The sequence below is a fragment of the Paenibacillus sp. FSL H7-0756 genome (assembly GCF_038006765.1).
GTDB lineage: Bacteria > Bacillota > Bacilli > Paenibacillales > Paenibacillaceae > Paenibacillus_AQ.
The window spans coordinates 1,211,100-1,326,442 of sequence record NZ_JBBOVT010000001.1 but is presented as its reverse complement, the minus strand read 5'-3'; the positions used below and the strand labels follow the sequence as shown (position 1 = coordinate 1,326,442).

Annotated in this window: 95 protein-coding genes, 1 pseudogene and 1 riboswitch (2 of these 97 cut by a window edge); of the genes and pseudogenes, 32 read left to right on the top strand and 64 right to left on the bottom strand. The window is 54.4% G+C overall.

Annotated elements, in window-relative coordinates:
- From NST04_RS05920 to cidR, 6 genes are all read right to left on the bottom strand, one after another.
- Window positions 1–1,351, bottom strand: partial view of an ABC transporter ATP-binding protein gene (locus tag NST04_RS05920; RefSeq protein ID WP_341183548.1) — the 5' portion only. It extends 554 nt beyond the left edge of the window; the window shows 1,351 of its 1,905 coding nt (coding positions 1–1,351); the start codon lies at window positions 1,349–1,351; the stop codon falls past the left edge of the window.
- A complete protein-coding gene (locus NST04_RS05915; RefSeq protein WP_341183547.1) occupies window positions 1,348–3,108 on the bottom strand; it encodes an ABC transporter ATP-binding protein in 1,761 nt (586 codons plus the stop codon). The genes NST04_RS05920 and NST04_RS05915 overlap by 4 nt, the downstream gene beginning before the upstream one ends.
- Window positions 3,101–3,487, bottom strand: coding sequence for a MarR family winged helix-turn-helix transcriptional regulator (locus NST04_RS05910; RefSeq protein WP_341183546.1), 387 nt, complete (start codon window positions 3,485–3,487; stop codon window positions 3,101–3,103). Before NST04_RS05910 ends, NST04_RS05915 begins: the two co-directional genes overlap by 8 nt.
- 404 nt (window positions 3,488–3,891) lie before the next feature.
- Entirely contained in the window at window positions 3,892–5,298 is a 1,407-nt protein-coding gene (locus NST04_RS05905) for a DNA-binding protein (RefSeq protein WP_341183545.1), read from the bottom strand.
- Between the two features lie 134 nt (window positions 5,299–5,432).
- The gene (locus NST04_RS05900; protein ID WP_341016056.1) at window positions 5,433–5,717 is read right to left on the bottom strand and encodes an aspartyl-phosphate phosphatase Spo0E family protein; all 285 of its coding nucleotides are present in this window, start codon (window positions 5,715–5,717) and stop codon (window positions 5,433–5,435) included.
- Between the two features lie 114 nt (window positions 5,718–5,831).
- The gene (cidR, locus tag NST04_RS05895) at window positions 5,832–6,749 is read right to left on the bottom strand and encodes a cidABC operon transcriptional activator CidR (RefSeq protein ID WP_341183544.1); all 918 of its coding nucleotides are present in this window, start codon (window positions 6,747–6,749) and stop codon (window positions 5,832–5,834) included.
- Between the two features lie 112 nt (window positions 6,750–6,861).
- On the opposite strand from cidR, the gene NST04_RS05890 reads away from it, so the two are divergent.
- Window positions 6,862–7,233, top strand: coding sequence for a CidA/LrgA family protein (locus NST04_RS05890; RefSeq protein ID WP_036728241.1), 372 nt, complete (start codon window positions 6,862–6,864; stop codon window positions 7,231–7,233).
- The gene (locus NST04_RS05885) at window positions 7,233–7,913 is read left to right on the top strand and encodes a CidB/LrgB family autolysis modulator (RefSeq protein ID WP_341185186.1); all 681 of its coding nucleotides are present in this window, start codon (window positions 7,233–7,235) and stop codon (window positions 7,911–7,913) included. Before NST04_RS05890 ends, NST04_RS05885 begins: the two co-directional genes overlap by 1 nt.
- 27 nt (window positions 7,914–7,940) lie before the next feature.
- Here NST04_RS05885 and NST04_RS05880 read toward each other — a convergent pair whose 3' ends face one another.
- Both NST04_RS05880 and NST04_RS05875 read right to left on the bottom strand, forming a co-directional pair.
- Window positions 7,941–8,909, bottom strand: a complete 969-nt coding sequence (locus NST04_RS05880) for a Gfo/Idh/MocA family protein (protein ID WP_341183543.1) — start codon at window positions 8,907–8,909, stop codon at window positions 7,941–7,943.
- Between the two features lie 52 nt (window positions 8,910–8,961).
- The gene (locus NST04_RS05875) at window positions 8,962–11,277 is read right to left on the bottom strand and encodes an ATP-dependent DNA helicase (RefSeq protein WP_341183542.1); all 2,316 of its coding nucleotides are present in this window, start codon (window positions 11,275–11,277) and stop codon (window positions 8,962–8,964) included.
- Window positions 11,278–11,558: 281 nt separating this feature from the next.
- On the opposite strand from NST04_RS05875, the gene NST04_RS05870 reads away from it, so the two are divergent.
- Window positions 11,559–13,421: an LTA synthase family protein gene (locus tag NST04_RS05870; RefSeq protein ID WP_341183541.1), complete on the top strand. Its 1,863-nt coding sequence runs from the start codon at window positions 11,559–11,561 to the stop codon at window positions 13,419–13,421.
- Window positions 13,422–13,492: 71 nt separating this feature from the next.
- Here NST04_RS05870 and NST04_RS05865 read toward each other — a convergent pair whose 3' ends face one another.
- Complete coding sequence (locus NST04_RS05865; RefSeq protein ID WP_341183540.1) at window positions 13,493–13,924, bottom strand: MarR family winged helix-turn-helix transcriptional regulator; 432 nt, start codon at window positions 13,922–13,924, stop codon at window positions 13,493–13,495.
- Between the two features lie 237 nt (window positions 13,925–14,161).
- Here NST04_RS05865 and NST04_RS05860 point away from each other — a divergent pair, with 237 nt between their 5' ends.
- The gene (locus tag NST04_RS05860) at window positions 14,162–15,856 is read left to right on the top strand and encodes a methyl-accepting chemotaxis protein (protein WP_341183539.1); all 1,695 of its coding nucleotides are present in this window, start codon (window positions 14,162–14,164) and stop codon (window positions 15,854–15,856) included.
- A 668-nt stretch (window positions 15,857–16,524) separates the two neighbouring features.
- Entirely contained in the window at window positions 16,525–17,706 is a 1,182-nt protein-coding gene (locus NST04_RS05855; RefSeq protein ID WP_341183538.1) for an IS110 family transposase, read from the top strand.
- A 137-nt stretch (window positions 17,707–17,843) separates the two neighbouring features.
- Here the strand turns inward: NST04_RS05855 and NST04_RS05850 are convergent, their stop codons facing one another.
- The 3 genes from NST04_RS05850 to NST04_RS05840 form a co-directional block, all read right to left on the bottom strand.
- On the bottom strand, window positions 17,844–19,853 hold the full coding sequence (locus NST04_RS05850) for a putative bifunctional diguanylate cyclase/phosphodiesterase (RefSeq protein ID WP_341183537.1): 2,010 nt from the start codon (window positions 19,851–19,853) through the stop codon (window positions 17,844–17,846).
- A 225-nt stretch (window positions 19,854–20,078) separates the two neighbouring features.
- Complete coding sequence (locus NST04_RS05845; protein WP_341183536.1) at window positions 20,079–21,743, bottom strand: hypothetical protein; 1,665 nt, start codon at window positions 21,741–21,743, stop codon at window positions 20,079–20,081.
- Complete coding sequence (locus NST04_RS05840; protein ID WP_341183535.1) at window positions 21,736–22,536, bottom strand: ABC transporter ATP-binding protein; 801 nt, start codon at window positions 22,534–22,536, stop codon at window positions 21,736–21,738. Before NST04_RS05840 ends, NST04_RS05845 begins: the two co-directional genes overlap by 8 nt.
- Before the next feature lie 158 nt (window positions 22,537–22,694).
- Here NST04_RS05840 and NST04_RS05835 point away from each other — a divergent pair, with 158 nt between their 5' ends.
- The gene (locus tag NST04_RS05835) at window positions 22,695–23,150 is read left to right on the top strand and encodes a hypothetical protein (RefSeq protein ID WP_341183534.1); all 456 of its coding nucleotides are present in this window, start codon (window positions 22,695–22,697) and stop codon (window positions 23,148–23,150) included.
- Window positions 23,151–23,399: 249 nt separating this feature from the next.
- Here the strand turns inward: NST04_RS05835 and NST04_RS05830 are convergent, their stop codons facing one another.
- The 4 genes from NST04_RS05830 to NST04_RS05815 are packed head-to-tail and all read right to left on the bottom strand — an operon-like array spanning window position 23,400 to window position 27,138.
- Entirely contained in the window at window positions 23,400–24,395 is a 996-nt protein-coding gene (locus tag NST04_RS05830) for a Gfo/Idh/MocA family protein (RefSeq protein ID WP_341183533.1), read from the bottom strand.
- 14 nt (window positions 24,396–24,409) lie between these two features.
- The gene (locus tag NST04_RS05825) at window positions 24,410–25,363 is read right to left on the bottom strand and encodes a 1,4-dihydroxy-2-naphthoate polyprenyltransferase (protein ID WP_341183532.1); all 954 of its coding nucleotides are present in this window, start codon (window positions 25,361–25,363) and stop codon (window positions 24,410–24,412) included.
- A gap of 32 nt (window positions 25,364–25,395) precedes the next feature.
- On the bottom strand, window positions 25,396–26,169 hold the full coding sequence (locus tag NST04_RS05820; RefSeq protein ID WP_341183531.1) for a DUF6081 family protein: 774 nt from the start codon (window positions 26,167–26,169) through the stop codon (window positions 25,396–25,398).
- A gap of 48 nt (window positions 26,170–26,217) precedes the next feature.
- Window positions 26,218–27,138 carry a prenyltransferase gene (locus NST04_RS05815; RefSeq protein WP_341183530.1) on the bottom strand — a complete coding sequence of 307 codons (921 nt, stop codon included), beginning with the start codon at window positions 27,136–27,138 and terminating at the stop codon, window positions 26,218–26,220.
- A 171-nt stretch (window positions 27,139–27,309) separates the two neighbouring features.
- On the opposite strand from NST04_RS05815, the gene NST04_RS05810 reads away from it, so the two are divergent.
- From NST04_RS05810 to NST04_RS05790, 5 genes are all read left to right on the top strand, one after another.
- Window positions 27,310–29,679 (top strand): bifunctional diguanylate cyclase/phosphodiesterase, encoded by a 2,370-nt coding sequence (locus tag NST04_RS05810; protein ID WP_341183529.1) that lies wholly within the window; start codon window positions 27,310–27,312, stop codon window positions 29,677–29,679.
- 122 nt (window positions 29,680–29,801) lie between these two features.
- Window positions 29,802–30,425 (top strand): acetate uptake transporter, encoded by a 624-nt coding sequence (locus NST04_RS05805; RefSeq protein WP_340994810.1) that lies wholly within the window; start codon window positions 29,802–29,804, stop codon window positions 30,423–30,425.
- A gap of 259 nt (window positions 30,426–30,684) precedes the next feature.
- Window positions 30,685–32,829, top strand: a complete 2,145-nt coding sequence (locus NST04_RS05800; protein WP_341183528.1) for a bifunctional diguanylate cyclase/phosphodiesterase — start codon at window positions 30,685–30,687, stop codon at window positions 32,827–32,829.
- A gap of 84 nt (window positions 32,830–32,913) precedes the next feature.
- Window positions 32,914–33,225: a hypothetical protein gene (locus NST04_RS05795; RefSeq protein ID WP_341183527.1), complete on the top strand. Its 312-nt coding sequence runs from the start codon at window positions 32,914–32,916 to the stop codon at window positions 33,223–33,225.
- Between the two features lie 153 nt (window positions 33,226–33,378).
- Window positions 33,379–33,855, top strand: a complete 477-nt coding sequence (locus NST04_RS05790; RefSeq protein WP_076080972.1) for a DsrE/DsrF/DrsH-like family protein — start codon at window positions 33,379–33,381, stop codon at window positions 33,853–33,855.
- 17 nt (window positions 33,856–33,872) lie between these two features.
- Here the strand turns inward: NST04_RS05790 and NST04_RS05785 are convergent, their stop codons facing one another.
- Window positions 33,873–34,013 (bottom strand): hypothetical protein, encoded by a 141-nt coding sequence (locus NST04_RS05785; protein ID WP_339220862.1) that lies wholly within the window; start codon window positions 34,011–34,013, stop codon window positions 33,873–33,875.
- A gap of 22 nt (window positions 34,014–34,035) precedes the next feature.
- Here NST04_RS05785 and NST04_RS05780 point away from each other — a divergent pair, with 22 nt between their 5' ends.
- Entirely contained in the window at window positions 34,036–35,553 is a 1,518-nt protein-coding gene (locus NST04_RS05780; RefSeq protein ID WP_341183526.1) for an aminotransferase class V-fold PLP-dependent enzyme, read from the top strand.
- Here the strand turns inward: NST04_RS05780 and NST04_RS05775 are convergent.
- On the bottom strand, window positions 35,539–36,177 hold the full coding sequence (locus NST04_RS05775) for a TVP38/TMEM64 family protein (protein WP_209989252.1): 639 nt from the start codon (window positions 36,175–36,177) through the stop codon (window positions 35,539–35,541). The genes NST04_RS05780 and NST04_RS05775 overlap by 15 nt on opposite strands.
- Before the next feature lie 107 nt (window positions 36,178–36,284).
- On the opposite strand from NST04_RS05775, the gene NST04_RS05770 reads away from it, so the two are divergent.
- The 3 genes from NST04_RS05770 to NST04_RS05760 all read left to right on the top strand — a co-directional run bounded on the left by NST04_RS05770 (window position 36,285) and on the right by NST04_RS05760 (window position 41,673).
- Window positions 36,285–39,404, top strand: a complete 3,120-nt coding sequence (locus NST04_RS05770) for an ATP-binding protein (protein WP_341183525.1) — start codon at window positions 36,285–36,287, stop codon at window positions 39,402–39,404.
- Between the two features lie 2 nt (window positions 39,405–39,406).
- Window positions 39,407–40,534 carry a response regulator gene (locus NST04_RS05765; protein WP_341183524.1) on the top strand — a complete coding sequence of 376 codons (1,128 nt, stop codon included), beginning with the start codon at window positions 39,407–39,409 and terminating at the stop codon, window positions 40,532–40,534.
- A gap of 464 nt (window positions 40,535–40,998) precedes the next feature.
- Window positions 40,999–41,673 (top strand): cohesin domain-containing protein, encoded by a 675-nt coding sequence (locus NST04_RS05760; protein WP_341183523.1) that lies wholly within the window; start codon window positions 40,999–41,001, stop codon window positions 41,671–41,673.
- A 211-nt stretch (window positions 41,674–41,884) separates the two neighbouring features.
- Here NST04_RS05760 and NST04_RS05755 read toward each other — a convergent pair whose 3' ends face one another.
- From NST04_RS05755 to NST04_RS05740, 4 genes are read right to left on the bottom strand one after another with little or no spacing between them, the layout of a single operon-like run.
- Window positions 41,885–42,121 carry a hypothetical protein gene (locus NST04_RS05755; RefSeq protein ID WP_341183522.1) on the bottom strand — a complete coding sequence of 79 codons (237 nt, stop codon included), beginning with the start codon at window positions 42,119–42,121 and terminating at the stop codon, window positions 41,885–41,887.
- A 1-nt stretch (window position 42,122) separates the two neighbouring features.
- Window positions 42,123–43,550, bottom strand: a complete 1,428-nt coding sequence (gene hydA, locus NST04_RS05750; protein WP_341183521.1) for a dihydropyrimidinase — start codon at window positions 43,548–43,550, stop codon at window positions 42,123–42,125.
- A 1-nt stretch (window position 43,551) separates the two neighbouring features.
- Complete coding sequence (preA, locus tag NST04_RS05745; RefSeq protein ID WP_341183520.1) at window positions 43,552–44,841, bottom strand: NAD-dependent dihydropyrimidine dehydrogenase subunit PreA; 1,290 nt, start codon at window positions 44,839–44,841, stop codon at window positions 43,552–43,554.
- 32 nt (window positions 44,842–44,873) lie between these two features.
- Window positions 44,874–46,265, bottom strand: a complete 1,392-nt coding sequence (locus NST04_RS05740) for an NAD(P)-dependent oxidoreductase (RefSeq protein ID WP_341183519.1) — start codon at window positions 46,263–46,265, stop codon at window positions 44,874–44,876.
- Between the two features lie 303 nt (window positions 46,266–46,568).
- Here NST04_RS05740 and NST04_RS05735 point away from each other — a divergent pair, with 303 nt between their 5' ends.
- Window positions 46,569–48,257 carry a PucR family transcriptional regulator gene (locus NST04_RS05735; RefSeq protein WP_341183518.1) on the top strand — a complete coding sequence of 563 codons (1,689 nt, stop codon included), beginning with the start codon at window positions 46,569–46,571 and terminating at the stop codon, window positions 48,255–48,257.
- On the opposite strand, the gene NST04_RS05730 is transcribed toward NST04_RS05735, so the two are convergent.
- From NST04_RS05730 to NST04_RS05705, 6 genes are all read right to left on the bottom strand, one after another.
- Window positions 48,223–49,590, bottom strand: a complete 1,368-nt coding sequence (locus NST04_RS05730; protein ID WP_341183517.1) for an aspartate aminotransferase family protein — start codon at window positions 49,588–49,590, stop codon at window positions 48,223–48,225. The two genes, NST04_RS05735 and NST04_RS05730, sit on opposite strands and share 35 nt — an antisense overlap.
- A gap of 31 nt (window positions 49,591–49,621) precedes the next feature.
- Window positions 49,622–51,085 (bottom strand): CoA-acylating methylmalonate-semialdehyde dehydrogenase, encoded by a 1,464-nt coding sequence (locus NST04_RS05725; protein WP_341183516.1) that lies wholly within the window; start codon window positions 51,083–51,085, stop codon window positions 49,622–49,624.
- A gap of 100 nt (window positions 51,086–51,185) precedes the next feature.
- Window positions 51,186–52,295, bottom strand: a complete 1,110-nt coding sequence (locus tag NST04_RS05720) for an ABC transporter substrate-binding protein (protein ID WP_341183515.1) — start codon at window positions 52,293–52,295, stop codon at window positions 51,186–51,188.
- A 207-nt stretch (window positions 52,296–52,502) separates the two neighbouring features.
- Window positions 52,503–53,357 (bottom strand): ABC transporter permease, encoded by an 855-nt coding sequence (locus tag NST04_RS05715; protein WP_341183514.1) that lies wholly within the window; start codon window positions 53,355–53,357, stop codon window positions 52,503–52,505.
- Window positions 53,357–54,169, bottom strand: coding sequence for an ABC transporter permease (locus NST04_RS05710; protein WP_341183513.1), 813 nt, complete (start codon window positions 54,167–54,169; stop codon window positions 53,357–53,359). The genes NST04_RS05715 and NST04_RS05710 overlap by 1 nt, the downstream gene beginning before the upstream one ends.
- 2 nt (window positions 54,170–54,171) lie before the next feature.
- Window positions 54,172–54,954: an ABC transporter ATP-binding protein gene (locus tag NST04_RS05705; RefSeq protein ID WP_341183512.1), complete on the bottom strand. Its 783-nt coding sequence runs from the start codon at window positions 54,952–54,954 to the stop codon at window positions 54,172–54,174.
- 312 nt (window positions 54,955–55,266) lie between these two features.
- On the opposite strand from NST04_RS05705, the gene NST04_RS05700 reads away from it, so the two are divergent.
- The 3 genes from NST04_RS05700 to NST04_RS05690 all read left to right on the top strand — a co-directional run bounded on the left by NST04_RS05700 (window position 55,267) and on the right by NST04_RS05690 (window position 59,579).
- A complete protein-coding gene (locus NST04_RS05700) occupies window positions 55,267–56,859 on the top strand; it encodes a histidine kinase N-terminal 7TM domain-containing diguanylate cyclase (protein WP_341183511.1) in 1,593 nt (530 codons plus the stop codon).
- A gap of 273 nt (window positions 56,860–57,132) precedes the next feature.
- The gene (locus NST04_RS05695) at window positions 57,133–57,978 is read left to right on the top strand and encodes a DUF72 domain-containing protein (protein ID WP_341183510.1); all 846 of its coding nucleotides are present in this window, start codon (window positions 57,133–57,135) and stop codon (window positions 57,976–57,978) included.
- 116 nt (window positions 57,979–58,094) lie between these two features.
- A complete protein-coding gene (locus NST04_RS05690; RefSeq protein WP_341183509.1) occupies window positions 58,095–59,579 on the top strand; it encodes an alpha-amylase in 1,485 nt (494 codons plus the stop codon).
- A gap of 346 nt (window positions 59,580–59,925) precedes the next feature.
- Here NST04_RS05690 and NST04_RS05685 read toward each other — a convergent pair whose 3' ends face one another.
- Window positions 59,926–60,534 (bottom strand): biotin transporter BioY, encoded by a 609-nt coding sequence (locus NST04_RS05685; RefSeq protein ID WP_341183508.1) that lies wholly within the window; start codon window positions 60,532–60,534, stop codon window positions 59,926–59,928.
- Window positions 60,535–60,756: 222 nt separating this feature from the next.
- Between NST04_RS05685 and NST04_RS05680 the strand changes: the two genes are divergently transcribed.
- Together NST04_RS05680 and NST04_RS05675 are read left to right on the top strand one after the other, a co-directional pair.
- Window positions 60,757–61,569, top strand: a complete 813-nt coding sequence (locus NST04_RS05680) for an ATP-binding cassette domain-containing protein (protein ID WP_341183507.1) — start codon at window positions 60,757–60,759, stop codon at window positions 61,567–61,569.
- The gene (locus tag NST04_RS05675) at window positions 61,566–63,362 is read left to right on the top strand and encodes an ATP-binding cassette domain-containing protein (protein ID WP_341183506.1); all 1,797 of its coding nucleotides are present in this window, start codon (window positions 61,566–61,568) and stop codon (window positions 63,360–63,362) included. The genes NST04_RS05680 and NST04_RS05675 overlap by 4 nt, the downstream gene beginning before the upstream one ends.
- A gap of 336 nt (window positions 63,363–63,698) precedes the next feature.
- Here the strand turns inward: NST04_RS05675 and NST04_RS05670 are convergent, their stop codons facing one another.
- The 19 genes from NST04_RS05670 to NST04_RS05580 form a co-directional block, all read right to left on the bottom strand.
- Window positions 63,699–64,631 (bottom strand): IS3 family transposase, encoded by a 933-nt coding sequence (locus NST04_RS05670; RefSeq protein WP_341182892.1) that lies wholly within the window; start codon window positions 64,629–64,631, stop codon window positions 63,699–63,701.
- 5 nt (window positions 64,632–64,636) lie between these two features.
- Entirely contained in the window at window positions 64,637–64,951 is a 315-nt protein-coding gene (locus NST04_RS05665; protein WP_340750738.1) for a helix-turn-helix domain-containing protein, read from the bottom strand.
- A gap of 338 nt (window positions 64,952–65,289) precedes the next feature.
- Complete coding sequence (gene mprF, locus NST04_RS05660; protein WP_341185185.1) at window positions 65,290–67,944, bottom strand: bifunctional lysylphosphatidylglycerol flippase/synthetase MprF; 2,655 nt, start codon at window positions 67,942–67,944, stop codon at window positions 65,290–65,292.
- A gap of 336 nt (window positions 67,945–68,280) precedes the next feature.
- Entirely contained in the window at window positions 68,281–68,643 is a 363-nt protein-coding gene (locus NST04_RS05655) for a FlxA-like family protein (RefSeq protein ID WP_341183505.1), read from the bottom strand.
- An 89-nt stretch (window positions 68,644–68,732) separates the two neighbouring features.
- The gene (locus NST04_RS05650) at window positions 68,733–69,599 is read right to left on the bottom strand and encodes a DMT family transporter (RefSeq protein WP_341183504.1); all 867 of its coding nucleotides are present in this window, start codon (window positions 69,597–69,599) and stop codon (window positions 68,733–68,735) included.
- Window positions 69,596–70,825 (bottom strand): multidrug effflux MFS transporter, encoded by a 1,230-nt coding sequence (locus NST04_RS05645; RefSeq protein ID WP_445667871.1) that lies wholly within the window; start codon window positions 70,823–70,825, stop codon window positions 69,596–69,598. Before NST04_RS05645 ends, NST04_RS05650 begins: the two co-directional genes overlap by 4 nt.
- Before the next feature lie 610 nt (window positions 70,826–71,435).
- Entirely contained in the window at window positions 71,436–72,044 is a 609-nt protein-coding gene (locus NST04_RS05640; RefSeq protein WP_341183503.1) for an alpha/beta hydrolase, read from the bottom strand.
- Complete coding sequence (locus tag NST04_RS05635) at window positions 72,041–72,991, bottom strand: ring-cleaving dioxygenase (RefSeq protein ID WP_341183502.1); 951 nt, start codon at window positions 72,989–72,991, stop codon at window positions 72,041–72,043. Before NST04_RS05635 ends, NST04_RS05640 begins: the two co-directional genes overlap by 4 nt.
- Window positions 72,992–73,038: 47 nt before the next feature.
- The gene (locus tag NST04_RS05630) at window positions 73,039–73,440 is read right to left on the bottom strand and encodes a DoxX family protein (RefSeq protein WP_341183501.1); all 402 of its coding nucleotides are present in this window, start codon (window positions 73,438–73,440) and stop codon (window positions 73,039–73,041) included.
- Window positions 73,441–73,585: 145 nt separating this feature from the next.
- A complete protein-coding gene (locus NST04_RS05625; RefSeq protein WP_341183500.1) occupies window positions 73,586–74,059 on the bottom strand; it encodes a MarR family winged helix-turn-helix transcriptional regulator in 474 nt (157 codons plus the stop codon).
- Between the two features lie 99 nt (window positions 74,060–74,158).
- Window positions 74,159–74,878, bottom strand: a complete 720-nt coding sequence (locus tag NST04_RS05620) for a LytR/AlgR family response regulator transcription factor (protein WP_341183499.1) — start codon at window positions 74,876–74,878, stop codon at window positions 74,159–74,161.
- A gap of 33 nt (window positions 74,879–74,911) precedes the next feature.
- A complete protein-coding gene (locus NST04_RS05615) occupies window positions 74,912–75,652 on the bottom strand; it encodes a sensor histidine kinase (protein WP_341183498.1) in 741 nt (246 codons plus the stop codon).
- 168 nt (window positions 75,653–75,820) lie between these two features.
- Window positions 75,821–76,549: an ABC transporter permease gene (locus tag NST04_RS05610; protein ID WP_341185183.1), complete on the bottom strand. Its 729-nt coding sequence runs from the start codon at window positions 76,547–76,549 to the stop codon at window positions 75,821–75,823.
- A gap of 31 nt (window positions 76,550–76,580) precedes the next feature.
- Window positions 76,581–77,288 (bottom strand): hypothetical protein, encoded by a 708-nt coding sequence (locus NST04_RS05605; protein ID WP_341183497.1) that lies wholly within the window; start codon window positions 77,286–77,288, stop codon window positions 76,581–76,583.
- Window positions 77,272–78,210: an ABC transporter ATP-binding protein gene (locus NST04_RS05600; protein WP_341183496.1), complete on the bottom strand. Its 939-nt coding sequence runs from the start codon at window positions 78,208–78,210 to the stop codon at window positions 77,272–77,274. Before NST04_RS05600 ends, NST04_RS05605 begins: the two co-directional genes overlap by 17 nt.
- Before the next feature lie 220 nt (window positions 78,211–78,430).
- Window positions 78,431–79,120 (bottom strand): response regulator transcription factor, encoded by a 690-nt coding sequence (locus NST04_RS05595; protein WP_341183495.1) that lies wholly within the window; start codon window positions 79,118–79,120, stop codon window positions 78,431–78,433.
- 65 nt (window positions 79,121–79,185) lie between these two features.
- Window positions 79,186–80,361, bottom strand: coding sequence for a metalloprotease (locus tag NST04_RS05590; protein ID WP_341183494.1), 1,176 nt, complete (start codon window positions 80,359–80,361; stop codon window positions 79,186–79,188).
- A 14-nt stretch (window positions 80,362–80,375) separates the two neighbouring features.
- Entirely contained in the window at window positions 80,376–81,686 is a 1,311-nt protein-coding gene (locus NST04_RS05585; RefSeq protein WP_341183493.1) for a radical SAM/SPASM domain-containing protein, read from the bottom strand.
- A 78-nt stretch (window positions 81,687–81,764) separates the two neighbouring features.
- Complete coding sequence (locus NST04_RS05580; protein ID WP_341183492.1) at window positions 81,765–81,911, bottom strand: hypothetical protein; 147 nt, start codon at window positions 81,909–81,911, stop codon at window positions 81,765–81,767.
- 392 nt (window positions 81,912–82,303) lie between these two features.
- Between NST04_RS05580 and NST04_RS05575 the strand changes: the two genes are divergently transcribed.
- From NST04_RS05575 to NST04_RS05560, 4 genes are all read left to right on the top strand, one after another.
- On the top strand, window positions 82,304–82,981 hold the full coding sequence (locus tag NST04_RS05575) for a futalosine hydrolase (RefSeq protein WP_341183491.1): 678 nt from the start codon (window positions 82,304–82,306) through the stop codon (window positions 82,979–82,981).
- On the top strand, window positions 82,981–83,832 hold the full coding sequence (locus NST04_RS05570; RefSeq protein ID WP_341183490.1) for a 1,4-dihydroxy-6-naphthoate synthase: 852 nt from the start codon (window positions 82,981–82,983) through the stop codon (window positions 83,830–83,832). Before NST04_RS05575 ends, NST04_RS05570 begins: the two co-directional genes overlap by 1 nt.
- An 81-nt stretch (window positions 83,833–83,913) precedes the next feature.
- Window positions 83,914–84,738, top strand: a complete 825-nt coding sequence (locus tag NST04_RS05565; protein ID WP_341183489.1) for a class I SAM-dependent methyltransferase — start codon at window positions 83,914–83,916, stop codon at window positions 84,736–84,738.
- A gap of 133 nt (window positions 84,739–84,871) precedes the next feature.
- A complete protein-coding gene (locus NST04_RS05560) occupies window positions 84,872–85,546 on the top strand; it encodes a hypothetical protein (protein ID WP_341183488.1) in 675 nt (224 codons plus the stop codon).
- 378 nt (window positions 85,547–85,924) lie between these two features.
- On the opposite strand, the gene NST04_RS05555 is transcribed toward NST04_RS05560, so the two are convergent.
- From NST04_RS05555 to NST04_RS05540, 4 genes are read right to left on the bottom strand one after another with little or no spacing between them, the layout of a single operon-like run.
- Window positions 85,925–86,998, bottom strand: coding sequence for an ABC transporter substrate-binding protein (locus NST04_RS05555; RefSeq protein ID WP_341183487.1), 1,074 nt, complete (start codon window positions 86,996–86,998; stop codon window positions 85,925–85,927).
- Window positions 86,995–87,840, bottom strand: a complete 846-nt coding sequence (locus NST04_RS05550; protein ID WP_341183486.1) for an ABC transporter permease — start codon at window positions 87,838–87,840, stop codon at window positions 86,995–86,997. The genes NST04_RS05555 and NST04_RS05550 overlap by 4 nt, the downstream gene beginning before the upstream one ends.
- The gene (locus NST04_RS05545) at window positions 87,837–88,643 is read right to left on the bottom strand and encodes an ABC transporter permease (RefSeq protein ID WP_036692036.1); all 807 of its coding nucleotides are present in this window, start codon (window positions 88,641–88,643) and stop codon (window positions 87,837–87,839) included. The genes NST04_RS05550 and NST04_RS05545 overlap by 4 nt, the downstream gene beginning before the upstream one ends.
- Window positions 88,633–89,757 carry an ABC transporter ATP-binding protein gene (locus tag NST04_RS05540; protein ID WP_341183485.1) on the bottom strand — a complete coding sequence of 375 codons (1,125 nt, stop codon included), beginning with the start codon at window positions 89,755–89,757 and terminating at the stop codon, window positions 88,633–88,635. Before NST04_RS05540 ends, NST04_RS05545 begins: the two co-directional genes overlap by 11 nt.
- A gap of 294 nt (window positions 89,758–90,051) precedes the next feature.
- On the opposite strand from NST04_RS05540, the gene NST04_RS05535 reads away from it, so the two are divergent.
- The gene (locus NST04_RS05535) at window positions 90,052–91,155 is read left to right on the top strand and encodes an FUSC family protein (RefSeq protein ID WP_341183484.1); all 1,104 of its coding nucleotides are present in this window, start codon (window positions 90,052–90,054) and stop codon (window positions 91,153–91,155) included.
- 514 nt (window positions 91,156–91,669) lie between these two features.
- Here the strand turns inward: NST04_RS05535 and NST04_RS05530 are convergent.
- The 8 genes from NST04_RS05530 to biuH are packed head-to-tail and all read right to left on the bottom strand — an operon-like array spanning window position 91,670 to window position 100,112.
- Window positions 91,670–93,622: an allophanate hydrolase gene (locus NST04_RS05530; protein ID WP_341183483.1), complete on the bottom strand. Its 1,953-nt coding sequence runs from the start codon at window positions 93,620–93,622 to the stop codon at window positions 91,670–91,672.
- Between the two features lie 6 nt (window positions 93,623–93,628).
- Window positions 93,629–95,266, bottom strand: a complete 1,638-nt coding sequence (locus tag NST04_RS05525; RefSeq protein WP_341183482.1) for a PucR family transcriptional regulator — start codon at window positions 95,264–95,266, stop codon at window positions 93,629–93,631.
- 16 nt (window positions 95,267–95,282) lie between these two features.
- Complete coding sequence (locus NST04_RS05520; RefSeq protein ID WP_341183481.1) at window positions 95,283–95,711, bottom strand: cupin domain-containing protein; 429 nt, start codon at window positions 95,709–95,711, stop codon at window positions 95,283–95,285.
- Window positions 95,712–95,749: 38 nt separating this feature from the next.
- The gene (locus NST04_RS05515; RefSeq protein WP_341183480.1) at window positions 95,750–96,820 is read right to left on the bottom strand and encodes a ring-opening amidohydrolase; all 1,071 of its coding nucleotides are present in this window, start codon (window positions 96,818–96,820) and stop codon (window positions 95,750–95,752) included.
- Window positions 96,817–97,569, bottom strand: a complete 753-nt coding sequence (locus tag NST04_RS05510) for an ABC transporter permease (protein ID WP_341183479.1) — start codon at window positions 97,567–97,569, stop codon at window positions 96,817–96,819. The genes NST04_RS05515 and NST04_RS05510 overlap by 4 nt, the downstream gene beginning before the upstream one ends.
- Window positions 97,566–98,375, bottom strand: a complete 810-nt coding sequence (locus NST04_RS05505; RefSeq protein WP_341183478.1) for an ABC transporter ATP-binding protein — start codon at window positions 98,373–98,375, stop codon at window positions 97,566–97,568. The genes NST04_RS05510 and NST04_RS05505 overlap by 4 nt, the downstream gene beginning before the upstream one ends.
- A gap of 14 nt (window positions 98,376–98,389) precedes the next feature.
- On the bottom strand, window positions 98,390–99,403 hold the full coding sequence (locus NST04_RS05500; RefSeq protein ID WP_341183477.1) for an ABC transporter substrate-binding protein: 1,014 nt from the start codon (window positions 99,401–99,403) through the stop codon (window positions 98,390–98,392).
- Between the two features lie 25 nt (window positions 99,404–99,428).
- Complete coding sequence (gene biuH / locus NST04_RS05495) at window positions 99,429–100,112, bottom strand: biuret amidohydrolase (RefSeq protein WP_341183476.1); 684 nt, start codon at window positions 100,110–100,112, stop codon at window positions 99,429–99,431.
- A 505-nt stretch (window positions 100,113–100,617) separates the two neighbouring features.
- Window positions 100,618–100,710: riboswitch (cyclic di-GMP riboswitch) on the top strand.
- A gap of 75 nt (window positions 100,711–100,785) precedes the next feature.
- Between biuH and NST04_RS05490 the strand changes: the two genes are divergently transcribed.
- Both NST04_RS05490 and NST04_RS05485 read left to right on the top strand, forming a co-directional pair.
- Window positions 100,786–102,435 carry a flagellar assembly protein A gene (locus tag NST04_RS05490; RefSeq protein ID WP_341183475.1) on the top strand — a complete coding sequence of 550 codons (1,650 nt, stop codon included), beginning with the start codon at window positions 100,786–100,788 and terminating at the stop codon, window positions 102,433–102,435.
- Between the two features lie 28 nt (window positions 102,436–102,463).
- The gene (locus NST04_RS05485) at window positions 102,464–103,438 is read left to right on the top strand and encodes an aldo/keto reductase (protein ID WP_341183474.1); all 975 of its coding nucleotides are present in this window, start codon (window positions 102,464–102,466) and stop codon (window positions 103,436–103,438) included.
- A gap of 99 nt (window positions 103,439–103,537) precedes the next feature.
- Here NST04_RS05485 and hcp read toward each other — a convergent pair whose 3' ends face one another.
- Window positions 103,538–105,190 (bottom strand): hydroxylamine reductase, encoded by a 1,653-nt coding sequence (gene hcp, locus NST04_RS05480; protein ID WP_341183473.1) that lies wholly within the window; start codon window positions 105,188–105,190, stop codon window positions 103,538–103,540.
- 132 nt (window positions 105,191–105,322) lie between these two features.
- Between hcp and NST04_RS05475 the strand changes: the two genes are divergently transcribed.
- Together NST04_RS05475 and NST04_RS05470 are read left to right on the top strand one after the other, a co-directional pair.
- Window positions 105,323–106,027 carry a Crp/Fnr family transcriptional regulator gene (locus NST04_RS05475; protein WP_341183472.1) on the top strand — a complete coding sequence of 235 codons (705 nt, stop codon included), beginning with the start codon at window positions 105,323–105,325 and terminating at the stop codon, window positions 106,025–106,027.
- 15 nt (window positions 106,028–106,042) lie between these two features.
- Window positions 106,043–107,449, top strand: a pseudogene (locus NST04_RS05470) (aldehyde dehydrogenase); the annotation flags it as partial.
- 355 nt (window positions 107,450–107,804) lie between these two features.
- Here NST04_RS05470 and NST04_RS05465 read toward each other — a convergent pair.
- Window positions 107,805–108,170: a DUF6713 family protein gene (locus tag NST04_RS05465; protein ID WP_341183471.1), complete on the bottom strand. Its 366-nt coding sequence runs from the start codon at window positions 108,168–108,170 to the stop codon at window positions 107,805–107,807.
- A gap of 166 nt (window positions 108,171–108,336) precedes the next feature.
- Entirely contained in the window at window positions 108,337–111,300 is a 2,964-nt protein-coding gene (locus NST04_RS05460) for an ABC transporter substrate binding protein (protein ID WP_341183470.1), read from the bottom strand.
- A 219-nt stretch (window positions 111,301–111,519) separates the two neighbouring features.
- Between NST04_RS05460 and NST04_RS05455 the strand changes: the two genes are divergently transcribed.
- Entirely contained in the window at window positions 111,520–112,497 is a 978-nt protein-coding gene (locus tag NST04_RS05455; RefSeq protein ID WP_341183469.1) for a LacI family DNA-binding transcriptional regulator, read from the top strand.
- A 267-nt stretch (window positions 112,498–112,764) separates the two neighbouring features.
- Window positions 112,765–114,171: a transposase gene (locus NST04_RS05450; RefSeq protein WP_341182742.1), complete on the top strand. Its 1,407-nt coding sequence runs from the start codon at window positions 112,765–112,767 to the stop codon at window positions 114,169–114,171.
- A 363-nt stretch (window positions 114,172–114,534) separates the two neighbouring features.
- On the opposite strand, the gene pgmB is transcribed toward NST04_RS05450, so the two are convergent.
- Window positions 114,535–115,343 carry the 3' portion of a beta-phosphoglucomutase gene (pgmB, locus tag NST04_RS05445; RefSeq protein WP_341183468.1) on the bottom strand. It continues 2,269 nt past the right edge of the window, so 809 of the gene's 3,078 nt are visible here — the last part of the coding sequence; its start codon lies beyond the right edge, outside the window — the gene reads right to left on this strand; it ends in the stop codon at window positions 114,535–114,537.

The window sequence follows — 115,343 nt, the reverse complement described above, 5'->3', positions numbered from 1 at the left end:
CACCGTCGATCACAATCTCCCCGCCGCTGATCTCATAGAAGCGCATGAGCAGGTTGATCAGCGTGGTTTTGCCGGCTCCGGTTGGTCCTACAATTGCGATGGTCTGTCCAGGAGTGACTTCGATGTTCATGTCTTCAATCAGGAGTTCACCCGGCTTGTAGCCGAACTGCACGTGACGGAATTCCACAGAGCCCTCTTCTGCATCTGCTGAACGTTTCGCCAGTGTAGCTGCCGTTTCAGGGACTTCCTCTTCCTCATCCAGCAGTTCAAATACACGTTCTGCCGAAGCGATGGTGGACTGGATGATGTTGGCGATATTCGCGGTCTGCGTAATCGGCATGGTGAACTGGCGCGAATACTGGATGAACGCCTGGATGTCGCCGACATCGATCGCTTTTTTGGTCACGAAGATCCCGCCGACCACACACACCAGCACATACCCCAGGTTCCCGATGAACATCATCAGCGGCATAATAATCCCGGAGATGAACTGGGAGCGCCAGCCGGAGTTATACAGGTCCTCATTGATGGTATTGAAGTCCTTCAGGGAGTTCTTTTCCCGTCCAAAAGCCTTGATGATCCGGTGCCCGGTATACATCTCCTCCACATGACCATTCAGCTGGCCCAGCGATTTCTGCTGTCCGACGAAATAGGTCTGGGAGCGCTTGGTGACCAGCATAATCACTACGAAGCTCAGCGGCAACGTAACAATCGTAATCAGGGTCAGCCATGGGCTGATTGTCAGCATCATCACAATAACCCCGACAATCGTCACTATGGAGGTGATAAGCTGGGTCAAGCTCTGCTGCAGGGTAGTACTGATGTTGTCCACATCATTGGTCGCCCGGCTGAGAATCTCCCCGTGGGTCCGGGAATCGAAATATTTCAGCGGCAGCCGCTCCAGCTTGCTGTTGATCTGCTCGCGCATATCGTATACAACCTTCTGTGCCACACCGGCCATTACATACTGCTGGATATAACTGAACAGCGCACTGAACAGATACAGGCCTGCCAGCAGGATCAGAATATCATTCACATAGCCAAAATCAATCTTAGCTCCAGGCACGCCCATCATCTTGCCATAAGCACCTTCGAAAAGCTTGGTCGTTGCTTTCCCCATGACCTTGGGGCTGAAAATACTGAATACGGTACTGGCAATCGCCATCACGAATACAATAATCAGCTGGACCTGGCGCGGACGCAAATACCGGACCAGGCGGCGCAGGGTGCCCTTGAAATCCTTTGCCTTCTCGGCGGGCATTCTCATGCCGGGACCGCCGCCCGGCCCGCCGCCGAAGCCGCCGTGTCTGCCGCCCTGCGCCGGCTTCGCTGCTTTGTTCTGTTCACTCATGCTATTTCCTCCTCTGACAGCTGCGAGGATACGATCTCGCGGTACACCTCATTGTTGTCCAGCAGCTCACGGTGCGTACCCATTCCGACAATCTTACCTTCATCCAGTACGATAATCCGGTCTGCGTCCATTACCGTGCTTACCCGCTGTGCCACAATAAGGACAGTAGATTCCGTAGTCTCCTCCTTGAGAGCAGCCCGCAGCTTGGCATCCGTCTTGAAGTCCAGCGCGGAGAAGCTGTCGTCGAACAGGTACACCTCCGGTTTGCGGACGAGGGCACGGGCGATCGACAGGCGCTGCTTCTGGCCGCCGGAGACGTTGCCGCCCCCCTGGGAGATGCTTGAATCGAAGCCTTCCTTCATCGCCGAGACGAAGTCATAGGCCTGCGCCACCTTGGCGGCATGAAGAATCTCTTCCTCGGTAGCATCCTCTTTGCCGTAACGGATATTCTCGTTGATGGTACCGGTGAACAGCACGGCTTTTTGCGGAATATAACCAATCTTGCTGCGCAGATCCTCCTGCGTCATCTGGCGCACATCCACACCGTCCACACTTACCGTACCCTCTACAGCATCATAGAATCTCGGAATCATGTTCAGCAGCGTGGACTTACCTGAGCCGGTTCCGCCGATAATAGCAGTAATCTCACCGGGGCGCGCACTGAAGGTAATTCCCGACAAGGCCGCCTGTTCCGCACCCGGATAAGCGAAGGATACATTGTCAAACTCCACATACCCGCGCATCTCGTCACGGCCGTCCGCATGAGTCGCTGTAGCCGTAGTCTTCAGTTCTGCAGAGGTAGGGTCCTTAATCTCAGGCTGCATATCCAGCACTTCATTAATACGCAGCGCTGAAGCTGAAGCTCTTGGAATGAGCACGAACATCATCGATACCATGATCAGCGAGAACATAATCTGCATCGCATACTGAATGAATGCCATCAGGGAACCCACCTGCAGATCGCCGTCGCCGATACGGATTCCGCCGTAATACAGAATGGCAATCATCGAGAAGTTCATGACAATCATCATCAGCGGCATGAGTCCCGCCATCACCTTGTTGACTTTAATCGCCGTATCGGTAAGATCGCGGTTCGCTGCACTGAACCGTCTGTTCTCATGCTCAATCCGGTTGAACGAGCGGATGACGCGGATACCGGTCAGATGCTCGCGCAGCACCAGATTTAATTTGTCCAGCTTGATCTGGATCGCCTTGAACAGCGGAAGCCCCTTCATTCCGATGAAAAATATCGCTCCGACCAGCAGCGGAATCACCACCACAAAGATCAGCGAGAGCTTGGCATCCTCCGACACCGCCATAATAATCCCGCCGATCATCATCATCGGGGCACCGACCATCATGCGGAGCATCATAGTCAGGACGGTCTGAACCTGTGTAATATCATTAGTGGTACGTGTAATCAATGAGGCCGTGCCCAGCTTATCGAATTCATGGAGCGTAAAGTTCTCCACATGATTGAACACCCGGGAACGGGTATTCTTCCCGAAGCCGGCCGCCACTCTGGCTGACAGATAGCTGGCAATAACAGAGCACAGCACGCCTCCGGCCGCCACCAGCAGCATGAAGCCGCCGATTCTCCAGATATACGGCTGGTCTCCGTCCACAATCCCTTTATCGATAATGTCACTCATCAAGGTGGGGAGATACAGGTCCCCCATGGACTGCAGGAATACCAGAATCAATACCCCTGCGACGGCCAAGCGGAAGGGCTTCAGTTGTTTCATTAATTTAATCAAGCTTCTCATCTCCGTTCATTTGTAGCCGGTCTAGATTAGGCGGAGGATTATCCTCCATAAAGGCATAGACTTTCAGCAGCAGTTCCGCCAGTTGATCAGATTCTTCCTCACCTAAATACTCCACCATCCTGTGAAGTGTGGCGTCCATATGGTCCCTGGCCTTGCGGGTAATAATTTTCCCCTGTTCGGTCAACTTGATGCGCACTACCCTGCGGTCAGACGGATCTGCCTGCCGTTCTACCATCTTCTTGGCTTCCAGGCTGTTAATCAGCTGGGTTACCGTTGGCGGAGTCAGTCCCAGGAAACGGCTGATCTCCGACACCTTAAGTCCCAGATCTGAAGCATGCGACGCCCGTGCAATACATATCAGTAAAGTCATCTCACTTGGCTTATGCCCCTCCACCGAGTGATGCCAATGCCCTTTGCGCAGCTTCCGAAGTGCAGAGAAAAGCTTGTGTCCGACTGAGTTTTCACCTTCGCGATTTATCCCAATGCTTCCACCCCATTTTTAGTTAGGTTTCCAAATAATTAAACCATGTATTAATTAGGCTACCTAATTATATTTTCGTGCCTGCAATTTGTCAATTCCTGATTATGCTCTTACTATGTAATTTATTTCACATTACCACGCGCAAACGCTCCCGCGACACAGAGGGTCGGGGAGTCTCTCTTAGCTATCCAATTAACTGCTCTAATCTGCTCTAAAATTCCACTCCGTGTTCAACAGCGGTAAAGCCTTTCACCTTCGACCTCTGGTCTGTTCCTGTACCCGCAAGAATGAAGCTAAACAATACCAAAACGCTGGCCGTCATCAACAGTGATCTCTTCATGTGCTCTCACCTCCCTGATCAGCTCCCGGTAAGCATTCTGCTGGGTATCCGAAGCGTAGTCTCTGTTCACTTCAAATAAGGTTACACAATTAATAAAGTCCTTGCCGCTGTTCAGCCTGATGGTCAGGCGCAGACAATGAAGAATATAGTCAATTCCCCTGGTATACTGCATGCGGGAGATATGGTAGATCGCAATCTGATAATAGAGACGGTACACCCGGTCTACATTAATCGTATCCTGGAATTGTTCAAAGCGCAGCATCTCCCGGGAAAAGCGCGACATCACTGCATCAGCGGAGAACCCGAAGCGGTTGGCCGACTCCATAATGATTACCATGCCGGACAGAATCTCGCCGGGATGCTCAGACAAGAAAGCGATATAGGACGGCAATACAGAGATGTTGCCCATCAGAATCTCCAGCGTGAATCCGTTGGCCGTAGCAAACAGCTTGAAGCTGTCCACACTGCTGCGCCCCTCGTCATCCAGCATCTCGAACCAGCTCAGGTCTGCATACCCGGCGGTATATTTCTTGGCCTGCTCATACTCCCCTTGCTTGGTAAGCGCCGATGCCTTCAGCAGATAACCGTGCCCGTAATAGACCACCAGCGGACGTTCTGCCTGAAAGGCCTCTGCCCTCTTCCCCTTACTGCGGCGCAGCTCCTCGCGGTAGATTCCGCTGGCTAATGCCCTCAGCTCGTCGGCGAATTTCTCAACATCCTTCCAGCGGTGCAGCGCGAAGCATACCTTCGCCAGCTTCAGCAGCCCGTCCAGCTGCATCTCCTCGGGAAGCAGCCCGCGGTACGGCTCGAAGCTGATTACAGCGCGCAGCTTCTGCTCCATATCCACATCGGGCGTGGACTGCAGCGACTTGAAGATACGGTACTGGCTAATCGCCATGCGCTCGGAATAGCTGTCTTGTTCATGGTCTACTATCAGCTTGTAGAACACGATGGATTCCTGTACTTTTCCGCTGCAGAATAGCCTCTCTGCCACCCTGTAGATGATATCCAGCGGCCGCTGATATTCCATAATCCGCCTTAAGACCTCTTCAATGCATTGCTGCTTGCCCATCTCGGCACATTTGACCAGGAAGGGCTCAATGCGGCGGCGGGAGATCCGCTCTTCACTGAAGCACTCATCCACATACAGCGGATACAACCAGCCTTCCGGGAAGCCAAAGGCCCGGATCATGGCATCCAGCTGTCCCAGCGAGATGGGCTTCGGCGGATTGCCGTGAAGAATGGCGCTGAGACTGCCGCGGTTCAGGCCGGAGACTTTGGCAAATGAGGCAAGATTATGGCCCGAGCGGGACAGACTCTTCTCAATTTCCGTACGTAATGTAGTCAGCTTCGCTTCCACCCGGCACCTCCCTATCCATCATTCAGGTTATCCTTCTATTAATTGCCATTATAGGACAACACTATGAAAAGCACAACGAAAAGCACAACAAAATGGCCCCACATTAGTAGGACCATGATTACATTCACCATCAATTATTGCTGCAAAGCCGCCTGATTCCGGATCCGCTGGCTCTTCTTATTCTTGCCGTAGGGCGCGGCTCCATTCTTGCGGCTGCGCAGGCTCTCCATCATCAGGTTCTGGGCCATCACAATATATCCATCCAGCCGCTGGCTAAGCTCCAGCACTGCATGGTCGCTCAGACTCCGTTCCTGGGCTACCTCCAGCAGCTCGCTTCTTAAATTCTCTATAGTAAGGAACAGCTCATCTTCTCTGTAATCCCGGCCATTGGCATCAGGAGAATTCTGGTAAAGGTTCACAGTTACTCACCTTCTCTCTATCAACTTCTCCCCTATCATAAATCATGATGCCAAAAAACAAAATTTGCAAAAAAAGAAAAAAATGTCGGCGGAAGTATAAATAAGCTCTGCTATTTATATACCCTCCGGAGGCTCCGGCGGCGAATAACGTTCCCCAAGTACATTCATCGCAAAGGTAATCCACTCCCTGGCGGCAAAGGACAGATAGCGGTCCTTGCGCCAGATCATGCCCAGCTGCCAGGGAATCACCGGCTCGGTCAGGGGAATAACTGCAATCCGCGAACGGTCGATATCCCGGCAGATGGTCTCCGGCAGCAGCGCAATGCCCATCCCGGCGGCGACCATGCGGCTGATCAAATCCCACTGGGAGCTTTCGTAGACCACCTTGGGCTGAAAGCCAGCTTTGACACATTCTGAGATGATCCGGTCATGCAGGGCGAAGTCCTCCCGGAACAGGACGAACTCCTCTTCCGCCAGCTCTTTCAGCGGCACCTGCTGCGCTCCGTCCAGACGATGGCCTGCGGGAACCAGCAATTCCAGCCGCTCCTCCACAAAGGTGAAGCTATGGAACCGTGCCTGGTCCACCGGCAGCACAATCGCTCCTATGTCGAGCAGGCCGGACTCTACGTCATCCTCCACTTTTTTCGCCCCGTCCTCATGCAGCCGGATCGTCACCTCGGGATACTTGCGGTGAAACTCCCCTATGACCGCCGGGAAGAAGCTCGCCCCCACCATGGGCGGCAGTCCGATTCGGATATGCCCATGCTTCAGATTGCGCAGGCTGTCCAGCTCGGAGGAGAGGCTGGCAAAGGACTCTACAATGTTCTGCGCCTTGATGAGCAGCAGCTCTCCGGCATCCGTCAGGCGGATGCTTTTGCCCTCGCGGTAGAACAGATCTGCCCCCAGCTCCGTCTCCAGATTACGGATCATCTTGCTGATGGTCGGCTGGGTGATATACAGCGATTCTGCGGCTCTGGAGAAGCTGTTCAGCCTTGCGGCCTGCACGAAATACTCCAGTTGTCTGATATCCATTAGGCACCCTCCATGTATAGACAATTAGAATGTGAGATATTCAATCTATTCATTGTACCTATGAAAGAATTAGATGTAAAATTTCAGTAAGAGATGAAAGGAAGTAATCATGATGAAAAAGATTGCCTTAGGCTTACTGCAGGTGGCCGGACTAACCGTGTTCTCCCTGCTGGTTAACGGATTAACCTCACTGCTGCATATTCCGCTTCCCGGAAGCATTATCGGGATGATTCTATTATTCCTGCTGCTCGAATCCGGCGTGATCCGTCTGAACTGGGTGGAGGCAGGAGCTTCGTGGCTGCTGGCTGAGCTGCTGCTGTTCTTCATTCCATCGGCTATCGGGGTGATGAACTATTCGAAGCTGCTCGAATCCTTCGGCCTGCAGGTACTGGCTGTTGTGCTCGTGGGCACCTTTGCTGTCATGGCCAGCTCAGGTCTGCTGACAGGTATGATCTATAAAGTAAAGGAGCGTAGAAGCTCATGATGACTGGACTCTTATTCCTTGGACTTACCATCACGGTATATGTTATAACCAAACGGATCTATGCGGCCAGCGGCAAAATGTATACCTCTCCGCTGATCATCACCCCGCTGGTAATCATCGGCTTCCTGTTAATCACAGGCAGCTCTTATGATTCCTACAATGCAGGCGGCAAATGGCTGTCTGACCTGCTTCAGCCGGCGACCATCGCCTTCGCGATTCCGCTGCACAAGAACTTCAAGCTGCTCAAAAAGCACGCCGCCGAAATTGCGGCAGGCGTGCTGTCAGGAACGGTAATGGCTGTGCTGTCTTCCATGCTGCTGGCCAAATTAATGCACCTGAGCGGAGATCTCGCCACCAGCCTGGTCCCGCGTTCGGTAACTACGCCGATTGCCATGAGCATCTCTCAGAGCATAGGCGGAGTTCCCAGCATCACCGCAGTCTTCGTCATTCTCACAGGTGTGCTTGGAACGATGATGGGGCCTTCGGTACTGCGCCTCTTCCACATTGAGAATGAAGTGGCGCGCGGGGTCTCGCTTGGCACCGCAGCGCATGGCACCGGCACCTCCAAGGCCTTCGAGCTCAGCTCGCTGACCGGCACCATCTCCAGTATCTCAATGATTCTGGCAGCGCTGTTCTCCATCGGGCTGGCACCTGCAATGATCGCCGTGTTCATTCATTAAGCAGCCCCCTGGTCCTAAGACAGAGTCCTACAGCTTCACAGGCAATCCGCTCTGGGCAGATTCATACGCGGCGCAGGTTACCTTCAGCGTCTTGTACCCGTCCTCATAATCGCTGAGAATACGGGAGCGGTCTCCAGTGCGGACAGCGTACAGGAAGGCCTCGCTCTCTACCGCGTAGGGGTTGCCCGTATTCCTGTATTCCTTGCTGTCCCCGCTGCGGACCTCTAGAAGACGCTCCGGGTTCCAGTCCAGCATGCCGTTGTCATTATAGAAGCTGATTCCGGCCTTGTTCACCTCACCGGGCAGCACACAGGTATTGGAGATGCTGGCGATAATGCCGCTTGCAAGCTTCAGCGACACGGTGCCCACATCGGCTACAGTCACCCCTTCATGCTTCTCATGCATAATCCGGTTGCCGAACATGCCGTAGACCTCCGTCACCTCACCGGCCAGATAACGCAGCAGGTCAACAATATGCGTCGTCTGCTCCGTGAATTGCCCGCCGGACTGCTCCTGATTGCGCCACCACGCCACGCCGGGCATTCCGCCCATCCATTCTCCGGTAATCATCCCTACCTTGTCTCCGGCAAGCGTCTGCTTCAGCCGCTGGATATTCTCCTGGTAGCGGAAGTGATAACCTACCGAGGTCAGCAGCTGATGCTGTTTGATATCCTCAAGCAGACTTGCCGGAATGGCCGTACTTGAACCTAACGGCTTCTCGATAAAAAAGGGGATATCTCTACGGATCAGCGCCCGTTCAATCGCCCCGTGCGATTGTGGCGGCACACAGATGTAGACGGCATCCAGCTTGTGGCTGTCCAGCATCTCGGTAATCTCCCCGTAGCCTTCGGCCCCGTAAGGGCGGGCCATCTCTTCTCCCTTAAGCTTGCTGCTGCCGCAAACGGCCTTCAGCGACACATCCTCCATGCCCGCCAGCAAATCCGCATGTACCTTGGAGAACCAGCCTGTTCCAACAAGTCCGATATTAAGCGTCATGTCATTACCTCCTGAGTTGTCTGGTGAATGCCTTGTCAAAGATTATACCTGCTTAGGTCATCACAGAGTAGTCCTGCCACTCCTCTGGAAGCAGTTGCCTGTAGGATTGCTGCATGAAGCGGTCGTCAGCGAGCACAATGACCCCGCTGTCGCTCTCACTGCGGATCAGCCGTCCTCCGGCCTGTTGCACCTTGCACATCCCCGGGTAGATATAAGCATAATCGAAGCCGTTCTTGCCCTGTGACTGGAAATAGCTCCGCAGCAGATTGCGTTCCAGCCCCACCTGCGGGAGTCCGACACCTACGACCATCACCCCGTTCAACCGGTCGCCGGGCAGATCCACCCCTTCCGAGAAAATACCGCCCAGCACGGCAAAGCCAAGCAGCGGCTCCGGGTTATCCGGGCGGAAGGCCGCCAGGAAGCTCTCCCGCTCCGGCTCGCTCATCCCGCTGCCCTGCAGCAGCGTGGGGACTTCAGGGTACTTCTCAGTGAACACCTCATAGACATGCTTCAAGTAGAGATAGGAGGGGAAGAAGACCAGGTAGTTGCCCTTCTTAGAGACCAGGCCTTTGAGCGCATCACTAAGCGGCTGTATAGAAGCCTCACGGTCATGAAACCGGGTGGATACCGGCAGCACAGATACCTGCCACTGCTCTTTGTGAAAAGGTGAGGCCAGGCTCAGACTGTAGTCCTCCTCGCCCGCACCGATCATATCCCTGTAATACGAGAGCGGCGAGAGAGTCGCAGAGAACAGAATCTGGCTGCGGAAGCTCTTGCCCATTTGCTGCAGCAGATGCGACGGATCGAGATTGAACAGCTTCAGATACACATCTCCGCTGCGCACCTCGGCATAGGTGATGTAGCGTTCATCGTAGGTTTTGAAGGTGCGGAGCATCGCCTGTACCGCGTAATAGGTATCCAGCAGGCTGTTCTCCCCTTCCTCCTCTGCCTGCGCAGAGCCTACAGGAGAAGAGGGATTCAGCAGCTCCAGCTCGGCTTCGGCTGCGAAGTTCTCCAGCAGCTCCGGCAGCTCCTCGGGATAGGCCGCCCACTCTCCCGCCCCCTTGTCACTACAGCTCTTGCGCAGCGCAATGAAGAATGCGTTCACTGCTTTGGCGGCAGTGCCGAGCCGGGGATTCGCGGTTTTGTAGGCACGGCTAAGCGCCAGGAAGGGGGCCTTGGTAAGCGAGGCAGAATACATCTCCCGGCCCCGGTCTACCAGATTGTGCGCTTCATCCACCAGCAGCACTGTGTTCTTCTTACGTTCCTCGGACATACGTTTCAGACTGATGCGCGGGTCGTAGATATAATTGTAGTCGCAGATCACAACATCGCAGGCATAGGCGGCATCCAGCGAGAATTCAAACGGGCAGACCTGATGCTTATGGGCATAGCCGGCAATCGTCTCCCGGGTCATCAGCGTCTCATGCTCCAGCATGTCAATCAGCGCGCCGTTGATCCGGTCATAGTACCCCTCTGCATAAGCGCAGGAATCCGTGCCGCAGATCCCCTCCTCCCGGAAGCAGGCCTTCTCCTTCGCCGTCAGCGCAATGACATGCAGATGCAGCCCGCGGCGGTTCAGCATCGCGGCCGCCTCCTGCGCCGCGATCCGCGTAACCGTCTTGGCGGTCAGATAGAAGATACCGGCCGCCTTGCCTTCGCCCAGTGCTTTGACCGCCGGGAACAGGGTGGACATGGTTTTGCCGATGCCTGTCGGTGCCTGGGCAAAGAGGTTCGCCCCCTCAGCAATGGAGGTGTAGACTGCGGCAGCGAAATGGCGCTGGCCGGGCCGGTAGGCCGAGAACGGAAAGGACAGGGCCGCGATGCTCTCCCCTCTCTTCGCCTTGTAATGGACCATCATCTCGGCATACGGCGCATACCTGCTTACGGTCTCTAGTGCAAAAGCCGTCAGCGCTTCGCGGGACATCTCCCGGTAGAGACTGTACTGCGCCTCGCTCCCCCGCTGCACATAGGTGAGCTTCACCTGGATATAGGGAAGCTCAAGATCCGTTGCCAGCATGTAAGCGTACATGTAAGCCTGGGCCCAGTGTACCTCCTTCCCTTCAAATGCAGGGTCCGGAATTCCGGCCATGGACTTAATCTCCTCTACCGTCAGGCTCCCATCCTCTGCCGTAAGCAGGCCGTCGCAGCGTCCGTCAATCTGGAACAGCAGATCCCCGTAAGGAATTCCGGTCTTCAAATAGACCTCCTTGCGGTCCCCTTCCTTGTATTGCTTCTGGATCAGCTGATGGCTGCGCGTCCCCTCCGCCATGGCAGCCCCGCTGCGGAAGCCCGGCTCCAGACTGCCGCTGCTGTAGGCAAATTCCACAAGCGCCCTCACGGACAGTGTGATTTCTGTATGCTCCATCCGTCCCCACCTCCAATAATTTCCGCCAGCTTCCGCTGCGTATGGCTCATATTCTTCGTTTAACGCCGATATTAACCCGCCTGAGGGAATGGTCAGCGCCGGGTTCGTTCTAGCCGTAGTTTACGCGCGCTTCAGGGAGTATACGGCAGCTTCTGATTTTTGACATTCCTTCCCTGGCACTTCATAATAAGTTTTATTGATAATGGTATTCTTCTGTCCTCATGCTGCTGTTTCCTTTTCAGCCGGGAAACATGTTCATTTTATAGAAAGAAGGCGAAGCTGTGTCATCCCAAACTGTAAAACGATGGCTCCTTAAGCCATTTGTGTTCTTTTCCATTCTTTTTCTGTTCAAAAGCCTGCTGGCCTGGGGTGTAATCTTTGATGATTTAAAGTTCTGGCAATCCGTATTGACGGAGCTGCCCTTTGTCTGGGCCCTGTTTTTCCTGATTGAGCGCTTTGCTTCCAGACGGAAGCTCGGGTATTACATGACGGTCAATCTGCTGGTTACCGCGATCTTTTTTGCCGCCATTATGTACTTCAAATATTACGGGGTCATTGTCACTTACCATGCCGCCGAGCAGGTGAACCAGGTCACTGCCGTCAAGAACAGCGTATTCTCCTTAATGGACCCTTATTATCTGCTGATCTTCACGGACATCATTGTGCTGGGATTCTACTTCTTCATTAACAAGAACGGCCGCAATTATAAAAAAGATCAAATCAACCGGCGCAGTGGCCGGACGGTGCATGTCGTACTGTTCGCGGTCTCGCTCGGACTCTGCCTGTTCAATATTCTTCCGAATAAGGCGAGCATGAATGAGATCAAAAAGGCCCAGGAGATGGGCATCCTTAATTATGAAGCATACACGATCTTTGCCAAAGATAAAACCGAGCTGGTCCAGGCCAGTGAAATCACACAGAGCACGATTAACCAGCTCAAGGGCATCGACCCTTCAGCAGTCTCGGCTTATGCCGGTGTCGCCAAGGGCAAGAATCTGATTATCATCCAGCTGGAGTCCTTCCAGAGCTTCCTGATGGGTCTCAAGGTAGACGGCCAGGAGGTTACTCCTAACCTGAACCGCTTGATGGAACAGAGCCTGTACTTCACGAACTTCTATCAGATGGTCGGCCAGGGCAACACCTCCGATGCGGAATTCGTGGTCAATTCGTCCTTCTATATTCCTCCGCAGGGTGCGGCTACCATGTCTTATATTGACAAGCAGCTTCCGAGCCTGCCCCGTCTGCTGGGAGACAACGGCTATCAGACAGCCACGTTCCACACCAATGTAGTGGAATTCTGGAACCGGGGCGAGTTGTACAAGGCCCTCGGCTGGCAAAAGTATTACGATCACCAGTTCTTCGGTGACGAGGATGCCTTCTTCTTCGGCGCTTCCGATGAGGTGCTCTACCGCAAATCCTCGGAGAAGCTGAAGGAAATGAGCGATGCGGGCCAGCCATTCTATGCTCAGGTCATCTCCATGTCGGCGCATCACCCGTTCACTATTCCTGAAGAGAAGCACAAGATGAAGCTTCCTGAGCGGTATGAAGGAACCTTTGTCGGCGATTATGTGCGGTCGCAGAACTATGCGGACTATGCCTTCGGACAGTTTGTAGATGAACTGAAGGCGAGCGGATTATGGGAGAACAGTCTGGTTATGGTCTACGGCGACCATATGGGACTGCCGATCTATTCGCTGGATCATGACGACAAGCAGCTAATGAAGGAAATCTACGGATATGATTACAGCTACGCCAATATGCTCAACATTCCGCTGCTCATCCATGGTGAGGGAATTGCTCCGCAGAAGCTTGCGCAGGTAGGCGGAGAAGTCGATATTATGCCTACGGCCGCCAGCCTGCTGGGGGTATCGATGGATAACAACATCCATTTCGGCCAGGATCTGCTTAGCCAGTCCTACAATCTGCTGCCGCAGCGGTATTACCTGCCTACCGGCTCCTTCATTTCCAGCTCTGCCCTGCTGATTCCGGGCAACAGCTTCGAGGATAATACCCAATATCCGCTGGCGACCGGAGGTACTGCCCCGGCCGGCAACGAGGATGAATACAACCGCGCTCTGCGGCTGCGCCAGCTGTCTGACAGCTATGTTACACAATTGCCGGACAAAGAGCCTGCCGCAGAATAGCCAGACTAGACAAGACAAGAAGCAGCGCCTCTCCTTGAAGGGAGAAGCGCTGCTTCTTTGTGATCCTTATGTTAACGCTCCTGATTCTCCAGCATGAGGTAATAATCCGCGAAGTTCTCCAGCTCTGCCGGCTCCAGAATGGCCAGATGCTCTTCCAGCAGCAGCAATGACCGGCGCTGTGCTTCTTCCAGCACTTCTTGTCCCTTGCCCGTGATCGTGACGATTACCGCTCTGCGGTCATTCTCGTCCGTCACGCGGGCGATCAGCTCCAGCAGCTCCAGCCGGTCCAGCATGACGGTGACTGCACTGGATTTCACTTCCATCTTGTCCGCCAGCTGAATCACCCGTGCCTGCTGCTCCTGAAAGATCATATGCAACAGCCCGAATTGCGGCACAGTCAGCCCCAATTCCTTATGCATTGACATCTGCGACATGATTCTGCGCTGAACCTTCCACATGGATAATCCCACACGTTCGATCAAAGGATTGACTTCTTGTGACATCCCTTCAGCTCCCAGTCCGTTTGTTCTGCTTCAAGCGTACCATTATACCGGTCCGACATACAATATTTTTTGAATACGCGCCTACTTTTCAATGATTTTTTATACATAATCCATCATTTTCCGACACAAAAATTCTTTTTTTTGACTTATGCTCAAACCGCAGCGTATGCGCTATAATCGTAGCAGTGACCCCATAATTCACTTAATCTTTTAGAGTCAGGGCTGGTGATATTTGTTATGAAATTGGCAACAAAATTAACATGGATGATGCTGATTGTATTGCTGTTGGTTGGTTCATCCATAGGCTTCTTCGGTTATCATGCGGCTTACAAACAGATCGATGAAGCTGCAGGCATTGAATTGGTAGGCTGCGCCAATATAACTACCGGCTTAATTGATCCTGCAGACATAACCGCTCTGGCTGCCGGGGATACCAGCAAGCTGACTGCGATTGAAGACCGCATCGGATGGATCAGTGATCACAAGCCTATTTTCAAAGAAGCCTTCATTCTTTCGCTGGACGGCAAGGTACTGGCCGCTGACAAAAACTTCAAACAACGGGGATACAAAGCAGGAGACCCCTTCTACTTCTCTGATGAAGATAAAGAAATGATTACCACCATGAAGCATTCCGCCTACTCGAAGGTGTATACATATCAGGGCACCTCCCTCAAAACCGGCTACGGCCCCATCTATCAGGACCATGACCCTACCAAACCCATCATTGCATTAATGGCGATTAACTTCGACGGCCCCTTAATTCAATCCCGGACCATGGATATCATCACCCAGCCCTTCCTGATCGGCAGCTCCATTCTGATTATTGCGATTCTCGCCGCCTATCTGCTGATCCGCCGGATGGTCAGCCCGCTTACCAAGCTGTCCGCATCCGTTAACACAGTAGCCAAAGGAGATCTGACCCGGGAACCGCTGCTCTTCAAGGCCAAGGACGAGATCGGCGAGCTTGCCCGCGACTTCAATGCGATGACCCTGAGTCTGCGTGACCTGATTACACAGGTCAACGATACGTCCATGCTGGTTGCCTCCTCCTCCCAGGAGCTGTCCGCCAGCGCCCAGGAGACTAACCGGGCCGGAGAGCACAGCGTTAATGTCACGCTGGAACTGGCCGACGGGGCACATACCCAGCTGCAGAATCTGGAGGGCAGCTTCAAGGCCGTGCAGGATATGTCGCATTTCATTACCGAAATTGCAGGCAATGCCGACAGCGCAATGAACCAGGCAGCCATCAACTCCCAGAAGGCCCGGACAGGCCGGGAATCTATGGACTCGACTACTTCACAGATGGCTATTGTGGGTGCAAGCATCTCGGATCTTTCCGGCATTATCGAGACGCTCGGCAGCCATTCCAAAGAGATTGAGAATATTGTCGGCACCATAGCCAGTATTGCCGAGGAGACGAACCTGTTATCCCTCAATGCGGCGATTGAAGCTGCACGGGCCGGAGAAGAGGGCCGTGGCTTCGCCGTTGTCGCAGGCTCTGTACGCAAGCTGGCTGAACGTTCAGCCGGATCTGCCCGCCAGATCGGCGAGCTGGTCAGTCTGATTGTCCAGCAGATGGACAAGGCCGGAGAGACCATGAAGCACTCCACGGAAGAGATGCATCACGGCAAAGAAATGATTATAGCGGCCGGGCATTCCTTCTCCGAGATTGAGTCGTCCGTCTCCGATATGTCTTCCCACAGCCAGCAGATTTCAGCCACTGTCCGTGAGCTGGCCCTGCTCTCTGAGGGACTTGTCACTTCGATCCAGAAGATCGTGGCGGTCTCCAATCAGACAGCTGAGGGCGCGGAGACCTTGTCCGCCTCGTCCCAGGAACAGCTTGCGGCCATGCAGGAGGTTGAATCCTCCGCTACATTCCTCTCCTCCCTGGCAGAGAAGCTGCAGGTATTGGTCGAGAATTTCAAAATTTAGGCCGGAGTATCATACATTCTTCAAGACAAAATCACCCTGCGGGTGAAGGATGCTCGCGCCTTCTCTCACCGACCGCTTGTAAGGGGCAGCATTGTTGCACATTTTGCAGGATTTCTCTATAAATGTTACCGGCTATGGAGGATTGTTGCATCATTTGCAGGATTTTTGGTATTTAGAGTAAGTTAGCGCTGGATTTGTTGCAATTCGTGCAGGATTTCAGCATAGACCGCTCCTATGGGGCAACAATCTTGCACTTCTTGCAAGATTTCTCTATAAATGTTACTGGCTTTAGAGCATGGGGCCCTTCCCCCGGCATAGCAGCACCCATTGTATTCGCTTTTTCGCATACAATTCTTAAGTAACTAAAAAGGCTGCCCTGATGCGGAACAACCCTCCACATCCAGGACAGCCTTTCGTATTATTAGGTCAACCAGAGATTACTGGTTGGCCTTTTTTAATAACCGTTTTACGATGGAGGCAGCCGGGAGAACGTGACAGCCTCTGGGGATAAACCCCGTACTAAAAACAGTTCTCCCACCGCCCCCTTCTACCATGTTTGAGCTGGTTGAGGCCCTGACCTCGTATCACAAGCGAAGCTGTGGAGTAGGAACCATTGTGGGAATACCGGCGAATTCGAATGAGGAGGAGAAGATGAAACTGTTATTGGCATGGATGTAGCCAAAGGAAAATCTGTTGCCCAAGCATTTGTTAAGCGGAACTATCCTTTTGGACGAGTCCAAGAAATTCTTCATACCCCTAAAGGGTTTGAAAAGCTAAAACAACTCTTGGAGGAATTAGAGCAGAAGACGACCCACAAGCCAGCCGTTATTTTAGAACCCACCGGACATTATCATCGTATCCTGGTGTTCTATTTGCAACAGGCTGGATATGAAGTCATTCTCGTCAATCCGTTGCAGGCACAGAGAGCAAGAAGAACTGGTTTGCGTAAAGTCAAAACGGACGCATCAGATGCCTGGCATTTAGGGGAGCTGTACTATCAGGAAGAAAACTGGTCTACCTATCCTGGACGGAAAGAAGCGTTGGTGGACTTACAGTTCTTAACCCGAGAGCATGAGTTTATCACAAGCTTGTACGTTCAAGCCAAACTGAACATGCGTACACTTGTAGATCAGATCTTTCCGAGTTACGAGGGTGTGTTTAAAGACTTATATTCCAAAACCTCCTTGAACTTGCTAAAAGCTTGTCTCACTTCAGAAGGGGTGAAGGCTCAGACTCCAGAAGCTTGGATGGGCATGGTGAAAGCGGCTACCCAGGCTTCACGCTCTGAAACTTGGATGAACCGCAAGGTAGAAGCACTACAGAACGCAATCGCGGATAATCCCGTGCAGCGCGTTCCTTATGGTCTGGAGATGGCGCTGCGAAGCCTGCTGGCTCTTGTTCGTGAATTTCAAAAGCAACTTACAGAACTCGAAAAAGTGATCCTTGAACTGTCACAAACTCTGAACGAAGTTCAGCTTCTGGAATCCATCCCTGGGGTCGGAACAAAGTTAGCCACGGCCATTGTTTCGGAAATCGGGGATGCTTCACAGTTTCGCCATCCCAAACAACTGGTGGCCTACGCCGGAATCGATCCAAGCGTCTTCAGTTCAGGGAAGTTTGTGGCTACGCAGAACAAGATCACGAAACGGGGTTCCAAGCGACTACGACGAGCGATGTATTTGGCGGTAACATGCGGATTACGACGAGGAATAAACCCTGGTCTCAGGGAGTATTACGACAGAAAAAAGAGTGAAGGAAAGCCCCACAAAGTAGCCGTGATCGCTTGCGCCAACAAGTTACTCCATCACGTGTACGCTATGCTTAAGAAAGGGCAACCCTACACTCTTTAATTGATTTCATCCATAAACTTCCATTTCGTGGAGGTTTATTTGATATGCTTTTTTACAGTATATCAAATGTACACGTTCTTCAAAAGCTCGACTTGACATACCATTAGCTGGTTTTTGTGCAACAGCACCCAGGAACATTATGCCGTATTCTCAATAAACCATTGGCCTAATTCATTAACCGGCATCGGACGCCCGTAGTAGAAGCCCTGCATTACCCGGCAGCCCAGTGATTGCAGCAGCTCAATCTGCTCCGTAGTCTCCACGCCCTCGGCCACAACCTCCATGTTCAGATTGCTGGCAATGGCAATGATGTTGCTGATGATCGCTTTCTTGGAATGCATCTTGCTCTTCCGGATGAAGACCTGATCGATCTTCAGGGTGTTCACTGGAATCTCATCCAGATTGCCGAGGGAAGAGAAACCGGTTCCGAAATCATCCAGGGATACCCGCACACCGAGATCCCGCAGCTTGGAGAGCTGGGCAACCGTCTCTTCCATATTGTTCATTGCAATCGACTCAGTAATCTCAAGTTCAAGGAAATGCGGCGCAAGGCCTGAACGCGACAAAGCCTCTTCCACTACCTCATACAGGCATCCGCCTTCAAACATCCGCGCCGACATATTAATCGAGACTGCTACACTGGCGACCTTCGCCTGATGCCAGAGCATATTCTGTCCGCACACCTCATGCAGCATCCAGTATGTAATAGGAACAATCAGGCCGGTCTCCTCGGCGATCGGAATGAACTCTCCCGGAGAGATGACGCCATGCTCCGGATGTCTCCAGCGCAGCAGCGCTTCAAGCCCCACGGTGACATTCAGCAGCGAATCCCATTTGGGCTGGTAGACCACCATGAATTCCGAGCGGGCCAGCGCCTTGCGCAGATCCTTCTCAAGTAGCATCCGCCGGACCTGATGACGGTTCATCTCCAGATCGAACACACTGAATTTATTCTTGCCCGAATCCTTGGAGGTATAGAGCGCCGTATCAGCTGCCTTCATTAACGCCGAACGGTCGGTGCCGTGCGCCGGAGTCATGCTGATTCCCACACTCGCAGTTACGTACAATTCGTTACCTTCAATACTGTAAGCCTTCTTGAGCTCCTGGAGGATATGCTGTGCCACTTCCTCCGCTGCCGCGGCGGTGCAATCCGGCATAGCAATCAGGAATTCATCCCCGCCAAGCCGGAACACCTTCCCCTTCCCGCCCACACAGCAGGTCAGCCTGGCAGATACCTCACACAGCAGCAAGTCTCCAATATCGTGCCCAAGCGTATCATTAATCGATTTGAAGCGGTCCAGATCAACAAAAAACACGGCGCCGGAGACCCCGCCGAAGAAATCATCCTTGAAGTAGCGCTCCAGACCATGCCGGTTCGGCAGCTCGGTGAGCGGGTCATGATAGGCCATGCGCTCCAGTACATCTCTGTCCAGAAACACAGTCCCGCCGGAGATCGCCAGCACGAACAGGGTAACCAGTGAAATCCCTGTCAGCAGAACCACATCGGTCTCCATCAGTATCGGGGCAGATGCCTGCCAGCTGTAATTATGCAGGTCGCTTGCTCTCAGACTCGTATAATGCATACCGGTAACCGCCAGAGCGATGAATAATGCCGAATACAGCTTCCAGCGGCTGAAGCCCGTATGATCCTTGAATCTGCGGAACATTAGAATGCCGATGTAGGAAGCGGCAAGGGCGATCAGTACCGATACAGCCTGGTCCATTGCCCTGTAATGAATCTTGTCCTCCATCTCCATGGAGGACATTCCGGCATAATGCATGAACGATATGCCGCTGCCGAGTATGCCGCCGCCCGCAAGAAGCCGCCAGCTTCTCTGGCGGGGAGCCGTAACCATCTGCAGAGTTGCATAACAGGAGGACATAATAATGAGGAGAGATACTGCAGCCATCACCGGATGGTAGCTGACCTTGAACGGCAGCCGGCTGGCCATAATGCCGATAAAATGCATGGCCCAGATCCCGCCGCCAAGCACACCGGCACCCGAGAGCAGCCAGAGACGTCTGACCCGGCCCGCGGAATGGGAAACCTGCGAAATCAGATTAAGCGCGGAATACGCTGCAACGGCAGCAAGCGCATAGGATAGTAAAACAATCCAGATATTATAGTGGATTCCCATTTGATCCATAGTTGACCTCTTCACTGGTTATAGTATCAGCGTCGTTTCAGCGTCTATCTTAAGTTAAAAATCAATATACGAATAGCGGATAAATGGAAGAGTATATAATGATTACAGGTATTCTCTGAAAACTAACTTTAGCTGTATTTTACCTTGTATTTACCGGGCTGTCTAAGTAAATAATGGAACTTGGAGCCTTTTTCGAACGCCGGCAAAAATTGTCCATATTTGTCCTCAGCCGCCTGCGCGGAGGGTTGGAAATCCGTTGTCCCGGGAGGTGTCTGGCAGGAAGGCCCTGCGCCAAATCCAGGCATTTGCAGCTACCAGAATTACCATGTAGATGTAGATTCCTGCAGGAATCAGGGTGAAGACATAGTGCACTCCGGCAAGCCCCCCCAGAATGAACAACTGCACAAAGGCACTGCCGGTGAATTCCTTCCGCTGCGCCGCCTCATACTTCTCTGAGAACGGAAGCGCCTTCGGGAACGTAAGGAAACAAATCACGGCATACAGCAATAGAGCCAGCAGGACAACTGCCATATCTGCAATAATCCAGGAGCCTAAGAGAGCAATGAACACCGCCGCCTCCAGCAAAAAGAGCGGCACCAGCAGCTTCACGACCGCTGCCTTCAGCATTCCCCGGTAGACCAGCCCCTTGCCCGGCAAAGGAATTACCTGATAGATCCATGCCCCCTTATAGCTGGCCGAGTAACGGACCATCTGCACGACTGTCATCAGCAGCAGCGCGCTGTAATAGATAAACAGAAAGGACTTGGAGCTTCTGATCCCGGCCAGATCGCCGCTCCACACCTGATTGAAGATGAAGATAAAGGGAAAGATCAGCGAGAAGCCGATGGTCGGATATACCCGGAGCTTGAACTCGCGTTCATTCTTCATCATCGACCAGGTGAAACGGAAGAACATGGCCTCCGCTTTGTTCCGGCACACGCTCTCCGACAGCACCCGGGCAAGCCGCCCGCTATCCCGGCCCTCTGCGCCATGCTCAGCCAGCTTCTGAAGGCTGCGTTCAAATACCGGCATTAGCCGGATGTAAGCCGCGAACATTACGGCAGGCACCACCACAGAGAGCGCTGTCAGAATAATCACTGGGCGGCTGCCTGTTCCGCCGCCCAGCAGTTCGAACGGCGCTCCGAACCAGACTGGCGCCAGCAGGAAATGCCACCAAGCGGGAATGAAATCTAGGCCCAGCTCCGATAGATTGAATATCCGGCTTACCAGCTGGGCACCGACAGTTACCGCCACAGACAGGACAATCTGTACGTAGTTGATAATGTCCTTGAGCTTTTCCCCGTCAAAGAACCTCAGAATCAGCAGATAGATTAGCGCAGTGAATACCAGAATGAATCCGTCCATCAGCAGAATCTCAGCCGCGTACACAAAGAAGAAGCCCGGCCCGTGCCGGAATAGAGAGAACAGCAGTGAAGGACCAGTGAAGGTCAGCGTTAAGGTCAGCAGATAGATCAGAATATGTAAGCTCTTGGCCATGTTCAAGGTGCGGCGGTCCACCGGCTTGGAGAAGAGGATGTTCTTGTCACGTAAATCCAGCATTACCGTCGAGAAATCGGAGATCAGCGTCGTGGTGATCAGGAACATCACTATACTGAACAGCAGACTCATCATCAGCATATGATGATCTCTGGGTGCGACCATAGCGATCAGCATCAGCCCCAGCAGCAGATAGAGCCACTGGACTCTAAAAGGGGAGCCTTCCATATCCAGCTTGGAATTCTGCGACCCGGAGAATAAGGTAGGTGTCCGTCTGCCATCCATCGTCAGCTTCACCTGAAGAATACGGCGCATGAGCGCATAATCGGCTCCCAGGCCCTTAAAGATCCACTGTATCCGGTCAAGCAGCTTCAGAATCCGGAATTCATTCATGCGCCGCACCCTCACCTATCACGGCTACGAACTCACCCGCAATATCCTTGTATCGATCGAACCCGGTCAGCTGATTGAAAATCTCCTCCAGCGACCCCTCCCGGCTCTGCTCCCGCAGCTGTGTGAAGGTTCCGTCTGCGACAATATCTCCTCCGTCCAGCAGGATGATCCGGCTGCTGATCCGCTCGACCACATCCATAATATGCGAGGAATAAAAGATCGTCTTACCCCTGGCGGCAAGCGTGGCGAAGATCTCCTTAACCACCATGACACTGTTGGCATCCAGTCCGCTGAGCGGCTCATCCAGGAACAGAATATCCGGGTCGTGCAGCATGCTGGCAATCAGCAGCACCTTCTGCTTCATTCCCTTGGAGTACGAGGCAATCCGCATATCGTAAGCCTTCTCCATACCCAGCAGCCCCATCAGCTTCCGCGCCTTATCATCGGCATCGGCCTGCTTCAGTCCATACAGTTCACCGGTGAAGGTCAGATACTCCCGCGCTGTCAGGCTGTCATACAGCTCTGCCACCTCGGGTACGTAGCCGATCCTTCTTTTGTAAGCTGTATCCCCGTCCGAGATATCCCTGCCAAAAATCCGTATCGTTCCGTTATATCCGTCCACCAGCCCGAGCATAATCTTGACTGTCGTGCTTTTACCGGCCCCATTGGGTCCGATATATCCGATAATCTGCCCGCGGTATACCTTCAGATCAATCCCCCGCAGCACCATCCGGTCACTGTAATTCATCCACAAGCCCTCAATTGAGATCACCGGCTCTTCCGTTAAGCCCATTGACGTCTCTCCCCCTTCGGTAAGCATACTTTTCCTTCCGGCAACAGAAAGTACCATTAACCCTATTCTAGCAAATTTTAGCACTTGATTCCTGTGATTTATCGCAGCGGGAATTCTGCATCGACCCGAAAAACAGCAAAAGGGGTGTCCCATAAGCCATGCAATGGCTGGGACACTCCCTTGTTTTGGAGTTGGATGGACGTTTGCGCTCGGTGAGGACGCTCCGCGAACGAAACGTTGTTACAATCGCTGTGCTTTCCAGATTTTTTTACATTCCCCTTAACGGTGAAAATCTGGAGACCAAGGCGACCGCTGCCGCTTTTCCACAATCATTTCGTTCTCTCCGCTGTTTAAGCGGGATATACACCATGGACCCACTTTGCTTGCCAATGGATCTCGAAGAAGATATTCAAGAGCATCACCTCGTTCGTGTCGTAAATGCTTCTGTCCATCGGCTGGACGACGCCATCTTTGACGACCGGGGCTTCTGGCGTTTTCTGCTTCGCGGTATCAAAAAAGTGACGCTTGAGGTCGATTTGCTTTCCGCTTTTGAAGATAGAGGCCTGTCTCCGCTAGTATGGGATAGCCCCTTGATGAACTTGCTATGCTGCTGAGGAAGCGCTGCTATTGCACCAGCAAATTATAAATAACCTGCGCCGCCTGTGCTCTCGTAGACAGCTCCGCGTTTGTAATCTGCCGGTCCGGCTTTAACCACCAGTGCTGGGGCTGCGCTGGCCTTAGTCTGCACGGCGGCAGCTACAGCCGGGGTTGCTGATATATAAAGACACCAAAAAGCAGCGATTCCTCCGCGGTTGGAAGAATCGCTGCTTTTTGGCGCTGTTTATGAAAATGAACTCAAATAATTACCCCAAGCGGATCCGCTCACGCCTCCGGGCAGATTCCAGACAGCTCTCGATCAGCCTCATATTCAGCAGCGGGTCCTCCTCCGCAATCCATGGCTTGCCGCTGAAGACTGCCCTGGCGAAATGGTCGGCCTGCTGGACGTAAGGGTTGGCTCCGACGGCTGCGACACGCCGGGGCTCACCGCCGCCGTATACGAAGAACTCTGCATCATCGAATCTCGCATTGAACGGCATCGGAATCTCGATCCGCCCCTGCGTACCGAGCACCTCCAGCAGCTGGCGGTTGTAGGCCCACATCCCGCAGTCGAAGATCAGGCTCTTCCCGCCGGGGAACTCCACCAGCCCGGAGGCCACCATATCTACATTGTCATGCTCCGGCGAGAACAGCGCGTGCACGGTTACGGCCTCCGGCTCTGTACCGAACAGCATCCGCGCGGCCGTAAGCGGATAGCAGCCGACATCGTAGAGCGATCCGCCTCCCCAGGCAGCATTGAAGCGGATGTTGGAGGTATCCGTAGCATCGTTGTAAGTGAACGTGCCGCGGATGGTACGCACTGCACCGATCTCGCCGCTGGCGATAATCACCTGCAGCTCATTGATGCGCGGATGATGGCGGTACATATAAGCCTCCGCCAAGTGAACGCCCGCCTTCCGGCAGGCCTCTACCATCTCGCCCGCCTCACGGCTGTTCAGCGCAATCGGCTTCTCGCATAGGATATGCTTACCGGCTTCAGCCGCGCGGATCACCCATTCACAGTGCAGATGATTCGGAAGCGGAATGTAGACGGCATCCACCTCCGGGTCCGCAAGCAGCTCTTCATAGCTGCCGTAAGCCTGCTCAATGCCGAATTCGGCGGCTACGCTGCTGCTCTTCGTGAGTCCCCGGCTGGCCACCGCCCGGATCACCCCGGTCTCGGACTCCTGGATAGCCGGCATTACCGAGCCTGTAGCGATCTGCGCGCAGCCCATTATTCCCCAGCGAAGCTTCTCTGCCAAAGTTATCACCTTCCTTATCTTAGTGTAACCCATATAACAGCTATACCCAGCACAAGGATTCTTGCCGCACTCATCAGCACGAAATTCTTCACCGCCAGAATGAAGGTCGTGCCTTTATGCTGCTCCTGATAGAAGCGTGCAATATTGCGGCACAGCGGAATCAGGGTCAGCAGGAGCAGCAGGACCAGGACCGGATGGACCCCGAGCAGCACCAGCACAATCAGATCGGCAAAAGACACATAATAGAGCAGCCTCCACAGCAGCAGTGCATTCTCCCGACCGATGTACACCGGCAGCGTGTATCTGCGGTTCTCGATATCATCCTCAATATCGCAAATATTGTTCGCCAGCATAATTCCGGCAATGCCCAGAATCGCCGGGACGGAGAACCAGAACAGATACAGTACCTCAAGGAAATTGATATGCAGGCTGATCCATTCGCCCTTCAGCAGCAGCGTGACCACTGCCTGATCCGAATGAATATAGGCCGAGATGAAAATAATGACGAACCCCATGAACAGCCCGGAGAACAGCTCACCGAGCGGCATCCGCGAGATGGGGATCGGTCCGAAGGAGTACAGAATACCGATCAGGAAGGACAGTCCCCCGAGCAGGAACACCAGCAGTCCGGTCTGGAATACCAGGGCAATACCCCCGCCTGCCGCCAGCACAAGGAGAATGACGATCAGCGCCACCACCGTAGACTCCTTCAGCTTGAAGCGGACAATCGGATTATGGGTCTCATACCCGTAGCCATGGGTTTTGGCGGCCTTTTTGAAATCATAATAGTTGTTGATCGCTGTTGTTGCCATATCAAAGCTTAAGAGAGACACCAGCATCAGCACGAAGCGCAGGATATAGAAGTCCTCGAACCGGTACAGGGCATACAGTGTCCCCAGCAGCAGCGGGAGCATACTGGCAACCTTCGTCGGCAGCTCGACAAACTTGAAGAAAGTTCTTAGATTCACAGCCATTCATCCTTATCAGTCATATGAGCACGTTATTGTGCGGTAGTTGTAATGGTAACCGGCGACCATTCAGCGATAACCGTCTGTCCGTGCGCCGACACGCTGCCTTCCGGGGTCAGGTCCTTCTCCGTCATAATGCCCAGAGCGATGGTGAAGCTGTTGAATTTCACGGGCACATTCCGCTCGCGCCGCACCTCATTCCCATTCACATAGAAGACAGCCTCATTATTGCCCCGGTGGTAGGTGATGGCGTACGTGTTGAATTCACGCGGCTTGAAGTCCGTATCCTCCTTGAAAATACAGAAGTATTTGGTTCCCCCCGTCTCGGGTACGGTTACCCCGGGGAACGGAAGGATGCCGTACACACTTGCATATTTATCGTTACCCGCGAAGAAATCAAGCGCCGCGCCTGTGGTGAAATCCAGCAGATTCAGCGACACATAGCCGTCATACAGATCCCCCGGAGCCGTGCCCTGCGTGCGGGCGCGGATCTGGAGCTCGAAGCGGATTTCGCCTTCCTCCGGAACCTCTACCGGCTGGGCCGAATAGTACATATGCTTGGCATTATCCAGAATCTGCACTTGATCATGCTGGCGGCTCAGCTGAGCCCGCACGTACAGGTAACCGTTACGCACGATCACAACCGCTTCCGGCTCACGGTACGCCCAGAACGAGCCGTCCGGCAGCTTGAAGCCGCCCGTCTGCCAGACCTTTCCTTCCTCCAGAATCGTATGGAAATCCCCGATCACCGTTTGCTTGCCCTGTACAGCAGGCATACCTTCGTTCTCTGGTTGTTGCTTGTCCATGAATTCTCCCGCTTTCTGTAGTGTAGTAACCTATCCATTTCTTATATTTTAAAATAGCCCCTGGATCAGCAGCGCCACCGTCATGACCGCCCCGCAGCGTACCGATGCGCGCTGTGAAGCACCCATAAGCGGCAGATAGGCTTCAGAAGGATTCTCCGGCTGGAGGCTGCGGTAAATCCGAATCGGGGCAATGGCTGTCAGCAGAGCGAGCAGCGCATATACCGGCAAGATATGAAGCAGCACACACGCAATCAGTGAGGCATAAGAGATATAGAGCAGCACCTGAGAGAACACCAGCGCTCTGCGCTCCCCCCATACCACGACCAGTGTAAGCTTGCCGGCCTGCTTGTCAGCTCTCCAGTGCAGAAAGTGATGATTGAACAGCAGCAGGGTAGTGAGCAGCCCGCTTGGCAGCGACAGCAGCACCGGCTTCAGGCTGAACGCTCCGGTCTGAACGAAATAAGCGCCCAGCACCGGCATGAGTCCAAAGGCCAGGAAGATGGCAAGCTCGCTGTAGCCCTTGCCCCGGTATCCGAACCGCAGCGGCGGCGCCACATAGAAATAAGCGATCAGCGCCCCTCCGGCCACAAACCAGAGAATCTCCCAGCCGCTGTACAGGCTGAGCAGCAGGCCGCAGCCAGCCGCAACGGCCAGCAGCCCCCAGGTCAAGAGGGCAAACAACGACTCACGCATGATGCCCCCGGACAGGAACCCGGAGTTCGTGGAGATAGCTCCAGGAGTATGCTGGGCCTCTGTATCGGTTCCGTTGCGGAAATCCCACAAGTCATTTACCATATTGGAGAATAAATGCGCAGCCGCCGCTCCAATGAACGTTATTACAAATAAAAACGGATGGAATACTCCCTGCCATACATAGGCCCCGGCCGTTCCCAGGATAACCGGTATGAGCATAACAGGAATCACTCCAAACCGTGAGGCTTTCTTAAATAGGGTCCACTTCTCCATCATGCCAAGAATGATCTCCTTTTATTATTATTTGATAATTATTATCATTAAATTATTATACATCAAAATTCGACACTTCGGGCAGATTTACGCTGCAAAATATTCCCTAATCGTGGTACACTATAATCGATGGTACTTATTTCCTATTAAATCTTAAATAATGAAGGGGATCAGATGAAACTCCGCAAAAAAATAATCATCTTCATTAGTTTTATCGCTATCCTCGGCATTGGTGCCACCTATCTGATGCTTCACCTGATTCTGCTGAACCGCTTCGAGAAGCTGGATGAGGCAGAGCTGGAGCGCAACCTGAGCAAGGCTACCGCTGCTTATCATCAAGAGCTGGAGAAGCTGAGAACAGGACTCCTTGATATTGCTGTCCGTGATGAAACCTACCGGTTCATGGAGAGCGCAGCGGCTACCGGCTCTGCTGACTCCGGCAGTACGACTGCCGCCTTCATCCGCAGCAGTCTTGAACCGGCTGCTGATCCAATGAATCATTTCGATATGATTGCCCTGCTTGATCTGGACGGACAACCACTGTATGGCGGCACTTATGATCTGCCGGCAGGAATAGTCACCCCGTTAACCCAGGAGCAGCTAACGCTAATGAAGCTGATCCGAAGCCGTCTGCCTGTGCCGCAAGCTACCGGCGAGAGCCGGAGCGGCTTCATTAATCTGGACAAGGGCACTATGCTAATTACCCTTGCCCCTATTCTTAACAGCGGCAGAGACAAGCCGGTCATCGGAACAGCCATTGCCGGACGGATGCTGCACCAGGACGAGATCGCGCAGATCTGGGAGGATACCCTATCCACGATGGAGATGTCGCGCCTCACCACCCCCCTGCTTGCGGACAGCGGAGGCCAGCGCGTATGGACCAGCCCTGTCTCAGACGGGCAGATGTGCATTCATACAGTACTAGACGATCTGTTCGGCGATCCCGGAATGGTTCTCACCCTGAAGGAACCCCGCCAGTTCTACAACAGCGGGCTCAAATCGCTCTCCACCTTCCGTATATTCTATTCTATCTCCATTATGGTAATGCTGGGCGCAAGCCTCCTCTTCGTGAACCGGTTCATCCTGAGAAGAATGTCTTCTCTGGTCCGCAACATCCGTAGAATCGGCAGCAGCAAGGATCTGTCGATCCGGATTCCCAGCTCCGGGCAGGATGAATTCAGCGAGGTTGAGGTCGAATTCAACCGGATGATTGATTCGCTGGAGCAGACCCAGGACGAGCTGCGGCAGCAATCGATGCTGGACCCGCTGACCCGGCTGCCCAACCGCTCCCTGTTTTTCGACAAATTAAATGAAGCGATTGCCGCCGTCAAGGGCAGTGAACGCCAGATCGTGCTGGTCTTCATTGATCTGGATCATTTCAAGACGGTGAACGATACCCTCGGCCATGACTTCGGCGATGCTATCCTGAAGGAGACTGCGTTCCGCATCACACAGGTTGTCGGCAAGCATGATGTGGTCTCCCGGCTCGGCGGTGATGAATTTACCATTCTGCTCTACGATGTGCCTGATGAAGGCAGCATTGCCCGGCAGCTCTCCCGGATTCAGGAAGCCCTGTCCATGCCGCACCGGATCAAGGGACATCTTCTATATAATACCGCCAGCATCGGCATCAGTATTTATCCGCAGAACGGGGAAGACGCCGATTATCTGGTCAAGCAGGCGGACCTGGCCATGTTCCATGTCAAGGAGACCGGCCGCAATAATATTTTTCAGTATTCAGAGGATCTGGAAGCAGGCATCCGGCGCAAAAAGGTGCTGGCCCAGCAGCTTCTCTCGGCTGCCGCCGGGAACGAGTTCGAAGTGCACTACCAGCCGATCCTCCGCACGGGACAGCTGCAGGTATCCAAGGTGGAGGCCCTGCTGCGTTGGACCAGTCCTGCTTACGGCAATATCTCACCGGCCGAATTCATTCCGCTGGCGGAGAGCAGCGGCTCTATCGTCGGCATCGGCAGCTGGGTGCTGCGCCAGGTGTGCTCTGATATGCGCGATTTCCGCAGCCGGGGGCTTGAGCTCACCGCCGCGGTGAACATCTCCGCGCTGCAGCTCATGCAGCCGGGCCTGCTGGAGCTGCTCTTAGAGCTGCTGGATGAATATGAGCTGCCGGCCTCCAGCCTGGAGCTGGAAATCACGGAGAGCGTGCTTGTCTCCGGCGACGGCATCTTCCTGTCGCTGCAGCAGCTTCGGGCCCACGGGTTCCGGATCTCACTGGATGATTTCGGTACAGGCTTCTCCTCCCTCAGCTATCTGCGGCGCTTCCCGGTCGATGTGATCAAGATTGACCGCTCCTTCATCTCCGAGATGTCACGGGAGGCCCAAGGGGATGTGCTGGTCAAGGCGATTATCGAGCTGAGCCATAATCTGGGGCTGCGTGTAGTCTCGGAAGGCATCGAGCATAGAGAGCAATTCGATATGCTGCGGGAGCTGGGCAGCGACGAGCTTCAGGGTTACTATATCAGCCGGCCGCTTCAGGCCCAGGCGCTGTATTCTTTTCTGGAGCAAGGTAATTATTACACCGGACGATAAGAGACTTCTTTTATAGGCAAGCTACTAGCGATATGATATGATAGGCAGGCTGATAACAGCACCCGATCCAGGGTGCTGTTATCCTATGCGAACACTTATGAAAATTGGAGGCTTTCATTGTTATGTCAGCGCAACCGCACACCGCACAGTCCGTCAAAATCGTTACCGCCGACCCCAGCGCCATCGGCCTATTCGGACTGGCCATCGTCACCCTGGTCGCTTCTTCACAAAAGCTCGAAATTACAACAGGTCTCAGCTATGCTATTCCATGGGCCATCTTCCTCGGAGCCTTCGCCCAGCTATTCGCATCCATCCAGGATGCCAAGCACAACAATACCTTCGGCATGACTGCCTTCGGCGCCTATGCGTTCTTCTGGTTCGGCATGGGAGCAAGCTGGCTGATCAAGCTCGGTGTATTCGGTGCAGTGCTGGCAGAGGGTGTTGACCCCAAGCAGCTGGGATTTGTTTTTGCAGGATATCTTGTGTTCACACTCTTCATGACGCTCGGCGCCGTTGAGGCGAACCGCGTACTGCTCATTATCTTCATCCTGATCGACTTCCTGTTCCTCGGACTCTCGATGGATGCCTTCGGCGTCGCTGCGGAATTCTTCCACAAGCTGGCTGCCGTATCGGAAATGGCGATCGGTATCGTATCCCTATACGGCTGCGGCGCATCTGTGCTCAACGCCCACTTCGGACGTACCTTCCTGCCGATTGGTGCCCCGCTGGGCATCTTCAAAAAATAGCTCCGGCTTCCAGCCGGGCAGGGCCATGCCCTCTGTCAAAAAACTCGGATAAATGCTTACTGCCCTTTTATGCAGACGGTGTTTATCCGTTTTTAGATTCAGCCTGGTTTTGTTAGGAATTCCCTTGCGCAAACACGATAATAATGACATGCTATAGATACCCAAGCGACATTTATCGACATTTCCCTGCGGTCTAGGAACCGCTTATTATACGCTTTGACATCTACGGCTTTTATTTTTCCGGTATCGGGGGCAATCCATGGCTTTCCTTAGTAAAAAGCCTTTAAGCATCATCATCGGCTTCATCATCGTCCTGCAGCTCTGCCTGTTCTATTACTATTCCGTTTCCCTGGCCCGGGAATATAGAGCCGAGAAGGCGGATCTGGCCTCACAGGCGGTTACGCTGGCCTCGAACATCGAAGAACGGGTGGCCATTGTGAAAGGGGTCAGCTCCTTTATCCAAACTGTCGGCTTCGATGCCGATCCTGCACTCATCCAAAGCTACCTGGTCACCGCACACGCCAAGAACACCAGCAACGTCACGAATATCATGATCGCTCCGGATGGTCTGATCCGCTACCTCTACCCGCTTGAAGGCAATTCGTCACTGCTAGGCAGAAGCCTGCTGCTGGATTCCTCCCTGGCCTCTCCCGGCATGATCCAAGAAACGCTCCGTTCCCGCAGCATTACAGTAGACGGTCCGCGCACACTTGCCCAGGGCGGCTATGGCATGGTGATCCGGCAGGCTATCTATAAGGATAACTCTCTGGAGGGCATCGTCTCCGTCACCGTAAAGATTGATAATATCATTAACCAGCTTGTGTATAAGGATAGTAATATCTATGTCACTACCAAGGATCATACCTTCCTGTTTGGCAATGAATCCAGTGCGTCGGACCCCCGGCTCACTGTTCCCGTCAACACCTACAATCAGCACTGGCTGATGGGGATTTCCCTGCCCTCCCACAAGAAATGGCAGGTGCTGCTCAGCGTGCTGTGGATTGATATTGCTTTTCTGCTGGTGATTGCCTTCATTCTATATATCTTCTGGTATCAGAGCCGCTTCAACCGTGAACTGGAGCGGTTGGTCAGCATCCGGACCCGCGACCTGCGTATTTCCAAGCGTCTCTATGAGAAGCTTGCCCATTACGACAGCCTGACAGAGATCCCCAACCGGCGCTTCTTCATGGATGAATTTGAGCGTCTGCTGCAGAGCTCGGAGCCGACGCAGACCTATACCTTATTCTTTTTCGACCTGAACCGGTTCAAGGAGATTAATGATACTCTCGGACATTCTATAGGGGACCAGGTGATCAAAACCCTGGCCGGACGGCTCAAATCCGGGAGCCTGCCCTTCAAGCTGTTCGCCCGTACCGGCGGAGATGAATTCGTGATGATCTTCGCGGGGCTGCCGCACACGGATATTCCTGTGATCGCTGGTCGGATCAGCATGCTGATCTCACAGACCCTCCTGATCTCGGGAGCACATCTGAGCCTGTCGACCAGTATCGGCATCTCCCTGTACCCCGAACACTCGCAGAATACAGACGATCTGCTGAAATTCGCTGATATGTCAATGTACCAGGCTAAGTCACAAGAGGACGTCAATTACTTCATCTTCGACTGGGGGCTGCGCGAGAAGCTGGAGCAGAAGACGATGATCGCCAAATACCTGCACTCCGCGCTGGAGCGGGAAGAGTTCGTGCTCTACTATCAGCCTCAGATCAACGCTATCACAGGAGAAATGATCGGGATAGAGGCGCTGATCCGCTGGAATCACCCCGAGAAGGGGCTAATTGGACCAGGGACGTTCATCACCGCAGTCGAAGAAGCCGGGCTGATGATCCAGCTGACCGACTGGGTGCTGCGTGAGGTGTGCCGCCAGCTGTGCGAGTGGCGCAGCCTGGGGATGCCGCTGCTGCGGACTTCAATCAATATCTCCAACAGCTGGTTCTACAACCGTAACCTGATTGAGAATCTGTTCGCCGTGCTTGACGAGTACGGACTGGATACCGGTGTGCTGGAATTCGAGATTACAGAGAGCACCGCGCTGCTGGAGGAGCATTATCCATTGCTGCAGCAGATGCGCGATCACGGGATCATCGTCTCCATCGATGATTTCGGCACGAAATATTCTTCGCTGAATTACCTGAAGCATTTTCCAGTGAACAAAATCAAGATTGACCGCACCTTCATCACAGGCATCGGCGTCAGCTCCATTGATGAGACTATCATCAAATCCATCGTCTTCGTCGCCTCCCAGCTTGGCTATGACCTGATTGCCGAAGGGGTCGAGACGCCGGAGCAGCTGGCCTTCCTGGTGCAGCATAATTGCCCGCATATCCAGGGATTCCTGTTCTTCCCTCCGCTGCCTGCCGATGAGATCCGTAAGCTGGCCTCCTGAAGCTGTCAGGATGCTTTGCACGCGGGTATGGCGATCGTTATAATTAGCTTAATTCCGATGTTAACCCGAAAGGATTCTGAGACCATGAATAGATTAACTACCGGCGAAATGGCCGGCACCGCCCTGTTTGCGCTGATCCTCGCCCTCCTGGCGTACCGGATTATCCGCGGCATGCCGAAGATGGCCGGAGACATTACCGCCTTCCGCAAACGCACCCTCGTCTGGACCCAGGTCGCCCTGGTGCTTACCGTTCTTCAGCTCAACTTCAAGGCCGGGGACTGGCGCTTCGGCATTATCCTCGGCCTGATCGTCCTGTTCACCGGCAGCATCTGGCTGTCCGCCCGCCGCTATGACAACGCCCGCCAGGCTGAGTCTGAGCATCGGGATGAGCATTAAGGCATACGGTACGCCTGCATGCCAGCACAATATGTACATTTCAGGCTCCCGTCAGGGGGCCTTTTCTGTGTCTTCCGGCCGGGCGGCAGGCATACTTTCCCTCTCCCTAACCATACTAATGACATTCTATGGATACCGATGGAGGGCTGATGAATGGGCAAAAAACTGAATCTGCTGATGTTCAGCGGGGAGTATGACAAGGCGATGGCCGGGCTGATTCTGGCGAATGCGGCCAGGGATATTGAGGTGGAGGTTACGATGTTCTTCTCGTTCTGGGGGCTATTTCTCGTCCGGGACCCGGAGACTATGACGCTAGAGGATAAAAGTATCTACGAGAAGCTGATGGATGTCATTACTCCCAAGGGGCCGGAGCAGCTGCCGCTCTCGCGGATGAACTTCAGCGGGCTTGGCAAGCTGATGCTGGAGGAGATGATGGAGGACCAGGGGGCACCGAAGCTGATACATTTTCTGAAGGGGGCGCGCAAAAAGAACATCAAGTTCTACGCCTGCAAGCTCTCGGTGGAGATCATGGGCTTCAAGCCGGAGGAGCTGCTGCCCGAGGTGGAGATTATCGATGCCGCCGCATATCTGAAGGATGCGCTGGAGAGCGATATCCAGCTCTTTATCTGAGGGATATGGGCTTTAACCTAATTACGCCACCGGGCATATACTGAGGCTGACGAAGACGGATTGGTTACGCCCGGCGGGTACGCGGAGGCTACGGCTCGCATGATACTTGCCTTGCGCAGCACCAGAGCCTGCCGGAATCCGTCTGATTGATAGAGCATTCATTGCCTGGAGGGATTGCCCGTGCTGAGTATCCACCGCGCCGCTGCGGCAGACGCGCCTTCTTCACTGCAAGAGCATTTCGCGGCATTCCGTGAGCACACTGTCGGCAGCCGCCATCTGATCTCCACCCCCTACGGACGTCAGCCGCTGCTGTATGCCGACTGGACGGCCAGCGGCCGCCTGTATGAGCCGATTGAGCGCAAAATACAGGAGACCTTCGGCCCCTATGTCAGCAATCCGCATACCGACTCCAACACCACGGGCCTGACCATGACCCTGGCTTACCATGAAGCACGGAACATCATCCGGCAACATGTGAATGCAGCCCCCGCAGATGCCCTGCTCTTCTGCGGCAACGGCACCACCGGCGCGGTGAACAAGCTGCTGCGGATCATGGGCCTGAAGCTGCCGGAATGGCTGAAGCCGCAAACCCTCTGCGCTCCGGAGGAGCGCCCGGTCATCTTCGTCACCCATATGGAGCATCATTCCAATCTGCTGCCCTGGCAGGAGAGCTTCGGCGAGGTGGTTACCGTTCCCTCCGGGCCGGGCGGAGAGATGGATCTGCAGCGGCTCGGGGAGCTGCTGGAGATCTACCGGAACCGCCGCTTCAAGATCGGCTCCTTCACCGCCTGCTCCAATGTCACCGGCATCGACACCCCGTATCACCAGCTTGCTGCGCTCATGCACCGGCATGGCGGGGTATGCTTCGTGGATTTCGCAGCCAGTGCCCCTTACCAGGAGATCAATATGCATCCGGCAGCCCCGCAGGAGAAGCTGGACGCCATCTTCTTCTCGCCGCATAAATTCCTCGGCGGCCCGGGAACCGGCGGCGTGCTGCTGTTCGACACCGCGCTTAGTAACGGCCGTCTGCCGGATGAGCCCGGCGGCGGCACCGTGGTATGGGTGAACCGCTGGGGCGGACGCCGCTACATTGATGATGTTGAGGTGCGCGAGGACGGGGGCACCCCCGGCTTCCTGCAGGCGATCCGCACCGCGCTCTGCGTGAAGCTGAAGGAGCAGATGAACGGAACCGGACAATATATGATCGTCCGCGAACAGGAGCTATGCCGGAATCTGCTCTCGGGGCTTGCGCAGATTCCCGGCTGCTCCGTGCTGGAGGGCGTACACCGTAAGCGGCATGGTATTGTCTCCTTCACGCTGAAGGAGATTCATTACAACCTAGCGGTACGGCTGCTGAATGACCGCTTCGGCATTCAGGCGCGCGGCGGCTGCTCCTGTGCCGGTCCGTACGGCCATCAGCTGCTCGGGCTGAACCCGGCGCAGTCCCAGGCGTTCATCCAGGCGATCCATGCCGGGGACCAGTCGCTGAAGCCGGGGTGGGTCCGCCTGTCCCTGCACCCGATCATGACGGACCGGGAAGTAGAGCATATGGTCTTCGCCGTACAGTCTATCGTCAGCAATATTGGGGAATGGAGTAAGGATTACCGCTACAATGCTGTCACCAACAGCTGGCTTCATACCGGAGAGAGAGGCGTTATAGAGGAGAATGAGGAGATCCGTAAATTATTTGTGCTGTAGCGGAGCGTTGCCGCGCAGCTCCCGCTCCCGCGCCAGCCGGGCGAATCTGGCTTCAATCGCTTTAACCCCCCAGAGTGAAGCTCCGATAAACAGCAGCACATAGATGATCTCCGCCGGATGACGGATGAACCGCTGCACATCATTGCCGATATAGGATACCGCAAATACCATAATGGCTTTGCCGGCGCACAGCGCAATCAGGTACGAGCGCAGCCGCATTCCGGCCAGCCCCGCCGCCATATTAATCACCACGAACGGACCCACCGGAAACAGACTAAGCAGGAACACATAGCTGAACCCGCTCTGGCGGACCCAGGTCATCGCTTTGGCTACCTTGGGCCGCTTGGCCCATTTGCTGAGGTAGGGATGTCCGGCAATTTTGCGGATAATCAGGAAAGTGACCGTACAGCCTGCAACCAGACCGATCCAGGAATACAGGAACCCCAGCCATAACCCGTACACCGCCCCGTTCAGCCCCACAATCGCTATAGTCGGCAGCGGGGGCACGAACGATTTCATGAAGGTAAGCCCCACACCGGGCAACGGCCCGAACGAGCGGTATTGCTCCAGCAGCAGAAGCAGACGCTCCTCGGTCAGCCATGACATAATATTTAAAAAGAACATTTCTTCAGCGCTCCTCAAGTACGATCTGAAATTCAATTATACAACACTTCCGGCGGGAATTAGAAGGAGGCTGGACAAGCGCAAGCTGCCGGAGATATGATGAAATTATGAGAACCTTTGATTATAGTCTGCTGGCCAAAAGAGTGCTCGCCCTGTTATGCATCGGCCTGCTCACCGCAGTGGTGCTGATTCCCCTGCTCGGCTCCTCGTCTGCCTGCTACAGCCCACGGTCAGGATGGGCCGATTTGTCCTCCTGCACCTTCGATAATTCTGCCGTCTACCCGCTCAGAGGGGAATGGGAATTTTACTGGCAGGAGCGGCTGGAACCCCAAGAGACCCTATCCCGAACCGCAGAGGCGCCGGCCTATATGCCCGTGCCCGGCGCTTGGGGCCGGGGGTCAGAGGCTACCGGCTTCTCCCGCTACGGATATGCGACCTACCGTCTGCTGGTTCAGCTGCCGCCAGGGGTTCACGCCTTCGCCCTCAAGGTGAGCAATATCCGCAATGCCAGCGAGGTATATGTAAATGGCGAGCGTCTGGGCGGAAGCGGAACGCCGGGGGAATCCCGGGAGACCACCAAGCCGCGCAACCATCCGTATTCCCTGACTTTTCACAGCAGGGATAACCTGGCGGAGATTCTGATACATACGTCTAATTTCACTTATTCAAACGGAGGCATTGCGGAGCCTATCCGGATCGGCACTCCTGCTGCTATAGCTGCCATCGACCAGCGGAACCGGACCTACGACACTTTGCTGGTGGCAGGCTTTGCTTTTATCGGCTGCTATTTCATCGGCCAGGGCTTGCAGCGCAAAGAGGACAAGTCTTCGCTCCAGCTGGCCGTCTACTGCTTCGTGATCGCCCTCTACATGCTGACTCACAGTGAGAAGCTGCTCTTCGAGTACCTTCCATCCCTCTCCTATGAAGGATTCAGCAAGCTGCAGGCGGTGTCGGGTGTAGTCGGGTTCTATTGTGTATCCAGCTATACCCATTCTTTGTTTCCCGCACTCTATTCCCGGCTTTTCAAGCGGATCTGCTTCGTATATGCCTTGTGCTTCTGCACCATTGTACTGTTCACCACACTGCCTGTATATTTGCGGATTACAGGGGTGCTGCTGGCCTTCAGCTTCATCTCTGTCTGCTATACCTTCTATGTCATGGTCAAGGCTGCCTGGCAGAGGGAGACCGGTTCTAACTATCTGCTAATCGGTGTGATTGCCGCAGTCATGTTCACCTTATCCTTAGTCAGCAATCTGTTCTTCGGTACCGAACTCTACGCGGTTCCGCCGGTAGCCGGCCCAATCTTCATTCTTGCCGAAGGGCTGTTCCTGTCTGCGCGCCACGCCCATGCCTACGAGACCATTAAGCAGCTGTCCCGGCAGCTGGAGCGCAAGGACAGGGATAAAGACGAGTTCCTGCTGAAGACCTCCGCCGAGCTGCGTACGCCGCTGAATGCCATCATTAACGTGGCTTTATCCATGCATGAGGGAGCCGGAGGACCGCTAAGCCCGTCCCAGCGGGAGGATATGCGGCTGATTCTCGGTACTGGCAGAAGGCTGGCCTTCCTGGTCAGGGATATTCTCGATTACGAACAGATCAAGCGCCAGCGCATCACCCTGCAATGGGGGACTGTCGATATTCAAGGGGTAGCGGCCATCGTCATTGAGGTCTTCCAGTTCCTGAACAAAAAGGGCAGCATCCGCATCAAAAATCACATCCCGCCGGGCCGCTTCCTGGTCCAGGCGGATGAACAGCGGCTGATGCAGATCCTCTATACCCTGCTGGATAATGCGCTGAAATTCACGGACCGCGGCAGCGTGGTCATCGAGGCCGCTTGGCGCGAGGAGTTCATCTCCATTGCCGTCACAGATACCGGAAAGGGCATTCCCGAGGATCAGCTGGAGTACATCTTCCGCGACTATGAGCAGATCAGCGAGGCTGATTCCCTTGAGACCGGAGGCCTCGGGCTGAGCCTTGCGATCAGCCGCAAGCTGATAGAGCTGCATGGCGGGAGCATCTCCGTCTCTTCCCGGGTTGGCCGGGGCAGCACATTCACCTTCACGCTTCCGGGCAACGAGGCGGAAGCCGCCGCTGCTGCCCAGACCGGAGAGCAGGCGCTCTTAAGGCAAGCGTATACCCCGCCGGAAATGCTGGATGATCTCTGGAAATACCGGTCGGCTGCTCCGCCGCAGTCCAGCGGACAAGCCGTTCCCTATGCGCCGCGAATCCTGATCGTAGATGACGACTATGCCAACCTGAAGGCACTGACCAACCTGCTGGCGCTGGAGAATTACAGCATCGCAAGCCGCAGCAGCGGCAAGGAAGCGCTGGCGCTGCTGGCTGTAGACCGTAATTTCGATCTCTGCATAATCGATGTCATGATGCCCGAAATGTCCGGGCTGGAGCTGTGCAGGATCATCCGCCAGACTTATACCCCGCTGGACCTGCCGATCCTGATGGCTACGGCCGGGCAGCAGCTTCACTTCAACGAGGCGGCCTTCCGCGCCGGAGCCAATGATTTTATCCATAAGCCTTATATCTGGAGCGATCTGAAGGGACGGGTCAACACGCTGGTTCAACTACGGCGGTCTGTCTCCGAACGGCTCAGCTCGGAGATCGCCATGCTGCGTGCGCAGATCAAGCCGCATTTTCTATACAACGCTATTAATACAATCATCTGGATGAGTACACGTGACACTGAGAAGACGCAGCAGCTGCTATACGATCTAAGCCATTTCCTGCGCGGCAGCTTCGACTTCAGCAACCAGGAGACCGCCATTCCGTTCGAGAAAGAGCTGGAGCTGATCGAAGCCTATCTGTCACTGGAGCAAGCCCGGTTCGGGAAGCGGCTGAATGCCGAGTATCGTATTGAGGTCAGTGAATTCCCGTTGCCGCCGCTGATTGTTCAGCCTATTGTAGAGAATGCTGTTCGTCACGGACTGATGGAGAAGATCGATGGAGGAACGGTAGTCATCTCCACCCGGCAGGCGGGTGGTGATATCCTGATCACCGTCTCGGACAACGGGAAGGGAATGAGCGATGAACAGCTAGCCTCGTGGATGAAGGACGACTACCGGTCTTCGCATGGCGAAGGCACCGGAATCGGCCTGCGGAATATTAACCGCCGGCTGCTCACACAGTTCGGGCGTCCGCTGATCCTTACACGGGGAGCCAGCGGAGGTATAGATGTACTGATAACTATCCCATGGAAGGAGGAGGTCTCCTGAGTATGAGTATCTCTGTAATGGTAATTGATGACGAATGGCCGGCACTGGATCAGATGAAGGGGCTGCTGCTCCAGTGTGAAGGCGTTTCCTCTGTCCTGACGTACGATAACCCGCACGAAGCCCTCGCAGCCGCTGCCAAGCTGAAGCCGGATGTTCTGTTCTTGGACATCCAGATGCCGGAGCTGTCCGGCCTCACTTTTGCCGAGAAGCTGTTGCCAGTATCTCCGGACACAGACATCGTATTCGTAACCGCCTACCGCAATTATGCTGTCGAAGCCTTCGACCTGTCTGCGATGGATTATCTGCTGAAGCCCGTTGATCCTTCGCGGCTGCTCAAGACCTGGAACAAGCTGCTCATTAAGCGTCTATCGCCAGCGGCCGCCGGGGCAACCGGAGCAGCCGGAGAAGCAGGGAGGACAACTGCGTTCCGTCTGCTGGGGGATTATGAGCTAACCAGCCCTCAAGGCTTAGTGAAGTGGAGAACACATAAGGCTCAGGAATTATTTGCGTATCTGTGGATTCACAGGCAGGGCAGTGTCAGCGTCATTCTGAATGATGTGTTTCCGCAGTGGAATTACGAGAAGGGCAAGCAATATCTGCACACTACGGTCTACCAGATCCGCACCACCTTGAAGAAAGCCGCGCTGGAGGACAAGATTGAGCTGACCTTCGGCAGGGAGAACTACAGGCTGGAATCGAGGGGGATTGAGGGGGACATTGAGAAATTCCAGGAAGCCGCAGCTCATGCAATGCAGAATAGCCAGCTGGAGGAACTGCAGAAGGCCTCCGCCCTGTACACCGGTGATCTGCTTCAGTCGCTGGACAGCCTCTGGGTGTATTCTGCCCGTGACAAATACCGGAGGCTATATCTCAAGCTGCTGGAGCAGCTTACCCTAGGATTGGTGCAGGCTGCACGGCCACACGAGGCCGAAGATTACGCCGTGCGCCTGACGGAGCTGGAGCCGCTGGAGGAGAGCTACGCCCTGCGGCTCATCGCGATCTACTACGAAACCGCCAAGCCCCTGCGCGCCCAGCGCAAATTCACCCAATTCAGTGAATCCTACATCGCAGAGACCGGCGACGCCTTGCCGGACTGGTTCGTGGAGGAATACCGGCGGCTGGGGAGCTAGCCTGGGGCATTTTCAGGGGGAAATTGGAGTGTGGTGTGGAGACTGCTTATTGCCGATGGATTATTACTAGCTGAGGGTTAGCAGTGACCCGGGGATAGAGGAATGACTGACTTAATTGTACTTTGTACAACTAAATCGTCGGATTCATAACCCTTACTCCGTTTAGTTGTACTTCGTACATTTAAACAGCGGCCTTCCCTGAGTTTTCACATCATTAGGCAGATTTAGTTGTACAGAATACAGTTAGAAGATATATTTATGCCTATTCGCTGTTTTTAGGTGTACATTCTGCAACTATCCCTGCACCTTAGTAATCTTAGTGATGCACCTGCATTTTTTCGATATTTTACGCCACATTTCGACGTTTATCAGTGTTTTATCAGTGACAATTGTTACCATTGTTCATATACAAAGATCATTCGTGCATAGGGATGCATCATTATGATGGCAATGGGGGATGTAACATGAATAAGAGGAATAGATTCAAGCAGGCAGTCAGAGGGATGAAGGTACTGCCACTTATGATGTCCATGATTCGTGAGGCCGCAGTGGATAACACCGCACCTGCGATGTCTGTTGAGGTCTCCACTGACAAAGAGGTTTATACTCCCGGGGAAGAAGTTACCGTGCTGGTGCATTTAAAAGACTTCACACCAAATGACCCCGGCTACAGCTCTCTTAACTTCATTATCCAATATGACAGCCAGGTATTCGACAACCTTGAATATACGCAGCACTCGGTTTATGCGGAAGGGAATTATACGGCTGGGAGCGAGGTCGATAACCTGTTCCAGTTCAATTTTCAGAGTCCTGTCGATGGCAGTATTTACCTCGGAAAAAACACAAGTATGCGCGGCATCGATATTCAGGTTGAAGCAAGCAGCGGACAGCATACGATTCCTGCGGTAGAGCAGACGCTGGTCACCTTCAAGCTGCGGGTCAAGGAACTTACACTTGCCTCCTCCTCAACGATCAGTCTGGCCAATGAATTCACCCGAATCCGCACCTCAGAAGCCGCGAACAGCTTCTATCTCTACTCGCCCGATGTCACAGCGAACTCCCCGGCAAGGGTCGAAATTGCCCAATCCCCGTCCGTCTCCGTCTTCTCTTCACAGGAGCCGGTCAACCGCCTGGCGTAGCAGCGTATTCTGCAACTGCGGCAGCTCCATCCACATACATATCCCTTACATAATTGGCTGCCGTCTATAATTCTTGTGCTTATGAAGCGTCCGGTTTCAAAAAGGAAGGCACCCTCCGCGAATGTATACACGGAGGGTGGATTTGAATCGCTGACCATCATGTCGATCCTTCGTCAGGAATATAAGGGGGATTAATAACTGTTATGCGGGTTCATCTATGAATCTCAGCCGCAGTCTGTCGGGTTCGGCCAACAAGCAGAGTCGTCACATGCTTGCGCGCGTCCGCTGTGAGCAGCAGCAGCTCCACCGGTCCGCCGGCCGGTTCACTGCGGATGAAGGTAACCCTGGCACCGTCCAGATCCTCATAGATCCCGGCAACGCTGTAGCCCAGCCCGATGAGATTGTCGATTTCCTGCCGTTCCCGGTCGAACTCTGCAAATGCTGACATCTCAGACCACTCCTCCGCTGATTTCAGTCTGGGCCGGATGGGGAGCCTCGGCCTCGAAGCGCTTGCGGTGCAGGTATTTACCCTGTCCTGCGGCACCGACGAATACCTTGTCCTTGATGACAAACTCGCCCCTGCTCAGCACAGAGACCGGCTCGCCCTTGACCGTAAGCCCCTCGAACGCATTGTAGTCCACATTCATATGATGGGTCTCTGCCGACAGTGTCCGCTCCGCTGCCGGGTCGAAGATCACAATATCAGCATCGCTGCCCACAGCAATCGTGCCCTTCTGCGGGAAGAGGCCGAACAGCTTGGCGCTTGAGGTGGCGATGATATCCACGAATTTGTTCAGCGTGATGCGGCCCTTCTGCACCCCTTCGGAGTAGAGGACACTGAACCGGTCTTCGATGGTGGGTCCACCATTCGGGATCTTTGAGAAGTCCCCCCGCCCCAGCTCCTTCTGACCTTTGAAGTTGAACGAGCACTGGTCAGAGCCAATGGTCTGCAGCGTCCCGCTCCAGAGGGCATCCCAGAGTACATCCTGATTCCACTGCTCGCGCAGCGGAGGAGACCAGACATACTTGGCGCCTTCGAAGTCCGGCTTCGCCAGCGCCGACTGATCGAGCACCAGATACTGCGGACAGGTCTCGCCGTAGACACGCAGCCCTTTCTTGCGGGCCTCTGCAATCTTCCAGGCCGCCTCGGCGCAGGTGACATGCACCACATAGAGCTGTGAATCCGTCAGCCCGGTCAAATACGCCGCCCGGCCAGTCGCCTCGCCCTCCAGCTCAGGGGGACGGGTCAGCGCATGATAGATCGGATCGGTATTGCCTGCGGCCAGCGCCTGGTCCACCAGATATTCGATGACATCACCGTTCTCGGCATGCACCATGACCAGCGCCCCTTCGCGCTTCGCCGCCTGAAGCGTCTTATACAGAACTCCGTCGTCGGCCTGGAAGGTGTTCTTGTAAGCCATGAACACCTTCAGCGAGGTGATGCCCTCCTGCTCGATAATCTGCGGCAGCTCGCTGAGCACCTTGTCATTCAGCTCTGACACCATCAGGTGGAAGCTGTAGTCGATGACCGCTTTATCCTGTGATTTGCGATGCCAGGTATCTACGGCCTGCTGGAGCGGCTGCCCCTTCGTGGTCAGGCAGAAATCAATCACCGTAGTGGTTCCGCCGTAAGCAGCGGCAATCGTGCCGGTCTCGAAGTCATCGGCGGTAACCGTACCGCCGAAGGGCATATCCAGATGGGTATGGGGATCAATCCCTCCCGGAAAGAGATAACAGCCGGAAGCATCAATGATCTCCGCTCCCGGCGCTTCCAGATTCAGGCCGGTGCCGCTGATGATTCCGTCCTCAATCAGGACATCCCCCGTATACGTATCTGCCGCTGTAACGATAATTCCATGCTTGATGATCTTCTTCATCTTAACCCACCTCCGCTTCCGAATAAGCACCGTTGACCCCGCTGATGATCCGGCTGCGCTGATTCCAGCTCATCGGGGCCGCTCCGCCCTCCAGTGCTATCATATCAATGGCTCCGTCTGCCGGGCAGACAATTGAACACAGATTGCAGCCTACACAATCCTCCTCGCGCACTTGCAGAATCGCCTTGCCCTCCGCATTCGTCAACATATCGATGCATTGGTGAGAGGCGTCTTCACAGGCAATATGGCATTTATTGCAGTTGATGCAGTTCTCCTCGTTGATCCGCGCAACGACTTGATAATTAAGATCAAGATCGCCCCAGTTGGAATATTTGGGCACCGACTTGCCAATCAGCTCGGTTACCGAAGCCAGCCCCTTCTCGTCCAGGTAATGGTTCAGACCGTCGATCATCTCCTCCACAATCCTGAAGCCATGATGCATAACCGCTGTGCAGACCTGAATCCCGGTTGAGCCCATCAGCATGAATTCGACGACATCCTGCCAGGTGGAGATGCCGCCGATGCCGGAGATCGGCACGCCGACTTCACGGTCCCGGGCACATTCCGCCACCATGCTAAGGGCAATCGGCTTAACGGCCGGGCCGCAATAACCGCCGTGTGCTCCCAGGCCGCCGACATTCGGAATCGTATTCCAGCTGTGGATGTCCACCCCGGCCAAACTGTTGATTGTATTGATCAGGCTGATTGCATCCGCTCCGCCCTTGACGGCATGCCGGGCCACCACGGTAATGTCGGTGATGTTCGGCGTCAGCTTCACAATGACTGGTGTAGTCGCCACCTCCTTGACCCAGGCGGTCTGCGCCTGCACCAGATCAGGCTGCTGGCCCGAAGCCGCGCCCATCCCGCGTTCAGCCATGCCGTGCGGACAGCCGAAGTTCAGCTCCAGCCCGTCTACGCCGATGGCCTCCACGCGCTTCACAATCTCATGCCACTTCTCCCGCTTCGGCTCCACCATCAGGGAAGCAATGATCGTATGGTGCGGGAATCTCCGCTTCGTTTCATAGATTTCCTTCAAGTTAACCTCCAGCGGACGGTCGGTAATCAGCTCAATGTTATTGAAGCCCGCTACACGCTGTCCGCCAAAATGAACGGCGGCAAACCGGGCCGAGGTGTTGATGACCGGCTCCCCGAGCGTCTTCCACACCGCGCCTCCCCAGCCTGCCTCGAACGCGCGCTGCACCTGATAGCCTGTATTGGTAGGCGGCGCAGAGGCCAGCCAGAACGGATTCGGTGACTTGATGCCTGCAAAATCAATGCTGAGATCTGCCATTGCCATTCCCTCCCCCTTCTATGAAATCCGTGTTATACGGCAGAGCCGATTACGCCATCCTGACGGCCTGACCACTGCTTCACAATCGCATAGGCAGCATCCTTGCCCTGCTGCGCGGCAGAGACCACCATGGCCTCCCCCGTCCCTGCACCAAAAACAATATCGCCGGCAGCATAAATCTGCGGATCAGAGGTACGGCCGGTCGCGGGATCAATCTCCACTACGCCCCGCTTATGCTTAAGCCCCAGCGCCTCAATGAGGTCAATCCGCCGTTTCTGGCCGATAGCCACCACTACGGCATCCACCGGGAGCAGGAATTCCGAGCCCGCCACCGGCACGGGAGAGGGGCGTCCATCCGGCCCGGCCTCACCAGTCAGCTCCATCCGTACACATTCCAGTGCCGTAACATTCCCTTCTTCATCCCCGACAATCCGCTTCGGCAGGGTCAGCCAGTTGAACTCCACACCCTCCTGCTTGGCGAATTCATATTCAAAATCATAAGCCGTCATCTCCCCGCGCGTCCGGCGGTAGATCATCTTCACGTTCGCTGCGCCGAGCCGCACCGAGCAGGTGGCCGCATCAATGGCCGTATTGCCTGCACCAATAACAGCGACACGCTGTCCCATCAGCTCCAAGGCAGGAATCCCGGTCTTGGTGGTCTCCACCAGCTCGATCGCATCATAGACACCGGACAGCTTCTCGCCTTCAATCCCCAGCGGAGGCACATAACCCATTCCGGCCGCCAGCACAATCGCATCATATCCGGCCTTAAGCTCTTCTATGGAAATATCCACTCCCACCTTCATTCCTGTGCGGATCTCTACGCCCAGCCTCTCCACCTGCTCCACTTCCCAGAGCGAGATGTCCTGCGGCAGCCGGAAGGAGACAATCCCGTGGGTATCCAGGCCACCGGCCAGCGGCTTCGCCTCATAGATCACTACCTGGAAGCCTTCGCGTGCCAGCTCTCTGGCCGCCGACAGACCTGCCGGTCCTCCGCCGATCACCGCTACTTTCTTGCCGTTAGGCTCACCCGCCCGGAAAAGCTGGAGACCGCTGCGGATCGCCCAATCCGTAGCGTACCGCTGCAGCAGGCCAATCTCAATCGGCGCAGAAGTACCGTTTAACACACAGGCTCCCTCGCACAGCTCCTCCGTAGGACATACCCGTGCGCAGCTTGCGCCGACCGGATTGGCATCCATGATGGTCTGCGCCGATCCTCTGAGATTGTCCGTCGCGATTCTTTTAATGAAGGAAGGGATATTGATGCTGGTCGGACAGGCCTTGATACACGGCGCATCATAACAGTACAGACAGCGGTTAGATTCCTCGATGGCCCCCTTGCGGGTAAGCCCCGGCTCTGCCTCGGCAAAATTACGCATGAACAGCTCAGGTGTCAATGTGGTAAACGGTGAAGATTGCTCCATCGGGTACCCCTCCTTCTGGCCAGAGTAGCTTCCACTCTTGCTTCGATTTATGTTATATAATATAACATTATTACGATGATTGCCTTAATGTTTTGCATACTTGTAAGAATTATTGTAGTAAAATAAACTTCAAGCCGATAAATTCGCTAATCACACTCTGATTTAAGTTAAGTTTCCTGACATATTATATTTAAACTATAGTCAATCCGTTTTTTCGTTACATTAGACAGATTGTCTAATTTCAAATGTCTATTTTTTACGTGTGAGAATAGCCTGAGAACGAAGTGAATGAGGGGGAAGCTTATGGACTGGGAACTTGTATTTACGATCCGCGACGCGCTGAAGCGGCCGCTGTTCGCTGAAGCTGAGCTGATCGGGGGAAGAAACGGCCTGAACCGGGCTATCCGCTGGGTGCATGTGCTGGAGAGTGCGAGCCTGGAGAGTCTGATTCATGGGGAAGAGATGATTCTGACCACCGGAATGAGCGCAAGCACGGATCTGGACGCCGCCCTGTCTTTCATGCAGAATCTGATTGATAAGAACGCCGCCTGCCTATGCATCGAGCTGGGAGCCTACTTCAGTGCCATTCCGCAGGAGATGATCGCTCTTTCGAACCTGCATGATTTTCCGCTGATCCAATTCACCCGCACTGTACGGTTCGTCGACATTACACTCGATCTGCATTCCCTCATCATCAACCGCCACCACCGGATGCTGCAAGAGCTGGAGAGTATCTCCCGCGAATTCCACCGGCTGACCCTAACCTCCCAGGGAACCCTTAAGGTCCTGCAATTGTTATGTAAAAGCACCCGCACACAGATTCTCTATATGCAGCTGCAAGGCAAACCGCTCTTCTTCCCGGCCCTTGCGCCCGAGGAGCAGCGTCCGCTGCTTGGCTTCTTTGAGACCTTCAGCGAAGAGATGGAGGGAGCAGCGCCGGAGGCCGCCCCCTATATCCGCGAATACGGCCACAATACCATCGCCGTGAAGCCCGTAGGAGCCTTGGATCAGACCTGGGCCTATATCCTGATGGTCTGTAATCACAAGCCGCAGGAATTCGACTGCCTGCTGCTCGATTCGGCCTCCTTATCCATCGCACAGGAGCTGCTGCGCACGCGGTACATGGAAGAACGGAAGCTGTTCTCGGAGAATCTGTGGGTGGATGAGCTGGTAGGGGGACGCACTCAGGACGACAACCGGCTCAAGGGGCTGGTCGGCCCGGACTTCAACCTGGTCAATGAGCTGCCCTACCGGGTCTGCCTGATTGAGATCGAGAATCCCCGGGATGTCAAATGGAACAGCTCGGAGAATGACTGGGAATCCATCACCTTCCATCTCTCGCTCATCCTGCGCTCCATCTTCGAGAAGCACTCCCTCCGGCCGCTGATCACCCTGAAGAACAACCGGCTGACCGTCATTGCGCTGGATATCCAGTCCAAGCTGCCCGGCAAGCTGCGCCTGCAGCAGGCGCTTGATTCCCTGCAGCATATCCGCGCGGATGAGAAGCTGAAGGACCTGCAACTCGTCATCGGAGTCAGCAAGTCCCACCGGGGCCTGAAGCATGCTCATGCCGGTTACCAGGAAGCCGTACAAGCGCTGTCCCTCTATTCCTGTTACCAGAAGCCGGTCCTCATGTATGAGGAGTTAGGCGTCTTCCAGCTGCTGCTGAGCCTGAACGACGGCAAGACGCTGGAGAATTTCATCCGCAGCTATATCGGCCCGCTGATTGACCACGATGAGGCAAAAGGCAGCGAGCTGCTGCTGACGCTGCGCGTCTACCTCGATCATGACGGGTCGAAGCAGATCGCCGCCCGCAGCCTCTTCATCGTCCGGCAATCCCTCTACTACCGGCTGGACAAAATCACCGAGCTGCTCGGCGAGGACTTCATGCTCCCGGAGAACCGGATCTCCATTCAGGTCGCCCTGCGCGCCTACCAGTTCCTGTACCCGGAGAAATTCACTCTGCCCAGCTCCCGTTCAGCACAGCTGTGAAGGTATCGATGATGAACTGCACATCCTCATCCGTCGAGGATAACGGCGGAGCGAAGGTGAGCACATTATTGAAGCCAGCCACCGTATCGCCGTTCTTGCCGATGATCAGCCCTTTGGCTTTGCAGTCGGCTATAATCCCCTTGACGATGCTTAGCTCGGTGGGCTGTTTGGTGGATTTATCCGCCACCAGCTCAATCCCAACGACCAGCCCGAAGCTGCGGATATCGCCAACCAGCTTATGCCCAAGCAGCCCGGCGAACCCGTCCGCCAGCATACGTCCCAGAATCCCGGCGCGCTCCACAAGCTGCTCCTGCTCCAGAATCTCCAGGTTGCGCAGGGCCAGCGCACAGGCAGCTGGATTGCCGCCGAAGGTGTTCACATGACGGAAGTGCCCGTATTCATCGCTGTTATCCTTGAAGGCCTCATAGATCTCCTTGCGCACAGCGGTAGCGGATAACGGCAGATAGCCGCTCGTCAGCCCCTTCGCCATCGTGACAATATCGGGCTTGATTCCGAAATTGTGGTGACCGAACTTGCGGCCGGACCGCCCGAAGCCGCAGATCACCTCGTCGATAATCAGCAATACGCCATGGGTACGGCAGATCTCCTGCACCCGGTCCATATAGACCTGATGCGGGACGATCACGCCCCCGCCGGTAATGACCGGCTCCATAATCACCGCCGCTACAGAGGCTACACCTTCCCAGACGATCATATCCTCAATCGCCTGCGCACACTGGAGGTTGAACGCCTCTTCGGTCATGCCGGCCGGACGGCGGTAGCTGTCCGGCGGCGCCACATGCAGGAACCCCCCACTCAGCGGCTCGTACTTGTACTTGCGCTGCGCCTGCCCGGTCGCCGCCAGGGCGCCAAGCGAGCTTCCGTGATAGCCCCGGTAGCGGGCAATGAATTTATGGCGGTCAGGCTGGCCGGTCTGCTGCTGGTACTGGCGGGCGATTTTGAAGGCTGCTTCGTTCGCTTCCGACCCGCTGTTGGAGAAGAAGATGACATACTCATCCTCCAGCCATTCATTCAGCTTCTCAGCCAGCGCGATGGCCGGCATATGGCTCTGCGTCAGCGGGAAATACGGCAGGCTCAGCAGTTGGTTATACGCCGCCTCCGCCAGCTCCTTGCGCCCGTACCCCACATTCACACACCACAGGCCGGACATGCCGTCCAGGAATTTGTTGCCGTCAGTATCGGTAACCCATGATCCGCTTGCGGATGCTGCAATCATTGGCGGATGCTGCTCACTGTAAGGGGTCATATTATGCCACAAATACCGCTGGTCCTTCTTAACCGCCAGCTCGCTTTCTTTACCCAGACTCTGCACGGCACACTCTCCTCCCTCGGGTTTCCTTCTTTTAGTAACGCGCGGTAATCATTTTCTTGCGGGTGTAGAACTCCACACCGTCACGCCCGTTCGCATGCAGATCTCCATAGAATGATTTCTTGTATCCTGAGAAAGGGAAGAATGCCATCGGTGCCGGCACGCCCAGATTGACGCCCAGCATCCCCGCATCAATCTCCTCGCGGAATTCGCGGACCGCCCTGGCGCTGTCCGTATAGATACACGCTCCGTTGGCAAAGGGAGACTCATTAGTGACCGCTATCGCCTCCGCCAGATCCTTCACACGCACCACTGACAGCAGCGGCGCAAAAATCTCATCACGCCAGATCTTCATGCCCGGCCGCACATGATCGAAGATCGTCGGGCCCAGGAAATACCCGCTGCCCGCGGCCGCAGCATCCTTACGGCCATCCCTCACCAGCACCGCCTCCTCGGCAAGCCCAGCTTCAATGTAATCGATCATCCGGTCTTTGTTCGCCTGCCGGATGACCGGGCCCAGGAACACCCCCTCCTCCTTGCCGTTCCCAATCTTCAGCCCGTCCGCGGCCGCAACGATCCGGCTCACCAGCTCATCGGCAATATCCTCCTGCACCACCACTACAGCGCAGGCCATGCACCGTTCGCCTGCAGAGCCGAAGGCTGCGGATAGAATATTCTTCACCGCATGGTCCAGATCGGCATCCTTCAGCACGATCGAATGATTCTTCGCGCCGGCAAGCGCCTGCACCCGCTTGCCGCGTGCGGTCCCCTGCTTATAGACATATTCCGCCACCGGCTGCGAGCCGACGAAGGAGACCGCCTTCACCTCCTCATTTGCAAGCAGGCCGTCCACCACCTCATGCGCCCCGTGTACCACATTCAGCACCCCCGGCGGGAAGCCCGCTTCTGCGAACAGCTCCGCCAGCCGGTTCACCAGCAGCGGGGTCCGCTCGGAGGGCTTCAGCACAAAGGTATTACCGCAGGCTACCGCCAGCGGGAACATCCAGCAGGGCACCATCATCGGGAAGTTGAACGGGGCGATGCCGCCCACAACTCCCAGGGGATAACGGAACATGCCGGACTCTACGCCTGTCGCGATATCCGGCAGCTGGCTGCCCATCATCAGCGTGGGAGCGCCGGCGGCGAATTCCACGCATTCGATGCCGCGCTGCACCTCGCCCAGCGCTTCCTCCAGGCTTTTGCCGTTCTCCAGCGTAATTAGCTCGGCCAGCTCCTTGCTGTGCTGCACCAGCAGCTGCTGGTACTGGAAGAAATAGCGGGCACGGCGCGGCACAGCGACTCTTTTCCACTCGGAATAGGCTCTGGAAGCTGCCCGCACGGCTGCATCCAGCTCCTCCCGGCTGGAGATCGGCACATAGGCAATCACCTCACCTGTCGCCGGGTTGAACACTTCCTCCTGCCGCCCGGATGAAGACTCCACCCAAGCTCCGTTCACATAGTTCATCACTTTACCGGCCTGCCCCGTGAGCAGTGTCATCGACTGCACCTCTTTCCCTGTGTTCGTCCGCTACCCTAGAAGAGATGACCGCCTTACCAGGCGGCCATCTGCTTCAGCTATGAAGGAATTCTGTTACCTGTTATTTCGCAGCCATCTCTACAATCTCGTTCGTGTAGGCCTCCTCCACCTTGGAAGCCGTCTTAATGACTCCGAATTTCAGCGCGATATCGGCGGTCTGCTGGAAGGCAGCAGCATCCGTATAGCCCAGCTTGGAAGCATCGAAGCCCTCCGGCTGGATTAGCTTGGCAACCTCCGTCATCATCGTCAGCTGATGCTCCCGGGTCGTGCTGCCCGCTTCGGCAAGCTTCATCACACTGTCCACAGCCGCTTCGGGATCAGCAATCGCATCCGCCCAGCCCTTCAGAGAAGCGCGGACGAACTTGGCCGCCGTCTCCTTGTTGCCCTCCAGCCATTCCTTATTGGCGAACAGATTGTCTTCGAGCATCGCCACCCCTTCGTCATTCATGTCGATAACACTGAGGTCCTCTGCCTTGATGCCTGACTCCAGCACCACCTGATATTCGTTGTAGGTCATGGCCGAGGCCGCATCCAGCTCACCGCCGAGGAACTGGTCCATCGTGAAGCCCTGCTTGGTGAAGTTCAGATCCTTGCCTGAATCCAGCTTGTATTTATCAAACAGCGCCAGAAGCTCAAACTCATTGCCGCCCATCCAGTTACCCACCTTCTTGCCCTTCAGCTCAGCCGGTGTAGTGATGCCCGCTTCCTTCTTGGATACCAGCACCAGCCCGCTCTTCTGGAAAATCTGGGCGATCTGCACCAGCGGCATCTCCTGCTCCTGGCTGGTCAGCAGACTCGCCACCCAGTCCACCCCGATATCGGCCGAACCGCCGGCCACCTGCTGCTCAGGCACGATATCCGGCCCGCCCGGCAGAATCTCGACCTTCAGGCCCTCTGCCGCATAATACCCTTTGTCCTGCGCCAGGAAGTACCCGGCGAACTGGGCCTGCGGCACCCATTTGAGCTGCAGCTTCACAGTGACCGGCTCAGCCGCCGGTTCTGTGGTCGCCGCAGCTTCCGGCGAAGCTGACGCCGCATTCCCCGCAGTCGCTTCTGCACCGGAGGGACCGGCGTTGTTGTTACCGCCACAGCCTGCAAGCAGCGAGATCAGCATTAGAACCGCCGCAAGCCATAACCCGCCACGAGTTTTGCCCTGTTTACCCTTCATCATAGCAACTCCCCCTACCACTCAAGTTTTTTTGTAAGACAGCCTGACACAGCATGATTGCGCTCTTATTGCTATATGCATACAGCTTGTGCCTGGCAGCTTCTTTATCTCCTGCCAGCGTACAAACCGGATGTAACAGTTCCAGGGTTGCGGATGTTGCGATTACAGGCATTGCGATTACAGGCGCAGCGGATACTGCGGGAATTCACGCTACGCCCGCCGGGAAGGGTGCCACTTGATAAATACCTTTTCCAGCCGCTCCACGACCAGGTAAAAGATTACTCCGGCAACCGCAGCAAGCACGATGCAGGCCCAGCCCAGCGGCATCTTCGCCACCTTGATGGAATTCGAGAGCAGATACCCGAGCCCCCGCGAGGAGAAGAAGAACTCCCCGACAATTGCCCCGATCATGCTCGCTGTTGCGTTGATCTTCAAGGCAGTGAATACATGAGGCAGACTGTTCTGAATCCGCAGATGGCGGAATACCGCCCGCTTGCCTGCCGCATAGGAATGCATCAGGTCCAGCGCCAGCGGGTCCACAGCCGCCATGCCCTTGTAGGCATTGATCGCCATAGCCGCCATCGTGACCGCGGTCACAATCGCCGCCCGCGAGCCGATGCCGTCTCCGAACCAGAGGTTCATGATAGGGGCGAGCGCCACTATGGGAACTGCATTGAGTGCAGCTACCATCGTGAGGCTGCCGCCGCCCCAGCGGGGCCAGGCCGTAGCAGCCAAGGCAATCAGGAAGCCGCAGCCGGAGCCGATCAGCATACCAAGAACAGCTTCAGTGAGGGTATACCCGGTGTAAGAGAGCAGCAGACTGAGATTATCCCGCATCGCTTCAGCGATGGCGGAGGGGAGCGGCAGCTGATATTTCTTCAGATCGAAGATGCGGTGAAAGATCTGGAGCTCCCACAGCAGCAGGAACAAAGCTCCGGCAAGCAGGGGCAGCACGAACCCGGGGTTCAGCCATTTCAGGAATTTCCATGGATCTCTGCCTTGCTCTATATCCGTCTTAATAACGTTGTTAGAGGATGCGAATTCGTGAACCGTATTGCTGTCCATTAGCGGCTGCCTCCTTGGGGACGGAATTCCGGCTGCCAGGGGGCCACCAGACGTTCCACCAGACTCATCAGCCAATAGCTGGCCATACCCAGCAGAGCACCAACCAGTACCGTGGACCAGAACATGTAAGTATGGGAGGGCCCATAATAGAGATTGCGGAGCATAATAACCCCGATCCCGCGCTGTGCACCCATCAGCTCGACCAGAATTGCGCCGGTTACAGCCAGCGGCGCTGCAATCTTCAGCCCGCTGAACAGTCCCGGCAGCGCTGCCGGGAAGCGCAGCTTCCAATATACAGCCCACGGCTTAGCGGCATAAGAGTGCATCAGCTCCAGGGCAGAGGGGTCCACACTCCGCAGACCGCGCAGCATATTCAGCGCCACCGGGAAGAAGGTGATATAGCCCGAGATGATGATCCTCGACATCTGCTCATCCCGCACAATACCGTATATGATCGGCGCCAGCCCCAGAATGGGAATCATCTGCGAAGCAACGGCATACGGGAAGGCAAGCTGCTCTACCGTCCGGGAGAGGCTCATCAGCACGGCCAGCAGCACTCCGGAGAGCGCTCCGATCAGGAAGCCCACCCCGGCATTGCCGAAGGTGGCTCCCCCTTCCCGGAGAAGGGTGCCGCTGTACTGCCACAGGGTGAGCGCCACTTCATGAACATAAGGCAGCTTGGACTGGGCCAGCGGAGTCTTCGCCACATGCAGCAGCCACCAGGAGACTGCCTCCCACAGCACCAGCAGACCGCAGATCCAGACAAGCAGCGGCAGTGTACGCCCCCGCATTAACGCACGGTTCAGCTTCATAGCTACACCCCTTCGAAGCTGTCGCGGATACGGGCAATCAGCTCGAAGAACTCCGGACTGTTCCTCATATCTGCTGTACGCGGACGGGGCAGCGGAATATCGACAACCGCCGAGAGTCTGCCCGGATGCGGAGACAGGACGAACACCCGGTCCGACAGGAAGATCGATTCAGGAATGCTATGGGTAACGAACACAATCGTGCTCTGCACCTTGCTCCAGACAGAGAGCAGCTCTTCATTCAGCCGCTCGCGCGTGAATTCATCCAGCGCCGAGAACGGTTCATCCATGAGCAGAATTTCCGGCTCCATGGAGAGCGCCCGGGCAATGGCTACGCGCTGCTGCATCCCCCCGCTGAGCTGCCAGGGATACTTGTCGGCGAACCCCTGCAAGCCTACGAGATCAAGCAGCTCCAGCGCTTTGTCCTCACGAACGGATTTCTTGACGCCGAGCAGTTCCAGCGGCAGCGTAATATTATGCTTGACCTTCCGCCAGTCATAGAGCACCGGACTCTGGAACACAATACCGTATTTCTGGGCCAACCGGGCCTCCTTGGCGCTTTTGCCTGCCACCATAATATTTCCTGCCGTTGGTGTGATAAGATCTGCCATCAGCCTCAGCAGCGTAGTCTTTCCGCACCCGGAGGGACCCAGCAGGGAGACGAACTCCCCCTTGGCAATATCAAGACTTACCTGATGCAGGGCCAGCACGTCTGCCGTCTCCGTCTGGTAACGCATTTCGACATGCTCCAGCTGTATTTCAGGAATTTTTGCTGCTACTAGTGACATCTCCAGTCCCCCTCCATCCCTGAATCTATTTAATGTTAATTAACATAACATATAATTCGCAATTTCAGTATTTTTTCTGTACTCATGTACGATTAATTAACATGTTACACGCTGCCCGTGAATCCCACATTAGACAAAGCGTAACATTGAGACAGTGAAATTCCGTCACTTTGTCTAAGGGGCCGCTTACAGTGTAAATAATAGAACAGATTGCCGATAAAAATAGTAATCACATTTACTTACATTTCATTTTGTGTCCAGGAGACTATTCCCAATGTCCTATGCTCATCACAACCCATGGAGGCGCTCCCCATGGCATCTATGATTTCCAACTACATTATTATCGTTTCGATCTCCGGTGTGCTGAATGCCTTGCTCGCCCTGTTTGCTTTTTACAGGAAGACTGACTTCTCGGGTCTGCGCGCATTCATCGTCAGCTCCGCCGCCTCGGCGGTATACACATTCGCCTTCGCGCTTGAACTCTCAGGGAACTCGATGGAACAGATTAAGTTCTGGATCAAGCTGGAGTATCTCGGGATGCCGTACATCGCACCCTCCAGTCTGCTGATGATCATGCATTTCGTGGGCTTAGAGAAGCTGGTCTCCAAAAAACTGCTGGTCCTCCTCTACTCCGTCCCCGTGATCTCCACGGTGCTTGTGTGGACCAACGACTCCCATCACCTGTTCTATAAGTCTATCTACTTCCGGGGAGACGCGCCTACACCGCTGGTGGATATCGTGATGGGACCCTGGTATATCGTGCAGGGCAGTCTGACCTTCGGCTGTATGCTGGCCGGGATGTGCCTGATCCTCTGGCGCTGGGGGCGGATGCGGCGGGCTTATCTGCGGCAGATGCTGATTATTTTTGTCGGACAATTCCTGCCTGCGCTGGGGGCCTTCCTCTATCTGATGGACCTGATTCCGTATGGAACAGACCCTGTTCCTGTAGTGATGAGCGTAACCTCGTCCCTGTATATATGGGCCATTCTGTCCAGAGGGATGCTGACCGCCGCACCGATTGCCCGCGAGAATCTGTTCGAGAGCATGCGCGACGGCGTACTGGTCACGGACCTCTCCGACAAGCTGGTGGACTATAACCGGGCCGCTGCCGAGATGCTTGAGGATCTGGATGCCGCAGCCATCGGCCGCCCGCTGGCCCAGCTCTTCCTGCCTGCCGGCAAGGAGGCGTTCGATTATGTAATGAATTCCAATCCTCAGATCAGCGAAGAGCAGGAGCTGGTATGGCATTCCGGCGGAGAAGTCCGCTATTATCAGGTCCGTTCCTCCCCCGTGCAGAAGCATGACGGCCATCTTGCCGGGCGGATGATCATGCTGATCGATGTTACCGAACGCACCCTGCTCCAGGAAAAGCTGCTGCAGCTCGCCACCATCGACAGCCTGACCGGTATCTACAACCGGACCCACTTCATGGAGCTGAGCCGGCAACGGCTGAAGGAAGCTGCCGGCTCCGCCGCCCCCTTTTCGGTCATCCTGCTGGATATCGATTTCTTCAAGAGCATTAACGACCGCTACGGGCACCATCACGGGGATATGGCCTTGCAGCATGTAGTAAGCGTATGCCGTCAGCATGTCCGGGAGGGCGATGTCTTCGGACGGTATGGAGGTGAGGAATTCGTCTTAAGCCTGCCGGGAGCCCCCTTGAAGGAAGCGGCCCTGATCTCTGAGCGCATCCGCAGGGACATCGAGCACAGCACCTTCTCCACCTTCACAGGAACAATTAAAATCACAGCCAGCTTCGGCGTGACCGAAGCCCTCGGCCGTTCGATCTCACTGGAGGAGCTGCTCTCAGAAGCAGACCATGCCCTCTACTCCTCCAAGCGGAACGGCCGCAATAGCGTTCATCTGTATGGCGTCTCCTCCATCACCCGCTTCAAGCCCATGTGATGGAGGCAACCCCTCTTTTCCTGCCCCGCGCGGCACCTCACGCTTCCCCTGCGCATATCAAGTAGAAAGAATAAATGGCACCCGCCGGGTATAACCGCCTGCTCTTTTGGTGATACCAGCTTCCATAGCCCCTTTTCCTCCAGTTCCTTCCTGTCTCTACACTGATTTCCGTCATTCCTGTTCTCCTGTTGTTTGCATAGGCGGGTTTTCAGTTTAATAAGAGTTAGCCGATCCGTTCGGTCTTCATTCCATAGTTGCGAGGGGGAAGGGACTATGATCAAGATTGGGCTGACCGGCTTCGGGGACCATGAGGAGCTGTACGGCAAAATCAAACCCGCCGACCGCCTGCCCGCTTACAGCGCCCATTTTCCCATTGTGGAGATTGACAGCTCCTTCTATGCGGTTCAGCCGGTCCGAAATTACGAGAAGTGGGTGCATCAGACGCCGGAGGCATTCCAATTCATTGTGAAGGCTTATCAGGGAATGACCGGACATCTGCGGGGGAAAAAGAATTACTACGATACGCCGGAGGAGATGTACCGGGCCTTCCATACCTCTATCGCCCCTGTCCGTTCAGCGGGGAAGCTGGCGATGGCCCTGTTTCAATTCCCGCCCTGGTTCGACTGCACCAAAGACAACGTGGATTTCCTGCGTGAGGCGAAAGAGCGGATGCTGGATGTGCCCGCTGCCATCGAATTCCGTAATGATTCCTGGTACAGCCCTGAGATGCGTGAGCGGACCCTCCGGTTCCTGGAGCAGGAAGGCTGGATTCACACGATAGCCGACGAGCCGCAGGCAGGTTCCGGCTCCATCCCGATTGTCCCTGTCGCCACCCGGCCGGATCTCACCTACGTGCGGCTGCACGGGCGCAACACTGCAGGCTGGAATCAGAGCAGCCACCCGGACTGGCGCAAGCTTCGCTATCTGTACTGCTACAGCACCGAGGAACTGACGCAGTGGAGGGACCGGCTGCTGGAGCTTGAACAGACCTGTAAGAATATTTACGTGGTATTTAATAATAATTCTGCCGGGGATGCCACTCCTAATGCCCTAGAGCTGCAATCGCTGCTCGGGATCGACGGCGGACTGGCCCCGCGCCAGCTGGACTTGTTCACCTGATGTACAGAGGTCTACATATATCTCTTCTACTCCTTGCTGAAGTGCCAGCATTACCAGAAGCTCCAGATCAGACAACCGTCTGAGTCGTCTTACACATGTAAAGGAGGCCTACCTATATGAAGAGAAATCATACTATGATGCAGTTTTTTGAATGGCATGTCGCGGCGGATGGACAACACTGGAAGCGTCTTGCCCAGATGGCCCCGGAACTAAAGGCGGCGGGAATGGATGCGGTGTGGGTCCCCCCTGTTACCAAAGCCGTCTCCCCCGAAGATACCGGCTATGGGGTCTACGATCTCTACGACCTTGGTGAATTCGATCAAAAGGGCGGTGTGCGCACGAAGTACGGAACCAAGCAGGAGTTAATCGACGCAATTGCCGAGTGCCTGAAGAACGGCATTGCAGTCTACGTGGATCTGGTCATGAACCATAAAGCCGGAGCGGATGAGACGGAGGTCTTTGAGGTCATTGAGGTGGACCCGAACGACCGCACCAAGGATATCTCCGAGCCGTTCGAGATTGAAGGCTGGACCAAATTCGATTTCCCGGGGCGCGGGGATGAATACTCCAGCTTCAAGTGGAATCATACCCACTTCAACGGAACCGATTTCGATGCCAAGGAAGGCCGCAGCGGCGTCTTCCGGATTGACGGCACGAATAAAGGCTGGAATGAGAATGTGGATACCGAATTCGGCAACTACGACTACCTGATGTTCGCCAACATCGATTACCTCAATGCAGATGTGAAGCAGGAAATGCTGAACTGGGGCAAATGGCTGGTCGATACGCTGCAATGCAGCGGATACCGGCTGGATGCGATCAAGCATATCAACCACGAGTTCATCAAGGAATTCGCCATGGAGATGAAAAAGAAACGCGGCGAGGACTTCTACATCGTCGGTGAATTCTGGAACTCCAATCTGGAGGCCTGCCGCGAATTCCTGAACACTGTCGATTACCAGATCGATCTGTTCGATGTCTCTCTTCATTACAAGCTGTACTCCGCCGCACTGGCAGGCCGGGACTTCGACCTGACGCATATCTTCGATGATACGCTGGTCCAGACACATCCCGCGAATGCAGTCACCTTCGTCGACAATCATGATTCCCAGCCTCATGAAGCGCTGGAATCCTGGGTAGGTGACTGGTTCAAGCAAAGTGCCTATGCCCTGATTCTGCTGCGCCGCGACGGATATCCCGTGGTCTTCTACGGGGATTATTACGGCATCGGCGGCCCTGCCCCGATGGAAGGCAAGAAGGACGCCATCGATCCTCTGCTCTGCGCCCGCTACACCAAGGCGTACGGGGAGCAGGACGATTACTTCGACCATCCGAACACCATCGGCTGGGTCCGGCGCGGCGTTCAGGAGATCGAAGGCTCCGGCTGCGCTGTAGTCATCTCCAACGGAGACAACGGAGAGAAGCGGATGTTCGTGGGTGAAGCGCGCAGCGGAGAGGTATGGGAGGACTTCACCCATAACCGCGGGGAGTCCGTCACCATCGGCGAAGACGGCTGGGCCGTATTCCCGGTGAACGGCGGCAGCGTCTCCGTCTGGGCACTGCCCGAGCCGAAGCCGGCCGACGCCTGCGCGGAGGAGTGAGCTTATAAAGATGAAAAATGCCGTCCCTGTTGTTAGGGGGACGGCATTTTTTCCACAAATTATCCACAAAAGAAATATATTACTCTCCACAAACCATAACAAGTTACTCATTTGCTAATCTGGTACTCATTCGGCCCACTTCCAGCACCATTAAGGGGATTTATCCCCGATGTTATCCACATTTTATCCACAGAATGCACAACATCCGATGAACCCCACAGAATTCCTATTGTGAATAACGCAAAGTAGACGAATCCACGCCGCAGGGGCTATGAATTCGCCTATTTATGCTGGGCAAGACATAGCTTGCAGTTAGCATTTGTATTTATTAGTGAACAGCTTGTGGTTAGCGGCTTGTGGTTGTGTTGTCCCCGTCAGCCCAGACGCCTGTGTCATGGTTCAGAATACGTTCGATCGGATATACCTTCCATACCGCTGTTACTACAGCCGAACACAGGACTGCTTTGAGCAGGTCGCCCGGAAGAAACGGCCACATACCAGCCGTCAGTGCCTTGCCGAGTGAATCCATGCCTGTAGAATAGGCAAGCCATCCCACACCGCCCGGATAAACTAACAGTGCCCCGAAGATAAAGTTAGCTGCCAACAGCTTCACAAAGGTGTATTTGTCCTGCTTAATGCGTTCGGCGAAGAAGCCGATCAGCCAGGCCACGAACGGCCAGGAGAAGATATATCCGGCGGTAGGTCCAACCAGGACCGCTAATCCTCCGCTTCCGCCCATCACCTGGAATCCGGCAGCAGCGAGTCCGATTACGATTAGTACAGCAAGTGCCCCGTATCGGGCCCCAAGGATAGAACCAGCCAGCATTACCGCAAGGGTCTGCATAGTAATCGGTACCGTGGAGAAGGGCAGCGAGATTTTCAAATAACTCAGAGCTATCATGACAGCGGCGAATAAGGCACTGAATATCAGGCCGCGGGTTGTCCATTTCTTCATGGCCGGGAGGCTCCCCCTTTTTTAAAAATATAATTTATATGTTTCACGCTACAAATTATCCTTCTATTTCCCGCCGAAACGATACCGTCCTTTAAAAGGCCGGCAAAGCCGTTTCCACTTGGGATCACTATAACATCCCCCCTCCAGATACATCAATCCTAAAATCTTTGTTATAATGGGGAGCAATTGTTGACTAGAGCTGGACGGAAAGCAGGCATGAAGATGATCAGGGCACATAATGTAAGCTTGTCCGTGCGGGAGGGGCAGCATCGCCGTATGGTACTGCAAGGGATTAACATTCATATAGAGCCTGGGGAATGGGTAGCGCTCACAGGGGCAAACGGCTGCGGCAAAACCTCGCTGATCCGCACCTTCAACGGACTGAACACCCCCTCCAGCGGCAGTCTGTCCGTGGCCGGACTCGATCTGCGTCTGCCGGAGAACCGGACGGCTGTAAAGCAACGTGTGCAGCTCGTATTTCAGAATCCCGAAGCACAGACGGTCGGCTCCACTCCGTTCGAGGATATCGCCTTCGGGCTGGAGAACCGGGGACTGGAACGGGAGCGGATGATTGCACGAATCCATGAGATCCTGCAGCAGGTAGGGCTAAGCCACAAAGCAGAAGCAGAGGTATCCACGCTGTCCGGCGGAGAGCGCCAGCGCCTGGCGGTAGGCAGCTGCCTGGCACTGGAAGCTGAAATGATTATCTTCGATGAGGCCACCTCGATGCTGGACCCTGAGGGGAGATCGGATATTATGGAGCTGGCTCAGGAGCTATGGCAGACGGGCACTACCATCCTCTGGGTCACCCAGCGGATGGAGGAACTGGCCGCAAGCCCGCGCATTGCGGTGCTCGGCGAGGGGAAATTGCTCTATGACGGCGGCCCGCGCAGCCTGTTCTACACCTCAGAGCTGCCGGAGACCCTCGGCTGGCTTCCTTCTCCGGCCGTCCGGGTCGGGAAGCTGCTGCGGAAGCAGGGCTGGCCGCTTCATCTGCTGCCGCTGACCGGGCAGGATCTGGAGGAGCTGCTATGAGAATTCATGCGGATCAGCTCACCTTCTGCTATGTTGGTGGCAGGCCAGCCGTTCAAAAGATATCTCTGGATATCCCTACAGGTTCGCTGACTGCCCTCTGCGGAGTGAACGGGAGCGGTAAGTCTACCCTGCTCCGTCTGCTCGCGGGTCTTGCCCAGCCCTCCTCCGGGCAGATACATTACGGTGACGGTGACGGGAAGAAGACGGACAACACGACCGCCGAACTGGTATCCATGGTATTCCAGCAGCCAGAGACCCAGCTCTTCGCGGGTACGGTACATAAGGATATCGAATACGGCCTGATAGAGCGCGGGGTGTCTAAGGAGAAGCGGACGGAGATCATTTCCAGCGCCCTGGCGAAGACCGGGCTGGCTTACGATGAATTCGCCGGGCGATCCCCCTTTCTGCTCAGCGGAGGCGAGAAACGGCGCGTAAGTATTGCGGGAGCCCTGGCCGTACAGCCCGGGCTCCTGATTCTGGATGAGCCGACCGCAGGGCTGGACCCGCAGGCGGCACAGGCACTGCTCGAAATGGTGGAGGAGCTGCGTAGCAGCGGACTGACCTTGATCATCGGCACCCACGATCTGGACAGCTTCCTTCCAGTTGCTGACAAGGTCATCGTGATGAAGCAGGGTGCTATCCATTATGACGGGCCTGCTCCGGCATTGACTGCCGATCCCGGCCTGCTGGCAGACGCCGGACTCATCCCCCCCGTCTATGCTTCTATGGGACGCAGAGCGGTGCAGCATGGTCTGCTGGAAGCAGTCCCGGATAGTCTGGAGGAGCTGCTGACCGCACTGGAAAAGCACCCGCTGCCTATGCCGCAGACGGACAACTGGGCGGCAGGCTCTGGCATCGTTGCCCGCAGCGGCGCCACAATACCCGGCAGTCAGAACACCAATGCCAGCGAACAGAGCGTGCAATACAGCTTAGAAGGCATCCGCCACCGGGATAATTCCCATCAGTTCACCGGGAGGAAGACCGCCCAGGCGATAATCAGGCCCGGCAGGCCAAAGCTCGAACAGGACCCTCCACGCAGATCTGGTTGGCAAGGCCTTGACCCCCGGGCCAAATGGCTGGGGATGATTCTCGGCTCGCTGGTCCTGTTAGGGATGAACACTCTGCTTCCGCTGCTGCTCACCACCGGGCTACTGGCCGGGCTCGCGGCTTCAGCTCACATCTCCTGGCGCCGGGCGTTCCGCTTCTTCCGCCCGTTCCTGCTGATGTTCCTGTTCCTCTGGCTGCTGTCCGGGCTTAGCTGGAGCTCTCCCGACTTCGCACTCGGGCCGCTCAGCTTCAGCTACGCAGGACTAATGCGCGGAGGAATCAGCGTGCTGCGCTTCCTGCTGCTGATTGCCCTGGGCTTCCTGTTCACCGAGACGACCACCGGCGCCCCCTTGCGCGAGGGGCTGGAATGGGGCATCGCTCCGCTGCGGACCCTGGGCATCCGCACCCGTAACTGGTCGCTTGCCGTATCTGTGACCCTGCAGTTCGTGCCGTGGATTCTCGGCAAGCTGGCCCAGCTGCAGCTGGCGCTGGGCTCACGCGGAAGACGCGCACGCGGGGTGGCCCGCTGGTCCCCGAGGCAGATCGCCCTAATCATCGTGCCCCTGCTGATTCTTGTCCTTGGCATGGGCGACGAGCTGGCGACAGCCGTCGAATCACGGGGGTATGATCCCGCCAAGCAGCGGACCCCCGTCTATCAGCTCCGCTGGAGCAGGCGCGATACACTGGCAGCGCTAGGTATCCTGGCGGTCGCAGCTATATTGTGGTGGGTAGCCCGGATTAGCTGAGCGGATGCGGAGCGATTCAGCGAACAAAATTACCATAGTGGATGGATCATGAGCGAATGGATCATGCAAGAACTTATACGTGCTTCGCAGCTAATATAGTTAAACCCACCTTACCTATCCGCCCACCTGTGGGGCATCCGGCGAAATCAGGGGCAACAGTGCCCCTGATTTTTGCTTCATTGGCCTTTATTCAGCCTTCGCACCCTCGCGTCAGCCCATTGTATGCTGTTTTTGGCATACATTCAGCCCGTGTGCCTGCGTACCACCTCATTGCGGTGCGACCCCCTTATCCCGGAGTCCTCCGTATCAAATCAGTACTTATCGTAGATATGCTCTTTATTTCGCTTTTTCTCTCGGCCAGAAGAAGCGGGAGCGGTCTTCTTGGGTCAGGACCCACTCCGCAAACGTAGCTGGCGGCATGTTCCGAAGGCTCGTATGCATTCTGCGGTTGTTGTAAAAGTCCATGTACCGGTCCACCGCTTCATAGGCCTCTTCGAACGTGTCGAATGCCTCTTTGCGGAACAAATCCCGGTCAATATTACTGTGGAACGATTCAATAAAAGCGTTTAAATCCGGCGTTCGAGGCGGAATGCGTTCATGGGTCATTTCCCAGCTTTCACACATGTCGCCAAACAGGTGGCTGACGAACTGTGGGCCGTTGTCGGTGCGGATCACCGGGCGTACGCTGCCAGGGGCGCAGTGTTGCTCCATGGCGCGTCCCAGCGTCTGGCAGGCGTGCTTGGCCTCACACGACGATCCGCGGTGGTAGCCGACGATGACACGGGTAAACACATCGATAATGCTCAGGACAAAGAAATGCCGGTCCCGGCCCGCCACGTACCCGTACTTAATGTCCATCTGCCAGAGCTGGCCTGCTCCGGTAATGACCCGGTTCTCCGGCAGCTTCCGGGGATGCTTAAAACGCTTGTGACGCTGCGGCTGCAGGATATCCAGCGCCTGACACAGCCGGTAACTTTTCTTGTGATTGAGCTTTAAACGGTGCTGGTTCCACAAGCACTTGGCCAGCAGTTTGTATCCGTACACGTGCTCTTCTCCAGCGATTAATTCCAGCAGCCATTCCTGGATTTCCTCGTCGCTAATTTTCGCTCCAGACTCGGTCAGAGAGTAGCCGGGTACGGGTCTTCCGCGCCCCTGGAGTACGGCCTGTGCATCCTGTGACTTGCGTTTCTTACGGTCGTAGTACGTGGACTCTGCGAGCCCGATGAGACGTAGTACCAACGCTGCGGAATATCCCTGCTTAATGAACATCTCGGCTACCTCGATTTTTTCGGATAAGCAGGGGTTGGCTTTTTTAGCAGTTCACGCAGAATCTCAATCTCTAACTCCTTTTCACCGAGCATCTTGACCGCCTTCTCATATTTCTGCTCGACCTCTACCAGGCGCTTCAGTTCCTCTACCTGCTCCTGGGGGTACGGATGATCTTGTTCTCCATGGGCTTCCCGGTAATCCCTCACCCACTGATTCACCGTGGACGGAGTCACCCCATACTTTCGGGCAACCACCGCCGCCTTAATGCCAGATAACACCTCTTGCGCTGCCTTCTCTCTTGTTCCTGTTAAGTGTCCCATACCGTTCATCCTCCTCCTATCTCTAGTCTACATTTTTGTGGGGGAGGACTCCAACTTCATTAGGGGGCTGTGGAGATTGTATGCTGTTTTTGGCATACATTCGGCCCGTGCGCCTGCGCGCCACCCCATTGTATGCTGTTTTTCGCATACATTCGGCCCGTGCGCCTGCATGCCAGCCCATTGTATGCTGTTTTTGGCATACATTCGGCCTGCGCGCCACCCCATTGTATGCTGTTTTTCGCATACATTCCAAATTCCTCATGCTTATGTCCTTTGCCTAACTTTTCACTATGCACAACACTCTGCACATTCCAGAGACAACTTCCAGCACGAAGGCCTCACTTCCCCTCCTCCGGGTGCCTGGAGACCAGCCGCACCAGATCCAGGGTCAACAGAGGGAGTGTAACAGCAGCGGGATAGGCCAGATACCGCGGCTCCCATACCGGGTTGAACTTCTCCTTATACCGGCGCAGACCGGAGAAGCCGTACCAGTGGCCGCCGCGTTCAAAAACCAGCCGGGCAAGCTTCTCCTCCCGCAGCGCTCCAAAGCGTCCCCCGACATTGGACAGCGGGGCAGACCCGAGGTTAAAGCTTCTGTATCCGCGGCCTTTCGCCCATTCCAGCAGGCACAGGAACAGGTAGTCCATAGTGCCGTTCGGGGTATCCTTGTGATGGCGCATCAGATCCACCGAGACGCTCTTCTGCCCGTCATAGCCAGGAGCCACGGAGGCAAAAGCCAGCACATGGCCCTCTGGTCCGCGCAGCAGCGCCAGCGGTGCGAGCTGGAGGTACGGCTCGCTGAACCAGCCCAGCGAATAGCCTTTTTCCATCCGCCCGGCCAGCCATTCCTCTGACAACAGATGGAGCTCCTGCAGCAGCTCCTTCGAATGCTGTGCCTCTGTGATCTCGAAACGGTAGCCCTCGCGCTCGAACCGCCCCTTCACATTACGAAGGCTGGCGTTCCGCGAACCGCTAATGCCAAAGTCCGCCAGCGGAACCAGCGCCTCTTCCCCCAGCTTGAAGAACCGGTAGCCCTGCTCATGATAGAGCGGAAGATGCGCCGGGGTCGCCTGATAGAAGACTACAGATAGGCCATATAAGTCTGCAGCCTGTCTGAACTCACTGATTCCATTGTTAAGCAGATCCATCGGCCCCAGCGGGTCACCCAGCACCACCAGCTTGTCCCGGACTCTGGCGAAAGCGAACAGCACCCGGCCTCCCTGGGCCCAATAGAAGCTTTTGTCGCCGAGGAACAGCATGTGGCTTAAGGCATTGCCCCAGCCTTCTGAGAGAAAGCGCTCCAGCCGCGCCATATCCTTATCCGCGAGAAGCGTATCTGCCTTGTGCTGCGGCCTGAGGGCTACAAGCATCGTCAGCAGCAGCCAGGAGAAGATCAGTCCGCCGGCCGCCGTAACGGCCACATTACTGTGCTGCCGCAGCCATTCCGGCTGGATGCCGGGCGGAAGATGCTTCAGGAAGCCGTGATGGGTATAACTCGCCAGCCCGTAATAGCTAAGGGCTACAGCCGAAGTCAGGAGCAGCCACCATAAGGTGCTTTTAGCGCTAAAAGGAACGCTGATCCGGTAGAACCGGCTTCGTGAGATCCAGAGAATCAGCGCCACCACCAGCAGGAACAAGGCCTCCTCGTAATCGAACCCCTTCGTAAATGCAAAGACCGCCCCGCCAAAAAGCAGCAGGCTTGTCCAGACGTAAGCCCTGCGGACACGCAGGGAGATCCCCCGCGACAGCAGAATCAGCATAAAGCCGATCAGCACGGACAGATGGTGCGAGATCTGCATCACGGGCAGCGACAACAGCTCCTCTGTCACCTTCAGCCGGTAGAGCAGCTCAGGCGTAGCTGCGGACAACAGAAGAAGCAGACCGCTGGCCAGGACCAGCTTGCCGAGTGCCCATACACCCAGATCGCTGAGGAAGGTATATTGGCCGGGCCAGCCCCATATTTTCTGCCATACCGTCAGAGGTGCATCCACTCTATCGCCGCTGCGCTCAACGCCCTTCGTACCCGGCAGCCCGAACTCCAGCGCAGCCAGCACCAGCCCGAGCAGCCAAGGGATAATGTAATAAAATAATCTGTAGATGACCAGGACTGCCATGGCATGGTCACTCTTGATGCCAAGCTGGGTAAGCCCGAGCAGCGCAATCAGATCGAATGCGCCAATGCCGCCGGGGGCCATGCTTAGAATTCCCGCTATGGCGGCAACTACATATATACTAAAGACCGTGAGGAACGGGGCGTTCCCGAGCAGTTCACTGGCAATGAACCAGAAGGTCAGCCCGGCGAATATCCACTCCAGGAAGGAAGCTCCCACAGAAGCAACCACAGTAGACCAGGCGGTTCGCCCCTCACCCCGGTTGACCCATTTGGCGAAGAGCGCAGAGCGCTGGAGGAGTACAAAGAACGGCAGATACAGCGCTATCCCCCAGACTGCAAAACCCAGCCAGCGATGCGCCTCCAGCAGCCGGTCCGCCGGCAAAAGCCCGGTAATCGTCCCCCACCCGAGCAGCGACAGCCCCGTAATCATCAGTGGCGACAAAAACACAATAGCCGGCGCGAGCAAGGACGCGGGCACACTGCTCCGCTTATAGAGCAGCGTTCTAAGGCCCGCACCAGCCAAACCGGCGAATCCGATCATATTATTGAACGTATTGGCAATCCAGGCATAACGGAAGGTCCGCAGCCGACCGATCTGCAGGCGGAAATGCCGCCGGATCAAGTAATCATAAGTACTCATAACCGCCACCGACAGCAGCGATATCCCCAGCATCTGCATAATAGAGGGCACGGGAACGGATTTCAGATCACGGATGATTTTGCCTAAGTGAATCTGCTTCAGCTCATGCTGCCCCTCCAGATAGACCAGCCCGATAATCAGCAGCGGAAAAAGCGCCCGCACCGCCTTAATCCGGTAGATGGATATCAGCAGCCGTACGATTTTGAAGCGTTCCAATTTATTTTTGATTACAGTATGCATGACTTCACCTGTCCTCACTGCCGAACGCTCTTGTTGCCTGAACATATTCAGCCCTCTTCATACGAACCCATTATAACAAGATCCACAGCAGAACTCCCGTATAATGGTCACACGCTTACAAGAGTTAGACGGCAGGCGGAGGATATTCCCTGCACAGGGAGTATATTAGTTCCGGTGATGGGAGAAGTGTACGCATTCATATATGCATAAAAGCACCCGGACTGCGATTAGTCCGGGTGCTTTTATCATCATGCCAAGAGTTGTCATTCCCTAATGGAGGGCCTGTCACCACGGCAATGGCGGCTCTCTTCATAGGAAAGCTGTTCTCGCTCAAGCTTATACTCTAATGTCGAATCTCCCAGAGCTGTCGGTGGTTGCGTTAGCAATCTCCTGAACGGATGCCGCTGTCAGCTTATTATTGTTACCGGAAGGCTTGTCCGGAGACACAGCAGCGTTGTTGGCAGCAGCGGAGCTGCCCGCAGCCTGTGACTTCTGGGCAATTTGCGCTTCGATCTGCTTGATCTGCTGTTCCAGCTGCTTGGTTTGTGTTTCTTTGGCTTGCTCGTTGTCCTGGCTTGCGCTTACCTTCTCAAGCTCAGCTTCCAGCTTCGCCTTCTGCTTCTCAAGTGCAGTGGTATCACTGGCGCTGGAGGAAGTATAAGATACGGATGCTGAAGCGGCTACGGATGAGACATTCATGGGCGGTCCCTCCTCTCACCTCTTCAATATATCCCTTTTCTCTACAAGGAACGTTAAAATGCGCTGAAAGTTTGCTGAATATCCGCTCTTTACTCCTTGCGCGCCCTCCGGTTCATCAGCATAACGCTCAGCAGGATGATGACCAGCCCGGCGATGGTGTTGGCATAAACCTGCTCCTGCAGGAAGATTACGCCCCACAACAGGCCAAATACAGGCACGAGGAAGGTAACGCTGACGGTCTTGACCGGGCCGACACTGGCAATCAGCCGGAAATACAGCAAATACGCCACCGAGGTGCAGATCAGCGACAGGCCGAGGACAGAATATACAGCGGCGGAAGAAGGGAGATGATCCGGGGCAAAAATCACCGCCAGCGGCAGCAGCACCACACTTGCGCCCAGCTGCTGTCCCGCAGCAAGCGCCAGCGGAGTGAGACCGGAGCCTACACGTGACGCGTATAAGCCTCCGAACGCATAGCAGAGCGCTGCTCCAAGCGAATAACCTACGGATAAAAGAACCGTACTGGTCAGCGGGAGCGGACTCCAGCCAACCAGCACACCCACACCTACAAGGCCTATTATCAGTCCGGCCGATTTGGCCGCCCCCGGCTTCTCCTTCCGGGTCCCCCATGCCGCCAGTGCTGCGAACATCGGGGTTGTAGCATTCAGAATTGCCGCCAGCGAGGCGCTTAAGTGCAGCTCAGCCATACAGATCAGCGTGAACGGAAACGCCGCGTTAATCGCACCGAGCAGCAGGAAAGACTTCCAGTGCTTCAGGAGATCCAGCCTGCGCCGGGTCAGCAGCGCATAGAGCAGCAGAGCAGCTCCGGCAATCGTAACGCGCAGCTCTGTCGTGAAGACCGGACCCAGCTCCGGCGAGGCAATCCGCATGAACAGGAAGGAGGCTCCCCAGGCAAAAGCAAGCAGCAGCAGGGTAGCGAAATCCTTGCGGCTCAAGGCTGGACCTCTCTTCTGCACAGCAGCAGATAGGACAGAACCGACAGGAGACCCGCTCCCGCGATGACCAGCGCCATCGGCAGGGCCGAGCCGCTGCCGCCAAGTCCGACCAGCGGAGCCGCGCAGCTCCCCAGCAGCAAAGGAAGCAGACCCAGGAGCGCTGAGGCGCTGCCTGCCGTCTCCCCCTGATCCTGCATCGCCAGCGAGAAGCTGGTCGTACCCACCAGGCCTACACTGGAGACCACGGCGAACAGACAGGGCAGAATCAGCGCCAGCCCGCCCCCCGCGAGGAGGGTGACCAGCAGCAGGATGCCGCCTGCGGTGCAGAGAAGAAGGCCGCAGATCAGCAGCTTACGCTCACCCACTCTGGCCGACATCCGCCCGGCAATCTGCCCGGTCAGAATAATACCCAAGCCGTTCACGGCGAAGATCAGGCTGTACATTTGCGGGGATACCCCGTAAATGGTCTGCAGCACAAAGGATGATCCCGAGATATACGCGAACATGCCTGCCATAACAAAGCCCTGGGAGAGCGCGTAGCCCATGAAGCCGGCATTGCCAAGCAGAGTGCGGAAGGTACGCAGGGTTCCTGCCAGTCCGCTGCGTATACGCCGTTCCTTAGGCAGAGTCTCCGGCAGCCGCAGAAGAATGACCGCCGCGAAGAGCAGCCCGCATACGAACAAGACGATAAATACACCCTTCCAGTCCGTCACTCTCAGCAGTTGTCCCCCGATGACCGGAGCTGCAATCGGACCCAGTCCGTTGACAATCATCAGCAGCGAGAAGAACTTGGTTAATTCCGAGCCGCTGTACATATCGCGGACCGCCGCGCGGGAGATCACCACCCCTACCGATCCGGCCAGGCCCTGGACGAAGCGCAGCACAATCAGCAGTCCGATGGACGGGCTGAACGCGCAGAGCAGCGAGGACACCGCATAGATAATCATCCCGAACAACAGCGGAATCCGGCGCCCGTGCACATCACTGAGCGGTCCGGCTACAAGCTGGCCCGAAGCCAGCCCCAGCAGGAAAAAGGTCAGAGTAAGCTGAACCATGGCGGGACTGGTATCGAAATAGAGACCAAGAGCAGGCAAGGCAGGCAGATACATATCTATCGACAGCGGGCCAATGGTAGCGATGGCTCCCAGAATCACGGCAAGCTGCAGCCGCAGGCTTCTGGACGGCCCGCCCTCGGCCAGGCTTGTCATCGAATTTTGCTTCATCATGAACAGGATACATCCTTTCTTGCACGTAACCTTTAGTAAAACGGCAGCGCCATTTATGTTCAGGTCCGTTTATATATTTCTCCATACTACCCGATTACCGCCGGATTGTTCAATGAATTAATGGTTCGGCGGGAAAGAGCAGGGGGAACTGGTGCAGAGGGATCAAAGTGCAATAGTGCCGGGAGATAGAAGCGGTCTGATGGGGGCGACCTGCTCGCAAATCCTGCAGAATATGCAACAATGTCGCTCATGAGAGGCCCTCTGCGTGGAAATCCTGCTTGAAATGCAACATTCGCAGCCCTAACTAGCCCCGAAGCGCCGGAATTCCTGCAAAAGATGCAACAATGTGCCATAGCCAGTAACAAATTTAGAAAATTGCTGCAAAAAGTGCAACATTGCTGCTCGGTTGAAGTGTACTGTGCGCGTATCCTGCGCGAAATGCAACAGTCGCAACCCCAGTTTGTGCCGAATTTGAGTTACGTGCCCCCGCACCCCCGCCCAATCTCCACAACAACAAAAAACCGCCTGCCGTAGCCGCCAATCCACTATCTGTGATCGGCAGGCCCGCAGGCGGTTATTCTATTCCGGGTGGTGCTGTTGTTACTTACACTTAATTGGTAAGAGCGGCCAGCCAATCTCTTGCCGCCTCCGCCTCGGCTGCGCTCAGGCGGTGTCCCTGATTGCCCCAATGGGAGGTAACATCGGCTCCCGCTCCGCTGAGCAGAGCTTCCAGCTCCTTGGTCTCCGGAGTGGGGATAATCGGATCGTTGGTCCCTGCCCCGATAAAGACCGGAACCCCCTGCAGCGAAGGAATCGTCAGACCGCGCAGCGGAACCATCGGGTGCAGCAGCACTGCCGCCCGGAAGAGGGCTCCATAATGGAAGAGCAGGCTGCCCGCGATGTTCGCACCGTTGGAATAGCCGACAGCGACCAGATTACCGGCATCGAAGCCATATTTTGCAGCCGCTTCCTCCAGGAACTGCTTCACCTCATGGGTGCGGAAGATCAGATCCTCCTCATCGAAAATCCCCTCCGCCAGCCGCCGGAAGAATCGCGGCATGCCATTCTCCAGCACGTTGCCGCGGATACCGAGCACAGATGCTCCGGGTGCCAGCAGCTCGGCCAGCGGCAGTAGATCACGCTCGTTGCCGCCTGTGCCGTGGAATAAAACCAGCGTTGGCTGTGTTACGTCCGTACCTTGCTTGAATACATGGATCATACCTGCTTCACCTCGATTTCACGGATTTCAAACGGACTTAAATTGTCTTCTATCGCCGCACGCTGCGGCTCAAACCACGCCGGAAGCATCAGCTTCTGCCCCAGCGCCTCAGGTGCTTCATCACGGGCAAAGCCTGGAGGATCGGTTGCAATCTCGAACAGAATCCCGCCTTCTTCCCGGAAGTAGATGGCATTGAAGTACTGGCGGTCCTGCACCGGAGTCGGCTGGTAGCCGTGACTCTGAACCCGGCGGCCCCACTCCAGCTGCTCGTTGTCATCTACGGCCCGCCACGCAATATGGTGAACCGTACCTGTACCGCCGCCGCCCTGCGGAACCGGTGTGGCCTTCAGATCAATAATATTGCCGATGTCTCCAGTCGCTCTATACCGGATATAACCGTCCCCTTCAGCAATACGTTCCATCCCAAGTGTGCGGGAGAGTGTATCAGCTGTGCGTTCCGGGGCTGTGCTGTAGAGGACAGCACCTCCGAAGCCTTTTACCGCATGCTCTACCGGAACGCCGCCGAACGACCAGGTGCTCAGCGCACCCTCTTCACGCTCCACCAGCTCAATCCGCAGTCCGTCATAATCCGCGAAGGAGAGATACGACTCGCCAATCCGGGTAACCTTAGTCACAGGGATCTGGTAAGCGGCCAGCCGCTGCTCCCAGAATCCGAAAGAGCCGGCCGGTACAGCATAAGTGGTCACACCGACCTGGCCGCCGCCGATTCTGCCTTTACGTCCATGAGCCCATGGGAAGAAGGTGATGATCGTACCTGGTGCACCCTGCTCATTGCCGAAGTAAAGGTGATAGACCTCGGGGGCGTCGAAATTGATGGTTTTTTTGACGAGCCGCAGGCCCAGAATTCCGGCATAGAAATCAGCATTACGCTGTGCGTCTCCTACAAAAGCGGTAACATGGTGAATCCCTGCAGTATGCATAGTCATGAGTGAACCCTCCTGATAGTTATGATGATGATGCGCTTATTTTTATTTTAGTTGAAGAATATTGCGTCCAGTGAAATCGAACCCGCACCTGTCAGCGCTATACCTACAGCGACTACCAGTACCGTTAATGGAAACTCAATCCCGTTCGCCGTGGACCAGAATCCGTTAGGGGCATGCACCTTCACAATGGCACCGAGCATCGTTGCCGCAATCAGTACCGCAGCCACCGGAGTAAGCAGACCCAGAGTGAACAGCAAGCCTCCGACCAGCTCCATCAGACCTGCCAGCACCGCCATACGCACGCCGGGCTTAATCCCCATCGACTCCATCCAGCCGCCTGTTCCCTTAGGCCCATATCCGCCGAACCAGCCGAACAGCTTCTGTGCACCATGCCCGATGAACGCTACACCAATTACCAATCTCATCAACAATAAACCTACACTAACCATTTTAAACACTCTCCATTCTCTTGGTTTTAATTATCTTAACATTAAGATATTTGCTAAAAAATTTATTGAGCTATTATTCTCTCATTAGTTCAACGTACTAATAAGCAGACAACCTTACCGCCGCTGGGCTGCGACGCACTCACTTCTATACGCCCTTGCCCAGCTTCTTCAACAGCAGTGTCGCCTGAGCCTTCTCTTCACTGTCCAGTCCGCCCATAAGGTTATGAATAGAATGAATATGCTGCGGAAAAATATGATCGAACAGCTCACGCCCCGTCTCTGTAATCTCGGCATACGTAACCCGGCGGTCATCCTCGCAAGGAACGCGCTTCAGCAGTCCACGCTTCTCCAGCTTATCGATATTGTAGGTGATGCTGCCGCTGGTGACCAGAATCTTCTCGCCGATCTGCTGAAGCGGAATCCGGTTTCTATGATACAGCACCTCCAGCACCATGAACTCCGCCGATGCCAGCCCGTGACTCTTCATATCCTTCACCGCCTGATCCATCAGGCTCTTATACGCCTTCGACAGAACGACGAACAATTTCAGCGATGCTGCCTGCTCTTGCTCCTGCGCAGTATCTGCTTCCGTTCCTGCTGTCTTATTCTTGCTGCTCATTCGCTGCACCTCCTGCCCGGCTGTGTTTGTCTTTAAGTTAATTATCTTTAAGTTAAGATAACTATACGTTATGGGGAGCGGTCTGTCAAGTGGTTCTATTCACTGAATTTGCTTCTGGAGAAACAAATTGAACTTCTTTCTAAATGATGTAGAGTTACTCTGCGACAACGGAAGGACATCTCCATTCGAAATATAGATATTATAGCCCTTCACATAACTGACATGGTTCAAATTGATAACAAAGCTCTTATGTGGAACTACAAAGTCATAGAGGCTCATCTTTCTTGAAATATTAGATATCTTTTCTTTATGGATTATGTACTGCTTACCTTTTATGGTCTGTAAATATATATCGCGGTTCATGTACTCAAAGTATAGTATTTCCTGGCTTTGAAGAGATCGCACACCTTCTTTGCACAAAAATTTAACCTGCTGCACCTCTTTCTTGTGCGGAGGAGTGTACCTAACGGTATCTATGAGCAAAGAGAAAAGGGTATCGCGATTCACCGGTTTTACCAGATAACCAAAAGCATGAACGGAGAACGCAGAATCTTTATTTATTGAGTGGCTAGATATAAATACGATTTTCACTTCTGTATCCAGCTCACGGATTTCCCGCGCCAACTCGTAACCGTTAACGCCGGACATATCCAAATCCAGAATTAACAGATCAAAAACTTCCCTGTCCTGTAATATAGTCGTTCCAAAAACGTACTCCTTTATGCTGTATTCTATTTGATTGTTCAAAGCTTCTTGAATGTAACCGCTAATTTGATTAAGGACATGGAGTTCGTCCTCACATACTCCTATCTTCAGCATCCTGGTCATCTCCATACATGTTTTCCGTGCTATTCACAACACAATTGTGATCTGCAGGTGATCTTCCAGCAATTCAGCACTGATCGTTCCGTTTAATTTATCAATTAGAATTTTGACAATTGCCAATCCCAGTCCGGTGCTCCCTGCATTTCGGGATATATCCGATGTATAGAAGCGGTCGAACAGTCTTTCCACATTCACTTCATTCGGGCTTGAGATCCTATTGGTTATTATTAATTCTGTTACGCTGCCCTTCATCAGGGTAATCTTGATATCACCTGTGGCATACTTAGCTGCGTTATCCAGCAGGTTCTGCAAAATACGCCGCAGCATATCCTCATCTGCCCAGACAAATACGGTATCTTCCGGGAGGATAATTTCAGGATGCAGGCTCCGTACCTCGAACATAGCAGCATTCTCCACCACGCTATCCATAATGGCATTCGAGTAATTTACATTCTTGAATTCCGGCTCAATCTCTTCAGAATCAAGTACAGCCAGTTCATAAAATAATTTGATTAAAGTCTGCAGATGAGCAGCTTTGCGGAAGACTATTCCTATTTGTTCACGTTGCTCTGGATTCACTGCCCCTTTGCTCAGCAATTGAAGATAGCCAATCATTGATGTTAAGGGTGTGCGCAGATCATGGGAGATGTTGGCTATGGATTCTTTCAAATGATTGCCGCTGCGTATCATCTGAATGCGGAGCTCACGCTGCTTCGTCAGATTCTTATTGATCTCTGCAGTAAGTGAGTTCAAATCCTTATCGATCAAAGATATACTCAGTTTCTTTTCAACCGTTCCCAAAGACAATTCAACCATCTGTTTTGTAATATTGCGGATTTGCCTTTTTAGTGAAAAGAGGCGGAACATAATTACTCCAAAGATTACCGAGAGCAGAACAGCGATATATATCATTAATTGTAGCGCCTCTTTCCATCCTTATTTAAGTTCAGACGTATTGAACCGCAGAAATGAGAGCGCTATGAACAGCAGCAGAAATAATCCTCCTGAAAGTATGATCTCCGACACCTGAACCGTAGAGAGAGAGAAGGCTAAGGAGACTCTGATCTGATTCATAGGCAGCAACCGCAGCCACGGCACAACTTCATACCAGCCCAGCGGCCCTGCATAGGCAATGCACATTGCACTGATAAAAAGAACAACCATTGATACAGATACTGTTTTGGCAGAGTCCTTGAATAAAAAAGCAAGAAAGATACAGACTGAGAACACTGCACTATTCAGTAGCACCGACAACAGAATTACTCTTAGGATATACAAAATATCATGATTCCAGGAGTTCCCCCAGCCCAATTGAAAGGACATTCTTATGCTCCCCACTACCGGCCCCAGCAGCATCAAAAGATTGAATACAGCCAAGTAGATAAGACATTTACTGAAGAATATTGCCATTCGCGAATGACCCGCTACGACCTCCAGATGAATCGTGCGGTTCGAAAAGTCCTGGCCCATCAGCAAAGCCACAATTGCAGAGAATAACACCAGCCAGACCGTTGAATCGTAAACCATTGCATAAAATATGCCTATAGCATCTTTATGTGTTGTCAGATCAGCAATATAGCTCTTGCTGGCAAGAAGCCCGTAAAGGATACTAAGCAGTGCACTGCCGATAAAAAACCGGTTGTATTTCATGCGGAACCATTCCATTTGCATTAGATTATTCATGGCATCCTCCCCTTTAATATAATTCTGACCGATTGAAGATTCTAACTGCCGCCAAGCAGAAACACATCAAAAAAATGATTCCGACCAGCAACGCCGTACCTATGGATGAAGAGTCCTCAATTAATAATCTCAGCTGCCCCAATGGAATAAAGTGCGCAATCGCCTTAGCGTTCGGACCATTAAGCAGAAAGATGTTCAGAAAATAAACCAATGCTGGAATCGATAGGGTTTTACCAATGTCTTTACAGATGAAGGCCGTCAGCAGCGAAATTCCGCACATCGCTGCGTTCAATACTGCTGTGGTAAAGAATAAGGCAATTACTTTGCTAAAATCAGACCCGAAAGGATGACTACCCCATCCGTGACTTCCGGTGTTATACGCAATACAAAGAATGGGCTGCAATAACAAAATGATGTTGGACCCCACGATAAACAGGATGGCCTTGCTAAAGAAAACATGATTACGTGAATGTCCTGCGCAAATCATGTGGTACAGAGTATGGTCAGCGAAGTCCTTACCAAGGTAGAGTGCTCCAAATACACAAGTGAGCAGCATTAGTATAGGTGCGTTATACAATGATGCCGATACACTATCATTTCCTGTAAGCTGCCCCTGATCCAGCATAAGGAAGCTGCCAAGCATTACAGACAGAGCAGACAGGATAAAAAAACTCTTATCATGCACCAGCTTATACAGCTCCGCCTTAATGAGACAATACATGCTTCTCTCCTCCAATACGCTCCAGGAAGTACCCTTCCAGCGTATCCCCGGCGATTGCCATTCCTGTAATCAGCACTCCCTCTTTCATTAAAGTGGCCGAAATCCCCTCCATGTCATCTAAGTGATCATATAGCTTAATGGTTCCATCAGGCATAACCTGATAATCTTTGATATTCATCCTGCTCTCTAAAGCATGCAGGGCATTCTCTACATGATTAGTCTGAAGGGCAATATGGCGTTTGCATTTCTCATTTAGCTGACTCTGCGTTAATTCCTCAATCAGAACGCCTTGATTAATGAGGATGTACTGCGACACTGTCTGATACAGTTCGTTGAGAATATGGCTGGATATCAATATCGTTGTCCCGCGTTCCTCATTTAGGCGTTTCAGCAAGATCCGCATTTCAGCTATGCCCATCGGGTCAAGCCCATTAATAGGTTCATCCAGAATAAGCAACTCGGGATCATGCAGCAAAGCAATCGCAATACCCAGCCGCTGGCGCATTCCGAGCGAAAAATTACGTACTGCCTTCCTTCCAGTAAGATGATCCTCCAGACCCACCAGCTCCAGTGTCTCTCTGATGACCTGCGGATCGGGTATCCCCCGCTGAAGCCGTTGAACCTCCAGGTTCTGCACCGCAGTCATGTTAGGATACAAGGCAGGCGTTTCAACCATACAGCCGATCCGTTTGCGCTGTTCCTGCAAGGCCTGCTTCCCTGTCTTACCGAACAGGTGCAGCTCACCGCTCGTAGGAAAGGACAACCCTACAATAAGACGGATCAGCGTTGTTTTTCCCGCGCCATTCTGCCCGATGAAGCCGTAAATCTTTCCCCTTTCAATGGTTAGATTAATATTATCCAAGGCCAAAGTATGATTATATTTCTTGGTGAGATTTTTGGTCATAAGGATGATGTCACTCATGTCTGCCACGCTCCTTATCTACAGTTACGCTGAATTACATAACCTTACTGACTACATTAAGCGGTAACCTTAAAGAAATTCTTAATTCTGCCTGGGCCACTTTTAAAGAATTTATAAAGTTTATGTTCCTGCAGGGCTTTGCACACAACAGGAAGAGCCGCTTGCGCCATAAGCAAACGGTATCCTCAAAACGAGCTTATATACTTTATCCGATCTTGGGCTAGTCAAGTTTATACAAGCGGTATCCTATTCCCCAAACCGTTTCTATGTAATGTTTATCCGGACTTACTGCCTTCAGCTTATTGCGTATATTGCTAATATGAACATTCAGCGTGTTATCTTCACTCATGTACTCTTCATTCCAGATACTCTGAAATAAATTGGATTTAGAATATATTTTCTCTGGATGCCTCATAAGCAGTTCAAGAATACCATATTCTTTGGCCGTAAGCGCAAGCTCATGACCCGCAACCTCTACAATATGATTCATCTCATTGAGTTGGATGTCCTGATAAGCTAAACTTCTGGTGCCTACAGAATCCTGGTTCATTCGATTACGCCTTAGATTACTTTCTATTCGTGCAAGGGTCTCATCAAGATCAAAAGGTTTGGTGATATAATCATCCGCGCCAATCCGCAGGAGCTCAATCTTGGTTTGGATCGTGTCCTTGGCTGAGATTATGATCACCGGAACTGCAGAATATTCCCGCAATTCATTTAGCAACTGATCGCCGCTCTTATAGGGCAGCATCAGGTCTAGGAGGACTAAATCATAACAGCCCCTTTGAATGAACTGCAAAGCCTCTAACCCATTGTAAGCTGAAGTAGTCAAATAGCCGTGTTCCGTTAAAAACTGGCGAAGCAGACTATTTATCTCTTTCTCATCCTCAACAATAAGTATATGTTCCAATTAACCACATCCTTATCATTTCTCTAATCATCATTATTCGGCTATTTTGCCGGACTCGCAGATTCTTACGGGTATATATTTTTCCTTTTATCCTTTATTTTAACACTTATTCTCGAAAAAACGATAATTAAGATTAGAATTAGATACATTTTGATTTCAACAAGTCCGTCCAGCCAGTAATGCCGACTCGAGTACCCTATCAGAAAGTTATGATACACTTGAATAACCGGTGTAATAATAATATAGATAAGAACCGACATCGATATTGCATAGTACATAAGATAGACGCCCTTAACTTTTAATGACTTGTTGGTTAACAGTCCCTTAATTCCTGAAAAGGACTTTTTTCTTAAATTAGGAAATTTCAAAATAGTTGTAAGCAGAAAGTATCCATCCAGCGGCAAGAAAGGAATCAGGTTAGTCACTATCAGACCCAGATTTGAATAGCAGATAACCAAAAACAAACTGTGAAGTGTTCCTGTCGAGAACCATTGACCTATTGCACCCGCGGAAAAAATCATAAAGTTGCAAAGTATCCCGGCCACCCAGATAAAGGCTCTTTTTTTGCGTTCTAATGTGTAGATTCCATTAGTTATGATATAGGCCATAGGATTAATATATAGATACAATGTTATTTTCATTTGCTTGGGAATGAGCCCATACTTTTTGGCTACCACAGCATGGGAGATCTCATGAAGCAAAACGCTTACGGTGGTTACTGCTAAAGAAATAATTAGGCTAATCATTGAGGAATCCACAATTTTATAAATATTCACAAATAACAATGCTTTAAAAACCCCAGGCAATAAGGGAATGGCTGCTATCCCTAGTACAACCCCGCACAGCAATAATGCATGGCTCCATTTCGCTAAAATGCTGAACATCGCTTGAAAACGGCTTAAGCTTAGTGCGGTAATTTGTATGCCGTGTTTTTCAAGTTCGTTAGAACTGTCATATTCGATTTCCGCATTAGTGATCAGACCTGCATGCTCAAATAAAGTATAGAGTCTATGGACATCAAGTTTCAGATTGTGTTCTTTCTGGAGAAGAGCATCAACCTCTGACAAAGAATTCTTCCCGTCAAAATAACTCGCCGCCTGCATAATAGCATCTTTATTGGCCTCCTGGGCCTCTATGTAACGGTCATACGCAAGGCTGCCTATGCAGTATATGTTTTCCCTGTTTTTATTCTCAAACAGCAAATAAGCTTCCAAATCGGAAGCTATTCTAGGCTTTATCACGTTATGCACCCCGCTCACTCATCTTCTTCACAAAGCGCAAGCAGCACTTGTTCGGTCAATCCCTTGAGGAAATTGCATTCCTCTTCAGGAGTTGTGAATATATCGCCGGTGCCAAAATGATTAATTCCCATACACCCATTGCACATCGTATTGTTAAAACAATCCTTGCATTGCTCATTCTTCAGCTTGTCAAAACGGCGGAATGCATTCGACAGAGAGTCAAGACCGCTCCAGAATTCACGATCTACAGAATTAACATTTCCGAGCTTGTGTTCCTCAACATCTGTAAGCATGAAACAAGGGTAGATATCTCCATTTGAAGAAACCGAGTAAATAGAAGTGCCTGCTTGGCAAATATGCCTATCCGTTCTTCTGGTTCTCAAATTGCCTAGTATTCTATTAACGAGCATGTATCCGTTCTCTTTTTCTCTAATCACCTCCGGAATCGCTTTAAGAAAAGAATCCCGATCCTTCAATTTATATTCCATTCCATCTTCTGCGCTAACCGGGCTGACATGAACATCTGTGATCCCAAGCCTTTCGCCAATATACTTGACCACTTCTCTAACCTCAATGCCCTGCTCTACATGAAGTTGTGTAAAGGTAACCTCTGCACTTTGGGGTTGTCCGGTCCGAGCGCGCAGCTTCAAAATGTTGTCTTCCAGAATATCTGCTACCCCGGCACCTGTGTTCGCCAGCCGGGTCTGATTAGTGATCTCGCGGGGTCCATCTATACTTACGGTAAGTTTTATGTTGTACTTATTGATTAAAGCAATAAATTTTTCACTGGAGCACATCCCATTTGTAGTCATACAAAGAACGGGCTTAGTATCCATTTCTTTTCGCTGCAGCTTCTGTTCAATATATTCTCCTACGTAAGCTATAGCATTAAGATTAAGGCTAGGTTCGCCGCCAAACAGCTGAATTACTCCAATATTATTATATCTTTCAAAGAATATGTTAAGCGCCTGTTCCAGCACGGCTTCTTGCATAATCCCCTTATCTGAATGATATGTCCCGCCGTTGGCGTAGCAGTAGACGCAGTTTAAATTGCATTCATTAGTTATATTCAATACTAATTTGTAAAGTCCATCTGGATCTGCTTGAAGCTCTGTCAGGCTATTCGTATTATTGTTAACGATCTGGTAAAGATCGTAATAGTCCTTATCCGCTATATTATACTTTTTTACGATTTCCTCTTTAGTCATTTCTTTCCAAATATCGCCAATGATGTTTGCAGTCAGGCCATCAATCTTAAAAAACTTATATGAGTTCGGAAAGTACAGCACGTTTGTATTTGTCCCCTCAATAATATGCGCCTTCATATTCTCCTCCTATTTTCATTTTCAGAACGCCCGCTCTGGGAGAAGACGTTCTGAAAATAAATTGTGGAATCCTAATAATTAATGGCAGTATGCACCAAACCAGCCGTTAGGACATCCAAAGCCGAAGCTTGGAGTCATTGCTTCCTCCATAACTTCACAAGCATCCAGCTGCACTTCTTTCATAACGATTTTGTTGATTTCCTGCATTTCTGTTTTGTTTTGCATTTTCATTTTCTCCCTTCAGTTGATTGTTTTATATAATAGGATAAATATCCTGTTATATCTCTTCTTGCAACTTACATAATTCCTCAAAACACCCAATAAAATCTCTTGTTTCCACTTTATTATTTAATATGTAATAGTTATACTTTTCCTTTCATTAAAGATCAATCCTTTGTGCACACAACACATTTTTTTCAACATAGAATCAAGATTTTTCAGTCCGGCAACCAGAACACTGCCTCACCGGGACAGGACGCACCTCTGCCATCAGATCTGCCTTAAGCTCCTTTCAGAATGTCTCCTGCATATTTGACCTGTTCTCTAAAACGGCGTAGACTTTCAAAAGGTGAGTATGAACTGAAGAATGAAACTATTTCTATAGAAGGAGGCTGATTATGGAATCGAAGGATCATCATCATTCCGGGGCCGCCGCGCCGCGCGTGCTGATCGTGACGGCAGTCGCGGCTGAGCGCGAGGCGGTCCTGCGCGGCCTGGCCGGCAGCGGCCGCTTCGACGTCATCGCGGCGGGCGCCGGCACCGCAGCAGCAGCGGCGGGCACCGCCGCCGCCCTGGCAGCCGGCTCGTACGGCTGCGTCGTCAGCGCCGGGATCGGCGGCGGCTTCCCGGGCCGGGCACCCGTAGGCTCGCTGGTCGTCGCCAGCGAGATGCTTGACGCGGCCCTGGGCGCAGAGACGCCGGAGGGCTTCCGCAGCGCTGCCGAGCTCGGCTTCGGCAGCGTGTCCGTGCCTGCGCCCGGCGGCACGGTGCAGGCCCTTGCGGCCGCGCTCGCAGCGGCCGGCCTCACGGTAAGCACGGGCACCGTGCTTACCGTGTCGACCGCGACCGGCACCGCCGGGACGGCCGCGGCTCTGGCCGCGCGCCATCCGGAGGCGGCGGCGGAAGCGATGGAAGGCCACGGGGTTGCCGTGGCCGCCCAAGCGCTGGGGATCGCAGCGCTGGAGCTGCGCGCGATCTCGAACCCGGTCGGCCCGCGCGACCGGGCCGCGTGGAAGATAAATGAAGCGCTGGACGCTCTGGCAGCAGCGGCGGCTATTTTACGGGAGGTGCTGTAATGACTCAAGAGCTTCATATTGCTTATTCCCCTTGTCCGAACGATACCTTTGTCTTTCATGCCTGGGCGCATGACCTGATTCCCGGGGCACCCAAGCTGGATGTAATGTTTGCCGATATTGATATCACTAATGGGCTTGCGGCAGACGGCGCCGGGCCGGAGGTACTCAAAATCTCCTACGCCGCACTCCCCTGGGTGCTGGACAAATACAAGCTACTCCCTTGCGGCGGTGCACTGGGACGGGGCTGCGGACCGCTCGTACTGACCCGCAAAGGCGCAGGCGCCATCAAGCATCCACGCGAGCTGTCCGGCCGCAGAATTGCTGTACCGAGCGAACGCTCTACGGCATACCTGCTGTTCCGGCTATGGGTAGCGCAGCAGGTGCAGGACGGTCCGGCCGAGATCATCGTTATGCCTTTTGATGAGATCATGCCCGCCGTGCAAAAGGGAGAGATCGATGCAGGACTCGTCATCCACGAAGCCCGTTTCACTTACCCGTCTTACAATCTCAACCTGCTGACTGACCTCGGCAGCTGGTGGGAGAGCGATACCGGCCTGCCCATTCCGCTTGGTGCGATTATTGCCCGCCGTGATCTGGACCATGAGGCCATTACCGGCTGGATTCGCAGTTCACTCCAGTATGCCTGGGACCATCCTCTGGACTGCCAGGAATACGTGTTAAGCCACGCCCAGGAGCTGTCGCCGGAAGTGGCCAAATCGCATATTGATCTCTACGTCAACGAATTCACAATGAACCTGGGCGAGGACGGCTACGCAGCCATCTCTGCACTATTGACCCGGGCCGCTGCCGAGGGGCTTGTGCCTGCAGTTGATCCGGCGCTGCTGCGGTAGCACGAATACGGTTGTACGGGTATTGATACACCCGGTGTTCAAGCTGCAATTCCACTTTTCTTGCACAGGAGGCTATTCCCCATGATTCCTTCAGGCAACAGCAAGGCTAATATCGACCGTTTTCTAGGATACCAAAATGACTACGACCGTTATCGGCCGGAAGCCCCGCCTATGGTTATTGAACTGCTCACCAGTTATCTGGGCCGCCGTCCTGCCCATGTTGCAGATATTGGCTGCGGCACCGGCCTGTCCACCTTTCTGTGGAAGGATGCCGCTGATGCGGTAACCGGAGTGGAACCTAACCCGGATATGCTCAGCAAGGCACAGGAGAAGCTCCGTCTGCTCGGCAGCGGAGCGGATAACCTGTCTTTTGTGCAGGGCTACTCTAACCAGCTTCCTTTTGATACAGAGAGTGTGGACATCATCACCTGCTCGCAGTCGTTCCACTGGATGGACCCGGCCAGCACCCTTGAGGAGATCGCCCGTTGTCTGCGGCCCGGCGGAGTCTTCGCAGCTTATGACTGTGACTGGCCTCTGCTGCTGCAGCCTGCCATCGAAGCCCGGTACAACCGGCTGATCGCAGCTTCAGATGCCTTGCTTACAGAGCTTCAGCCGGACACTGATCAGGCCAGCAAATGGGACAAGGAAGGACATCTGGGCCGGATCAAAACCAGCGGAAGGTTTACGTATGCGCGCGAGATTGTTTTTCATAACACAGAATCATGCGATGCAGGGCGCTATGTTGGACTAGCCCTCAGCCAGGGCGGCGTCCAGTCCCTCCTGAAGCTCAGCCCGGCCTCACTTGAGCAGGACATTGCCGAATTCTCGGCAGAGGTAGAAGCATTCTTTCAAGGCCGGACCTTACAGGTACCGGTTAGCTACCGGATGCGGACCGCTGTGAAGTGACATTTTGCTCGCTCCATATCTAGTCAAGCCTCCAAATTTACCCTATACTTAAAATCAGCGAGACGAAGAACGTCCCGGTTGCCCTTTGTGGGGAAGCCGGGGCGTTTTCTATTTTCCGGAGAGGATGAGGAGCATGACTTTTGAAGAAGCGCATGAACAGTTTATCAGCGGACACTTGAACAGCAGACCTGAGGGGGAACGAAGAGCACGCTTGGAAAGGGGGCATCGGCATGCCGAGGTGCTGTTCCTGATGAATGTATGGTGGCCTTTGCGGGGACATTTTACCGGACTTCACCCGGAGTATGAGGTGATGGACTGGCGGGGACGATCTTATTTTGCCGACTTCGCCTGGTTACCAGGGTACGTGAAGCTGCTGATCGAAATCAAAGGCTATGCTTCGCATGTCCGAGATATGGACCGCAACAAATACTGCGGCGAGCTGAACCGCGAAACCTTCCTGTATGCTATGGGCTATCATGTAATTTCATTCGCGTACGATGATGTTGAACAGCGTCCCGAGCTTTGCATGACTTTGCTGAGGATGGTGCTGGGCAGGTATCAGCCTGCGGCAAACCCAGTATCGCGTGTACAGCTCATAGAGCAGGAGGTAATCAGGCTAACTGTTCATCTGGCCCGGCCCATCCGTCCGCAGGATGTGAAGCAGCATTTCTCCATCGATTACAGGACCGCCGTCCGGACGTTGCATAGTCTAGTTGACAAAGGCTGGCTCCTACCGGTTCCCACCCGCAATCAGGAACGAACCGCACGATATGAGTTGAAGCGCGGCGTACTGGAGTATTTTAATTAGTCTGCGGCAAATAATTGGAAAATCGCATCTTAATTTCTCGCTTCCTGTGGAATAACCGGAAGCAAGTGGAAAAACAGCATCTACTACTCTTGGTTTTGCCGCTATGGAGCGATCTGAGGAAATTTAAGTGCTGTTTTTCCAACTCTCTCGGCCAGAACCCTTTAATACTTATCAGCAAGTGGATAAAATCCATCTATTTCCCGCTTCCGCTGTACTATAACTCGACTCCACCAAGGCTAATTACTCCACAAGCCCGAGCAGACCGGTTCTTATCCTCAATCAAAATATCCTCCCCAGCGCCTCCCCCTGGTAACCAAAAACCCCCCGCCTGCGCATAAGCACAAACGGGGGATTCTCAGCAGGCCTACAGCCTGCCGGCTACTTCTTATTCATCTTAAACATTAGGAACAGCTCATTATAGTGGGCAAGCATCCGCTTGCCAAGGTTGTCGTAGACCTCCAGCCGGTCGGTGAGCTCGGCGGGCGGGTAGAAGCGTTCGTCGCCGGAGATGTCCTCCGGCAGCAGCTTCAGCGCAGGCACGTTCGGCGTGGAATAACCGACGTATTCTGCATTCTGTGCGGCGACTTCCGGCCGCAGCATGAAGTTGATAAACTTATGAGCGCCCTCGACATTGCCTGCGGTGCGCGGAATGACCATGTTGTCGAACCATTTGTTCGAGCCTTCCTCCGGCACAACGAAGTCCAGCTTGTCGTTGTCATCCATGATCTCCGAAGCGTCGCCGGACCAGACAATACCGACTGCCGCTTCTTCGTTCGCGAGCAGCATTTTGACCTCGTCACCTACAATGGCCTTCACATTCGGAGACAGCTTGTTCAGCTTGGCGAGCGCCTCTTGCAAATGTTCCTCCTTCGTGTCGTTGACGGAGTAGTGCAGGCTGTTCAGCGCCATACCCATGACCTCACGGGCTCCGTCCACGAGGAAGATGTTATTCTTCAGCCGCTTGTCCCACAGGGAATCCCAGCTGCTGAAATCAATCCCCTTCGTCATGTCGGGGTTGAAGATGATCCCCACCGTCCCCCAGAAATAAGGAACCGAATACTTGTTACCGGGATCGAAGGACAGATTCATGAACTTGGAATCGATGTTAGCGAGATTCGGCAGCTTGCTGTGATCCAGCGGCAGCAGCAGATTCTCTTCCCGCATCTTGGCAATCGCATAGTCAGACGGGATGACAACATCGAAGATGGTGCCGCCCTGCTCGACCTTGGTCAGCATCGCTTCATTGGAATCGAATGTCTGGTAGATGACTGTAATTCCAGTCTCCTCTTGGAACTGCTTCAGCAGATCGGGGTCCACATAGTCGCCCCAGTTATAGATGGTCAACGTGTTGCCGCCCGAATAGCCCTGGGCTGAATTCAACCGGGAGGCCAGGAACATCAGTCCGAAGGCAACGATCAGAATCGCCAGGAACGTATTGACTAGCTGCTTCATCTAGGCACCCCCGCTTCGGCTACCGGCTCGGCAATCTGTACCGGTGGGCGGCTCTTGCGCTGATTCAGGTAGTAATACCCGATGACCAGCAGAATCGTGAAGAGAAAAATCAGCGTGGATAGCGCATTAATCGATAACGAGACCCCTTGCCGGGCGCGGGAATAGATCTCCACCGACAGGGTGGAATAGCCATTGCCCGTGACGAAGAAAGTAACTGCGAAATCATCCAGGGAATAGGTCAGGGCCATGAAGAATCCGCTGAAGATTCCCGGCTTGATGATCGGCAGAATGACCTTTGTGAGCACATCCCGGCGCGTAGCCCCGAGATCGCGGGCGGCATCCGTTAAGGTCGGGCTCATCTCCTGCAAATGCGGCAGGATCATAATGACCGCAATCGGAATGCTGAACGCCACATGCGAGAGCAGCACGGAGGTAAAGCCCAGCTTGATCCCGACAATTGTGAACAGGATCAGGAAGGAGGCTCCGATAATGACATCCGGGCTGACAATCAGCACATTGTTCAGCGAGAGCAGCGTGTTCTTGGCCCGGCGGCTGCGGACATGATGAATTGCCAGCGCACCGATCACCGCTATTATGGTCGCAATAGCCGATGACAGGAGGGCAATGACCAATGTGTTAATCACAATAATCATCAGCCGGGTATCCGCAACCACTTCACGGTAATAATCCAGCGTGAAGCCTTCGAACTTGTGCATGGTGCCGCCGCTGTTGAACGAGTAGTACATCAGATAGAAGATTGGCGCGTACAGCACCAGGAAGACCAGCACCAGATAGATATTCGCGATGCCGTTCTGGTTCTTAACCCTGCGTCTGTTCTTCATCCGCGCACCCCCTTCCGCGAGCCGCCGGTCAGAATCATGAACAGCGCCATAATCGCGATCAGGAACACCGCAACGGTCGAGCCCATCCCCCAGTCCTGTGTGACCAGGAAGTGCTGCTCAATCGCGGTGCCGAGCGTAATCACCCGGTTCCCGGCAATCAGACGCGTAATCATGAACAGCGACAGCGCCGGAATGAACACTGCCATACAGCCGGAGCGTACACCCGAGATCGTCAGCGGAAAAACCACCCGCCGGAACGTTGTCCATCCCGATGCGCCCAGATCGCGCGCGGCATCCACCAGCGACAGATTCATCTCATCCAGCGCACTGAAGATCGGCAGAATCATGAATGGAATGAAAATATAGACCGACACAAACACAAAACTGAAGCCTGTAAACAGAATCTGCTGCTCGCCCAGACCCACCAGATCAAAGAAGTTATTGACCGGGCCGAAGGTACCGAAGATCCCGATGAAAGCATATGTTTTGAGCAGCAGATTGATCCAGGTCGGCAGAATAATCAGCAGCAGCCACAGCTGCTTGTGCTTCGTTCGCGTCAGCAGATAAGCGGCCGGATACGCCACCAGGAGCGAGAACACCGTGATCAGAAAAGCGTACCAGAATGAATTCAGCATCATTCTCATATAGACCGGTGTGAAGAAATTGACGTAGTTATTCAGCGTCAGCTTCCCCTCCAGATCGAACAGGGAATAGTAGACCACCAGCAGCACCGGCGCAATGACAAACAGTGCGATCCACAGATAGTACGGGATGAGATAATACGACTTCCCCTTACTCATCATGGCTCTCCACCTCGGCGTAAGCCTCCAGACGCTTGTCGAACTCTTCCTCCGTTTCACCGAAACGCATAACATGGATCGCTTCCGGGTCAAAATACAGCCCGATCTCGGAGCCAACCTCAGCCTTACGGGTGGAATGGACGAGCCATTCATGGCCTGAGCCGTCGTAGCAGCTGATTTCGTAGTGAACCCCGCGGAACAGCTGGGAATCCACACGCACCTTCAGCTTGCCCGCTTCCAGGGTGGCAATCTCCAGATCCTCAGGGCGGATCACAACCTCCACTGCTTCATTCGGCTTCAGACCGGCATCGACACATTCGAACCGGTGTCCGTTAAATTCAACCACATAGTCCTCAATCATCACAGCCGGCACGATATTCGACTCTCCGATGAAGTCGGCCACGAACCGGTTAATCGGTTCATCGTAGATATCATTAGGCGTGCCGCTCTGCTCAATTTTGCCGCCGTTCATGACGAAGATCCAGTCGGACATCGCCAGCGCCTCTTCCTGGTCATGGGTAACGAAGATGAAGGTGATTCCCAGCCGCTGCTGCATCTCCCGCAGAATATACTGCATCTCGGTACGCAGCTTCAGATCAAGCGCAGATAACGGCTCGTCCAGCAGCAGTACCTGCGGTTCATTGACAATGGCGCGCGCAATGGCGACACGCTGTCTCTGCCCGCCGGACATTTCATTAATGGCCCGCTGATCATAGCCGACCAGGTTGACGAAGCGCAGCGCTTCCTGTACCTTTTGCTGAATTACATCCTTCTTCAGCTTCTTGATGCGCAGTCCAAACGCCACATTCTCGAATACGTTCAGATGCGGAAACAGCGCATAGTCCTGAAACACTGTATTGACCTGCCGCTCATTGGCGGGAATGTGGTTGATTTTTTTGCCGTTCAGATAGATCGAACCTTCAGTCGGCTCCGCGAAGCCGGCGATTAGACGCAGAATGGTCGTTTTTCCGCAGCCCGAAGGGCCCAGCAGCGTGTAGAATTTACCGCGTTCAATTTCGAAGCTCACGCCTTTGAGTACAGCCTCTTCGTCGTCGTATTGCTTAATCACCTGGTCAAAAGAAATAATAGTGCCTTCCGGGGTAGCTATAGCTAACAACCTCCCTTACCTTATGTATTACAACCTATTTTACCCGCTTCTTGCGGGAGACAATCCGGCAGCGGCATGCTCAGCACGGATAAGCGACAATTCCTGCCTTGGTTCGACAGACTTCAATATATATAGCATAAAGGAATCCTGCAATATATGCGATAGCTTACATTGTGAAATCACGCACAAAAACTTAACAAGTTCGTAAAATCTTGCCCGCCTCCGGCCTGTTTTGAGGTGCTATAATGAAAACGGATGAAAACCATAAAATTTTTCCTATTTACATGAAAGAAGATGACAAACATGAACGAGGGCTTACAAGAGCGCCTTGAAAAGTTCGGATTATCCTTATATATGATACGGATTACGCTCGCCGCTTCGCTCTCGTGGCTGGCCGTGCACATTATCTACGGGGACCATTACCTGTACTTCGCACCGCTGGCGGCGATTCTGATTACCCAGAGCAGCGTCAAGGCCTCCCTTGAAAAAGGCGTCTACCGCATGACCGGCGTGGTCCTTGGCGGCATCGTCAGCCTGATCGTAGGCAAGTTCTTCGATGTGGGCGCGCTGTCGATTCTACTGATGCTGCTGATTGGCATTGGGGTGGCTACAGCCTGCCGGATCAATATCCAGGCCGTCTCCCAGGTCGGCGTCACCTCGGTGCTTGCACTCACCTTCTATCATGACCAATATATCGTCTGGAGAGTCGCCGAGACGCTGATCGGCGTGCTGATTGCCCTAATCATCAATATGATTATCGTGCCGCCCAAGAGCTTCGTCAAGGTCAAGGACCTGGCGCTGAAGGGCAGCCTGACCTTATCTGATGCTTTAACCGGATTTGCTGCAAGCGGCCGGGATGCCGCGCAGGCCAAGGCTGCTCTTGAGCGCTCCGGCGAGCTGCTGAAGAAGAGCGACCGGTTGCAGAAGGAGATGCATTACACGCTGTCCCATTACCAGTGCCGTAAGGACATTGGCAAGCTGACACAGTCGACCACCCATCTCATCAAGGTGCACTCCTATGTCAAAGCCATAAGCGAAGAGATCGCTCTGCTGCCGGCCCATTATGCCGCCGCTGATTGGATGCTGGAGGTCGTAACCGCAACGGCAGACTGTATCGCCCTGTACGGCACACGGACGCTATCGGATGCCGAATGCAGCGGACGTTCACTCCCCGAGAGTCTGAGAAGAGCCCGCGATGTGCAGCTCGCCTGGTTCTCGCAGCTGCAGGATCAGTGCCCGCTCGCGGCCTTCCGTGATCTCGGTGCGGTATTCTCCCACCTGAACCGGATTCTTGAAGAGATCGAACGCGCCGATTACGCGGCCCTTTCCACCGCACCACAGCATGTCAAGGCACAGCCTGCACGCGCCATCCAATTCATACAAAAAGGACTCTTCCACAAGCTATAAGCTTGGGAGGGTCCTTTTTTTGTGTTCTATCCATGCCGGCCACTCTGCACCCACCCGGCTCTCCAGCTCGCCGCCGAAGCGGTTGCCGTTCCTTCTTGGTGGATGGGTCGCGCGCTAAAGTAGCTCGGTTGGCTTGAGTGGATTAGGCGAGGGGCAGGGGTGGCTTGGATAGCTAGTGTGGCATGAGCAGCGAGAGCAGGTATCAGAAGTGGCTTGGGTGGCATCGCAGCGTGCAAGGAATTAGTTGGAAAAAAGGCGCCTAATTCAGCCAAACCAAACGATTTCGCTGAAGCAGTTGGAAAAGGTACATCTAATCCGCCGAATTCTATCTAATCCGTTGAAACCGGGCAAAATAAGTGCTGTTTATCCATGTGCTGTTCCCAAAGGCAGTATTCATCCGGCAGCAGGTGTACAAAATCCAACTAATTACTACAAGTGGAACGTTAACGCGAACTGGGATACACAAATTCCACCTTAGTATAACGCACGCAGAGGTGAACGCCGAAAGCCGCAGTTAATCGGCAGGCAGATATCTCCAGCCCCCGTAGGCTGTAACATTCTCGGCTCCGGCGGCGGCATAGCCTTCGCAGATGAAGCCTGTCACTTCGCGGCCATCGGCAAGCGCCACCCTGCCCAGGCCCAGCGGAGCCGGGATAAGCGTGGCGAATGCACCCAGCGATTCCACAGGCATCTGCCACAGCTCCAGCTCGATTGCGCTTCCCCCTGCCGCCTGTCTCAGCAGGCCCGGCTTCGCCGGCACGGTAGGGAGCTTGACCAACTCGTAACAGGCAGCGGTCCGCGCTTCCTGCCAGAAGCGGGCACCATGCTCCAGCATCTGCTTCTCCAGCGGGAAGCCGCGCATGTGCAGCCCGCAGACGGCAAGTGTAACCATGCCGGACACTGGTAGATCGGCACCAGTAGCAGCGCCAGCAACAGTTCCAGCAACAGTTCCAGCACTAGCTCCTACTCCTACTCCAACGTCAGTACCAGCAGTACCAGCAGTACCAACAGTGCCACCAGTACCTGCGCTACCCTCCGACTCCAGGGATTGGCACTCTGCCAGAGGTTGAGCCCCAGTCCCAGCAGAATTCACCGCACTCTCACCACCACCTTCCCCCTCCGCCAACAGCCGTCTTCCGGCTCCATCGAGCAGATGCTCGCTGTCCGCCAGAGCGAACAGGGTAATGCCGAACGGCAGGTTCTCCGCCGCTTCTCCGGCAGGGATCGCTACCGCCGACAGATCAAGCAGGTTGCAGTGATTGGTGTAGCGGCCCATATCGGAGTTGGCCCCTACCGGGTTCGCGGCTACCTGCTCACGGGTCCAGGTTCCGCCGCAGGTCGGCAGTACCAGCACCGCATCCCTCAGCAGCAGCTCTGCTTCCCGCTTATACCGCTGCAGGCGGTGCATGGCCTGGAACAGGCTTGATGCGGTGTGGCGCTCTGCTGCCCCGGAGGAGAGAATCGACTCCGTTACCGGCAGCACAGCATCACGGTGACTCTCTACGAATGCGGCCAGATCGGCCCAGCGTTCAGCTACCCAGGGGCCATCATACAGGATGGCTGCCGCTTCAGAGAACAACGTGCAATCCACCCGTTCAACGGGCAGCCCCAGCGCCTGCACCACCGCTTCGGCCCGTTCCCAGGCCCGGCGGTATTCGTCCGCATGTGGCCCATAGAAGTCCAGCGGCGCTTCCGGCAGCAGCAGCTTCCCGGGCAGAGCGGCAGCCGCCCGCTTCACAGCACGCGACCAAGGATCGGCTGCTTCGAAGCCGCGTGCTGCGCGGTCCACCGTGAGCGCATCCTCCAGATTGTGCGCGAATACGGTGACACAATCCAGGCTGGCACACGCCGGCACTACGCCGCGCACCGGCCAGGCCCCCAGGCTGGGCTTGAAGCCGACCAGCCCGTTCAGCGCAGCCGGTACACGGCCCGAGCCGGCGGTATCGGTGCCCAGGCTGAACACCGCCTGGCCCCGGGCCACGGCAACCGCCGAACCCGCGCTGGAGCCGCCGCTGATGTATTCGGGACGCAGAGCATTATGCGTCTCTCCGTAAGGGCTGCGCACACCGACGAGTCCGGTGGCGAACTGGTCCAGATTGCTTTTGCCGACCGGGACCGCCCCTGCAGCCACCAGTCTCGCCACAACCGCTGCGTCTGTATCCGGTTGATAAGCGAATTCAGGACATGCCGCCGTCGTGGGCAGCCCCCTCACATCAATGTTATCCTTCACCGCGAACGGGATGCCCCACAAGGGATACTCCTGCGGATTCAGCACTTTGAGCGCTGCCAGGTAGGGAGCGATCTGTGCCTCGGCGGGCGGTTCAATCCAGATGTTCATGTCCTTGTCCCGCTCAGCACGGCGGATGATCTCCCGGATGACCTGCTCCGGGTCTAGCGTGCCGCTCAAATACTGCCCCCGCAGCCAACCGGCAGTCAGCTTCACGGGCCATTCTGTTGTTGCTGTCATCAGGCTTCATCTCCTTCTCTGCGTATCGGTGCCGGACCTGCGGCCCTTGCTCATCTCATGCAGCTTCAGCGCAAGCTGCAGCTCCAGCATATCGTCACCGTCATCCTGGCCGAGCCCCAGCAGCTCACAGGCCCGGTCAATCCGGTAGGTGACCGTATTATAATGAGTGAATAGCTCCCCGGAGGTCCGCTTCACGTTGCGGTTGCACTTGAAATACAGCTGGAGCGTCTGGAGCAGCGAAGCGTTATGCTTGCGGTCGTACTCCAGCAGCGGAGCAATATACTGATCCCTGTACTCCGTAATCTCCTCCAGCTCGGGCAGATGGTACAGCAGCCGGAAGACCCCCAGCTTCCGGTAATCGACATAAGATCCGCGGTATCCGCTGATTTGGCGGATACGGGCGATTTTGCGGGAGGATTCATAGCTGAACCGCACCTGATCGGGGCCGTCCGCAAGATCGCCAATACAGAAGGCGCAGGTCCCGCTGACAAACACCCGGTTCATCTCGGCCAGCAGACGCCCCAGCGTCTCCTCCAGCGGAAGCTCCGGCTGCTCCGGCACGGTCAGAACCAGCTCCCCTTCAAGGATGGTGAGCTTCACATGCTGAAGGTCTGCCCGGGCACGCACCCGCTTCACTACCTGCTGCAGCTGCTTAAGCTCGGGCTTATCCTCCAGCCATCCGGCGGTTACAGCACGCAGCGGGCGCTCCGGGAGCGGGCAGCCGCAGGCCGCGCCGCGCAGCTTCAGATCCTCGGCAGCGGCAATCCGGCCGCTGATCCAGTCCTGCAGGAACTGATCCACATACTTCAGCTCCACCTCGCGGCGGGCTCCGGCATTGATCATTTCCAGCCCGACCAGCACACCGACCCTGTCAATCGTTAACTGATCCACTACCGACAGCTCGCTGTTCCACTCCAGCAGCACCAGCAGACACTGGTCTGCTCCCTTGTCATTGACGGCTGAGACATAAGCGCGGATACGCCGTTCTCCAACGGTGAGGAACGTAATGCCGAGACTGCCTTCCTGGCGGAGCTGTATCCAGGCCGGAAGCTGCTCCTCCAGCTGTAGCGCATCCGCCTGCGGAGAACAGAAGAGCTGATCGGTATCGTCCAGCAGGACGACCGGATTATGCAGCATCCCGTCCAGAGTCAGCAGGAAATCCTCAATCCCGTCGCCATGGAGAAGCTGCTTCGACAGCTTCTGGAACCGGCTCTGCAGCTGCGAGAGCTCCCGCGCCTCCTGCACCAGCACCCGCTCCATAATGTCGCGGACCACATCGGAGAAGGAGGTGGAGGCGGGCAGCTCGAAGATCGGAAAGCCCAGCTGATCCGCCAGCTCCAGCGCCCGCGGCGGAATCTCATCGATATAACGCTTGGTTTTGATCCCGAGCGCGGACACTCCCTTCTGGTCCAGCTGCGGAATAATCTCTGCGAGCAGCTCCGGCCGGTTATGAAAGGGGAAGCCGCTCGTAATCAGGAACTCTCCCGGACGGACCCAGTCAATAACATCGGGAACCTCCATCACATTGACCCGGTTAATATAACGCCCAAGGCCGCCGGCTCCGGCCAGCAAAGCCGCTTCCTTCAGATCGGGAATCAGCAGAATATCGCTGCAGGTCAAACCGGTAATTACATTGCTGCCCATGGCTCCGCCGCCTTTACTATAGCTTGGAAGAATAGATATCCTCGATTAGTGTAGTGCCGAAGAAGCTGTTCCCCGGCACCTCCGCCTCCGCAGGTACAAAAATACTGATCTGCTCCGAAGGAGAATCCCCTGTATTCCGGACAGAATGAACGACGCCAGCAGGCACATGGAACGTATCTCCGGCCCTGTAGCTGTACCACTCCCCGTCACATAGCAGCTTGACCTCTCCTACGGTAATATGAATGATTTCGACTACATCATGATAGTGCGGCAAGACCTGACCGCCGATCCCCAGCTTCTCCCACAGAATCGAGCTCATGCGGATGCCCAGGCGGTCCGCCTCCTTTGCCGAGACAATCTCCCGGTGATACAGCTCTATGTGATTCGGCATAAGCTCCCATGTCATATCTGCTGCTGCCAGCACTTTCGTTTCCTGTGTATGCATATTCGATTCCCCCATGATGGATAAAATGTTGTTGTATCTTACCTGCGGCGGAACACAGCCGCCACCGGCCCTCCGCCCTTCGGCCCCTGATGCTCGCCTCCGCCGGAGACATAGATCATCGGGTCGCCGCCGACATAAGCCAGCACACCGCCGACTACAGCCCGCGCATGGCGGGTATGATTGATATCCGAGTCGTCCAGCATGATATGGCGGCGTCCGCGGATGACGCCATCGGGATCAGCTTCCGCCTTGGCCAGCACCTGTACCAGCTCTTCACCGGGATACCGGTCCAGCAGGCCCTGAAGCGCAGCACCATCCACAGCATCCTGCATCACGGCATGGTCGATGTGGTACGGGCCGTCCGCAGACAGTGAGTTCCCGAACACAATCACTTCGCAGCAGGACAGCTCACTGCCCGCTGAAGTAGAGGCTACCGCGCTGAATTGAGTCCAGTCCGTGCAGATATCTTCCTCCTGTAGAGAGGCACGATCCACCTCACCCAGCGCTACCCCGGCACCAAGTGCAGAGGCTCCTCTGGAATAGCCCATCGATTTATAAGTATCCTCTGTAATGAGTGATACCCCACGGCTGTGCGCCTCATAGATCTGTTCAGCGGTAAGCAGCGGACACTTGATCTGCACAAAATGCACATCCCCCGGTGAGGTGATGCCGGCATCCATAACCGCCCGGGTCACGGCATCCGCCACGGCGTCTGCCTGAGGGAGCCGGCCCAGCTCCTCCGGACGGAAGCTCCGGGTTCTTGCCACACCAATGGCGAGTGACTTCAGGCCATCAGCGACCACACCCGGCTCCCCCTCTCCGCTGCGGCTAATAACTGTGAAGTGCGGGCTGAGCACCCCCTCCGTACCGCCGGACATCACATAGGAGATATCGGCAGCTCCTCCTTTTGCCGCTTCAGCAAAGAAGCCTTTCAGTGCCATAACCGCATAACCCCGCGTAAAATCATTCACACAGCCGTTGCCCTCCGTCTTCCCCAGTACCGCAACCACTTCCTCCGGCCGGAACAGCCCCGCTTCCACCGCTGCGCTTAATCCCGACATATCATGCGGCGCGCCTGCAGGGATTCGGATAACCGAGCAGTTCATCATAGATCATCGCTCCTTGTCCAGAAAATAACCCGTTTCTCCAGCAGCCCGATACACCAGAACAACAGCAGGCCGCACAGCGCCGAAGCAATAATAGCCGAGAACATCACCGGCGTATCCATATGATAGGAAGAGACCAGCACTACATAACCCAGTCCCTTATTGGCTCCGACAAATTCGCCGACGATGGCACCGACGATGGCCAGCGAGGTGGAGATTTTGAGGGCAGAGAAGATATAAGGCAGACTCGTCGGCAGCCGCAGCTTCCAGAAGATTTCGCTCTTCGTCCCTTTGTAGGTGGAGAACAGCTCCCAGGCTTCGTATTCAATCGCCTTAAGCCCCTTAACACTGTTCACCAGAATCGGGAAAAAGCAGATCAGCATCGAAGCGATTACCTTCGAGGTATATCCGGTTCCCAGCCAAACGACCAGCAGCGGGGCCAGCGCCACCAGCGGCGTAGTCTTAAGGGCAATGGCCAGCGGGAACATTCCCTTCTCCATCGGCTTGGAATGCACGAAAATCACTGCGGTAGCCAGGCCGAGGATATTGGCGAGAATGAACCCGGTCAGGGCTTCACCCAGCGTAACCAGCGTATGCGACCAGAGCGAGCCATTAATAGCCGAGACTACCTGTGTAGGTGCAGGCAGCAGATACATGGGAACCGCCAGAAGACGTACAGCCAGCTCCCACAGCAGCAGGAAGCCGAGCGCAAACGTAACCGGGTACAGGGTGTCTTTGATTTTGACCGTCATAGATGCTTCACCCGCTTTCTCAGTTCCTTGACAATCCGGTGGAATTCCGGCAGCTCTTCCATGCCCGCTTCACGCGGGGAGGGCAGCGTCACCGGAATGATATCCGTCACACCGGCAGGCCGGGGAGACATCATCACGACCCGGTCCGACAGCAGCGCGGATTCATGAATCGAATGGGTAACCATTACAATGCTGCTTAGACTGGTCTCCGGGCTCTCCCACAGCCGCAGCAGCTCGAAATTCAGCTTCTCCCGCGTCAGCTCATCCAGCGCGCCGAACGGCTCATCCATCAGCAGCACCGTCGGATCGGCCGCCAGAGCCCGGGCAATCGCCGCCCGCTGCTGCATCCCGCCGCTGAGCTGATGCGGAAAGTGGTTCAGATAATCCTGAAGGCCGACCAGGCGCAGGGCACTTTCTGCTTTTTCACGTGCCTCGGCTTTGCTGAATTTCTTCTTCTCGCCCAGCTCAAGCGGCAGCATTACGTTCTGCAGCGCACTGAGCCACGGCATCAGGACCGGCTTCTGGAAGACCATGCCCAGGGACAGATCCGGGGAGGCATACGCCACTTCTCCACCGGCCTCCGGACTTAACAATCGCAGCATCAGCCGGAGTGTTGTAGATTTCCCGCAGCCGCTCGGTCCGAGAATCGAAATGAACTCATTGCGGTATACGTCAAGACTGACCTGATCCAGCACAGGCACGTTGCCGAAGGAAAGAGAGCAATTGCGCAGGGAGAGCATCGTTTCCCGGGTACCGGGATGCTGCGCGGAGGCAGCATCCAGCTGTTCTTTGATCGCTGTTGTCATTATCGGGTCCCTCCTTATTTCAAAAACTCGTTGGTGAACAATCCGCCGATGTCCTGTTCCTTTTTCACAAAGCCCAGCTCGACCAGATTCTTCTGCAATGTCTCCCAGGACGCCTCGTCCATTGAGCCCAGCGGAAGCTTCTCCGGATCAAGCAGCGGAATGCTGGCCTTCATCATATTGACCTCATGCTTCAGATCCAGCTTCTCGCCATATTTCAGACCGAATTCCGCTGCCTCCTCCGGATGCTTGACCGCATAATCCCAGCCCTGCATAGATGCCTGCACGAAGCTTGCGACCATCTCCGGGTCCTTCTTAATAACAGACTCCGTAGTGAACAAGGTATCGGCATAGAAATTGATGCCATAGTCGTTCGGATCAATAATATTCACTTCCTTGCCTTGCTCCTCTACAGCCAGCACCTCATTAATGACATATCCGGGCCAAGCCTTGACCTGACCGGTTAACAGCGGACTCAGATCATATTTGACCGGCATCTCTTCAATTTTCGAAGGTTCGATGCCCGCACTTTTCTCCATGGCACGGAAGGTCAGCTCTTCGTTTCCGCCCAGCTTAATGCCTACCTTTTGCCCGATAAGATCCTCCATTGTCTTGATCCCGGACTCTTTGAGCGCGAACATGACGAACGGGGTTTTGCGGTAGATCGCAGACAATGCTTTGACCGGGACGCCTTTCTCTCTGGCAATGACGACCTGGTCGGCACCGGTAACTCCGAACTCCTCACTGCCGGAAGCTACCATCTGCACAGCCGGGAAATCCGAGCCCCCCGGGCGGATCTCAACATCCAGCCCCGCTTCTTTATAGAAGCCTTTTTCCACTGCGGTATAAAAGCCGGCAAACTGCGCCTGATGAATCCACTTCAGCCGGAGCACCACCTTTTTCAGCTCGCCTGAGCCTTCTGCTCCCTGTCCTTCGGCCTTTCCGGCATCCGTATTGTTACCGCAGGCGCTCAGGAGCAGCATTAGCGAGGTTAACAGCATCAGTGCTTTCGTTCTGGACTTGTTCCACATGGTAATTCCCCCGTTTATGAATGATTTAGTATTGCTCCAGCGCCTTCAGCACCGCTTGCGAATCACTTACACTGCCGAACACCCCGCCCTGCATTTGAACCATATTCAACGCCGCCAGGTGATTCGCTTCATCCGTCGCTCCCGTGCAATCCGCAAGGATCAGACACTCGTACCCCCGGTCATTGGCCTCCCGCATCGTGGTGTGTACACAGACATCGGTAGTAATACCAGTCAGAATCAGATGGGTAATTCCTTTATTCCTCAGGATCAGGTCCAGGTCCGTTGCGTAAAAGCTCCCTTTGCCCGGCTTGTCTATAATGTACTCTCCGCGGGCAGGCGCCAGCTCCTCAATGATCTGCCAGCCGCGCTCCCCCCGTACGAGGATTCGTCCCGCCGGTCCTTCGGAGCCGATCTCAGCCCCGATCTGGCGGCTGCGCCACCGTTTGTTCGCCGGCAGATCCGACAGATCCGGCTTATGCCCCTCGCGGGTATGAATCACGGTGAACCCTTCGATGTCCCGGATACGTGCCAGCAGCCGCTGAATGGGCTGAATCGCCCGCGCCGTTAATGAGAGATCATAACCCATTCTCTCGACGTAACCGCCCTTGCCGCAAAAATCCGTCTGCATGTCGATAATCATCAGCGCTGTCTTCGCCGGGTCCACTGCCCCGTCATAAGGCCAGATGTAAGGTGTTGCTGCAATCTGCATGGTTTATGCTCCTCTCCTGATGTCGCTATCTCTATTAATGTTAGTTTAGTTAACATTAACTCGCGTTTCTTTGGTATGAGTTAGATTATATTACAATGAATTTGCGATGTCTTCGGTTTTATTACGAAATAATACACTGAATGTTTGTGTTTATTTACATAGTTAACACATACATTACATAATCATTCGCAATACTGCTTATTAAAAAGGAACACTCCGGGTTTTGCCAAGCCCAAGGTGTTCCAACAGTTGAATACCCGCATTTCTTCTCATCTTCCTCTTCCATAAGCTGTAAGCGCTGGGAAACCAGTTTTTTTGTCGAAATAGAGCTGCATATTTCGAGTTTTTTGATAAATAGGCATAATATAGTTGAAAAATAGCTCTTTAAGTACTAGAATTAAGCTTGTTTGCAGAAGTTAATGACGCATAAGAACTATTTATGATTCTTTTTGTCGATTGCAGTCGATCACAATTCATCACCTCTACAGGATGTATATCATTGATCTATTTCTAAAGGCAAACTTCCCGAAAGGGCAGGACGCAAAGCTATGGGCCTAAGAACGCCAGAATCCGCGTTTACGGTTGCCAGGCTGCCAATAGAGACCACTTAAGCCAGCTGTTCAGGAGGAAGACTTCCGGGCTTGATGATGTTCTTTTTCTGTACGAATTGCCATTGATCATACGAAAAAGTGAGGTTACAACCATGCCGCAGCAGGATATCGAACCAAGCCGATATGAATTCGTAGAGTCCCTGATGCTTGAACGTAAAGGTCTCCTGGATTCATTCTCTGTGGAGGGCCGGACTTCTGACGGGACAACTGGAGATAAGAATGGAATTATCCTCGTGCAGGACAACCAGATATTCATTACTCCCCCGCTCCCCGGAGGCGCTCCCGCCCGCATTTCTGCGATCCACCCTGTTGTCCTGAAGATCAACTGGAAGACCGTTACAGAGCCAACCGAGGTGACCAAGTCAGATTATATTACCTGGGAGATCTGCGAGAAGCCGCAGTATGAAATTACCGTATCGCCTGACAAGCTCAAGGTCCACTTCACTTTATACCGTGCAGAGAAGTACGCCTGGAATCTGGTTAACTGTCCCGCCGCCTTCGAGGCGGTCGTCCGTGCCCAGCCCAACCCGGCGGTGCTGCTGTCCACGCTCACCATAGAACAGATTATTTCTTCACTGGACAACCGTTTCATTCTGCGCAGCCTGAACATTCCCGCCCTGTACGCGGAGCTGGAGAATCCTACATATCTTCCCGTATGCATCGCAGAAGGAAGAGCTCCGCTGCCCGGCAAGGAAGCCCGGCTGGAATTCCTGCTGCCGGAGCATACACTGGAGGGGAACAGAATGCTTGGGGGACAGGAATCCCCCGCTCAGAAGCCTGCGGAACCCTTGGAGTATCTCCGTTTCCCGGGAGCTCCCTTTACCTTTGCAGGTGAGGTCTTCGCCCGCAAACTGCCGCCGGAGGAAGGCATTCCCGGCCTCGACACAGACGGAAGGGTTCTGCCCCCTCCCCCGCCGCAGGATATCTACTTTGCTGCCGGCAATCATGCCAAGCTCCTTCCCTGCGGTAATATCGTAGCCAACCACACAGGCAGACCCCGCATCTGCGGAGGAAGCGGCAGCATCCGGATCTGCGACTTCCCTCCGCTCTGTCTGCTGACCAGAGAGATGACAGAGCCTGCGGGCGACGTTATGTTCGCAGGCGACATTATTGTACCGGGAGATCTGGAAGGATCTGTACGGATCGAAGCCCTGGGGAATGTGTACGTCTATGGCGATATCCGCCAATCTACGATTATAGCCACCGGCAGTATTTATGTTAGCGGCCAGGTTACCGGCAGCGGCCTGTACGCCGGATATGCCGGGGTACAGCAGCATCGTCTGCACAGCCTCGCAGGACTGCTGCGTATAGAAGTGGACGGACTGCGTGAGGCGGCACGCCAGCTGGCCAAGAACGTAGAGTCCCGGCAGCAATCGGTGAATTACGGTCTGGTGGTCATGCTGCTGCTGGAGGATAAATACAACCACCTCGATAGCCTGATCCGCGATCTTGAGGCTACCCTGAGCCGTATGAACGGAGAGTTCGGCTCCGGCACAGACCCGCTCCGGCATATGCTTGAGGTGTTCACCCACCCGGGGCAATTCACCGGATACATTACGGATAGTGTCCTAAGCAGCTTCTCCAGGCTGCTCCTCAAGCTGGGCGAGGAGATCGAACTGCTCGAGGAGGAGCATGCAGTAATTAATCTCGCCCGTTCGCAAGGCAGCCGCCTGGAGTCCGGCGGCAAGCTGCTTGTGCGGGATTCTTGTTAAGTACTACTAGATAAGGAGAAGTGAGAGCATGCGATATAACCGTCTAGGCAATAGCGGCCTTCAGGTGTCCGCCCTGGGTCTTGGAACCAATTCATTCGGTAAACGGGCAGATCAGGAGACCTCGGTCCGCATTCTGCACACCGCTATGGGTCAGGGCATCAATTTCATCGATACCGCCAATATCTATGCCGGCTCTGAATCGGAGCGGATCATCGGCCTTGCGCTTGAGGGCAGACGCCATAACGCAGTGCTGGCGACCAAAGCCGGATTGCCGAAGCATGAGGGACCCGGCGGCAGCGGCTCTTCGCGCCATCACCTGATGCAGGAGCTGGAGGGCAGCCTGCGCCGGCTGAAGACTGACTATGTGGATCTGTATCAGATCCACACCTTCGACCCCTACACACCGCTGGAGGAAACGCTGCGCACGCTGGATGATCTGATCTCCGCAGGCAAGGTGCGGTATATCGGAGCCTCCAATTATGCCGCCTGGGAGCTGATGAAGGCGCTTGGAATCAGCGAAGCCCGCAGCTGGGCGAAATACATCTCTATCCAGTGCAGCTATTCGCTGGCTGACCGCACGCCCGAGGCCGAGCTGCTTCCGCTCTGCCTGGATCAGGGGCTGGGCATCATCCCCTACTTCCCTCTGGCGGGCGGTATCCTTACCGGCAAATATGCCGGCAGCGGCAAGGCCCCTGCCGGCTCCAGAGCAGAGACCGATCCGAACTTCCGCCGCTTTCTTACCCCGGAACGCATCTCGCTCGGGGAGCAGGTTCAGGCCATTGCGGAAGGGCTGGGCACCTCACCTGCGGCTCTATCCCTGTCCTGGCTGATGAACCGGCCCGCCGTCTCCACGGTGATTGTCGGCGCGACTACAGTAGAGCAGGTCCAGCATAATTTGCAGAGTCTCTCTGCTTCGCCGGATGCGGAGGTACTTGAGCAACTTGACCAGGCTAGCGCCGCCTTCCGCACCGGCGAGCCGTTTGCGGTCTACCGGCTGCCATAAGCGCTGACGGTAACGTTCATATCTATACACACAAAGCGAGCCCCCGTATACATATACGGAGACTCGCTTTTGTGTTTTTTGGCTCATATTGAATTTGTATTATACCGCAGCGATGAACCGCTCCATATCTTCCTGTACGGTAGTAATACCGCCGATACCAAAGGTATCTACCAGAACCTTGGCTACATTAGGCGACAGGAAGGCCGGAAGCGTAGGGCCCAGATGAATGTTCTTCACGCCCAGATGCAGCAGCGCCAGCAGGACGATCACCGCTTTTTGCTCATACCAGGCAATGTTATAGGAGATCGGAAGATCGTTAATATCCGCAAGACCGAAGACTTCCTTCAGCTTAAGCGCTATAACTACAAGAGAATAGGAGTCATTGCACTGGCCGGCATCAAGCACGCGCGGAATTCCGCCGATATCGCCAAGCGCCAGCTTGTTATATTTGTATTTGGCACAGCCTGCGGTAAGGATCACCGTGTCACTGGGCAGCTCTGCTGCGAAGTCGGTGTAATAATTCCGGCTCTTCATCCGTCCGTCGCAGCCGGCCATGACGAAGAATTGCTTGATCGCGCCGCTCTCTACCGCTCCAACCACCTGATCTGCCACATTCATTACAGCCGCATGGGCGAAGCCGCCGACAATCTCTCCGGTCTCAATCTCTACCGGAGCACTGCAGCTCTTGGCCTGCTCGATCAGAGCTGAGAAATCCTTCTCACCATCAGTGCCTGCCGCGATATGCTGAATTCCCGGATAACCGGTGTTGCCTGTCGTGTATAGCCGGTCTTTGTAGCTGTCCTTCGGCGGTACAATGCAGTTGGTGGTCATCAGAATCGGACCGTTAAAGCTGGCAAATTCCTCATTCTGCTTCCACCAGGCATTGCCGTAGTTGCCTACGAAGTGGCTATATTTCTTGAAGGCGGGATAGTAGTGGGCCGGCAGCATCTCACTGTGCGTATACACATCCACTCCGGTACCCTCGGTCTGCTTCAGCAGCGTCTCCATATCCTTGAGGTCATGACCGCTAATCAGAATACCGGGGTTTGTACCTACACCAATATTGACTTTGGTAATCTCAGGGTTGCCGTAGGCTGCGGTGTTCGCACGGTCAAGCAGGGCCATTACATCCACGCCGAACTTGCCGCATTCCAGCACCAGGGCTGTCAGCTCGCCGCCGCTCAGACTGTCATCCAGGGCAGCAGCCAAGCCTTTTTCCATAAAAGCATGTGCGCCCGCTTCATAGAAGCCCAGCACTGCGGCATGCTCCATGTAAGCAGCCATTCCCTTCAGGCCATAGGTCAGCAGCTCGCGCAAGGAACGGATATCCTCATGCTCCGTAGCAAGCACGCCCACCGTTGCCGCCTTCTCCATCAGCTCTTCATCGGTCACCGCATTCCAGTTCGCCGCGTCATGCTCCGATAAATGGGCCATCACTCCGGCATCGGCCACTCTGCTGCGCCACAGGTCCCGCAGGGCCAGTCCTTCCCGAACCTTCGCCGTGAAGAATTCCGGCACAAAGTTGGCATTGGTAATCGTAGCGAACAAGCTCTCTATAATGAATTTCTCCGTTACCGGATCGGTGATCCCCAGTTCGCGCCCGCTGCGCGCGAAGACGGCAATGCCTTTGAGTGTATATACCAGAAGATCCTGCAGATTCGCTACCTCACTAGTCTTGCCGCACACCCCCTGAATCGTACAACCCGTCCCCTTAGCTGCCTCCTGACACTGGAAACAAAACATTTCGCTCATTACCTGAATCACTCCTTATCATTATTGGAACCGCTCTGTGCCTCGCCTTTACAGTTACCAATAATTGTAGTAGACTTTCGTCTATCAATCGGTAACGAATGTTACCAATCACTACACATCGGGAGGAAAAGTATGAGACCGGAGCCTGCTACACTGCAATCCTGCCTGCTATTTCGCGGAAAGTCCGCAGAAGAGATCGGACAGCTGCTGGATACACTGGCTTACGCTGTCAGCTCCTACCACAAGAATGCGATTATTCTGGCAGAGGGTGATCCGGCAGACCGGCTCGGGATTCTGCTCTCCGGCCGCATCGAGGTGCAGAAGACACACCCCACCGGCAGCAGTGTGACCATCGCGCATCTGAAGGAGGGACAGACCATCGGCGAAGCCGTATTATTCCGCAGGAATAACACCGTGCCCGCCACCGTCACGGCCACTGGCCCCTGCAAGGTGATGTTCATCAGCAAGCAGGAGCTGCTGAGATTATTCGCGGCCGACACCGATATCCTCACCCGCTTCATCGAGAATCTGTCCGAGCGGCTGGTGCTGGTGAACCGGAAGATCGAGAACCTGTCCGCCGGTCCGCTGCGCCGCCGTATCGTAGACTTCCTGCTGGAGCAGGGAGAGCAGCAGGAATCCGATACCTTGAAGCTTCCCTTCAGCCGGAAGGAATGGGCCGAGCATATGAATACCGCCCGCCCTTCCTTGTCGCGGGAGCTGGGATTCCTGCGCGATCAGGGCTGGATCGAATTCAAGGGCAATGAAATCACCCTGCTGAACCGGAGCCGGATGCAGGATTACATCCAGACTCTGCCCTCTTCAGCAGGTAATCTGTAGGAACCGCAAACGACCGAGGAGGATACAAGCATGCCACCGTCCACTGCAGGGCAGATTGACCAACTGCTGGCTGAGCACAGACAATGGTTCGCCAGCGGAGTTACGAGAACCCACGGCTTCCGGCTGGAGCAGCTTCGGAAACTGAAGGAGGCCATCTCACGCAATGAAACCCGGATTATTGCTGCACTGAGCCAGGATTTGCATAAAAGCGAGTTTGAGGCTTATGCCACAGAGATCGGATTCACGCTGGACAGCATCGGCTATATGATGAAGCATCTACGGCGCTGGATGAAGCCGGTGAAGGTAGGCTCACCACTGCATCTGTTTCCGGCGCGGAGCAGAATCATAGCCGAGCCTTACGGAACGGCGCTAATTATCGGGCCGTTCAACTACCCGTTCCAGCTGCTGATCGAACCGCTGATCGGTGCTATCGCCGCCGGGAACTGCGCCGTACTGAAGCCCTCCGAGAGTACACCCGCTACCTCCGCTGTCATCGAGGATATGATCCGGGAGACTTTTGATCCCGCTTATATCCGGGTAGTACAGGGCGAGAAGGAGACGACGAATCTGCTGATTCATGCGGCATTCGATTATATTTTTTTTACCGGAAGTGTGCCTGTAGGCAGAATTGTTATGGAAGCGGCGGCGAAGAACCTGGTGCCCGTCACCCTTGAGCTGGGCGGCAAAAGCCCGGTAATCGTAGACCGGAGTGCTGACCTGGAGACCGCCGCGAAACGGATTGTCTGGGGGAAGCTGATCAATGTGGGGCAGACCTGTATTGCGCCTGATTATCTGCTGGTCCACAGCGAGGTGGCAGCGGAGCTGATTGAGCGGATGAAGCGCTGCATCACCGATTTCTATGGCACCGACATCCGGCATAACACAGACTATGGGCGGATCGTGAATGAACGCCAGCTGCGGCGGATCGGAGAGATGCTGGAACGGGACCGCGATAAGCTGATTCTGGGCGGGACAGTGATCCCTGAGGAGCTGTATATCGAGCCGTCCTTGATCTATCCGGCGGAATGGAGTGACGCTTCCATGGAGGACGAGATCTTCGGGCCTGTGCTGCCAATTATGGAGTATACCCGGCTGGAGGAAGCCATCCGGAGCATCAACGCCCGTCCGAAGCCGCTCGCTCTCTATCTGTTCACCCGCGATAAGCAGGTGGAGCAGCAGGTGATGACCGGGGTGTCCTTCGGCGGCGGCTGCATCAACGATACCATCTCCCATGTAGCCAGTACCCGGCTGCCGTTCGGCGGTGTCGGGAACTCCGGGATCGGCGGCTACCACGGCAAATACAGCTTCGACCTCTTCTCCCATCACAAAAGCATTGTTAAGCGGGGCACCCGGCTTGACCTCGGCATTGTCTACCCGCCTTACGGCAGCAAGGTCAAGCTGGCGCGGAAGCTGCTGAAGTAGTGCGGGGCGAGACGAGTAGCGCCATTGTCACGTGAATTGCCGGTTTAGAAATTCTGCCCATAATGCAACATTCCCCTGTTTATTTCGGCTCAATTTTAAAAATGTTGCACAAAAGGAAGCATTTCCTCTTCCCCAAGCGGGTTAACGGTACAATTGATGCAATTTGTACAACAAGCCGCATGAACACATGGCATCTTGGGCTTCAAGTTGCAACAATTACAACACTTCCTCTGATGCAGCATGTATTTAACCAATTAGAAACGGCTGCACCGTCCTTTTAAAGGACGGTGCCGTTTGATTTACTCATTTGGCCTGCGTCCAGTGATTTCAAGTGCACTATAGGTGGCTGATGCTGCTACAAATACATTAACCCAACAAGATGCAACAAACCCAATAGGCCCATTGGATATATAATTAATCTAGAGTATAGGTTCTTGAAATTATTACTTGGATGCTTCTCAAAGAAAAAATGGGCGATCGAGTGAATAATTAAAAATATGTCTATTATAACGAAAGATAACAGCTGTTGACTTATAAATGAAAACAGTAACAAGGCATACAACGGCAGATGCAAAATTGTGAATACTTTAAAGGCACGTTCATCTGTCAACTCTCTCAGGAAGATAAACATCCTCCATTCTCTGGCTCTGATTGCATCCATTTCGTGCACAAGCAAGAGAGCAAAATTAATCGAAAAAATCGTTAGTAAAATTGATGACAAGCCTACACCTCACTTATTGATATACTCAGAGTTAATTACATCATAAATAGATAGTTACGTTTCGGGACACGGAAAGGTTCCGGTGAACTACATAATCCCACTTCTTCCCCATGTTGCCGTATTACTCTGTGAGAAAACCCGGACTTCTTCGGTTCACAGCTTAATCTCAACCCGCCATCCGCCCCGCCACCCAGCCCGCGACCTCTTTCTCCGGAATAGGCTTGCTGATATAGTAGCCCTGAATTTTGTCACAGCGGGTCCGCTCCAGAAAAGCAAGCTGCTCCGGGGTCTCCACCCCTTCAGCCGTAACGTTCAGTCCCATATCATGGCCGATGGTGACGATGGAGCTGGCCAGCGACATATTGTCCGGGGTATCGATGCTGTCGATGAAGGACTTGTCGATCTTCAGGGTAGTAATCGGGAGCTGCTTCAGATAGCTGAGTGAGGAATAGCCCGTTCCGAAGTCATCCAGCGCAATGCCAATGCCTCTCTCCTTGAGCGCCTCCAGCTTGGAACTGATCGCCTCGAAGGATTCCATGAAGATCGACTCCGTAATCTCCAGCTCCAGATACTCCGGCGCAAGCCCGGTATCTTCCAGCACGCTCAGCACCATCTCCGTGAAGTCATCCAGCATCAGCTGAATGACCGAGATATTAACCGAGATATGATAGCCCTCATAGCCCTGATTCTGCAGATCCTTGGTGAACCGGCAGGCGGCGCGCAGCACCCACTCACCTATGGGGACGATCAGGCGGCAATCCTCGGCAATCCGGATGAAGGATAAGGGGGAGACGAAGCCGAGCACCGGGCTGTTCCAGCGGATCAGCGCCTCGAAGCCCCACAGCTCACCTGTGCCGGTATCCACCAGCGGCTGGTAATGCAGCGACAGCTCATTATTGGATACCGCGCTTCTTAAGTGATTCTCAATAATCATCCGTTCGTCAAAATACCGCTGCATCTCCTGCCCGTAGATCATATAGCTGCCCTTGCCCGCTTCTTTGGCCTTGTACATGGCAATATCGGCATTCTTCAGCAGCTCTTCCGCATTCCCTCCGTTCTCCGGGTACCCTGCAACTCCAATACTGGCTGAGATATGCACCACACCCGCATGAAGCTGGAACGGCTCCTTGAAGCTCTGTACCAGGGAATCCGCATAGCGGATCACCTCACCCGCCTCTGCCACATCCTTGAACAGAATCACAAACTCATCGCCGCCGAAGCGAAAATGCTTACTGCGCCCGTCAGAGAGGCTAAGCAGCCGTTCACCGACCTGCACCAGCAGCTCATCCCCGAAGGTATGGCCCATGGAGTCATTAATGTACTTGAAGTTATCGATATCCAGGAAGAACAGCGCCGCATGGCCGCCGGAATGCTCTTCAATGAACCGCTGCAGCTCCTCGGATAACGACAGCCGGTTCGGCAGACCGCTAAGCACGTCGTTATAAGCCAGCAGCCGGTACTTCTCCTCACTGATCTGCAGCAGCGCCTGATTCTCCACCACCTTGTTATACTGCTCCAGCAGCTCATCCTGCAGAGCAGTCAGCTCCTCATAGGTCGATTCCAGCTCCTGATAGCTCGTCTGCAGCTTGCTCTCATAGCCTTTGCGGTCCGTGACATCCACCATCGATCCGGCAAACCGGATATATCCGCCGCCCGCATTACGCAGCACCTTGCCCCGCGCCTGAAACCACTTGTATTCGCCTGTCTTGCTGCGCATCCGGTATTCAGCGTAGTAGTAAGAAGAACGACCCTCCAGATGCTGGATGCGCAGCCGGTTCTCCTGCTCGGCATCCTCCGGATGGAGGATATCCCGCCAGCCGCCGCGGCTCTCATTCAGCTCATCCCGGGCATATCCGAGCACCTCATACCAGCTGTCCGAGAAGTAATAGATCATCGTAGACATATCAACGTCCCAGATTACCGCATCCGAGCCGTAGGTTGCCAGGCTGAAGCGTTCATTGCTTTTTTCCAGGTTGCTTCTAATCCTTCTGACCAGCTGCACATAGAATAACAACACCATAATGAAGGTTACCAGCACCGCAAAAGCAGCCACGATGCTTAGCACCAGCACCTTGTAGGTCTGATAGAAGGAGAACGGCTCGTTAATCACTTCGCTGCCCTTCGGCAGCTTCTCCGGCGATATCTTGAAGCGCTGCAGCTCATTATAATCAAATACCTTACGTACATTGCTGTCGGTCACTACCGGGATATCTCCGGCATGCTCTCCCTTCAGGATACGCTGCGCCAGACCGGCCGCTGCCTGCCCCTGCATTCTGCCGCTGATCAGACCGCCGCCGAAGGCGCCATGGTTCAATGCAAAATCGTAGATATGGTACACCGGAACACTGCTGCTCTTGCCCAGCTCGCTTGCGAACCTGTCGAACTCCACAATTCTTCCGGTAGAGTCACTATAATATGTAGTCATCAGTATAATACTGTCCGGGGACAGCGCCGATGCCGTAGCTTTGATCTGTTCCATGGACAAGCGGTTCATAGGGAACAGCGCAAGCCCCGGATTCAAGGAGCTAATCTGATCCATCACCATCCGGCCGGTCGACAGCCCGCTCTCCGAATTATCGAAGACGACATACACCTTTTTCAGCGAAGGGTTAAGTTCCATGGCCATACGGATGGTGGGGGAAGCATCGATTTTCTCAATAACGCCTGTCATGTTGCGCTTATCCGGGAGGCTGTCCACCCCCAGCTCGTTGACCCCGCTGAAAATAATCGGAGCATCGTTCAGAAGCTCATGGCGGTATTTCATCGCGAAGCTCAGCGCCGCATCGTCCGTTGTAATGATCGTATTAATATGGATGTTCTGATACTTGAAGCGGATGGTTTCGTAGAAATGCTCGAGGTTCCCCTGCGTGGGGTACCTTTTCCAGTCCATGTATTCGGTGTAGATGACGGGAGGATTAGCGGTATCTTTGAGACGTTCCTCTATTCCTGCACTTTGGTCATCGGTCCAGGCGAAGCCCTTCTGATAGGAATGCAGCACCAGCACGTTCCGGGCGGGAAGCTCCTCGGCTGCGGCGAATGCAGCTCCTGCCGGGCCTGTCGTATACAGGAAGATCAGCAGAGGCACAAGCAAGCTTCTTAACAACCTGAGATGAATATGATCTACACTCATTCGCACACTCCCGTTCATCTATCTCATAATCGGAATCTGACAAGTCGAAGGATAATGTATACATGGGGCTTTATTACGGGGACTGCTTTGATACAATTATAGGGGGAAAAGGTGTTTTTAGAAACAACAAAAAGCGACAGCAGCCGCCCCAATTGGACAGAGCCGACCGCTCACGTTAGAATGAATCTGCAGTTGACTGCTCAGACAGGAGGCCTGGCCATGCCGACCATCAAAGACGTTGCGCTGAAGGCTGGCGTATCGGCAACCACCGTATCCCGGGTACTGAACAACAGGGGTTACTTAAGCGAGGAATTGAAGCACAAGGTGCACCAGGCGATGGAGGAGCTGAATTACCGGCCGAACGAACTAGCCCGCTCCCTTAGCCGCTCCAAATCCAACATCATCGGACTGATTATTCCGCATGTGTCTTTGCCTTTTTTCGGCGAATTGACCAGTCATATTGAAGAACATGCCTACCGCGAAGGCTATAAGCTGCTGCTCTGCAATTCGTGGCAGGACAAGCAGAAGGAACAGGAATACATCCACATGCTGCGCGCAAGCCGGGTAGACGGCATTATTATGGGCAGCCATACGCTGGAGGTGGAAGCCTACCGGCAGATGAATCTGCCGCTGGTGACGTTCGACCGGCAGATCTCACCGGATATCCCTTATGTCTGCTCGGATAATTATGAGGGAGGCAAGCTGGCGACAACTCTTCTGATTCAAAAAGGCTGCCGGCACCTCGCCCATATCGGCGGGCATCCCAAGCTGAACATCTTATCCCATCTGCGCTGCGTGGCCTTCGAGGATATGGCGAAGCAGCACAGCCTGGAGTATGTCACCCTCCATACGGACAACAACAGCTTCGACTTCGAAGCCTACGAGCAGCTGCTCGGGCAGCTCTTCCTGGAGCATCCTGAGGTGGACGGGATTTTTGCGGGCAGCGATATCATCGCCGCCTATGCCCTGAAGGCCTGCCGCACCAGAGGACGGCGCGTCCCGGAGGATGTGAAGATCGTCGGCTATGACGGCATTATGCTCCGCAGCCTGCTCGACCCGCCGATCACCACCATCCGCCAGCCGATGGAAGCGATAGGCCAGCTGGCCGTGGATCTTATTCTGCAGCAGGTGCAGGGCCAGAGCGTGGCCGCTGCGCATATTTTGCCTGTGGAGCTGGAGGAGGGAGGGACTACTTGAGGGGGATACTTGAGCGGGCTACTTAACTGCATTCTGTACAACTATATCGTCTGATGTAACGCCGAAAAACCGTTTAGCTGTATTTCGGAGACAATTTCATAATTCAAAACCCTTGCTATATCTGGTTTTTTTGAGCATAGAAAAAGGAGTACCTCCCCAAATTCTCGAAGTTATAGGCGACGAAACCAACACCCGAGAAGAAAAGAGGTAATCCCTATCTATTCTATTCGACAAGAAGAACTGTTTTCCTTTGAGGAATTGCTCCAGATGGCTCCGGAAGATAAATACAGCCAAATCTTTGAACACTTACATTTAGCTCCAGTTCTATTCGCACTGGGGAAAAAGAGCCATCGCGGACGGCCTGAAAAATTAAACGTACCTGCCATGATCTACTCGCTGCTGATTGCTAAAATGGAGAACATCGAGTTTGTCTCTGCCTTGGTCCGGCGATTGAATCATAGCAACGAATTTCGAGTCCAGTGCCGGTTTACGGGCTCGGACAACATTCCCAGCCAGGCCTCCTATTCTCGTTTGATTCATGCGCTGGAGCAAACGGGAATGCTGGAACAACTGCAGGATCGCCTAGTCACATCTGCCCTAGAAGAAGGGTTTGTGAGCGGCACCCATCTTGCTGTGGATTCCTCCATGGTCGAGGCGTGGGATTGCCAATTTAGCGAATCGGCCTCCAAGCGTCGTGCGGCTCGCCGGGAGCAAAAGAAAGGTGAAGCTCCGGTGGCTGAACAACTTCAGCTCGAACATTCCGAGCCTGAGCCGAAGACGGTGAACAAGCCGCTGAAGAAACCCAGGTATAGCAAGCCTGGTCGTCCGTCCCCGGCGGAAAAGGAACGTCGGCGCGAGGAAATGGAAGCTTATGAACAAAGTCTCGGACCGTTCCAGAAAACCATTGAAGCGATGTTGCCCTACACGTACGATGAACTGCTGACCGCGTTGCCCCGGCATGCTGCGCGTTGTGACAAGAAAAATACGAAGGGCCGAATGACCAGCTATTACGGGTTCAAGGCGAATCTGCTGGTCGACACGGACAGCCAGTATATCCTAAGCGGCCTCTGGAGTTCAGCCCATCCGAATGACCAGCGTATGGCGGTCGTCCTTCTCAAAGGCCTGCTCCTGAAGTTTCCCATGCTAAAGGTCAAGCATATCTTGGGCGACAAGGGCTACGACTGCGCGGCAATCTACCAGTTGATTCATTCGCTCGGCGCCTATCCTGCGATTTCTCTGATTCACCACAAAGACCCGCCTGCGGGAATGAATCTGGATTACACGCCGGTGTGCGCTCAAGGGCATGCGTACCGTTACGACAGTTTTGAGGCCAAATATGAGACCCTGAAGTACACCCGGCCTAGTGAATGCCAAGGCTGTGCGCTGTCCGGTACCTCTTGCCAAAAAGTGTTTAAAATTCGCATCCAAACGGATTTGCGTTTGCATACCTATCCCGCCAGAGGCAGCGAAAGTTTTACCACGCTATACAACAAGCGGACGGCCGTGGAGCGTGTATTTGCCTATCTCAAAGAGTATTTCGGGTTGAAACGCACACGCCACCGCGGTGTCCGGGCAAGTGTCGATTTCCAGCTCAGTACGCTCGCGTACAATTTGAGCAAGTTTGCGTTAGACAAGTTGAACCAACAGTTGAAAGACTCCCAGCAAGTAGCCTGATTTTTTAAAAATTGATTTTAGATTTTGGCCAAATCTTGCTATTTAGCAAACTGAATTATGAAATTGACTCTTTCGTACAACTAAAATGCCAGCCATACCCTGTTCCCGCCCTTTTGGGCAAATTTAGTTGTACAGACTACACTTAGAAGAAGAACTCCTGCCTTTTACGGTTTTTAATTGTACAGAATACATCTATCGCCGAAAGTTGGCCTCGAACAAAACTCCATACAGTGCCGCATTTATGAGTGTAGCCGAACAAGCCTCTGCATAGCTGCAGAGGCTTGTTTAATCTCATAGTAAATGAAGTGTAATATGAACGAAATCAACTTTTGAGTAAATAACGTTCTATTCCCCGCCGGCGGCCTAACGCGCGAACAGCTCAAGCAGCTTCACGGCATCCAGCTCCGCCGTAGAAGGCAGCACCAGGTCGGCCGCGCCAAGCTGCCCGGCCGCGCCGATGCCTACAGCCTTCATGCCCGCCGCCCGGATCGCGGCCACGCCTGCGGCTGCATCCTCCACGCCGATGCAGTTGCCCGGCGGAACACCCAGCTGCTCTGCCGCCTGCAGGAAGATCTCCGGGTCGGGCTTGCCCTTCCGGAGCACAGCCGGGTCGGCAACCGCCTGGAACCACCGGGCTGCGCCGAGGCGCTCCAGAATCAGCGGCGCATTCAGGCTGGCCGAGGCCAGCCCCACAGCGATTCCCCGCCCGTGCAGGGAATCGAGCAGCTCCCGGATACCCGGCAGGAGGTCCGCCGGGGTGATACGCCCGATCATCTGCCGGTAATGATCGTTCTTCTTCTCCGCCAGCCGGAGCTTCCCGGCTTCAGACAGCTTCACATAGTCGCTGCCCTCCAGTACGATCTCCAGCGATTCCATCCGGCTGACACCCTTTAGCCGTTCATTCTTTTCCCGGCTGAAGGGTATACCCAGCTCATCCGCGAGGGCCTGCCAGGCCAGATAATGAGCCTCGGCGGAATCTGTAATCACACCGTCGAGATCGAGGATTACAGCCTCCAGCCGGTGCACCAGCGAAATCCTCACCGGCTCCTGCGGAAGCAGCCGCAGCGGCTGCTTCTTATGCCTGATCTCAAGCGTCGTTCCCTCCAGCAGCGTATACACTACCGCTTCACGTTCAACGAAGATATCCAGCAGTTTACCACCCACTGTAACCT

What these genes read in the sequence shown, in the direction of transcription:
- NST04_RS05865 (WP_341183540.1), bottom strand. Translation starts at nt 13,924, where the DNA reads ATGTCACAAGAAGTCAATCCTTTGATCGAACGTGTGGGATTATCCATG.
- NST04_RS05835 (WP_341183534.1), top strand. Translation starts at nt 22,695, where the DNA reads ATGCAATGGCTGGGACACTCCCTTGTTTTGGAGTTGGATGGACGTTTG.
- NST04_RS05815 (WP_341183530.1), bottom strand. Translation starts at nt 27,138, where the DNA reads ATGATGGAGAAGTGGACCCTATTTAAGAAAGCCTCACGGTTTGGAGTG.
- NST04_RS05860 (WP_341183539.1), top strand. Translation starts at nt 14,162, where the DNA reads ATGAAATTGGCAACAAAATTAACATGGATGATGCTGATTGTATTGCTG.
- NST04_RS05515 (WP_341183480.1), bottom strand. Translation starts at nt 96,820, where the DNA reads ATGATGAACTGCTCGGTTATCCGAATCCCTGCAGGCGCGCCGCATGAT.
- NST04_RS05550 (WP_341183486.1), bottom strand. Translation starts at nt 87,840, where the DNA reads ATGAAGAACAGACGCAGGGTTAAGAACCAGAACGGCATCGCGAATATC.
- NST04_RS05665 (WP_340750738.1), bottom strand. Translation starts at nt 64,951, where the DNA reads ATGGGACACTTAACAGGAACAAGAGAGAAGGCAGCGCAAGAGGTGTTA.
- NST04_RS05535 (WP_341183484.1), top strand. Translation starts at nt 90,052, where the DNA reads ATGAACGAGGGCTTACAAGAGCGCCTTGAAAAGTTCGGATTATCCTTA.
- NST04_RS05460 (WP_341183470.1), bottom strand. Translation starts at nt 111,300, where the DNA reads ATGAGTGTAGATCATATTCATCTCAGGTTGTTAAGAAGCTTGCTTGTG.
- NST04_RS05620 (WP_341183499.1), bottom strand. Translation starts at nt 74,878, where the DNA reads ATGCTGAAGATAGGAGTATGTGAGGACGAACTCCATGTCCTTAATCAA.
- cidR (WP_341183544.1), bottom strand. Translation starts at nt 6,749, where the DNA reads ATGGATATCAGACAACTGGAGTATTTCGTGCAGGCCGCAAGGCTGAAC.
- NST04_RS05600 (WP_341183496.1), bottom strand. Translation starts at nt 78,210, where the DNA reads ATGAGTGACATCATCCTTATGACCAAAAATCTCACCAAGAAATATAAT.
- NST04_RS05655 (WP_341183505.1), bottom strand. Translation starts at nt 68,643, where the DNA reads ATGAATGTCTCATCCGTAGCCGCTTCAGCATCCGTATCTTATACTTCC.
- NST04_RS05740 (WP_341183519.1), bottom strand. Translation starts at nt 46,265, where the DNA reads ATGGAGCAATCTTCACCGTTTACCACATTGACACCTGAGCTGTTCATG.
- NST04_RS05885 (WP_341185186.1), top strand. Translation starts at nt 7,233, where the DNA reads ATGACTGGACTCTTATTCCTTGGACTTACCATCACGGTATATGTTATA.
- NST04_RS05635 (WP_341183502.1), bottom strand. Translation starts at nt 72,991, where the DNA reads ATGACTATGCATACTGCAGGGATTCACCATGTTACCGCTTTTGTAGGA.
- NST04_RS05700 (WP_341183511.1), top strand. Translation starts at nt 55,267, where the DNA reads ATGGCATCTATGATTTCCAACTACATTATTATCGTTTCGATCTCCGGT.
- NST04_RS05715 (WP_341183514.1), bottom strand. Translation starts at nt 53,357, where the DNA reads ATGGACAGCAATACGGTTCACGAATTCGCATCCTCTAACAACGTTATT.
- NST04_RS05545 (WP_036692036.1), bottom strand. Translation starts at nt 88,643, where the DNA reads ATGATGAGTAAGGGGAAGTCGTATTATCTCATCCCGTACTATCTGTGG.
- NST04_RS05520 (WP_341183481.1), bottom strand. Translation starts at nt 95,711, where the DNA reads ATGCATACACAGGAAACGAAAGTGCTGGCAGCAGCAGATATGACATGG.
- NST04_RS05675 (WP_341183506.1), top strand. Translation starts at nt 61,566, where the DNA reads ATGAGAATTCATGCGGATCAGCTCACCTTCTGCTATGTTGGTGGCAGG.
- NST04_RS05570 (WP_341183490.1), top strand. Translation starts at nt 82,981, where the DNA reads ATGACTCAAGAGCTTCATATTGCTTATTCCCCTTGTCCGAACGATACC.
- NST04_RS05765 (WP_341183524.1), top strand. Translation starts at nt 39,407, where the DNA reads ATGAGTATCTCTGTAATGGTAATTGATGACGAATGGCCGGCACTGGAT.
- NST04_RS05735 (WP_341183518.1), top strand. Translation starts at nt 46,569, where the DNA reads ATGGACTGGGAACTTGTATTTACGATCCGCGACGCGCTGAAGCGGCCG.
- NST04_RS05500 (WP_341183477.1), bottom strand. Translation starts at nt 99,403, where the DNA reads ATGTGGAACAAGTCCAGAACGAAAGCACTGATGCTGTTAACCTCGCTA.
- NST04_RS05685 (WP_341183508.1), bottom strand. Translation starts at nt 60,534, where the DNA reads ATGAAGAAATGGACAACCCGCGGCCTGATATTCAGTGCCTTATTCGCC.
- NST04_RS05565 (WP_341183489.1), top strand. Translation starts at nt 83,914, where the DNA reads ATGATTCCTTCAGGCAACAGCAAGGCTAATATCGACCGTTTTCTAGGA.
- NST04_RS05785 (WP_339220862.1), bottom strand. Translation starts at nt 34,013, where the DNA reads ATGCTCTATCAATCAGACGGATTCCGGCAGGCTCTGGTGCTGCGCAAG.
- preA (WP_341183520.1), bottom strand. Translation starts at nt 44,841, where the DNA reads ATGGCAGATCTCAGCATTGATTTTGCAGGCATCAAGTCACCGAATCCG.
- biuH (WP_341183476.1), bottom strand. Translation starts at nt 100,112, where the DNA reads ATGCAGATTGCAGCAACACCTTACATCTGGCCTTATGACGGGGCAGTG.
- NST04_RS05910 (WP_341183546.1), bottom strand. Translation starts at nt 3,487, where the DNA reads ATGACTTTACTGATATGTATTGCACGGGCGTCGCATGCTTCAGATCTG.
- NST04_RS05720 (WP_341183515.1), bottom strand. Translation starts at nt 52,295, where the DNA reads ATGATGAAGGGTAAACAGGGCAAAACTCGTGGCGGGTTATGGCTTGCG.
- NST04_RS05795 (WP_341183527.1), top strand. Translation starts at nt 32,914, where the DNA reads ATGAATAGATTAACTACCGGCGAAATGGCCGGCACCGCCCTGTTTGCG.
- NST04_RS05880 (WP_341183543.1), bottom strand. Translation starts at nt 8,909, where the DNA reads ATGACGCTTAATATCGGACTTGTTGGAACAGGCTGGTTCTCCAAGGTA.
- mprF (WP_341185185.1), bottom strand. Translation starts at nt 67,944, where the DNA reads ATGCATACTGTAATCAAAAATAAATTGGAACGCTTCAAAATCGTACGG.
- NST04_RS05805 (WP_340994810.1), top strand. Translation starts at nt 29,802, where the DNA reads ATGTCAGCGCAACCGCACACCGCACAGTCCGTCAAAATCGTTACCGCC.
- NST04_RS05810 (WP_341183529.1), top strand. Translation starts at nt 27,310, where the DNA reads ATGAAACTCCGCAAAAAAATAATCATCTTCATTAGTTTTATCGCTATC.
- NST04_RS05575 (WP_341183491.1), top strand. Translation starts at nt 82,304, where the DNA reads ATGGAATCGAAGGATCATCATCATTCCGGGGCCGCCGCGCCGCGCGTG.
- NST04_RS05560 (WP_341183488.1), top strand. Translation starts at nt 84,872, where the DNA reads ATGACTTTTGAAGAAGCGCATGAACAGTTTATCAGCGGACACTTGAAC.
- NST04_RS05790 (WP_076080972.1), top strand. Translation starts at nt 33,379, where the DNA reads ATGGGCAAAAAACTGAATCTGCTGATGTTCAGCGGGGAGTATGACAAG.
- NST04_RS05625 (WP_341183500.1), bottom strand. Translation starts at nt 74,059, where the DNA reads ATGAGCAGCAAGAATAAGACAGCAGGAACGGAAGCAGATACTGCGCAG.
- NST04_RS05630 (WP_341183501.1), bottom strand. Translation starts at nt 73,440, where the DNA reads ATGGTTAGTGTAGGTTTATTGTTGATGAGATTGGTAATTGGTGTAGCG.
- NST04_RS05605 (WP_341183497.1), bottom strand. Translation starts at nt 77,288, where the DNA reads ATGTATTGTCTCATTAAGGCGGAGCTGTATAAGCTGGTGCATGATAAG.
- NST04_RS05455 (WP_341183469.1), top strand. Translation starts at nt 111,520, where the DNA reads ATGCCGACCATCAAAGACGTTGCGCTGAAGGCTGGCGTATCGGCAACC.
- NST04_RS05725 (WP_341183516.1), bottom strand. Translation starts at nt 51,085, where the DNA reads ATGACACTGCTCACGGGGCAGGCCGGTAAAGTGATGAACTATGTGAAC.
- NST04_RS05755 (WP_341183522.1), bottom strand. Translation starts at nt 42,121, where the DNA reads ATGTCAGCATTTGCAGAGTTCGACCGGGAACGGCAGGAAATCGACAAT.
- NST04_RS05820 (WP_341183531.1), bottom strand. Translation starts at nt 26,169, where the DNA reads ATGGACAAGCAACAACCAGAGAACGAAGGTATGCCTGCTGTACAGGGC.
- NST04_RS05530 (WP_341183483.1), bottom strand. Translation starts at nt 93,622, where the DNA reads ATGACAGCAACAACAGAATGGCCCGTGAAGCTGACTGCCGGTTGGCTG.
- NST04_RS05680 (WP_341183507.1), top strand. Translation starts at nt 60,757, where the DNA reads ATGATCAGGGCACATAATGTAAGCTTGTCCGTGCGGGAGGGGCAGCAT.
- NST04_RS05775 (WP_209989252.1), bottom strand. Translation starts at nt 36,177, where the DNA reads ATGTTCTTTTTAAATATTATGTCATGGCTGACCGAGGAGCGTCTGCTT.
- NST04_RS05890 (WP_036728241.1), top strand. Translation starts at nt 6,862, where the DNA reads ATGAAAAAGATTGCCTTAGGCTTACTGCAGGTGGCCGGACTAACCGTG.
- NST04_RS05525 (WP_341183482.1), bottom strand. Translation starts at nt 95,266, where the DNA reads ATGGGCAGCAATGTAATTACCGGTTTGACCTGCAGCGATATTCTGCTG.
- NST04_RS05760 (WP_341183523.1), top strand. Translation starts at nt 40,999, where the DNA reads ATGAATAAGAGGAATAGATTCAAGCAGGCAGTCAGAGGGATGAAGGTA.
- hydA (WP_341183521.1), bottom strand. Translation starts at nt 43,550, where the DNA reads ATGAAGAAGATCATCAAGCATGGAATTATCGTTACAGCGGCAGATACG.
- NST04_RS05770 (WP_341183525.1), top strand. Translation starts at nt 36,285, where the DNA reads ATGAGAACCTTTGATTATAGTCTGCTGGCCAAAAGAGTGCTCGCCCTG.
- NST04_RS05510 (WP_341183479.1), bottom strand. Translation starts at nt 97,569, where the DNA reads ATGACGGTCAAAATCAAAGACACCCTGTACCCGGTTACGTTTGCGCTC.
- NST04_RS05875 (WP_341183542.1), bottom strand. Translation starts at nt 11,277, where the DNA reads ATGGAGCATACAGAAATCACACTGTCCGTGAGGGCGCTTGTGGAATTT.
- NST04_RS05800 (WP_341183528.1), top strand. Translation starts at nt 30,685, where the DNA reads ATGGCTTTCCTTAGTAAAAAGCCTTTAAGCATCATCATCGGCTTCATC.
- NST04_RS05555 (WP_341183487.1), bottom strand. Translation starts at nt 86,998, where the DNA reads ATGAAGCAGCTAGTCAATACGTTCCTGGCGATTCTGATCGTTGCCTTC.
- NST04_RS05850 (WP_341183537.1), bottom strand. Translation starts at nt 19,853, where the DNA reads ATGGATCAAATGGGAATCCACTATAATATCTGGATTGTTTTACTATCC.
- NST04_RS05710 (WP_341183513.1), bottom strand. Translation starts at nt 54,169, where the DNA reads ATGAAGCTGAACCGTGCGTTAATGCGGGGGCGTACACTGCCGCTGCTT.
- NST04_RS05855 (WP_341183538.1), top strand. Translation starts at nt 16,525, where the DNA reads ATGGATGTAGCCAAAGGAAAATCTGTTGCCCAAGCATTTGTTAAGCGG.
- NST04_RS05845 (WP_341183536.1), bottom strand. Translation starts at nt 21,743, where the DNA reads ATGAATGAATTCCGGATTCTGAAGCTGCTTGACCGGATACAGTGGATC.
- NST04_RS05840 (WP_341183535.1), bottom strand. Translation starts at nt 22,536, where the DNA reads ATGGGCTTAACGGAAGAGCCGGTGATCTCAATTGAGGGCTTGTGGATG.
- NST04_RS05670 (WP_341182892.1), bottom strand. Translation starts at nt 64,631, where the DNA reads ATGTTCATTAAGCAGGGATATTCCGCAGCGTTGGTACTACGTCTCATC.
- NST04_RS05610 (WP_341185183.1), bottom strand. Translation starts at nt 76,549, where the DNA reads ATGGAATGGTTCCGCATGAAATACAACCGGTTTTTTATCGGCAGTGCA.
- NST04_RS05505 (WP_341183478.1), bottom strand. Translation starts at nt 98,375, where the DNA reads ATGACAACAGCGATCAAAGAACAGCTGGATGCTGCCTCCGCGCAGCAT.
- NST04_RS05705 (WP_341183512.1), bottom strand. Translation starts at nt 54,954, where the DNA reads ATGTCACTAGTAGCAGCAAAAATTCCTGAAATACAGCTGGAGCATGTC.
- NST04_RS05450 (WP_341182742.1), top strand. Translation starts at nt 112,765, where the DNA reads ATGGCTCCGGAAGATAAATACAGCCAAATCTTTGAACACTTACATTTA.
- NST04_RS05645 (WP_445667871.1), bottom strand. Translation starts at nt 70,825, where the DNA reads ATGATGAAGCAAAATTCGATGACAAGCCTGGCCGAGGGCGGGCCGTCC.
- NST04_RS05485 (WP_341183474.1), top strand. Translation starts at nt 102,464, where the DNA reads ATGCGATATAACCGTCTAGGCAATAGCGGCCTTCAGGTGTCCGCCCTG.
- NST04_RS05640 (WP_341183503.1), bottom strand. Translation starts at nt 72,044, where the DNA reads ATGATCCATGTATTCAAGCAAGGTACGGACGTAACACAGCCAACGCTG.
- NST04_RS05690 (WP_341183509.1), top strand. Translation starts at nt 58,095, where the DNA reads ATGAAGAGAAATCATACTATGATGCAGTTTTTTGAATGGCATGTCGCG.
- NST04_RS05585 (WP_341183493.1), bottom strand. Translation starts at nt 81,686, where the DNA reads ATGAAGGCGCATATTATTGAGGGGACAAATACAAACGTGCTGTACTTT.
- NST04_RS05475 (WP_341183472.1), top strand. Translation starts at nt 105,323, where the DNA reads ATGAGACCGGAGCCTGCTACACTGCAATCCTGCCTGCTATTTCGCGGA.
- hcp (WP_341183473.1), bottom strand. Translation starts at nt 105,190, where the DNA reads ATGAGCGAAATGTTTTGTTTCCAGTGTCAGGAGGCAGCTAAGGGGACG.
- NST04_RS05580 (WP_341183492.1), bottom strand. Translation starts at nt 81,911, where the DNA reads ATGCAAAACAAAACAGAAATGCAGGAAATCAACAAAATCGTTATGAAA.
- NST04_RS05695 (WP_341183510.1), top strand. Translation starts at nt 57,133, where the DNA reads ATGATCAAGATTGGGCTGACCGGCTTCGGGGACCATGAGGAGCTGTAC.